This window comes from Streptomyces sp. NPDC006193 (assembly GCF_040613915.1).
GTDB lineage: Bacteria > Actinomycetota > Actinomycetes > Streptomycetales > Streptomycetaceae > Streptomyces.
In genome coordinates this window covers 139,978-252,199 of the sequence record NZ_JBEXTB010000005.1, presented here as the reverse complement: position 1 = coordinate 252,199, position 112,222 = coordinate 139,978, and the positions used below count along the sequence as shown (strand labels likewise).

The following is a 112,222-nucleotide window of genomic DNA, read 5'->3' as shown; positions in this document are numbered from 1 at the left end:
CGCCCGCCTGCTGGCGAAGCCGCGGGCGGAGCAGGCCGCGTGGATCGAGCGGGCGCTCGGGCCCTGCGCGAAGAAGACGCCATGAGGTGGTGGTTGAAGGCCCGCAAGGGCCACACGCTGCTGCCGCTCGCCCTGGTCTCGTTCGTCACGGCGCTCTACGCGGTGCGGGACGTGACGGTGCTGCTGCCCTCCATCACCGGCAGCCCCCAGGTCGCCCTGTCCCTGTTCGTCCCCGTCCCGCTGTTCGCCTTCCTCATGGCGATGCTCGAATCACGGCTGCCGGCGGCGGAGATCTCCGGCGTGCGGCCCCTGACGCGGCTCGACAACACGCTCGTCACCGCGACCCTGGCCACCGCCGTGCTGCTGAGCGCTCTCGTCGCCGGCCTGGAGGCGACGGCCGCGCCGCTGACCGGCGGCCGCAACGCCCTGTTCCTGACCGGTCTGATGCTGATGGGACGGGCCTGGGCCGGTCAGGCCGCGGTGATGTACCCCGTGGCCTGGCTGGTCACCGTCGTCGCGATCGGTTTCCGCGGTAACGTGCCCCGCCCCTGGACCGTCATCGCGCTCCCCGCGGACGACCCGTTTGCGGCAGCCGCCTCCCTGGTGGTGTTCGCCCTCGGCCTCGCCGCCCAGATCCGCTCGTCGAGGAAAACAGCGTGACTCTCGAACTCACCCACTGCACCTACGGTTACCGGCGCTGGAAGCAGCCGGTGCTGCGGGACTTCTCCTACACCCTGCCGGACGGCCTCACCGTCCTGCTCGGCCCCAACGGCGCCGGCAAGTCCACCCTGCTGAAGCTCGCCGCCTCGGTGACCAGGCCGCAGAAGGGGCACGTGACCCTGGACGGCGCGCCGGCGGGCACCGCGGAGTACCGGCGGGCCGTGGCCTGGATGCCCCAGGACATCGTGCCCATGCCCACCCTCACGGCGCGCGAGTACGTCGCCTACATCGGCTGGCTGAAGGGCATGACCCGCGCCGACGCCTGGAAGCACGCCCGCAAGGCCCTGACGCGGGTCGAGCTGGCCGACAAGGCCGACGCCCGCACCAGCCAGCTCTCCGGCGGCCAGCTGCGGCGCGTCGGCGTCGCGGGGGCGCTCGTGCACGGCGCGCGGGTGCTGCTGCTGGACGAGCCGACGGCCGGCATGGACCCGTACCAGCGCCGTGTGTTCCGCGACATCCTGCGCGGGCTCACCGACGACGTGCGGGTCCTGCTGTCCACCCACGACGTCGCCGACCTCGCGGAGGAGGCGGACCACGTCACCGTCATGTACGGGGGCGCGGTCCTGCACCACGGGGACACCGGCACGTTCCTCGCCCACACCCCGCCGGGGACGCTGGAGGGCCGCGCCGCCGAAGGGGCGTACACCGCCCTGCTGCGCGACCGGGGTGTCGCCGCCTGATCCGCCGGAGGCGGAGGGGCCCGGGCCGGCTAGGCGGAGATGCCGTCGATCCGGGCCAGGGCGTCGTCGGCGCCGTACGGCTGCAGATAGGGCAGCCAGCGCGGGTCCCGGTGGCCGGTGCCGATGATGCGCCAGGCCAGGCCGGTCGGCGGCGCCGGTTTGTGCCGCAGCCGCCAGCCCAGTTCGACGAGGTGGCGGTCGGCCTTGACGTGGTTGCAGCGGCGGCACGAGGCCACCACGTTGTCCCAGACGTGCTTGCCCCCGCGGCTGCGCGGGACGACGTGGTCGACGCTGGTTGCGACGCCACCGCAGTACATGCACCGGCCCCCGTCGCGGGCGAACAGCGCCCGCCGGGTCAGAGGAACGGGCCCCCGATAGGGAACCCGGACGAATCGCTTGAGCCGGACCACGCTGGGTGCGGGGACTGTGACGGTCGCGCTGTGCAGGTAGGCGCCGGACTCCTCGAGGCAGACGGCCTTGTTCTCGAGGACGAGGACGAGCGCGCGGCGGAGCGGTACGACGCCGAGCGGCTCGTACGACGCGTTGAGGACCAGGACATGCGGCACGGGTGCCTCCTTGGGCGTCGGCGGCGCGTGGCTCGCGCCGGGACGATCTGCAGTCAGTCTCCCCTCATGCCTGGTGGAAGCGCCACCATGTCCCGGTAACGGGCTGGGAGTGTTTTCGACCACACGGGTGTCACTCCCCGGATCATGGCCCGTTCAAGCCCGCGTGAGCCGTGTCTCTCCTTCACGCCTCCTGTGCAGATCGGCACGAGGCACGCACAATGCCCCGTTAGTGTGGTGGTCCTGTCCGTCCCGGTGACCTGTTCGTGACCTTGACCGCCCACCGGTGCGGACCGCGCAGCACCTGGAGGTACCTGCCGTGTCGTCCCTGCCCGTCGTCCTGTCGGCCGCCGGCGCGTCTCCGTCCCCGGCCCCGTCCCCGTCCGGCTCCACGGCCCCGGCCGTGCCGTCGCTCCAGGACGCCCAGGAGAGCGCGACGAACGCGGCGAGCTGGGTCGAGCGCAACTGGTCGACCTGGCTCGCGATGGGGCTGCAGATCCTGCTGATCCTGGTGATCGCGGTGGCGCTGCGGGCGGTGGTGCGGCGGGCGATCACCAAGCTGATCGACCGGATGAACCGCACCGTGCAGGCCGTGGACGGCACCGCGCTGGGCGGGCTGCTGGTCAACGCCGAGCGGCGGCGGCAGCGGGCGGCGGCGATCGGCTCGGTGCTGCGGTCGGTGGCGAGCTTCATGATCCTCGGCACGGCCGCGCTGATGGTGCTCTCCACCTTCAAGATCAACCTGGCGCCGCTGCTGGCGTCCGCGGGCGTCGCGGGCGTGGCGATCGGTTTCGGCGCGCGGAACCTGGTCACGGACTTCCTCTCCGGCGTGTTCATGATCCTGGAGGACCAGTACGGGGTCGGTGACGTCATCGACGCGGGCGTGGCCACCGGAGAGGTGATCGAGGTCGGGCTGCGCGTGACGAAGCTGCGCGGCGACGGCGGCGAGATCTGGTACGTCCGCAACGGCGAGGTCAAGCGGATCGGCAACCTGTCGCAGGGCTGGGCGACGGCCGGGGTCGACGTGACCGTGAAGGCCGACGAGGACCTGGACCGGGTCAAGGCCACGCTGGACGAGGTCGCCGAGAAGATGAGCAAGGAGGAGCCCTGGAACGAGCTGCTCTGGGGGCCGGTCGAGGTGCTCGGCCTGGACTCCGTGCTGCTCGACTCCATGGTGGTCCGCGTCTCGGCGAAGACCATGCCGGGCAAGTCGGTGACCGTGGAGCGGGAGCTTCGCTGGCGCATCAAGCGGGCGTTCGACGCGGCGAGCATCCGCATCGTGGGCGGGGCGACGGCCGTCGAGGACCAGGAAGGCGCCTCCGACCCGGCGGCGGCGGTCGCACCGCCCTCGGTCTACGCCAACGCCGACTCGCCCCAGGCCGCCGCGACGGCGCCGATCACCCCCCAGCGCCCGGCGCCGTCGGGGAAGTAGCGCCCCGGCGCCCCTGGGCGCACCCCGGCCGCCGGAGACCGAGCGGACGCCCCCGGCCCGACGACGGCGCCCCACCGCCCCCGGTGCCCGCGGACGCGGACGCACCGCAAGCCGCGGCGGACCGGCGCCCGTCCGCGACGGCAGCACCCCCGGCGGCCGTCGAGGCCGAGCGAGGCGTCGGCCCGTCCGGGTCGGGGCCCCCGCGGCGGACCGGGGCCGCGAGAGCAGACCCGGGACCACGGAACCGCAGACCCGAGCCGCGAGCAGACCCGGAACCGCAGACCCGAGCCGCGAGAGCGGGCCCGGGAAGGGGCGGGCCGGAACCGCGGTAAGGGGGGCTCGGAGCTGCGACGGCTCGTACGCGGCCGGTGCCGCCCGGATACAGATGTTCTTCACACGAGCCCCGCGTTCCCTCCTCGTCCGGTGATCGTTTAGGGTCGCCTCCACATCGGGTCCTTGCTCTGGAGCGCGACGCCGCCCGGGGACCCGTTCGAAGGTGGGGAAACATGCGAAAGCTCGCCATAGGCACCGCCGTGTGCGGTGCCCTGGCCCTGGCCGGCCTGGCCGCGCCCGCCGCCTCCGCGGCCGGCACGCCGGACCTGACGTTCTCCGGCGTGACCGTGAACAAGGGCAAGCCGATCGTGGCCGGCACCACCAAGGCGGTCACCGTCCCGGTGTCGTACACCCTGACCCGGCCGAAGGACCTGGTCGTCGACCAGGAGAAGAACGTCCAGGCGGTGATCCTGTACCGGGGGACCCTGAAGTCGGTCGACAACGACCTCGGCCCGGCCGAACCGCCCGTCTGCACGGTCGTCGCCACGACCGGCGCCAAGGTCACCGAGAGCTGCACCGAGCGGATCGTCGTGACTCCGGAGGAGTCGCTGTTCGAGGCAGCCGACGCCACCACCTGGAAGGCCGCGGGCATCTTCGCCCACAGCGACGGCACCGTCTCCGACGACTACCTGCACAGCGAGAACGACGTGACGGCGTGGGGCAGCCTCGCCTCGGTGCAGGTCAAGCGCGCCGCCCGGCTGACCGTCGACGCCACCCCGGAACCCGCCGTCAAGGGCCGGACGCTCACCGTCAAGGGCAAGCTGAGCCGGGCCGACTGGCAGACCGGCTCGTACAGCGGCTACCGCGACCGGGCGGTCGTCCTGCAGTTCAAGGCGGACGGCGGCTCGTACGCGAACGTCAAGACGATCACCTCCGGCACCGGGGGCGCCCTGTCCACCACGGTGAAGGCGACCAAGAGCGGCACCTACCGCTTCGTCTTCAGCGGCACGGCCACCACGGGCGCGAAGACGTCCGCCGGTGACCATGTGACGGTCCGGTAGCCGTCCGCCGCCCCTGCGCGACCGCGCCCCCGAGGCAACGACTCCGTTCGCCTCGGGGGCGCTGTCTTATTGACGCCTCCGTCCCGCCGGGCTTAGGTTCCTCCCACTCCGATAGGAAAGTTTCCTAACAGGGGTCTCCGTAGCCTGCGGCCGGCACTGGACGTCCCGCCCGGGTCACTGAGAAGCTGGGCGGCTGGAGAGGCAGGTGTCGACCCCCATGGCAGGAACCGCCGGTACGCCGGGCACCCCGCGCGTCCTGCGCGCCATGAACGACCGCGCCGCCCTGGACCTGCTGCTGGAGCACGGGCCGCTGTCGCGCACCCGGATCGGCAGGCTCACCGGCCTGTCCAAGCCCACCGCCTCCCAGCTGCTGGCCCGCCTGGAGGCGGCCGGACTGGTACGGGCCACCGGCACCAGCGAGGGCCGGCCGGGCCCCAACGCCCAGCTGTACGCGCTCGAGCCCACCGCCGCCTACGCCGCCGGGCTCGACGTCACCCCCGAGCGCATCCGGGCCGCCGTCGCCGACATCACCGGCCGCACGGCAGGCGAGTACGAGCTGCGCACGCCCGGCCGCCGGTCCTCTCCCCGGGCCTCCTCCACCCGGCGGGCCGGCGCCCCCTCACCGGTCGTCCAGCAGGTCACCGATGCCCTCGACGGCGCCGTCAAGGCCGCCGGGCTCGCCCGGTCCGACGTGCACCGGCTGGTCATCGGCACCCCCGGCGCCTTCGACCCGAACACCGGGCGGCTGCGCTACGCCTCCCACCTGCCCGGCTGGCACTCCCCCACGCTGCTCGACGAACTCGCGGCCGCCCTGCCGATGCCGGTCGAGTACGAGAACGACGTCAACCTCGTCGCCCTCGCCGAACAGCGGCTCGGCGCGGCCCGCGGCCACGAGGACTTCGTGCTGCTGTGGAACGAGGAGGGCCTCGGCGCCGCCCTGGTCCTCGGCGGCCGGCTGCACCGCGGCTGGACCGGCGGCGCCGGCGAGGTCGGCTTCCTGCCGGTGCCGGGCGCGCCCCTGGTGCGCCAGGTGACCAAGGCCAACAGCGGCGGCTACCAGGCGCTGGCCGGCTCCCAGGCGGTGCCGGAACTGGCCCGTGAACTCGGCGTCCCCGACGTGCCGTCGGGGCCGTACGCGGAGGCCGCCGCCACGCTCGTCGCCCGCGCCGCCGAGCACGCGGGCGGTCCCGGCGGCGGCGCGCACCGCGAGCTGCTGCGGACCTATGCGACCCGGCTGGCCACCGGTCTCGCCTCGCTCGTCTCCGTCCTCGACCCCGAACTCGTCGTCCTCAGCGGCTCCGTCCTGACGGCGGGCGGCGAGGTGCTGCGCGGCCTCGTCCAGGCCGAGCTGGAGGAACTGGCCGCGGCCCGGCCCCGGCTGGTCCTCGGCGACGTCCGCACCCACCCGGTCCTGCGCGGCGCGCTGGAGTCCGCGCTCGCCGCCACCCGCGACGAGGTCTTCGACACCTCGCGCTGAGCGCCCCCTCTTCCCGATCCAGTCCCCCGATCCCGTCCCCCTGGGAGACCCCGCCATGCCCACAGCCCCACCCGAAGCCGCCCGAGAAGCGGCTTTCGCCCTGGCGCGTCCGCCGTTCTCCTCACCGCCGCGTGCACCGGCCAGTCCGGCTCCGGCGCCTCGGACGACCCGTCGGAGAACACCACGATCACCTTCCGGCACGCCTGGAGCGCCCCGAACGAGGTGAAGGCCGTCAGGTCGCTGGTCGCCGGCTTCGAGAAGGCGCACCCCGCCATCCACGTGAAGGTCGTCGGCGACATGACCGACGACAAGCCTCCGAGAACCCCGGCGCCTGGACCCTGTCCTACGGCCCGGAGTCCTTCAAGGGCGCCCACCACACCGACCGGAACCTCACCATGGCGGCGACCGTGCCGGTCATGGCCCCCGTGATCCTCGTGTTCCTCTTCGCCCAGAAAGCGTTCGTCGAGGGCGTCACCCTCACCGGAGTAAAGGGTTGAACTGGCTGTGAAACTCACCGTGGTCGGCGGCGGCTCGACCTACACGCCCGAACTCGTCGACGGTTTCGCCCGCCTGCGCGACACCCTGCCCGTCGAAGAACTCGTCCTCGTGGACCCGGCGGCCGACCGCCTGGAGCGGGTCGGCGGCCTGGCCCGCCGCATCCTCGCCAGACAGGGCCACGGCGGCCGCGTCGTCACCACGTCCGACCTGGACGCGGCGGTCGACGGCGCCGACGCGGTGCTGCTGCAACTGCGCGTCGGCGGGCAGGCGGCCCGGGAACAGGACGAGACGTGGCCGCTGGAGTGCGGCTGCGTCGGCCAGGAGACCACCGGCGCCGGCGGTCTCGCCAAGGCCCTGCGCACCGTCCCGGTGGTGCTGGACATCGCCGAACGGGTCCGCCGCGCCAGCCCCCGTGCCTGGATCGTCGACTTCACCAACCCGGTCGGCATCGTCACCCGCGCCCTGCTCCAGGCCGGGCACCGGGCGGTCGGCCTGTGCAACGTGGCGATCGGCCTGCAGCGGAAGTTCGCGGCGCTGCTCGGCGCGGACCCCACGCAGGTGCATCTGGACCATGTGGGCCTGAACCACCTCACCTGGGAGACAGGTGTGCGCATGGGCGGTCCGGAGGGTGCGAACGTCCTGCCGGAGCTCCTGGCCGCACACGGCGAGGCGATCGCCGGCGACCTGCGTCTGCCCCGCCCTCTCCTGGACCGCCTGGGCGCCGTGCCCTCCTACTACCTGCGCTACTACTACGCGCACGACGAGGTCGTCCGGGAACTGCGCGGCAAGCCCTCGCGGGCCGCCGAGGTGGCCGCCCTGGAACGGCGGCTGCTGGCGATGTACGGCGACCCGGCCCTGGACGAGAAGCCGGCCCTGCTCGCCCGGCGGGGCGGCGCCTACTACTCGGAGGCGGCCGTGGACCTGGCGGCGGCCCTGCTGGGCGGGGCGGGCAGCCCCTACCAGGTGGTCAACACCCTCAACAAGGGCGCCCTGCCCTTCCTGCCCGCCGACGCGGTGATCGAGGTGCAGGCGGCGGTCGGCCCCGCGGGCCCGGCCCCGCTGCCGGTCCCGGACCTGGACCCCCTGTTCGCGGGACTGATCGCACAGGTGACGGCGTACGAGGAGCTGGCGCTGGACGCGGCGCTGCGCGGCGGCCGGGACCGTGTCTTCCGCGCGCTGCTGGCACACCCGCTGATCGGCCAGTACGCGTACGCCGAAACCCTCACCGACCTACTCGTCGCACACAACCGGGAGCACCTGGCGTGGGCCTGACCGCACCCCGGACCCCGACGGTCCTCGCCGTCGACGCGGGCAACAGCAAGACCGACGTGGCCGTGGTCACCGCCGCCGGCGACGTGCTGGCCACGGCCCGCGGCGGCGGCTTCCGACCGCCCGCGGTGGGGGTGGCCGCGGCGCTGGACGCGCTGGCGGAGCCGGTCGCCCGGGCGTTCGCGGACGCCGGGGTCGCCTCGGTGACCCAGGTGTCGGCCTGCCTGGCCAACGCCGACCTGCCGGTGGAGGAGGAGCGGCTGGCGGCCGCGCTGCGCGAGCGCGGCTGGGGCGCGTCGGTGGAGGTCCGCAACGACACCTTCGCGATCCTCCGCGCGGGCGTCGCCGAACCCCGCGGCGTGGCCGTGGTGTGCGGCGCGGGCATCAACTGCGTGGGCATGCGCCCCGACGGCCGCACCGCCCGCTTCCCGGCCGTCGGCCGGATCTCCGGTGACTGGGGCGGCGGCTTCGGGCTGGCCGAGGAAGCCCTGTGGCACGCGGCCCGCGCCGAGGACGGCAGGGGCGGGCCGACCGCCCTGGCCCGCACCCTGCCCGCGCACTTCGGCCTGCCGAGCATGTACGCCCTCATCGAGGCCCTGCACCTGGGGCACCTCGGGCAGGACCGCCGCCACGAGCTGACGCCGGTGCTGTTCGCCACGGCGGCGGACGGCGATCCGGTGGCCCGCTCGATCGTCACCCGGCTCGCCGAGGAGATCGCGGTGATGGCCGCGGTCGCCCTGACCCGCCTGGACCTGCTCGCCGAGGAGACGCCGGTGCTGCTGGGCGGCGGCGTCCTCACCGCGGGCCACGTCCAGCTCGACGACGCCGTCCGCGGCCTCCTGGCGGTCCGCGCCCCCAAGGCCGTCCCCCGGGTCGTCACGGCCAGCCCGGTCCTGGGCGCGGCCCTGCTGGGGCTGGACCGGCTGGGGGCGGGGGACGCGGCGCGGCAGCGGGTGCGGCGGCACTGGGAACCGCCCGCGCCGCCCGCCGCCTGACCGTGCCGCAGGGGAACCGATCCCCCGTCACCAGCGTGTTCCTGTCTGGGGGGTGGTGCGCGCGGCCGGCACGCGCCCCCGCACACTGCGATCGGATCAAGATCGGTCGAAGGCCGGTGCGGATGCCGGGCCGTGCGGTGATACTGAGCGGCGTACGGATGGCCATGGGGGAGGTCGAGTGACACAACCGCCGAGGAGCAGCCCGGCGCCGCCGCCGGCCGCGTCCGTCGCGCCCGCCGGTGCGCCGGGCGCACCCGGCGTCCCCGCCCGGCCCGGTGGCCCGGACCTGCCCGCGGCCGTGCCGGCGGCGCCGCCCGCGCGGCGGACCGCGTTCGCCGAGGGCGTCGACCGGGTGCGGGCCGCCGCGACGACCGAACCGGGGCGGCTGCGGATCGTCGGCGCCGTGCTGGCGCTGCTGGTCGTCTCGTTCGGGGCGGTCACCGCCTGGCAGACCGGCGCGCGCTCGGCCGCCGCCGACGACGTGCTGCACCGCAGCCAGCCGCTCAGTTCCGGCGCGGCCGGCATCTACCGGTCGCTGGCCGACGCGAACACCGCGGCGTCCAGCGGTTTCCTGGCGGGCGGGCAGGAGACCGCCGCCCTGCGGGACCGGTACGAGAAGGACATCCGCAGCGCGGCCGCGGGGCTCGTCACCGCCGCCGCCAACGCCGAGCCGGGCTCGGCCTCCGAGGCGGCCATCGCCCGGCTGAACCGGCTGCTGCCCGAGTACAAGGGCCTGGTCGAGCGGGCCCGGACGTACAACCGGCTGGGGTATCCGGTGGGCGGCGCCTACCTGCGCTACGCCGACGAGAAGATGCAGCGGCAGATGCTCCCGGCCGCGGAGGACCTCTACACCACGGAGAACCGGCGGCTCGCCGCCGACTACGGGGAGGCGACGCCGTACCCGTGGGCGGCGATCGCGCTCGGCGTGCTCGCCCTCGCCGTGCTCGGCTGGGCCCAGCACCGGGAGTACCGGCGCACCAACCGCGTCCTCAACCCCGGCCTGGTCGCCGCCTCGGCCGCGGCCGCCGTCGCCCTGCTGTGGCTGGTGGTGGGGCACGCGGTCGCGCGGTCGGGGCTCGACGGCTCGTACGAGCACGGCGTCCGCTCGCTCAACGTGCTGCACGACGCCCGGATCGCGTCCCTGAAGGCGCGGGGCAACGAGAACCTGAGCCTGGTGGCGCGCGGCGCGGAGACCGTCGTGGTCGGCGGCACGGCGTACGACATCTACTACCGCGACTTCGACCGGGACATGGCCCGGCTCGGCAAGAAGCTGGCGGCGGCGGCGCAGCTCGCCGACGACCGGCGGGGCAGCACGCCGGTCGAGGCGGCCGAGGACGACATGGCGGTGTGGCAGCGGCGCCACGCGGCCGCGCGCACCGAGGACGAGAACGGCAACTACCAGCAGGCGCTGGACAAGGTGATCGGCGCGAAGGGCGCGACCGGCGAGTGCTTCGACAGCGTCGACCGCAACCTCGCCCGGGCCATCGACCACGAGCGGGCGCAGTTCCGGCAGGCTGCCGGTGGCGGCCGGGACGCCATGACCGGGCTGCCGGCCGGCGCCGCCGTCCTGGCGGTGCTGGGCGCGGCCGGTGCGGTCGCCGGCATCGGACGCAGGCTTTCGGAGTACCGGTGACAGGAGGCGGGGCGATGTACGGGAGCCGCGCACGGGCCTTGCTGCGGGGCTGGGGCGGGGTCGCCGCGATGGCGGTGCTGTGCGTGCTGGCGCTGGCGTTCGCCCTGCTGCTGCCGTGCACCCAGGCGCCGCAGCCGGGCCGGGCCGGACAGCGGGCCGCCGCCGGCAGCCAGGCGGCCGGCGACGGCTGCCGCGACGCGGACGCGCACCGGCGCACGCTCGCGCCGTCCGGCGCGGACGGTCCGGCGATCGAGGCCATCAAGGCCCGTACGGGCGCCAAGCGCAAGCTGGTCGTGGGCGTCGACCAGAACAGCTACCGCTGGGGCTACCGCAACCCGAACACGAAGGGCGCGGAGCTGGAGGGCTTCGACATCGACCTCGTGCACCGGATCGCGCAGGACATCCTCGGCGACCCGGACGCGGTGCAGTTCAAGGCGATCCCGACCAGCCGGCGCATCCCGGCGATCGAGGACGGGCGGGTGGACATGGTCGTGCGGACCATGACGATCACCTGTGACCGGCTGCGGCACGTCGCGTTCTCCGCGCCCTACTTCCGCACCGGTCAGCAGGTGCTGGCGCCCAAGTCGTCGCCCGTCACCGGCTACGACGGCTCCCTCGCCGGCAAGAGGGTCTGCACGGCGGCCGGTTCGACGGCGTACGCCAAGCTGGCCGCCGACCGGAAGGCGGGCCGGCTGCCCGCCTCCACGGACCTGTCCACCACCGTCCCGAACCAGCTCGACTGCCTGGTCCGGCTGCAACTCGGCGAGGTGGACGCCGTGGTGACCGACGGCGCGCTCGCCGCGAGCCAGGCCGCCCAGGACCCGGCCGTCGAACTGAAGGGCGAGGCGTTCACCACGGAGTACTACGGCGTGGCGATGAAGAAGGGCGCCACCGATCTGGTACGCCGGGTCAACCGGGTCCTGGTGGACTACCGCGCGAACGGCTGGCAGGAGTCGTACGACACCTGGCTGTCGGCGACACTGGGGAAGGACCCGGCCGCCTCGAAGCCGGCCGCACCGCAGTACCTGCACGCCAGTTGAGCCGCACCGACCGGAACCGACAGCAAGCGAGAGGTGATCGATGGGCGTCACGGACCCCGCCGGGCCGGTGATGGACCGGGACGAGGTGGACCGTGCGCTGGCGCGGCTCGGCCAGGAGCACGAGGCGATCGAGACCTCGCTGCTGGCCCTGCAGGACCACGCGGGCCGCAGACTCCTCGAGGGCGCCGAGCTGACCGGGGTCACCAAGGAGCGCTGGCAGGCCACGGAGGCGCGGATCACCCTCCTGTGGTCGTACTTCGACGCCTACACGGCGGCGTTGCGCGGCGCCCGCGAGATCCGCGCCCGGCGCCGCTGGTCCAGCCGTGAGGACCTGGCGGAGCTGACGGAGCTGCTGCGCGGCGAGTCCGTGACCGTGCCGGGGGGCGGGAGCGGCCGGCTCAGCGAGACGTTCTCGCTGTCGGCGCTGGTGGAGCGGATGAACGAGCTGTACGCGACCAGCCTGGACATGATCGTCGCCGCCGACGCGGTCTGGTCGGCGCTGCCCGCGCGGATCGATCTGCTCGCCGCGGAGCTCCAGCGCACCCGGGGCCTCGCGCACTCCGTCGGCGTGCGCCCCGGCGAGCACCCGGCCGGCGACGACCTGGAGCGGATCACGCGCACGCTGACCAGGCTGCGCGAGGACGTCGTCGCCGACCCGCTCGCCTTCTGGGTGCCGGCCGAGGGCAGTTCGGCGCCCGGCGGCGGCCGGCCCGACACGACGGTGTACGACCGCGAGGCACGGGCCCTGGAGGACGTGCGGCGGGAGATCGACGCGGTGCTGACGGTCCGTCAGGACGCGGAGGCGCGGCTGATCCGGCTGCGGGACGTGCTCTCGCGCGCCGACCGCACCCTGGCCGAGGCCCGTACCGCGCGCGGCGAGGTGCTGGCGAAGATCGCCGCGACCGAGGTGCCGGTGGTCAGCGGGCCGCCGACCGCGCTGCAGGAGCAGCTGGCGACCGCGGCCGAGTACCGCAGGCAGGCCCAGTGGCACCGGCTCTCCCCGCTGCTGGAGTCGCTGGAGCGGCAGGCGGAGGAGGAACTGCTGCGCGCCCGCGAGCAGTTGACCGCGGTCACCGCGCCGCTGGCGGTCCGCGCCGAGCTGCGCGGCCGCCTCGACGCGTACAAGGCGAAGGTCGCCCGGCACGGCCTCGCGGAGGACCCGCTGCTGACCGAGCGGTACGACGCGGCCCGCCGCATGCTGTGGAGCGCGCCCTGCGACCTGCGCGTGGCCGAGCAGGCGGTGCTGCGCTACCAGCAGGCGGCGGCCGAACTGCTCGGCGGCGCGGCCGCGCCGGAGGACCGTGAGGGGGACCAGCCATGAGTCAGCCGGGGCACACCTGCCAGCGGCCGGCCTGCGAGGGCACCTACGAGGACGTAGGCGGCGGCCTGTACTGCGACACGTGCGGCCTCGCGCCGGTCGTGTCGGTCGGGCCGGCGCCGCGGTCCGCCGTGCCCGAGCGCGGCGCGGAGCCGGGGGCGGGCCCGGTGGGCTCGCCGCCCACCGGGATCACCGGGGGCGCCGCCGGCGACAGCGGTTCCCGCAGCTCCCGTACGTCCTCGCAGTCGTCGAAGTCGCGCCGCTCGGTGTCCGGGCGGCTCTCCCGGTCCCGGTCGGGCCCGGCCGGCGGCCGCTCGGTGTCGGTGCGCAGCTCCGGCTCGTCGTCGGCGGCGTCGACGCGCGGCCGGCTCGGCGCCGGACTGGTGGCCGTGCCGCAGGTGCCGCGGCCCGACCCGCGCGCGATGGTGCTGGAGAACCCGGAGGTGCCCGAGCGCAAGCGGTTCTGCTCGCGCGCCGACTGCGGGGCGCCGGTGGGCCGGGCCCGGGGCGAGCGTCCGGGCCGCACGGAGGGTTTCTGCACCGAGTGCGGGCACCCGTACTCCTTCGTGCCCAAGCTGAGGGCCGGGGACGTCGTGCACGGCCAGTACGAGGTCGCGGGCTGCCTGGCGCACGGCGGACTCGGCTGGATCTACCTCGCCGTGGACCGCGCCGTCTCCGACCGGTGGGTGGTGCTCAAGGGCCTGCTGGACACCGGCGACCAGGACGCGATGGCCGCGGCGATCTCCGAGCGGCGCTTCCTCGCCGAGATCGAGCACGCCAACATCGTGCGCATCTACAACTTCGTGGAGCACCTGGACCAGCGCACCGGCTCCCTCGACGGCTACATCGTCATGGAGTACGTCGGCGGCAAGTCGCTGAAGGAGATCGCCAACGCCCGCCGCGCCCCCGACGGCCGCCGCGACCCGCTGCCGGTGGAGCAGGCCTGCGCGTACGGCATCGAGGCGCTGGAGGCGCTCGGCCACCTGCACAGCCGCAACCTGCTGTACTGCGACTTCAAGGTCGACAACGCCATCCAGACCGAGGACCAGCTCAAGCTGATCGACATGGGCGCGGTGCGCCGCATGGACGACCTCGAGTCGGCGATCTACGGCACGGTCGGCTACCAGGCCCCGGAGGTCGCCGAGGTCGGCCCGTCGGTGGCCAGCGACCTGTACACGGTGGGCCGTACGCTCGCCGTCCTCACGTTCGACTTCCACGGTTACACGAACGTCTACGCGGACCGTCTGCCGGACCCGGACGGCATCGAGGTGTTCCGCCGGTACGAGTCCTTCTACCGCCTGCTGGTCCGGGCCACCGACCCCGACCCGGCCCGCCGCTTCGCCTCCGCACAGGAGATGGCGGAGCAGCTGACGGGCGTGCTGCGGGAGGTCGTGTCGCTGCAGACCGGGCAGGCACGGCCGGCGCTGTCGACCCTGTTCGGGCCGGAGGTGAAGGTCACGGACACCGAGGTGTTCCCGCGCCTGGACGGGGACGTGTCCCGGCTGGGGGCGCGGGAGGTGCGCGGCCGCAGGCGCGGCGCCACCGCCCCGGCCGCCCCGGCGCCCGCCGCGCCCGGCCGCCTCGTGCCCGCCCCGGCCGCGGCGGCACCTGCGGTGGCGGTGGCGGGTCCTTCCGCGCCCGCCGCGCCGGCGGCCCCCGGGCCGCACCCGTCCGGCCCGGCGGTCCCGGACCCGTCCGCCGCGGTCAGGCCCGTCGACACCCCGGCCGCCGCGCTGGCCCTCCCCGTCCCGCTGGTCGACGCCGGCGACCCCGGCGCCGGATTCCTGGCCGGCCTCATGACCTCCGCGCCGGCCGAGCTGATCGGCGCCCTGGCCGCCGCGCCCGCGCAGACCGTCGAGACCCGGCTGCGGCTGATCCGCGCCCGGCTGGAGAGCGGCGACCACCACACCGCCCTGCGGTCCCTGGCCGAGCTGGACCGGGAGCGGCCCGACGACTGGCGGGTGGTGTGGTACCGGGGCGTGGCCGCCCTGGTCACCGGCGACTTCGAGGGCGCCGCGCTCGCCTTCGACGCGATATACGACGCCTTCCCCGGCGAGGCCGCGCCCAAGCTGGCGCTCGGCCTGTGCGCGGAGGTGCTGGGGCAGCTGGACAACGCCGCCGAGTACTACCGCCTGGTGTGGGCGACCGACCCCGGTCATGTGAGCGCCGCGTTCGGCCTGGCCCGGGTGCGGTTCGCGGCCGGGGACCGGCACGGCGCGGTCCGGACGCTGGAGTCGGTGCCGGAGTCCTCCATCCACTACACGGCCGCCCGGGTCGCCGCCGTCCGGGCCCGGCTGAGACAGCGCGCGGCGAGCGCCGGTGACGTACCGTTCCTGGACGACCTGACGGCCGCCGCCGGGCAGGTCGAGGCACTGAGGGCGTACGGTCTGGATTCCGCCCGGCGCGAGCAGTTGTCGGCGGAGGTGCTCGGCTGCGCGCTGGACTGGATACTCTCCGGGGGTCAGGGCGCCGGGTCCGCCGCCGGGGGCCGGGTGCTGCTGGGCAGCGGTCTGGACGAGCGGGGACTCCGCTTCGGACTGGAACGCGCCTACCGCGCGCTGGCCCGGCTGGCGGCCGGCGGCGAGGAGAGGATCGAACTGGTGGAACGGGCCAACCGTTACCGCCCCCGGACGTGGGTGTAGCCGATGTCGCAGATGCCCCAGCAGGCCGCACTGTCCCAGTGCCCGAGCTGCGCGGAGCCCGTCGAGTCGGGTGACCGGTACTGCGGTGCGTGCGGATACGACCTTTCGGTGGTGTCCGCCCCGCCGCAGGACCATCCGACCCTCACCATGACCGGCTCCGCCCCGCCCGGGGAGGACGTGGCCTGGCCCGCCCCCGAGCCGGCCGGCTCCGGCGCCCCGCCGGAGGCGCACCTGCCGGCCGACCTGCCCGGCACCGACTCGGGCGGCAGACCGCTGACCGGGCACGAGCACGGCGCCGAGCAGCCCGCCGGTTCCGGCGTGCGCTTCGACCGGCCGCAGGAGCCCGACGAGTACCCGCTGCAGGCGCCGGACCCGCGCCTGGCCGCCGGCGCCGCCGCACCGCCCGATCCGGCGCAGGTGTGCGTGGCCTGCCGGGCGGGCCGGGTGGACGGCGACGGCTACTGCGAGAACTGCGGGCACGCCCAGCCCCGCGAACGCGACCACGTGGAGCGGGAGTCGGGACCGGTCGCCGCGGTCAGCGACCGCGGGCTGCGCCACCACCGCAACGAGGACGCCTTCGCCGTCGGCCACACCGCGCTGCCGGACGGCAGCCCGGTGGCGCTGGCGGTCGTCTGCGACGGCGTGTCCTCCGCGACCCGGCCCGACGACGCCTCCCTGGCCGCCTCCCGGGCGGCCGGTGACACGCTGCTGGCCGCCCTGCCGCGCGGCGCCCACCCGCAGCAGGCGATGCACGAGGCGATCGTCGCCGCGGCCCGTGCCGTGGACGCGCTCGCCGAGGAGCCCGCCACGGCCCGCGAGCACTCCCCGCATCAGAACGCGCCGGCCTGCACGATCGTCGGCGCGGTGGTCACCTCCGGGCTGCTGGTCGTCGGCTGGGTCGGCGACAGCCGCGTCTACTGGGTGCCCGACGACCGCGGCGCCCCGCCCGCCCGGCTGACCGAGGACGACTCCTGGGCCGCGCAGATGGTCGCCGCCGGCCTGATGAGCGAGGCCGAGGCGTACGCCGACGAGCGCGCGCACGCGATCACCGGCTGGCTCGGCGCGGACGCCTACGAACTGGAGCCGCACACCGCGTCCTTCGAGCCGGACCGGCCCGGCACCGTGGTGGTGTGCACCGACGGACTGTGGAACTACGCCGAGACGGCCGAGGAGATGGCCGAGCTCGTCACCCCGGACGCGGCGGTCCGCACGCTGCACTGCGCCCGGGTGCTGGTCGGTCACGCGCTGGACGGCGGCGGCCACGACAACGTAACAGTGGCGGTCCTGCCGTTCCCCGCGCCGCCCCAGGGGGCAGGATCGGCCTGAGGCCGTACGCGACGGGGGGCCTCGGCGGGCCGGAGGGGACCGGTCCGTCCGCATGCGCCGCCTCGCGCCGCGGGGCGGCCGAGGGGGATGTGAGCCAGTATGGCCGATTTCGTGAAGCCGAACGTGCCGCGGTTCTCGGTGGACGTCTACCAGAACGAGCACCTGCCCGAGGGCGCCGGCGAGGTCAACGCCATCGTCACGGTGACGGCGACCGGGGGCGGCGCCCTCGGCGGCGCCGTCGCCGCACCGGCGCCCGGGCAGGGGCCGTCCGCCGCCGTGGCGCTCATGGTCGACTGCTCGGGCTCCATGGAGTACCCGCCGGCCAAGATGCGCAACGCCCGCGAGGCCACGGCCGCCGCGGTGGACGCCCTGCGCGACGGCACCCGTTTCGCGGTGATCGGCGGCACCCACGTGGCCCAGGAGGTCTACCCCGGCGGCGGGCGGCTCGCGGTCGCCGACGCCGTCACCCGCGGGCAGGCCAAGCAGGCGCTGCGCCGGCTGAGCGCGGGCGGCGGCACGGCCATCGGCACCTGGCTGCGGCTCGCCGACCGGCTGCTGTCCGCGGCGGACGTCACGATCCGGCACGGCATCCTGCTCACCGACGGCCGCAACGAGCACGAGTCCCCGCAGGACCTCCAGGCCACGCTGGAGGCGTGCGCCGGACGCTTCACCTGCGACGCGCGGGGTGTGGGCACCGACTGGGAAGTGAAAGAAGTCACAGGGATCGCCTCCGCGCTGCTCGGCACCGCCGACATCGTCGCCGACCCGGCCGGCCTGGCCGCCGACTTCACGCGCATGATGGAGACGGCGATGGGCAAGGAGGTCGCCGGCGTCGCCCTCAGGGTGTGGACGCCGGTCGGCGCGGCCGTCCGCTTCCTCAAGCAGGTCGCGCCCACCGTCGAGGACTTGACCGCCCGGCGCACCGAGGCCGGGCCGCGCGTCGGGGACTACCCGACCGGCTCCTGGGGCGACGAGTCCCGCGACTACCACCTGTGCGTCCAGGTCCCGCCGGCCGGGATCGGCCAGGAGATGCTCGCCGCACGGATCTCGCCGGTCGTCCCGCAACCGGACCGGTCGGTGCGGAGCCTCGGCGGGCAGGGCCTGGTACGGGCCGTGTGGACGGACGACTTGGCGACCTCGACCTCGATCGATCCCCGGGTCGCCCACTACACCGGGCAGGCCGAACTGGCACAGGCCATCCAGAAAGGGCTCGACCTTCGCAAAGCGGGCGATATCGATGGAGCAACGGCCAGACTGGGGCGCGCGGTTCAGCTCGCCAACGCCTCGGGGAACGCGGATACTGCGAAACTGCTTGCGAAGGTGGTGGACGTGGTCGACGCCGCGACAGGTACTGTGCGGTTGAAGACGAAGGTCGCAGAGGCGGACGAGATGACTCTGGAGACCCGGTCCACCAAGACTGTTCGAGTGAAGAAGTGACCCCGGAAGCGATCGCCGCGACCCGCGCGATCCGGACGGACCCTCAGGAGAAGGGGAAGCACCGACATGCCGACCTGCCCGAACGGACACCAGTCGGGTTCCGACGACTGGTGCGAGGTCTGCGGTCACCGCATGGCCGGTGCCGTGCCTCCGCCCCCGCCGCCGGCCGGCGGCGGGTACGGCTTCCCGCCGCCCGCCGGCGGTGACGGCCCCGGCGGCCCGGCCGGCGCCGGACGCCGGCACACCGCCCCCCAACCGGCCCCGGAGCCGGATCTGTGCCCGCAGTGCCGTACGCCCCGCGAGGGCGCCGCGCCGTTCTGCGAGGAGTGCCGGTGGAACTTCCTCACCAACACGGCGACCTCGTACACCCCGGCCGCGCCGTCTTCGCCGCAGCCGCGGTTCCAGCCGCCGAGCGCGACGTACGGCGGCGGTGACGGGTACGAGTACCAGGGCTCGCGGCCCTCGCGGGTGAACCGGCCCGCCGAGCCGATCCCGTCCTTCCATAGCGAGCCGTCGGGTCCGACGCCGTTCAACACCGAGCGCGCCCCGTCCGGCCCGCCGACGTCCTCCGGCCCGTCCGGCCCGTCCGGCTTCGGCGGCGACCGGCGCCCGTCCGGCCCGCCCCAGGGCTACCGCGGCGGCCAGGGCCCGGTTCCGGTCCAGAGTCAGGGCCCCGGCACGGGCGGCCCGTCCGGCTTCGGCGGCGGCCCCGGCCAGGGCCAGGGTCAGGGCCCCGGTGGACCCTCCGGCTTCGGCGGCGGTCCCGGCCAGGGCCAGGGTCAGGGCCCCGGTGGACCCTCCGGGTTCGGCGGTGGCCCCGGCCAGCGGCAGGGTCAGGGTCCCTCCGGGTTCGGCGGCGGTCCCGGCCAGGGTTCCGGCGGCCCGTCGGGTCCGTCCGGGTTCGGCGACGGCCCTGGTCAGGGCCAGGGACAGGGCCCCGGTGGACCCTCCGGGTTCGGCGGCGGCCCGCATCAGGACCGGGGGCAGGGCGGCCCGTCCGGGTTCGGCGGCGGTCCCGGCCAGGGGCAGAGTCAGGGTCCCTCCGGGTTCGGCGGCGGTCCGCGTCAGGACCAGGGGCAGGGCCACGGCGGTCCCTCCGGGTTCGGGCGGGAGTCCTCCCGGCCCGGCGGCGCGCCGCAGGCGTTCCAGCAGTCCGGCGCGTCGGCCCCGCCCGCGTTCCCGCGGGAGACCGGCCGGCCCCCGGCCGGCGGGGACGACGACTGGCTGCTGCCCCCGCCGTCCTCCAGCGACCCGGCCGGACCGGATCGGGGCCAGGGCGCCGGCGGCTACGGCTACCCGCAGCCCGGCGCCGGGCAGGCCCCGGCCGGACCGGGCGGCTTCCCGCAGGCGCCGCAGGCGCCCCAGCGGCCCGTCACCTGGACCGCGACCATCGGCCCGGACCGCGAGTACTTCATGGCGATGATGCAGCGCTCCGGCCCCGAGGCCGCGGGCCTGAACCTGCCGGCGTACTCGCCCGAGCAGCAGCGCACGCTCACCGGTGACCAGATCACCATCGGCCGCCGCCGGCACTCCACCGGCGACACCCCCGACATCGACCTGTCGGTGCCGCCGGAGGACCCGGGCGTCTCGCACCAGCACGCCGTCCTGGTGCAGCAGCCGGACGGCGGCTGGGCGGTCGTCGACCAGAACTCGACGAACGGCACCACGGTCAACATGTCGGAGGAACCGATCCAGCCGTTCGTGCCGGTCCCGCTGCAGGACGGCGACCGGGTGCACGTGGGCGCCTGGACGACGATCACCGTCCGCCGGGGCTGACGGCGGCGGTCAGGGCAGGGGCCACGCGTACGGCCCCTGCGGGTCGTCCAGCCACGCCCAGGTGCGCCCGCCGCCGACCGTGACGCCGTACCGCTCGCGGGCGGGCGCGCCCTCGCGCTCCCACAGCGCGTACGCCGCCCGCGGGTCGAGGGCGCCCCGGGTCAGCTCGGGCAGGAAGAGGAACGACTCCCGCTCGTGGGCCCCGAGCGGCAGCCCGGCCAGGCAGACGCCCCCGGGTTCCGGCCGGCCCTCGCCGCGCAGCGGCACGAAGTAGGCGGCCGTGGGCAGGAAGCGGCCCTCGGCGTGCTCGGCGTCCCGGACGGTGAGGGCGAGCAGACCGGTGGCCAGCGGCGCCAGGACGCGGGCGCCGGGGCGGCACTGGGCGAGCCAGGCACGGGGGACGGTCGGCAGCTCGCAGGTGGCGACGATCCGGTCGAAGGGGGCGCGCTCCGGCACTCCGCGCGCCCCGTCGCCGGTGACCACGACCGGGTGGAAACCGGCCTTCGCCAGGTGCTGCCGGGCCGACTCGGCGATCTCCGGCTCCAGGTCGACGGTGGTGACGAGGCCGTCGTCGCCGAGGCGGTGGGCGAGCAGGGCCGCGTTGTACCCTGTGCCGGCGCCCACCTCCAGGACCCGGTGGCCGTCCTCGACGCGCAGGGCGACCAGCATGCGGGCCATCAGCGAGGGCTGGCTGCTGGAGGAGAGCAGTTCACCGTCGCGCAGCCGGGTGGCCAGCGGCACGTCGGCGTAGGCGCCGCGCACCCAGCGTTCGCGTTCCACCGGATCGGGGCTCTCGCCCCAGCGGCGTTCGTAGCCGCCGCGTCCGGCCACGTAGTAGTAGGGCACGAACAGGTGCCGGGGCACCGCGGCGAACGCCTCCCGCCACACCGGGTCCGCCGCCCACACCCCCTCGGCGTCGATCTCCCGCACCAGCGCGGCCCGCGCCGCGTCGGCGAGGTCCTCGATCGAGGTGTCATAGGCGCCCATGGCTCCACAGTAGGGCCGCGGGGCGGGCCGGTCCTACGTCCGCAGTCCTGGGTCACCCGGTCTGAGACGATGGACGGGTGAATGAGATTCGGCGCGGCACGCTTCAGGAGCAGACCTTCTACGAGCAGGTCGGCGGGGAGGAGACCTTCCGCCGGCTCGTCCACCGTTTCTACGAGGGAGTCGCCGGGGACCCCCTCCTGCGGCCGATGTACCCGGAGGAGGACCTGGGCCCCGCAAAGGAGCGGCTGGCCCTGTTCCTGATGCAGTACTGGGGCGGCCCCACGACGTACAGCGAGAACCGCGGCCATCCCCGGCTGCGCATGCGGCACGCCCCGTTCACGGTGGACCGGGCGGCGCACGACGCGTGGCTGAAGCACATGCGGGCGGCCGTGGACGAGCTGGGGCTGTCCGAGGAGCACGAGCGGACCCTGTGGAACTACCTGACGTACGCGGCGGCGTCGATGGTGAACACTCCCGGCTGACGCGCTCCCCGGGGGTGCCGCGTCCCGCAGGGCCGGACGGCCCGCGGCGCCCCTGCGGGCGAGGCGCGGGCGGCTCAGCGCACGCTGATCCCGAAGGACCCGAGCCCCGACCGCCGCACGGCCACGGACCCGTACGGGGTGCGCAGCCGCAGCCACGCCCCCGAGGAGAACAGGCCGGCGTCCCCCGGCCCGGCGCCCGGCCGCAGGAAGCCGAGGGACTGGGCCGCGTGCACCGCGCGCACCGGCAGCCCGGTCCCCCCGACGTGCCGGGACCAGATGTCCCGCCCGATCCGGTCCAGTTCGGCGCGGGTACGCCCCTCGGGCGCCAGTTCCCCGGTGCGTGAGCGGAACTCGGCCACCGCGGCGGCCACCGTGGCCCGCAGCGCGTCCGGCGCGGGCAGCCCGGGCTCGGCCCGCCACCCCGCCCGCGGCGGCAGCACCCCGGCCCACGGCGGTCCGGTGACGGCTGCCGGGACGGCGGCGGTGGCCGCCCGCTCGTCCACGGACTCCAGCAGCTCACCGGCGGAGACGGTGACGTCGAGGGTGACGTCGAGTCCGTCCTCGTACGGCTTCGCCAGCCGCACCGCGCGGACCGCCAGCACCTCGAAGGACGGCGGCCGGCCGAAGACGGCGAGGGCCGTGCCGGCCGCCTGCAGACGCACCGCGGCTCCACGGTCGTAGTGGAGCAGCCGGGAGAGGAAGGCCGCGAGGTCCGCGGCCTCCGTCTCGTCGGCCAGGTGCAGCACCGTCATGCGGCGACGGCCTCCCCCTCGTCGCCGGCGCCCTCGGCCGCGTCCGTGTACTCCTGGAGGAACTCGCGCTCCTCCGGGGTGATCCGGCGCGGCCGCTGGGCCTCGAAGTCGAACGGGACGATGACCGTCGAGGCCCGCACGTACACGAGATCGCCGTCCTTCACCTCGTAGGCGAGGGTGAAGGACGCGGCCTTGATCTCGGTGACCCACAGCTCGACGTCCACCGGCTCGTGCCGGTGGACGAGCTGCCGCTTGTAGTCGATCTCGTGACGCGCCACCACGGACCCCTGCTTGAAGTCCTTGTCCGGGCGGAACAGGAAGTCGATACGGGCCTCCTCCAGGTAGCGGAGGAACACCACGTTGTTGACGTGCCCGTACGCGTCCATGTCCGCCCAGCGCAGCGGGCAGCGGTAGATGTGGCGCAAGACCGATCAGCCCCGGGTCAGCTTCTTGTAGGTGGCGCGGTGCGGACGCGCGGCGTCCGGACCCAGCCGCTCGACCTTGTTCTTCTCGTACGACTCGAAGTTGCCCTCGAACCAGAACCACTTCGACTCGCCCTCGTAGGCGAGGATGTGCGTGGCGACGCGGTCCAGGAACCACCGGTCGTGGGAGACGACGACGGCGCAGCCGGGGAAGTCCAGCAGGGCGTTCTCCAGGCTGGACAGGGTCTCGACGTCGAGGTCGTTGGTGGGCTCGTCGAGCAGCAGCAGGTTGCCGCCCTGCTTCAGGGTGAGCGCCAGGTTCAGGCGGTTGCGCTCACCGCCGGAGAGCACACCGGCCGGCTTCTGCTGGTCCGGGCCCTTGAAACCGAAGGCGGACACGTACGCCCGGCTCGGCATCTCGACCTGCCCGACGTTGATGTAGTCGAGGCCGTCGGAGACGACCTCCCACAGCGTCTTCTTCGGGTCGATGTTCTCGCGGCTCTGGTCGACGTAGGAGATCTTGACGGTGTCGCCGACCTTGATGTCACCGGAGTCCGGGGTCTCCAGCCCCTGGATCATCTTGAACAGCGTGGTCTTGCCGGCGCCGTTCGGGCCGATGACGCCGACGATGCCGTTGCGCGGCAGCGTGAACGACAGCCCGTCGACCAGCACCTTGTCCCCGAAGGCCTTGTGCAGGTCGTTGACCTCGACCACGACGTTGCCCAGGCGCGGGCCCGGCGGGATCTGGATCTCCTCGAAGTCCAGCTTCCGCATCTTCTCGGCCTCGGCGGCCATCTCCTCGTACCGAGCGAGACGCGCCTTGGACTTGGCCTGCCGCCCCTTGGCGTTCGACCGCACCCACTCCAGCTCTTCCTTGAGCCGCTTCTGCCGCTTGGCGTCCTTCTGGCCCTCGACCTTCAGACGGGCGGCCTTGGTCTCCAGGTAGGTGGAGTAGTTGCCCTGGTAGGGGTAGGCGCGGCCGCGGTCGAGCTCGAGGATCCACTCGGCGACGTTGTCCAGGAAGTACCGGTCGTGGGTGATGGCCACGACGGTCCCCGGGTACTTGGCGAGGTGCTGCTCCAGCCAGTTCACCGACTCGGCGTCGAGGTGGTTGGTGGGCTCGTCGAGCAGCAGCAGGTCGGGCTGCTCCAGCAGCAGCTTGCACAGCGCGACGCGGCGCTTCTCACCACCGGAGAGGTTGGTGACGGGCCAGTCGCCGGGCGGGCAGCCCAGGGCGTCCATGGCCTGCTCCAGCTGGGCGTCGAGGTCCCAGGCGTTGGCGTGGTCCAGCTCCTCCTGCAGCTTGCCCATCTCGTCGAGCAGCGCGTCGGAGTAGTCGGTCGCCATCAGCTCGGCGATCTCGTTGAACCGGTCGAGCTTGCCCTTGATCTCGGCGACACCCTCCTGGACGTTCTCCAGGACGGTCTTGTCCTCGTTCAGCGGGGGCTCCTGCAGCAGGATGCCGACGCTGTAGCCGGGCGACAGGAACGCGTCGCCGTTCGACGGCTGCTCGATCCCCGCCATGATCTTCAGCACGGTCGACTTACCGGCACCGTTCGGGCCGACGACGCCGATCTTCGCCCCCGGCAGGAAGTTCAGGGTGACGTCATCGAGGATCACCTTGTCGCCGTGCGCCTTGCGCGCCTTGCGCATGGTGTAAATGAACTCAGCCAAGAGAAACCGTCCGGCAGCTTGAAATCAGGCAGTGGGCAGATACACCCCATCTTGCCGTACGGCCACACCTGGGTGGTAACCCGTCCGGCGAAGGCGCCCCGACCTGGCCCTCCCGCGGCCGTCAGCGGCGGGCCAACGGTCACTGCGGATCACCGTCGGCCGCTGGCCCGGGGCATCGGCGGGCGGCCGGGGCCCGTCGGGGAGCCGGCGGGCGGCACCGGGCCGGCCGACCCGGCGTGCGGCGGCCCGGCCGGCGCCGCCGGGGGATGCGCGCGAGCGGAGCCGACCGGGGCGGCCCGGAGCGGCCGCGCGGGCCGGGCTCGGCGGCGCCGGGCTTCGCGGGCCCCGGCGGCGTCCTGCCGCACAGCGGACCCCCGAGACCGTGGCTCCGGGGCGGGCTCGCGCTCCTGCTCCTGCTCCTTCTCCTGCTCCTGGGCCCAGCGTCGCTCAGTCGTGCGTCGTCTCGCGGCGGCGGAGCACCACCAGCACCGCGCCGCCGATCACGACCAGGCCGATGGCCACGCCCGCGATCAGCGGGGTCATCGCCGAGCCGCCGGTCGCGGCCAGGTCCGTGGTGTCCGCGGCGACGCCGCCCACCGTGGCGGGGCTGGGATCGTTGCGCAGCTGGGTGGTCTCCGTCGTGATCGCGCCCCGGGTCCGGCAGTCCAGGACGCCGGTGACACGGTGGCTGAGGCCGTCGGGGCCGGTGACCGTGAAGTCGTAGGCCTGGTCCTCCTGGAGCGGCACGGTCACCGTGCGGGAGGCGCCCGCCGGGACGGTGTGCTCGGCGCCCATCAGCGTGAAGGTGAACGGCTCGTCGCCCTGGTTGGAGGCGATGACGTCCACACCGCCCGCGGCGCAGTTCTCACGGGCCGACACCGCCGGCACGGCGCCCTCGGCCGCCCAGGTGGCCGTCGCGCTCGCCGAGACCGTGGACTCGCTGGACCCGGCCAGTATCTGGGTCTGGCTGTGGCTCTCGGAGACGAAGGCGCGGCCCACCGGCACGGTCGTGGAGGCCTGCACGGTCAGCCGGGCCGTGCCCGCCGTGCCGCCGGAACCGCGGAGGGCGTCCGCGGTCGTGTCGTCGGGCACGTCGAAGTACAGCGTGCTGCCGTCCCGCGCCGACGTGACCGCCCGGCCGGCCCTGTCGGTGACGCGCACCCCGCTGGTGGCCGCGTCCGCCGGCGGGGACACCGTGACCGCGCCGGCGTCGGTGTGCACGGTCACCGGGCCCAGCAGCCCGCCCGGCCGGCCGGACACCACGGGCGGGTCCAGGGTGAGCGAGGCCCGCGGCTCGGCGACGTTCCTGGCGTTCTTCTCCAGGTAGTCGGCGAGCTTCTCGGCCTGGGGGTCGACGGCGTCGACCTCCGCCCCGTCGGAGTAGCGCCAGATGGCCACCTGGGTGCCGGCGGCCGCGTCCTGCTCGGTCAGCCCGTCCGCGCCCGCCTTGCGCGCCAGTGCCGCGAGGTCGTTGACCTGGGGGTAGGAGTTCCGCAGGATCCAGTGGATTCTGCCGGCGTCCTTGTTGGCGCCCAGCGAGCTGCCGCTCCAGGGTGTCTCCTGGTACCGGGCGTCCGGCCGCGTCGGGTTGTGGAGGTCGACGCAGTACGTCTGCAGGGTGCCGCCGCCGTCCACGGACATCTCGAACAGGCCCGCGGCGACCTTCTGGTCCCCGCCGTCCTCGTGGATCACGGCCTCGCCGTAGGTCTTCAGGCCGTTGATCGTCGCCGTCGCGCCGCCCTGGGTCTGCGGTGCCTCCTCGGCCACGGCCGTACCCGCGCCGGACAGCACACCGGCCGCCACGAGACCGCACGCCGCCGCGGCGGCGGCCAGGCGGGCCGTTCCGGTGGACCGGCAGAACCCAGAGAGCGCAGCAAGCACAGAATTCCCCTTCGAGCAGGACCCGTTGGACGTGGGGGACGGTCCCACCAGCAGAATCGGCAGCCCCTAGGGGCACGTCCGGCATCCTATGAATCTGCCGGAGCCTCACCTGCTGGTCGGATCATCCGATGGCCGATCCGATCCGTAATCGTTATCGCCGGAGGTCTTGGCCTCCTGGCCATATCGACAAATCCACCGGTACGTGCGCGATGTCGCGCGGTGCGCACACGGTTCCGGGACGGATCACCGGCAGGCCGTCGCTGTCCTAGCCGCCGCGGCCGTGGCCGCTGTGGCCGTGGCCGTGGTGCGGTGAGGTGCCAACCGGCTGACGGCTGACGTCATGTCACCGCCACCGCCTGCCGCTTCCGTTGCCCCGGATCGCCCTCCCGCGCGCCGTCCTGTGCGTCGTCGGGCCGCGGGGTCTCCCAGTCCGGCTCCGGCCGGTTGGCCGTCGGCGGCGCCTCCGGTTTGCCCGCACGGTGGAACAGCGCCGTGCCACGGGACAGGTCGTGGCCGATCGCCACCGCGTCGATGTCGGCGGACGCCCGCTGCTGCTGGCCCTCGCGGAGGTCCGTGCGCACCTTCAGCCGGCCCTGCACGATCAGCGGCTGGCCCACCTCCACGCAGGCGGCCACGTTCGCCGCGAGCTGCCGGTTGGCCCACACCGTGAAGAAGTTGGTGTGCCCGTCCGTCCAGGTGCTCTTCTCCCGGTCCCAGTAGCGCGCGGTCACCGCCAGCCGGAACCGCGCCGACGGGCCCGCCGCCAGCTCGCGGTACGCCGGCCGGGTCGCCACGTTGCCCACCACGCACACGATGGTCTCGTTCATGCCCTCGCTCCCCTCCCCGCCCGTCCCTCACGGCCGGGCGGACGTGCGTACGGGCCCCTCCCGTACGGCTGCGTCTGCCGTGCCGGCGCGTACGACTGCCGCACCCGCCCGCACGTCACGCCGACCGCCCGCAACCGGCCCGCCGCTTCCGCGGCCGGACCCGCCGTGCGATCGCCGTGACGTCAGACTGCCTCCGCCGGGCCGGGCCCGCTGAGCGCTGTGGACGACCACCCCCCTGTGGAGAACTCCGTCACCCGGACGAGTGGCCGCAGGTCACCGGCGCCCTCGTCCGCCCCCGCCGGCCCGCTCTCACCCCACCCCGGAGCCGGTCCGCACGACCCTCGCGTACTGCTCCCGGACCTCCCGGTACCGCAGCAGCTCGGCCGCCACCGGATCGAGCACCCGGGCCCGGCCGCAGCTCGCCGCCGCCTCCCGCAGCCGCCGTTCCGCCTCCTGGCCGTAGCGTCTCGCGGGCCCCCGGGCCGCCATGCGGCAGCCCCACTCCACCAGCGGCCCGCCGACGATCCCGCAGACCATCAGCACCACCGGGACACCCAGGTTGGGAGCCATGACGCCGACGATCTGACCCGACAGCCACAGTCCGCCCAGGATCTGCACCAGCGTCATCGCCGCCTGCACCAGCACGGCCACCGGCCACCAGCCCGGCCGCGGCGGCCGCCCCGGCGGGAGCCCGGTCCGCGCCACCAGGTCGTCCAGCGCCTCCGACAACCCCTGCGAACCGCGCACGGCCGCCTCGCGCACCGCCTGCGCCCAGGGCGCGGGCAGCCCCGCCGACGCCCGCTCCGAGACCGTGCGGACCGCGTGCTCCACACGCTGGCGGGCCGTGGCCTCCTCGTCCGCCTGGGTGCGCACCGCGATACGGCCCGTCGTGGACTCGCCACGGCCCTGGTACCAGCGCCACAGCCGCAGCCAGGGCGTGCCGCAGGCCCGGTTGGCGTTGCGCAGCCAGGCCCGCTCGGCCGCCTCGCCCGCCGCCGTCGCGCCCACCGCGTCCGCGAGCCGCGCGGCGAACTCCTCGCGCGCCTCCTCGGTGAGCCCGACCCGGCGGCCGGTGGCGTAGACGGGCCGCAGCTCGGCCGCCGCGGCGTCCACGTCGGCCGCCACGCGGCGGGCCGCCGCCCCGCGCTCCGCCACGAACTGGCCGAGCGCCTCGCGCAGATCGTCGACGCCCTCGCCGGTCAGCGCGGACAGCGCGAGCACGGTGGCGCCCGGCTCCTCGTACTCGCCGAGCGCGATGCCGTCCTCGTCCAGCAGCCGCCGCAGGTCGTCCAGGACCTGGTCGGCGGCGTCCCCGGGCAGCCGGTCCACCTGGTTGAGGACGATGAACATGATCTCCGCGTGACCTGCCATCGGCCGCAGATAGCGCTCGTGCAGGACGGCGTCCGCGTACTTCTCGGGATCGACCACCCAGATGACCGCGTCCACCAGCTTCAGGATCCGGTCGACCTGTTCGCGGTGCTGCACGGCCGCGGAGTCGTGGTCGGGCAGGTCGATGAGGACCAGTCCGCGCAGCTGCGCCTCGCTCTCCGGATTGTGCAGCGGACGGCGGCGCAGCCGGCCCGGGATGCCCAGCCGATCGATGAGCCCCGCAGCGCCGTCGCTCCAGCTGCACGCGATGGGCGCGGCCGTGGTCGGGCGCCTGACGCCGGTCTCCGAGATGGCCACCCCGGCCAGGGCGTTGAACAGCTGCGACTTGCCGCTGCCGGTGGCCCCGGCGAGGGCGACGACCGTGTGCCGGCCGGACAGCTTGCGGCGGGCGGCGGCCTCGTCCAGCACCCGGCCCGCCTCGGCGAGGGTGTGGCTGTCGAGGCGGGTGCGGGAGAGGCCCACCAGTTCGCGCAGGGCGTCCAGGCGGGAGCGCAGCGAGCCGTCGTACGCCAGCGGAGCCGGGGGCGGGCTGCCCGGGCCGCGGTGCGGGGTCTCCAGAGCGGACGCGCGTTCGGCGGCGAGAACCGCGGCCGTGGCCTCGGTGACACGCCGGGCGATGAGCCCGTCGTCCCAGGTCTCCTTCGCCTCCGCGTCGGCTGCCGTGCCGGCCTCGGGGGCGGGCTTGGGCGCGGGAGCCGGGCCGGCCGCGGTCCCGGCTGCCGGGCGGGGCTTCGCCGGGTGGGAGTGGGGTCGGGGGACGGTGACGGCCTCCCCGGAGCCGGGCCCGCGCGCGGGCCGCTCGCGGGCGGATTCCCTGCCGTTCACGCGCGCGGGGTCTTCGCCGTTGCCGCGCGCGGGATCTCTGCCGTTGCCACGCGCGGGGTCTTCGCTGTCGGCTCGCGCGGAGTACGTGCCGTTCACGCGGGCGGGGCCTTCCCGTTCCTCACCGTTCCTGTGTTCCTCGTCGTCCTTCTTCTCTTTTTCGTCTTTCACCCGTACGGGCCAATCCCGGCGGGCCGTTCCGTCATCGGCTAGCGGAGGCCGGTCGCGGTCCGCGCTCCCGTCCTCGACGCGCGGGGGCCGGGCGCGGTCCTTCCCCTCCTCCTCCACGCGCGCGTGCCGTGCTCCGACCGCGCCGTCTCCCTCGTCCCCGCGCTGGGCCTCGGCCTCGGTCGTGGCGCCGCCCTCGGGCGGGCTGCTGCCCTCGGCCCGGCTGCTGCCGGCGTCGTTCTTCGGCCGGGCGTCGTCGCCGTCGCCGTCGTCGCGTGCCGGTTCCCCGCTCGGCGCCGGGTCCGCGGGGGCCTCGGTGGCGGCTGAGGCACCGGTGACGGCGGAGGTTCCGGCGGCGGCGGGGGCTTCCGTGACGGCAGGCGCCCGGGTGGCGGCGGGGGCGTCGCCCTCGCGGCCCTCCTCCGGCCGGCTCGGGCGGGTCTGTGCGGGGGCGCCCGCGCGCGCGGTGCCGTCGGCGGCGCTCGCGGCGGCGTGCCGGCCGTACTGCCTGGCATCCGTCCCTCCGCTGTGCTGCCCGGACGCGGTGTCGCCGCCGTGCTGCGCGGACCGGTTGTCGCCGCGGTCGCCGCCGTGCTCGGTGCGCCTCATGTGGTCGGTGTCTTCGGTGTGGTCATGGTCAGTGACGGCGGTCACCGGTCACCTCTCCTTCTGCAGTACGGACAGCGCGGCGATGAGTTCGGCCTGGTGCTCGGGGTGGACGTCCAGGGCGTCGATCGGGGCGAGGCGCCGTTCGCGTTCGCCGTGGACGACCCGGTCCACGTACTCGGCGAGCCGCCGTCCGGCCCGGTCCCGCAGCCGCAGCGCGCCGTGGGCGCCGAGCCGCTCGGCGAGCCCCTCCCCCGCCGTGCGCGCCCGGCGTCCGCCCAGCACCGCGGTGGCGACCAGGGCGGCGACGACCTCCGGATCGGCTGCGCCGGCCCGCTCCAGTGCCCGTACCTCGTCGTCGGCGTACTCCTCCACCTCGCGCCGCCAGCGCCGCACCGCCAGGCCGATGCGGTGCTCGGCACTGGCCAGGGAGGAGTCGCGGTCGCGGTCGGCGAGCCCCGGGGCGCGCGCGGCGGGCTCGCGCCGCCAGGCGTCGTCGGCGCGCTCGTCGGCGGCGGTGACGGCGCACAGCAGCAGGGCGGCCAGGCTCTCCACCAGCGCGTCCAGGAGCTCCCCGGCCGTGCAGTCCAGCGGGAAGGCGCGCCAGCGCTTGAGGGCGTCCCCGGCGAGCACCGCGCCCGACTGGAGGCGGCCGCGCAGACGCTCGTACTCGCGGTCGTAGGCGCTGTCCACGGCGCCGGTGAGCCGCAGGGCGGCCGCGTACTGGGCGGCGGTGGCGCTGGCCAGCTCGGGGATGCGCGACCTGAGCGAGTCGAGGAGGCCGTGGGCCGTACGGGCCATGGCGTGCTGCCGGGCGGCGGGGTCCTGCGCGTGATGGGTGAGCCAGCTCTTCAGAGGGGCGACGGCGGTCGCGGGCAGCAGACCGGCGCCCCAGGCGGACTCGGGCAGCTCGGGCACGGTGAACCGGGGCACGTCGCCGAGCCCGGCCTTGGTGAGCAGGGCGCCGTACTGCCGGGAGACCTCGGAGACGACCTGGTGGGGGACCCGGTCCAGGACGGTGACCAGGGTGGCGTCGTACTCCTTGGCCGTGCGCAGCAGGTGCCAGGGGACGGCGTCGGCGTAGCGGGCCGCCGTGGTGACCATGATCCAGATGTCGGCGGCGCAGATCAGTTCGGCGGCGAGGACACGGTTGTCGGCCATCAGGGAGTCGACGTCGGGGGCGTCGAGGAGGGCCACCCCGCGCGGGACGGTGTCGGCGGTCTCGACGCGCAGGACGCGTCCGGGATCCTCGCCGCCGGGGTGCAGGAAGTCGTCGCCGGGGTCCTGGTGCGGCACCCACACGCGGGTGAGGTCGGGGAGCACGCGCATGCCACTGAACCAGTGATGGTCCTCCGGATGGCAGACGAGCACCGGCGTCCGGGTGGTCGGCCGCAGCACGCCGGCCTCGCTCACCCGCCGCCCGACGATCGAGTTCACGAGCGTCGACTTGCCCGCGCCCGTGGAGCCGCCGACGACGGCCAGCAGCGGCGCCTCGGGCTCCCGTAGCCGGGGCACCAGGTAGTCGTCGAGCTGTGCGAGGAGTTCGTCGCGGTTGGCACGCGCGCGTGGGGCCCCGGCCAGGGGCAGCGGAAAGCGTGCGGCGGCGACACGGTCGCGCAGAGCGGAGAGTGTGTCGAGCAGCTGAGGCCGTACGTCCAAGGTCACCACATGCGAAGAATGCCCAATTTTAGGGGAATTCTGAAGCATATGGACGTGTCTGCGCGCCGACAGAGCACAACGGACGGATGGGACGACCGGGACATGGGCACCTGCCAGGCATAACGAGTGCACAACACCCGGGGCGCCAGCGGCCAAAAACGATGCACGATTCGTACCCGCCTGCGATTATCAGGACCGCTTCACCGAACCTCCACATCGAGCCACGGAGGCGAGGCGACAGGGTCTTGGAACCGGGAGCCCTATCCTTGACCCCGGCAACGTCACGGATCAGCCCACACCAGGGCACCAGGCACGAGGCCACCCACCCGGCCCCCGTAGCTCAGTGGATAGAGCAGGCGCCTTCTAAGCGCTTGGCCGCAGGTTCGAGTCCTGCCGGGGGCGCCAGTCTTCACTCTTCCACTCGGGAGAGCTTTTCGCTGGTCAGAGCCGGTGCCGACCGACACGACGAAGCCCCGGACGCCCTCCTGCCGATCAAGGGCGGACTCCGGGGCCGTCCGGCTGTCACCGGGTTCTCGCGGGTGGCCGTGTCGAATACGTGTCGAAGTTCCCGGCCGGAGGATCAGCCGACGCCGGGTGCCTCCGGCAGGTCGCCCGCGGCTTCGAGCCGCCGCTTCAGGTCCGGCAGCTGCCCGTCGACACACCGGGCGTACGTGGCGAGGAGCACGGCCACGCTGTTCCCGGCCCACTCCGCCACCTGGGCAGGCGGGATGCCGTCGTTGAGCCACTTCGTCAGGCGCGTGTGCCGGTTGTCGTACACCCGCCGCCCGGTGGGCGACTCGAACACGTGCGGGGGCAGCACGGCCTTCCGGGCACCGCGCCACGCCCGGCGGATGACCGACCCGGCGAGGATGCCGCCGGACTCACCCTGGAAGAGCAGATCACCCGGCTTGAGCTGTTCGTCGGCGATGTGCCGGCGCAGGATGCGCGTGAGGGCCGGATGCCCCGGCACGGTGCGCGTCTCGCCCTCCGCACGGCCCTTCAGGTCGCGCCGTTCGTGGATCTCACCCGTGTCGGTCCACTGCTTCCCGACCTCCGGAGTCGCCGTGTGGATCAGCAGCTCGCACCACTGATCCGCGGCGTCGGGCTCGGGCAGCGTGACGTCCTCCACCCGCATGGCCACGGCTTCCTCGGGCCGCGGGCCGCAGTAGTACAGCGTGGCGAAGAAGGCGTGGAGCCGCCGACCACCGCGCGGCCGGCGCCGTATCCAGTCGAGGATCGCCGCCGCCTGCTCGGGGTTCAGCAAGGACCGCTTGTCCACGGCGTTCGAGGTCTTCGTGGCGGCCGTCGACTCCTTGCCCTTGGGAAGGGGGTTGACCCGCAGGATGCGCCGCCGGACCGCGTACTTCATGACGACGTTGAGGATCCGGCGGTTGCGCTTCCGGGACCAGGCCGCCGCCTGCCTGCCGTCGAGGCGGGTGTTAATGGCCCGCAGGACCTGGTCGACCTTCTCCGGGTCCTCCCAGACCGACACGGGCAGGGAGTTCCGCTCGACCCATCTGAGGATGGCCACCACGTCCCGGGGCGCGTCCGGGCGCCGGTTGGTGTTGAACGCCCATTCCCGCAGCGCGGTGCGCACGGCCGCGGGCGCGAACTGGGTCGGCTTGGTCCGCAACAGCGCGACGGTCGTCGCGGTCAGGGTCTTGGCGATGTTCTTCCGGCTGTTGCCGCCGAACTGGGACCAACGGGCGTCCACGTACTCGACGGCGAACCGGTACCAGCTCATGGCAGCCGACTTGGAGCGATGAGACACCGGGAGACCGGTGGCGACGACGAAAGCCTCGCCCTTGCCCGTGGCCCGAATGAGTTCCGAGCGGAATCCCTCGGCGAGCGCGACCGTGTTGAAGGGCTCACGCCAGCGCTTGCCCGCGACTACCCAGCGCACGGTGTACGTGGTCTTCCGAGCGCCCTTGTAGCTGAGGATCTTGTAGATCTTCACGTCGTACGTCGTCTCCATCAGGCGGCGTCCTCACGGTCGTCCAGCCAGTGATCGAGATCGCTCCGCCGGATCCGGAGGTCACCGTTCGGGAGCTTGATGCAGCGCGGCGCACGGCGCTTGGCCCGCCAGTCGTAGAAGGTCGAGCGTGAGATAGCCAGTTCTTCGCAGACCTCCGCGAGGGTGAGCATGGTTCGTCGTGACCGGATGGCCGTGGTCATTCCGTGCTCCCTTCGCTCAGGAGGGCGGCGCGGGCGGTATCGCGGTTGGTCTGGAGGTCGCGGGCGATGGTCGCGGCGATGGCGGCTTCACCCGGGGTGTGGCCGTGGCCGGCGTACTGCCAGTCCGCCAGGACGAGGACGGTGTCCGGCTCGCGGTCGTCGAGGCCGAGGACGGATGCCTCCTGGGCGGCGCGGTAGTCGGCGCGCTCCTGGCGCAGGGCGCCGAGGGTGGTGGAGTAGGTGCGCGACTTGGACGAGAAGTGCCCGCGGAAGCCGAGCATGTGGGCCCAGGCCCAGAGACGCCGGTCCGGGTAGAGGCTGTCCAGGTCGCGGCAGGCGGTGATGAGGCGCCAGGTGTGGTCGGGGACCTGGTGACGGTCGAGTTCGGCGAGTTCGCCGATACGGCGGTCCAGGGTGCCGGTGTTCTCGGCGGCCTTGGTGGCGTACTTGGCCACGTACGAGGCGACGGCCTGTTCGGTGATGTCGGAACCGTCGCCGAACGCCTGGACCGGACGGACGTCGCGCTGTCGACCCCAGCGGAAGGTACGGGCCGGCTCGTCACCGGCAGCCGGGACCGAGACGGACGTGTACGAGTGCGCTGCGGCGGCACGTACGGCGTCCGTGAGGAGGGCGACCGTGGCCCAGGCGGGCGGGGGTGTCCCGGGCCCCTCCGGGCCGTCGAGACGTACGACGGCGTGGAAGTGCAGGGCGCCGCGCTTCTGGAACTCGGCGACCTTGCCGTACGAGACGCGAAGGTGTTCGGCGAGTTCACGGCGGGGCAGGCCGGCGCGGGCGGCGATTTCACGGCGGAGTCGCGTGGTGAAGCGCTGCCAGAGCTGACCGGCGTGGTTGTTGAACAGCACGGCGCCCGCGTAGTCGTAGCTGTCCGGGTCGAGGGCGGTGCCCAGCTCCGGAGCATCGGAGGTGTGCGGGGTGCCGCAGCGGCAGGTGCCGTGATCGGGGCGGTTGTGGACCGGGCCGAACGAGGGTGCCGTGAGGGTGGCGAAGACACGCGGGTGATCGCGGACGGTGGCGGGGACGTCGCGGCGGGCGTCTCCGGCCAGGCCGGCGCGGATCAGGTGGTAGGTGTCGCCCGCGTAGGTCCAGGCGCAGGACGGGCAGCGGGAGGCGCGGCGGTTGCCGCAGGCGAGGCGGAGGCGTCCGCCCGGCTCCTGCTCGGTGGAGTAGTGGTGCAGGGTCTCGCCGGTGGTCTTGTCCTTGTGGAGGACCCAGCCGGTGAGGTGGATCGGATCGGAGCAGCCGCCGGTACGGCGGATCTGGTCCTCCAAGCGGGCGTAGTCCGAGGCCGCGGCCACCCGGAGCACGTCCCCGAGGGTGATCGGGTCAAGCAATGTGTCGGGAATCGACGCACTCGGTGTCGCGGATGAGGCGCGATGGGCCATGCTTGGGGTTCCTTCCGGTTGCGAGATCGGACAGGGACGGCGCCCGGGCGGCGGATGCTTGGCGGTATCGAGGCCGCCCGGGTGCCGGTCAGCGACGCTTGGCGTCGGAAGTGAGCAGGGAGCGCAGGACGACCGCGCAGACGGCGACCGAAGCGCCGGTGATGGCGACCGCCAGGAGCAGGGAGACCAGGACGGCTCCGAGCACCAGGACGACGGCCGTGCCGCCGCCCACGAGGGCGAGGACGGTGCCAGGGGCCAGCTGGACCGTAGGCCGGACCGGCGTCGGAGCCGTCGGGGCGACCGGCGGGGTCCCCGCGTTCGGGGTGATGGTGGTCGGCTCTACGACGGCGGGCGGTGTGCCGAGCCCGGTCGGCGCGGGCATGGTGGGGATCTTCGGACGGAACATCGGTGTTCTCCTCTCGCGAGCGGGCTACTTGACGAGCGCGTTGATGGCCGAAGCAAGGACGCTGTCGGCGAGGAGGAAGCCGCCGAGCAGGAGAACGCCGATGAGCCAGGCCGGCGGGCGGATGAGCTTGACGCCGAGGTAGCCGACGGCAAGCAGCGCGAACCAGAGCGGGACCTGCATGGCGGATGTCTCCTAGCGGACGCGGCAGCGGTGGGTGCGGGCGGCGAGCTGGGCCGCGGTCTGACTGGAGTAGTCGGCGGACCAGCCGCAGCCGTCGGAGCTGCACACGGCGGCGTGCTTGGTCTGGCCGTTGCGGTCGCGGTGCGTGCCGATCTGCACCGGGCCGATGCGCATCACGGAGTGGAAGTGCTCGCGGGCAGGCATGTCAGTCGGCCTCCTCTCGGGTCGTGGTTGGCGAGCAGGTGGGCGAGGAAGGGCCGCCACTGGTCTTCGTCTCTCGCCGATCAGGCGAGGTGGGCGGCGATGGCGTCGGCGAGGTGGGGCGGGACGCCGAGGCGGGAGCGCAGGGTGTCGGGGTCGATCGGGGCTCCGGTGCGAGCGCGGTACTCGTCGGCGACCTTGCGGGCGTGGTCGACCAGGACGGCGGGGACCTGAGGAGCGGGGGCCGGGGCGGGAGCTTGATCCGAAGGGGCGGGGGCCGCGACAGGCTCGGGCACGGATTCTGTGGCCGAAGCGACTTCGAGGTCAGGTGCCTGCTGCTGGGCTGGGGGCTCCGCTCGCTCCGCCTCCACGACGGGTGCCGACGGGAGCGGCTCCGACTCCGTCGCCGACGAGTGAGCGAGGAGCGTGCCGCCGAGGAAAGCAAGCGCGGGCCATCCGGCGATGCCGAGGCGGAGCAAGGCGGGCGGGTCGGCCAGGTCGAGGAACCCGGCGGTGGCGACGTTGGCGCCGAGTGAGGCGCATAGCGCGACCAGGAACCAGCACCAGGCGAGCCGGGACGGGCCCTCACTGCGCAGGCGCCGCCAGGCGGCCACCAGGAGCAGGTCGACGCTGACCGGGTAGGCCCATGCCTTCCACCCGTTCTGTCCGGCGGCGGAGGCCAGGTCATGCAGATGCGCGAAGGACAGAGCGCCGGCGATGACGGCCTGGACGAGGACCGCGTCGACACGGAGGCCGTGACGAGCACCCATCAGGAGTCACCCGGGTAGGCGGGTCCGCCGTCGGGGTCGTAGCCGTCCGGGAACACGCCGGGCGGCGGCTCGGGCAGGGAGACGGCGAGGGACGGACTGACGGCTTCGACGAAGTCCAGGTCGGCGCCGGTCATGTCGGCGTACAGGGCGAGTTGGCCGAGCAGGAGTATGGTCCGGGCGAAGTCCTCGCAGTTCGGGCACATAGCGGGATCTCTCTTCTTCGGGCATGGCGGGGTGGGGACTTGGCGCGAAGGCGGTCACGCCGACCGGTGGGGATACGAGAAGTCAGGCGGTGGCCGGGGACGGCTTGGCCGTCGGTGAGGGAGCGTCGGCCGAGCCGGAGAGAGTGGGCCGGAACGGAGCCAGCTCGGGCAGGTCCGGCGTCCGGTCGGCATGCCGGTTGCAAGTGTTCACGGCCTGCCGGAGCGACGTGTATGGGGCACGGATGCGGTGCCACCCTCCGGACGAGTCGCCCGTGATGGCGAGCCCTCGCATCTCCGCCGGGATCCGAATGGCGGCGAGTACGGCGTCCGGGGCGATGCGGTCAGGCTCCTGGACGCCTTGGACGGCAACGGGCCTCACGTACGCAGCCACGACGGCAAGCGCCTGATCCCAGCGGGATAAAACTTTCTCTCCTTCATCAAGCCCCGGCTGCGCTCCGCTCCGCCGGGCGCGCTCCCGGCTCCGCTGCGGGCGCCGCTCCTGCCTCCGGCCCGCTCCGCCCGCGCTGCGCCGACGCGCGCCCACTGGTGGATAAGGCCGGTGGCCATGATTCGATCACCGCATAGCGCGGCCATGGTCAGAACAGTGCCTCCGGCGGGGGATCGGCCGGCACCGGGATGGAGGGGGCCCCGTCGCCGACCGCGGGTCCGTTGTGGCGTGCGCGGGGAGCTCCCATCCCGTCCACCGTCGACCCAGGCGAAGCCGAGCAGACGCGGCCCATGGCGTCCAGGTCGTTCGTACAGTGGCGCGCTCCACCTGGACGCCATGGACCACGCCCGCTCCACGGTGTGTGGGTCGACGGCGGACGGGATGGGAGAGGGGATAGTGGTGGGCAGCCTGCTGGGGTCTGCGCAAGCTAGTTGACCTAGGCCTTTGACGCTGAGGGCTTGTTGTCCCTACGGGCATCAATGACGACCACCGAGGGGTCGTTGGCAATGTCAAGTTCCCGCAAAACCCTTTTGGTTTTCTCTTGCTCTTCTGCTGTATAGCAAAGGATCACTTTGACTGATTTCTTGGTCCCGTTGGCCGCCTCGTAGATTGCAACCTGCCGCTCCAGGTTCCGGGCAAGGGAAGGGTTCGAGGCCAACTTGAACTCAATGAGGGACTTGTCTCCTGCGCCGTAAGAAACCTTGAAATCCACGGGCCCTCGACCGTTATTGGGCTCCCGATTCACATCGAATTCCGTGTAGCACCAAATCAAGCCGAAGTAGAGCTGGACTTCGGCCTCCCTGGAGAATCCTTTCCCCGCTCGATTTATCAGCCGATACCCGTCTTTATTTTCTATGTAGTCCTTGAAGCACAGAACCCTTTCTAGGGCCTCTTCGTAACTAGTCCATGGCCTATCGTAGAAATCGGTTTTCGCCTGAAGGTCTGGCACGGCGCGCTTGACTTGTGCAACGAGGACGTTGTGCGTGTCGTCCGTTTTCGCCTTGCTGGTGGCTCGAGCCTCATCTCCTTCCCGTTCCTTTAGGCCGATATACAGATCGACCAGTTCAGGGAACTCCTTGATCACTCGATCGATCGCGGCATTTCGATCCTTGACGGTCTGCTTCTTGTAGAAGACTCGAGCGAAGTAGTTGTTGACCTGCGCTCTTGTCTGATCGTCTTCGATGGCCGCTGGCAGGCCTTTAAACCGCCTAAGCAGGTCTTCCCTGCTGATCCAGGTGTCGTCACGAGTAAGCATGTCTGTCGGCGTCAGAATGACAAAATCATTGCGCAGCTCGGGTAGAAAGTAAGTGCGCGTCTCCCAAGACTCGGTTACATAGTTGAACGCGGCTCGTGGCACTGCGAAATGGCTGCAATCCTCTTCGCTCATGTGCTCCCGCGCGAATTTCTCGGTAAAACGCAGAAGGTAATGTTTGATCAGGTTGGTCGTAAAATCGCTAACGCAGTCCCGCCCGACACGCGGGCCGATCAGGGCAAGTTTTTCTAGATGTGTCCCGATCCCTTGTTCGTTTCCTACGTTCTTGAGGATGTCGCCAAGTGATTGATTCAAGGATTCGGCAAACTTCTTACCCAGTGCGTGTCCGTCGTTACCGAAGAGGGTGAAGCCGAGCCAATTCTGCTTCACCTCCTTGAAGTGGTACCAGTTCTTGATGTCTCCAGAGGTAAGTCCGGCTCCCGATTTCCGCTGGAGGAATTGGAGGTAGATGACGATCTGGTCGTGCAGTGCCTGATACTCGGGTTTCTTGCTGGTGAACAGCAAGAATGGGTCAATAAACATGGGGAGGTCGGAGACGATGCAAATATCGAATGCCCCGTAATCGGCCAGAGTCTGGGATGAAATGCCGAAGTATTCGGAGAAGTAGATCCTCGGTTCGGTCATCGATCTTTCGCCTTCCGCTATCCACCGCCAACTTCCCCAAGTCTATTGGCTAGTTGGGGGTGAGTCTTGGTCTTCTGTGGTCTTACCGGCCCATACAGCAACGGAGTGCTTCCGGTGGAGACGTTAGCCACAGGCACTGACATCGTGGCCTGTCAGTCCTGTCTGGCCGGGCGGTGAGGCAGGTGGCAACCCAGACACTCAGGTGGTGGCACCCGCCCCTAGACCGCCGGATCAGAGCCTCACGAGCAGGGACTCAATGTCAGTGCTGACCGTTACGGTCGTGCAGATCGTCAAGCTGGTTCTGATGCGGGGGTTCACGTGGGTGGTCAGTTGCGTGTAGGTCAGGTCTTTCGCTAGGCGACAGGCAAGGATCCGAAGCCGCCGACGATCGAGGGGTTCCCCAACTTCCATCACGTGACTCACTCGCCAGGACGCGTGCGAGCCCTGCTGGAGGCAGGGATCAACGGCATGGCCAAGATTCGGACACCGGACGGCGAGCGCCGGCCCGTGATCCTCATCCGGTCGAGTCCCTGGAAGGCCGGTTCCGAGCAGACGCCTTGGCACGACGTGTTTGACATGGACAACGGGCACGTTCGTTACTTCGGCGATCACAAGGCGACCACCACCGTGGAGCCTGGCAAGACCACGGGCAACGCAGCCCTACTCGACGCGTTCACCGGGCACCAGGGGCGCACTCCCGAGGAGCGAGCCACCGCCGTCCCGCTGCTCTTGTTCCGCGCGGTATCGCGGAGCGGAAAGGTCAAGGGGCACGTCGAGTTCTGCGGGCTGGGAGTGATCGAGCGGGCTGAGCGTCTCGTGCAGTGGGGCGGCAGCGACCACACGACGTTCACGGACTACGTCTATGACATCGCCCTTATCGATCTCACTGCTGAGGACGACGGAGTTGCTTGGGCGTGGATCGACTCCCGCCGGGACAAGAACGTGGCCGACGCACAGACGCTCGAGCTCGCCCCTCGGGCGTGGCGCGAGTGGGTCAGGCACGGGCACTCGGCCCTGCCCAGGCTCCGCCGGCGGGTGGCACGGGCCAAGGTCACCAAGGTGCCCGAGCAGCGACCCAAGCCGGGCGCCCCTGAGGCCAAGGACCTGGAGCTGATCTACAAGTATTTCGACGGGTGGAAGCACGACTTCGAGGCGGTGGCCTCGGCGGTCGCAGCACGCGTGCTGCGCGGAGCCGGGAACAATTACGTCGAAGGCTGGCTGACTCGCAGGTCGGGCGATGGGGGAGCGGACTTCGTAGGTCGGCTTGACATCGGTAGTGGGCTGGCGGGCACTAGCCTTGTCGTTCTTGGGCAGGCCAAGTGCGTTAAGCTCGACAACCTGGTCACTGCGGAGCAGATCGCTCGCGTGGTGGCCCGCCTTCGCCGCGGCTGGATCGGCGTGTACGTCACGACCGGGGCCTACTCCGTACCTGCGCAGACTGAGATGGTCGAAGATCAGTACCCCATTGTCTTGATCAATGGGCTGGACCTGGCTCGGGAGCTCAGAGGCATGGCCCGGGATGATCACGGGGGAGAGACCTGGAAGCCTGTATCGAGCACATCCTCGCCCAGCGGGAGACCGCGGTCACGAACCGGCGGCCCGAGGAGATTTTGCTCGAGTAGCGCTTCATAGGGATGCCTGCCGGTCAGACCATGGGGCGGCTGCAAGCTCTGGGTTGTCTCTGGGCTGTCCGAGGACGCTCGGCAGTGACCAACGGCGACCCCCAGTGACAGAGGCGCGAGACGACCCCAGGTCACCCAAGTCGATCTGCGACACTGGTACCGCCATGCCTAAGCCCGGAGAACTGAGCTTTTGCACTCCGAAAGGCCATTCAGTGGACCATCTAGCGTTCCACCTGAGCCCGTGCCAGACCCGTGCCAGGTTGGGAGGGGGACCACGAGGAACGGCGGACAACAGGTCGTCGGCAGCGAGGCCCATTAGGCCACTTCCTCGCAGGTCAGACGCCCAACTCCCGCTAGAGCAACTGAGCTTCCCAAGCTGAAGTAAAAAGTGCGCCACCGCAGACGAAGGTCGTAGGGTGTCGCCCATGGTGACTGCGACTGTCCGCGAGTGGGACGACGAGCAAGGGTGAGGCGTGCTCGACTCCCCCATGACTCCCGGCGGCTGCTTCGGCCACTACTCCGATATCCAGTTGGCTGGGTTCCGCACGCTGTCACCAGGACAGCGGGTTGGCCGGACCGGGTAGTTGGTGTTGCGCTGGCCGGCTCTTCTCCCCACCATTCCAGCCGACGAACGCGCCACGGTTGAGGAGATGGGGTACGAATTCTGCGGTCTCACCCTTGAACACGCGCTGCAGGTAGCTACCGGGCCCTTGCTGAACCTTCGCCAGCGGGACCGAAACGGAGAGTGGAGAGCGAGAGACCTTGCGAAGAGCCGCTCTGGCGGCGCAGGACACGCCACACGCCTTCCGAGCCTGTGCAAGATCGCTTTACGACGTGGCAAGAGCTCGCGACCATTGAGATCCCTGACGAGGAGTTCATCTGGGAGACACGCTGGCAGATCGAATAGTTCTGCCGGCGGGGATCATCAGCGCCGCACCGTGACGTGCAACCGTCATCCGGAGGGCTCCGCCGATCGTCGCGCCTCTCGCGTCCTGTTCCGTTGTCGCCAGCTCGCCCATGAGCCGGGGCGCGCTTTTCGAGCAGGTTGCCCCGGCTCGGAGCTCCTACTTCGTGCGTAGGCTCGGGCAGGACTACGCTGCCCGAGCTTCGCCAGCTAGTCGGTGAGACCTACTTCTTTCGCGAGGTCGTCGAATGCCGGCATAACAGCCAGCACGGCACTGGCCGACGCACGCCGGGCCTCATCAATGAAGTCGTCGTCCGGCAGCGCTTGACCAGCTTTCTTGAGCTTGTCGAGCTTCTGCTGGAGAAGAAGGAGAGAGACGCCGACGCCCACGGCGTACTGCTCCCGAGCTCGCTTGTCGTTGGTCAGCTCCTTGTTCCGCGCGGCGAGGTACTTCTTGAAGGGCGGGTACTCCTGGTTGAGCAGGATAGTTGGGATGAGCTGGTCGCCGAGGGCTCGCAGCTCTGCGTAGTCAGCCTGTTGGTCGGCCAGGATGGACGCCGGCACCTCTTCGACAGATCCGACGGTGACACGGTCCCAGTTGTCTTCCGCATCGTGGGTTGTCCATCGAAGTGCAACGTTGGTACCCGGTCCCGGGCCGCCCTGGCCCTGGGCGCCTTTGGTGGGCTTACCGGTACCCGTGCCGCTGCCGGGGATGTCCTCCACCAACTCCAGCTTAGTCACGTACTCAAGCCTCTGGCCCAAGCCACCCGCCGCGCGGATCCAGTCCTCCAGGACAACGCGCAGCTCGTACGTTCCGAGTTCCGCGGTCTCGGGCACAGCGACCATGACACGCGCCCGGCCATTGCGGCCCTTACCCGGGGTGATTTCTCGGTCTTCAACGATGTCGGGGTGATTGCAGATGACCCTCAGGCGTCCTCGTCGGTCATAAAATGTGTCCTCGACATCGATGGTGTAAGTGATCGAGCGAGTGGTTCCGACGACGGCTCGAACAGTGGACGGTCCCTTGATGATCGTGGGGTCCGGGTGCAGCTCGACGGGCTTGAGGGACCCTCCGCCGCCGCCAGCCCGTCCGAAGCTCTGTCCACTCCCCTGGCCACCGCTGCCATTGCCGGTGCCGAAAGAGAAGCCTTTGACGGTGAGCGCACGGCTGATCCTGCGGGCGATGTCCGCCGTCGGCTGGTCGCTCTTGTCCTGGAAGGATGCGCGGATCAGCGCGTTGTTAGCCTCTCGGAGGACGGTGGAATCCCCGATGAGGGCTCGGACGGCCTCCTCCAGCCGAAGGGCGACGTCGCCCCTGACGAGCTCGCTGCGGTCCGCGGTGAAAAGGCTGGTGCGCAAATCGATGGGCAACGCGTCTGTCTCGACGACGACAAGCAGGCGGTCATACAGGCGATTGAGACGCGCCTGGTCCCGCACGTCCCGCGGGCTCCAGTGATGGTGTACCTGGCCGTTGGACGTGAACAGAACGGCGTGATCACTGGCGAGGAACTTGTCGCGACCGCCAGGGTCCTTCGGAGCTCCGGCAAAGATCCAGTAGCGCACAGGTAGCTGGTACGTCCTGCCGTGGTGGTGGAAGGGAAGGGTCTCCTCGCCATGGTCAAAGTCGTACTCCGACTTCTCCAACCGGCGTGCAAGGCCTTCGAGGAGGGTGCCGCGGCCTCGGGTCGTGTTGTTGACGAATCGGGTCGGGAACACGGGGTGCACGAGCCGAGTATTCGTCACTACGTCGAAGGACTTCGCATCGCCCTCGCGTCGGCGCTGAACTCCATCAACCCGGTAGGAAATGAGGGCGAGGTGTGTGCCGGGCTCGAAGTCGTCGAAGTCCTCATGAGGGCACGACCAGGGTTCGGCCTCATCCGCCGCGGTATTCCACTCGCGATCCACAAGGTAGTAGGCCGTCTGTCCCTTGGTGTTGTGCTGCCATTGGACCACGGCAACCGTGATTCGATCTTCCTCACCATCCTGAAGGAGTGCCGGATCACGTCTGCTGACGACCACGACCGCCTTGGCGTTTCGGTAGGTCATGGCGCCGCCGAGACCGAAGGCGCCTTGGAGGTAGAGGGCGTCCTCCTTGTTGCTTCCCCCCAGCGCAAAGATCGTGTTCGGGACGCTGACGGGCGTCATGCCACAGCCCTTGTCTCTGAAGACTGCCGTCAGGCGCTTGGTTTTGCCAGCGGGCGGGTCAGAGTCCTCGAACGTCGTGACAGCCAACTGCGACTGCTCGCCGGAGTCGAGGTAGCGGAGCAATGTGCTGGTGGCCTCGAAGGGCGTCTTGAACGGCACCTTGTCCCGCGAGCCGAACTGCTGAAGGGCGAACCGCTCGATGACGCTGTCCTGCATGTTGGTCACGAGTTCGATGAGCTTGAGGTCGTAGCTGCCCGACGACCCCATGAGCCCGAAGTTGTTCCACTTGTCGCCTACCGGGCGGCGATGCTCGGCGGCGAAAGACTGCGCTATCAGGCCCTGGACTGCCTCGGCGTCGGCGAGGGTGACTGCGTTCAGAGCTGCACGGACGATCTGCTGGTTGAGTGCCGACACGAGGATCTCCTGGTGTGCCTGAGCTGATAACTGCATGGGAAGTTCCGAAGCGATGTTGAAGCCGGCTGGCAGATCAGGTCTTCTTCGCCCCGGAGCGGATGTGCTCCACGATCACGTCGGCTGCCCCTTCCCAAGCGCCACGACCTGCCACGGCCTTGAACGTCACCGGATCCACCAACGTGCCGACGAAGGGACTGTCTTTGCCGCGCGAGAAGTCGAAACGGTGAAGCTCCTTCATTGCGGCGGCAACGGTGAGCTGCTTGTCCTCCAGCGCCACCTGGTGCACAGCAGCGGAGACGGCGTACAGCAGGCTGGCGCTCAGGAGCCACGTGTCGTTCCGGAGCAGGGCCACACCCTTCTCCCGCCCCAGCGCATCCTTGAGCGTCGGAAGGTCGCCCAGCCCCCGCCAGAAATCCACGATCTTCGAGATGGAACCCTTCTCGTCCGAGGCGATCTTGAGTTCCACAGCGTCCTCCCAGCCACGCGTGTCGCGCAGACCAGTACCGACCAAGAGAGTTCCGCTGGCGTACCGGAGCGTCTTGTACGACATCGTCTTGGCACTCAGCTTGCCCGGGGTGTCGGTGAGGAACTCGACCCGACGCCCCTCGGTCAAGACCGGGATGTCGTCCCGCTTGATGATCTTCTCGATCAGAATGCGGTTCAGCGCACTCCGACGGTCCATGGACTGCCCGATGCTGGCGCTCAGAGGCTTGGCGTTCTTCTGAAGATCAGTGAAGTCTTGGGCGCGACGTACCTGGTCGTCGTCGAGTACCACGATGATCGGCTGACCGCTCGTGGCCAAGCGCTCGTACACGTCGTCGTTGAAATCACGGTGGGCCTCGACCACGTCAGTGTAGGCGCCGGTGCGGTGGCCGCCGTCGCCGACTTTGAACTTGGCCCCCGGCCGGACATATAGCACCCCGGTCTTCACAGCCTGATTCTCGGGCGTTCCCTCGTCGGGAACGAATCGGGCGTCGCCCTCGCCGATGTACACCAGGATCGAGTTGAGAACGTAGTCCTCGGTCTCCTCGATGTACTTCGCGATGCGCTGCCGATGGGCCTTGTCCTCCTTGCGATTGGTCCCGCCGCCAGACAGGGGGTCCCACACCTCCCGCGGCCCCACCACACCGGTGTAGTCGACCGGCGTCATTGCCGTCGCGACCATCTGCCGGCCGCCCATGCGGTACCCGATCGCCGGATAGGGGACGAAACCAAACACCTGCTGCTGTTTCGCGTCTGCCATCGCTAGCCCTCCTGGATGCCTCATAGCTCACGTAGAGACTGCCACTACGTGAGATACGAGCGCAAGAGAATTAGGTTTTTCACGTAGCACGACACGCTACGCGAGAACTCCTTGATCGTAGTCAATCAACTCCGACAAGTAGTCGTAAGTAAGTTGGATAAGTGAGGCACAGTTCCAAGGCGACAAGGCGACGCAAGCAGCGACCGGGGCGACGGCAAACGAGACGCCCTGCGGCAGCCGAGCCGTCTCCGGGCCGTCCAGCAATGCCAGAAGCCCACGGCATGGCGTTCAAAACCGTAGGCTTCGTTGAGCATCTTGTTGGGCGGGACCGGCAGTCAGGGGACCGGCACCTCAGGTCACAGGCATCAGGCCGCAGCAGAGGGAGCTGCCTCAGTCTCTGAGACGACGCAGCCCCCTTCAGGGTCGATGAGGGTCGCTCACCTCCAGGAGGTGACCGCGGCTGACTGCAACGCGGAGCACGTCCCGCAACGCCCTGGTCAGTTCCCTCGCCAGCCGTTGCAAGTCTTCCGAGCTGGCGTCCTGGTCGTCGAGGGTGTCGGGGGCATGCTCCAGCAACTCGGCCGCCGTGCCCAGTTGCTCCGCTTCGATGTTGTCCGCCAGGCGGGACATGTAGCGGGCCTTGTCGTCGGTATCCAAGTAGCAGGGCTTCCCGCCGGGCCCCGACCACGGGAGGAGGCGCAGTTCGTTCGGTTGCGTCATCGTTGGGTTGCCCTCTCATCGGTGACGTCGTGGGTGGTGAAGACCGCGTCGACGCGGTCTCCCGGGAACACGAGTAGCGCGGCCTCGACGACTCGACCGGTGGAGTCGGTGGCGACCCGGGTGATCGCGAGGGCTGACGCCGTTGGGCCGATCCGGAGGGTGGATGCCTCGTCCGGTGTCGGTGGACGAGCGCATACCGTCTCCCGGACAGTTGCCGGTGCCGAGCCGAGGACGGCGAATCTCGTGGCCGTGTTCCGCCATGGAGAGTCGTCGCCCAGCACCCCGGCCGGCGCCAGGTCGCGCGGGATGTAGATGCGGGCCAGACCGTGCGGCGAGTCCCCCTCGTGGCTGATGCAGAAGAACTCAGCGACAGGGCTGCCCGTCGGCACCCTCAGCAAGGTCGTCAGGTGGCCGTCTGCCTGAACGGTGGTGGTGCGGACAGTGACGCGCATTGCCGCTTCAGCGGCGGTCCAGGGATCCAGCGTTCCCCATCCCCCGACATACACGATCTTGCGGAGGGAGCGGCGGACGAAGTTGCCTTTTCCATGGATCTTCTCGACAAGACCTTCGCCTTGGAGGACTGTGAGCGCACTCCGCAATGTGGTCGTACTGACCTTGTACCGGTCCGCGAGGTCTGCCTCGGAGGGCAGGCGTTCACCCGGTTTGACTGCGCCGGTTGTGATCTGGCGCCGGAGATCGTCGGCGATGCCGTGATGGCGTGAAGGCACGGACCGGGTCACCGCCTTCTCCGCACGCGAACGGCGACGAGCCGGGTTCGCGTGTGTATGGTCAGCAACTCGCCCGACTCGAAGAGGAGTCGCTTGGCGCCTTGAGGGAGTTGGACGAGGTCCATAACCCGGCACGCTCTGCCGCCCAGTTGAATGACGTCGCCACACTGCACGGTGGCTGCCGTGACCTCGACCATGGAAACCAGCGCGCCGCCCGGTGCCCAGCGGCTCACCGCTGCGTCTCCCTCGGCGCGGAGTGGTCCGAGATCGAGTGACACGGGCAGGCACACGTCTCATAGACAACCGGCAGGTCGATCGGCGCGGAGACGGGAGAGGACTCCGTGCAGAACGGGTGTGTGCCCATACGGCAGGCGGTCGACCGGTAGGGGACGGCCGAAGCGTCGGTGACACGAAGCTGTTGGCGTGGAGACATCAGCCGGCCCCCGCGAAGGTCGACCAGGCTTCAGGCGGCAGATGGGAAGCGACGACCACCGCCCGTGGCCGTACTCGTTCCTCCCAGGCCAGCACGTAGGGGCGGACGAGTGCGGTGTCCTCCCCTGCGAGGGAGTCGGTGGTCGGCGCTGTCGGAGAACCGGCCCAGTGGCGACCTCGACGCATCGGCGGACGCCGGGAAGGTGTGGGCGACCGTCGGCAGGGAGGGCGTTAAGGGGCGGCGGTGCCTGCCCTTGGGGGCGTACCGCGCTCTGGCGAGCGAGACGGCACGGCGGATACGGTTGAGCACGCTGCTCAGCTCCTATCGCTGATGGCTCGGTCCCCCGACATCGCCCGTCGCGGGGACCGCTTTGTGTACGACCGCCCAGAGGGTGCGGCCGTCCAGGCTGGTGGCGAGGAGACCGAACCGATCGGCCTCGGCCACGGCTTCCAGGGCATTCCGCCATGAGTCGGCGGAGAGCGCTTCCGGTACCTCCGCCTCGATCGACGTGTACCGGTCGTGCTCCTCCACGCGCGTGGCGAGCCCGACGGCGGACAGCCGGGCGGCGATGGCCGCCGCGCGAGATCCCGAAGCGGGCACAGGGCAGCCTCCGTCAACCGGCGATCACTTTCAGTGAAGGTAGTTAACTAGATTAGAGCTAGTGGACTAGATTTTCCATATGCCTGAGCAGCCGCCCTATCTCCGCATCGCCGACGAACTCCGGCGCCGGATCGCGGAGCACGTATGGGAGCCCGGGGATCGCCTGCCGTCCCGCGCCCAGATCGGCCAGGAGTACGGGGTCGGCGAGAACGTGGTCCGCCGGGCGCAGGAGTTGCTGATCTCCCAGGGTGTGCTGGAGGGCCGCGCCGGTTCGGGCACGTACGTCGCCGAGCCCCGGCAGCGCATGCGCATGGTCCGGTCGTCGGCGCGTGAGCGGCCCGACGGGTCTCCGTTCCGGGCGGACATGAAGGCCGCGGGCAGGCAAGGGGACTGGGAGAGCCGGACCGAGGCCAAGGTGCCGGCTCCCGCGGACATCGCGGCGCGGCTCGGCATCGCCGAGGGTGATCTGTGCGTGCGGACGACGTACGAATTCCTGGGCGACGGCAGGCCCGTGCAGCTGTCCACGAGCTGGGAGCCGTACGACCTCACCGCCGGCACCATCATCGTCCTCCCCGAGGGAGGCCCGCATGCCGGGGCGGGTGTCGTGAACCGCATGGCCGCGATCGGAATCACCGTCAGCCACGCCGTGGAGCAACCCGAGCCGAGGCAGGCGACCGCCGAGGAGGCGTCGCTCCTGGGCATTCAGAAGGCCGCACTCGTCACCCACATCCGGCGGACCTACTACAGCGATCAGGGGCGGCCCGTGGAGACGGCGGACATCGTGGTGCCCGCCGCCCACTGCGAGATCGTCTACGAGATCCCGATCAACCGGTGACGGTTCTGGGCCGTTGCGCTCCCAGTGACTCTCCATCACACCTCCCGTACCCCTGTGGCTCCACAGTGCGCGCCACGAGGGGGGAAGTCAGCCTCATAAAAGAGGCTTTTTGTGATCTTGATGCCTCGATCCGGTCTCCGGATACTTGGCCGCCACCAGTCGAATGCGTATCGAAGGCTGGTCCACGAGACGCCGAGCACGGGAAGGGGGGCAGGTCAGGAAGGGTGCGATTCGCGACCCGCCAAGCGCCTTATAAGCGCTTGGCCGCAGGTTCGAGTCCTGCCGGGGGCGCCACCTTCTACCTGTGAAAACGCCGCGAAGGGGATCTTCCCTCCAGGGCGTTTCGCACCTCAGACGGCAACGCTGACGGCAACGAGCCCGTCACTCTTCGGCCAGCAGGCTCCCCAGCCGGTCCAGTGCCGCCCGCTTCTCGGTCGTATCGGCGTGCGCGTAGATGTTCATGCTCACGTCCAGCGCGCTGTGCCCGACGATGGCCCGGACGATGTGAGGCGGGATACCGAGGCCGAGGAGCAGGGTCACGCAGGTGTGCCGGGGACCGTGGAAGCGGACTTCCAGGCCCCGCCGCTCGCGGATCGGGCACGCCACCACTCCCCGCTTCCACGCGCTCCGCAGCCTGCCCCCCTCGATGCCGGCGCAGCGCGTCGACGTACTCGTTGCCGGGTGTCCTGTTCACGGGAGTTCCGGGCAGTCTCACCTCCGGTACGCCCTGGCGACCTGAGTTAGCCGATGAGTGCAACGAGCCCGTTCACCCAGATCGCGAGGAAGGCAAGGACCGCCACCAGGCATCCGGCTCCTGCGAGGAAGTCGGCGAGGGCCCTTTTCGTGCTGTCGGCCTTCTCGCCAGACGGCAACGTGTCAGAGTCGACGGGGTGTCCCAAGGCATCGGAGCACGCTGTCCGTACTGCTGTCAGTTGCTCTCTGGCGAAGGTGGTTCGAGCAAGCGACTCCGGGCCCTGCCAGGCAAGTGCCCGCATGCGCTGCGGGGCCGTGTGGTATCTCGCTTCGAAGGCGGAGGTCTCAGCCGCGTCCCGGTCCTGTTCGAGGTACATCCACCGGCCCGCTTCTGATCGCCATCCAGGTGCGCCGCGGTGCCGGGGTGCTGGGCTACGACCCCGATCACCTCACCGACCAACAGCGCAACGTGATGGAACAGCCCCTGCAGGACCGCGCACAGAACATCTTCATCGCCTCTGAATACCTGGCCCAGTTGAAGGCTGAGAGCAAGTTCGCCGATGTGCCCGCCGAGGAGATGACAGCGGTGCATTATCGGGAACTCGCCTCTTGCTACAACGGCGGCCCGTACTGGCAGAGGACGCCCAAGCCTACGGACAAGGGTTTATGGAACAACCTAAACGCGTGGACGACGACCGCGGCTGCCTCCGCCTCGTTTTCGCCGTGCCACTCTTCCTGCTCACCGTCATCGCTGCGTACTTCTGCTGGACGGCACTCACCATCCGCCCGTCGGGGCCCTGGGACGACGACGCATACGCAGGCATCGTCCTGTCGTGCATCCTCACCATCGGGGCGGCCGGTGCCGCGGCGGTGTTGTGGGTGCTGCCGCCTGTGCGAAGGGTTGTCCGCTGGTGGTGCGTAGGGCTGGCCCTGATGCTCGCAGTTGTCGCCTCGGTGCGGTGGGGGATAAGCGGCTGATCACCCTGCGACACGGATCGCACCCGATTGCGCAGTTCAGTAATAGCCCTGCGGGCGTTCAGCGCCGCAGCTTTCCAAGCTGAGTCCACCAGAGCGAGCAATAGGGGAGGCCGGTCGACGGCCGGCCCGACCACGGCGTTTGCCGCTGCGGCACCCACCATGCCCAGGACGCCCTAGAAGCAAGCACCGCGCTCCTCCCGGAGACGTACGACTACGCGGGCGCAGGCGTCCGTCGGGCTCGGTTTTGGTGGTGTAGCGGCGCAGGCGTCGCTCATACGCAGAGCACGAGCACCATCACGGCGTGGTCGCCTATAGGCGGACCGCCCCAAGCGGGGTAGCGATCACTTGAAGATGAAGTCCGCACACGCAACGATTGCCGAGATCACTCCGACAGCCACCCCCAGCGATGCAGACATCTGCTGCCGGTCTTGCAGCAGCGCTGTCCGCGGTCCCTGGTCTCCGTCCCCCGATCCGCGCAGCGCCTTCAGCCCCTGCCACTTGTGCTCCCGGATCCAGCAGCCGCGCAGTAGCCCCTGCGCGTTGTTGCGGCACCTGCCTTGCCGCCCCAATGCGATGCAGCGCAGTGGTGCTTGGAGCAGGAAGTAGAGAACGGCCACAGCCGTTACCAGGAGGAACACCCCGGGTCCGATGACGTCAGCGGCCCAAGCCAGCATGCCCGCCACCAGGAGCGCTACGCCCCATCGCTTCTTCAGGAACTCGGCAAGTCCACCCATACCGCCGGACGGTAGGGCATCTGTCTCTACGGCGGTAGAGCACCAAGTTGCCTGCGGCAACAGTGTCGTGGTCAGCACAAGCGGACCTGAACTCGAGCGACGGCTTCGCCGAGATAGGGACGCGCAATACTGCTCGCTCTGTGCAGCATTTGGGTCGTCGTCGAGGCGCGGGGAAGCGCGGCCTTGCGGGCGATGCTTCTCGTCTGACGGGAACGGTCCGGTCTTGTTGGCCGTGGCCCCTGCGGTGTCCGGAGGCGCTGTGCGGATCAGGGGGGTCGGTTATCGGTCGACAGCGGCTCGTGACGGTGCCAGACCAGGTACCGGTCCTCCCGGCGCAGTTCCGCGGAACCCCACTCGATGCGCATGACGCCCTTCTCCATGGAGCAGGCGTAGGCGACGAGGACGAGTTGCACGTCCTCGGGGAGAAGCTCCAGATCCGGGTGTACCTCGGAGTCGTCGAGTTCACCCCAGTCCAGGTCGAACGCCTGTTGTCTGGGAGGCGGGCCGTGGCGGCGGATCAGGTCTGCTCTGAAGCCCGTGGCCCGGCGCAGACGTGCCTCCGTGACGGGCACGTCCTTCTTCGCGTAGCGGAGGGGGTAGAGCAAGCGGCCGCGAACAATCATCATCGTGCGTCCTTGCAGCCGTACGGCTTCCCCGAGCCCGGCCATGCCAGCGGCCAGTTCTTCGTACTGCACGGCATAGAGGCCATGTCCGTAGGCCTCGAGGGTCTGGGTGTGGACGCCCTCGTGCCCGGTGCGGGCCCGCTCATGAGCGCGGACGAGGCAGGCCGGGATGATGTCCGCGAGTTCACCGGCGATGTCCCCGAACGTCTCCCGTGCCCATGGACCGGCTGAACCCACGACGTACCGTCCTTCCCCTGGGCCTGGAGCACAGCGCCGAACAGCATCCATCCCACCGTGCTGCACCCAGGCGTGTCCCACAAGGTGGCAGTCAGCGCGCGAAGGGAGCACACAGCACCCCGCACCTGCCGCCGGCCGGCCCTGATCCGCTGCACCAACGAGTGAGCGGGTCTGCGGGCGGGCGTGGAGCGCAGCGCGAAGGGCGGCGCCCCTGGTGGGGTGCCGCCCTCGGTGTGCGGAGCGTGCGCGGATCAGGCGTTGCTGAAGGCGTCGCGCAGGCGCAGCTCGTTGAAGCCGTTGCCGTCGTAGTCGTCCGAGTACGTCAGCGCGAGCCGGCCGGTCGGGGCCAGGGTCACGGCGGGGCCGCCCTGGCCGCCGCCGGTCACCACGTTCATCCGGTAGGCGGGGAGCCGGCCGGTCGTCGTGCCGTCCGCGTTGAAGCCGCGGGCCCAGACGTCGTCCTCGCCCGCGTACACGGTGCCGCCGATGTTCACGTCGAAGGCCTCCTTCCACGCGACCACGAAGCTGCCGTCGTCGGCGACCGCGACGTCGGCGGTGTCCTGGTCGGAGATCGGCCGCTGGCTGTCGACGTACGGGCCGCTGTCGGTGCCGTCCTCGGTGGCCCGCTGCTCGGCCGCCGCCGCGCTGCCGGCCGCCGAGAAGACCCGGTGGTAGATCCGCTGCGGCCGCACCGGCGTGCCGGTGCCGGTGGTGTACTCGTCGGTCCACGCCACGACGAACCGGCCGTCGCCCGTGGACGCCACCGCGGGAACCGTCTGCTGCCCGTCGGTGAGGGAGTTGGCCGTCTTGCGGGCCACGGCGAAGCCGCCCGAGGTGTTGAGCTTGGCGAGGCCGATGTTGAGGCCGCCGTTGCCGTCCGCGTCCTCCTCCCAGACGATCACGGTGTTGCCGGCGTCGTCGATCGCCGCGTCGGGGCGCCGGTTCGATCCGGCCGCGCCCGCGTTGATCGTGCTGACCTGGACGTCCTGGTAGCGCAGCGTCCCGGTGCCGGACCAGCTGCTGGCGTAGATCTGGTTGAGCGTGGAGCCGTCGGCCGTGCTCTCCCAGGCCACCGTGTAGGAGCCGTCGCCGGCCACCGCGACCGTCGGACGCAGCTGGTCCCCGTTGCCGGAGGCGTGCGGGCGGGGCAGCGGGGTCACCGTGCCGTCCGGGGCCACCTTGACCACGGCGAGGTCGGCGAACTTGTTGCCGTCGTCGTCCTTGGCCCACACGACGATCGCGTTGCCCTGGTCGTCCACGCCGACGTCGGGCTTCTGGTGCGACCAGGTGGTGGTGCCGGCGGGCCCGCTGTTGCTGAGCAGCTTCTCGTTCCAGAGCGCGACGCCGTCCTTGTACATGCGGATGTACACGTCGGTGCCCAGCTCGGTGTCCGAGGAGTCGTGCCGGTCGCCCTGCTCGTACACCACCGCGGTGTAGACGGACGAGGTGCCGCCGGAGGCGACGGCGCTGTAGTGCTGGTCACCGTCGGCCTGCACGTTGACCCGCGAGTAGTGCTGGGACGTCGAGCCGTACTTCGAGGCGTTGATGTCGACCGCGCCCGCGCGCACCTTGTCGAAGTTGGCGACGTAGGCCTGGTAGACCGCCGGGTCGTCGATGCGCAGCAGCGTCTCGTCGTTCGTCTTCAGCGAGCCCGCGGTCCAGTTGTGGGAACCGGTGTACACGTGCCGGACCTTGGTGCCGTCGGCCTTGGTCCACTCCGTGAGCAGGTACTTGGAGTGGGTGGTGCCGTGGTTGCAGGAGGCGGTCGCCGAGGACTTGTAGCGGCATCCGCCGGGGCGGTTGCCGTAGGCCGCGATGTCCAGGGCGGTCAGGTCGTTGACGCCCTTGTTGCCGCCGCCGTTGCTGAAGTCGCGGACGTTGGCGTCGACGCTGCAGCCCTGGGACCGCTTCTCCTGCAGGGCGTCGTAGACAGCCGGGCGGGTGGTGCGCTGGTCGAGCTCCGCCGCCGAGATCCTGATCTTCCCGTCGATCGAGCAGTCGACCTTCTCGATGAACGAGGCGAGGATGTCGGCGTTGCCGTAGTGCGTGGCGTCCGAGGCGGTGTCGCGGGGGAAGAAGAACGCCTCGACGGGGGAGCTCGGGTCCCCGGTGGTGTAGTCGTACGTCGTGTGCAGGCTGTCGGAGGCGTGCTTGACCTGGTCGTTGAAGTGCGCCCGGTAGCGGGAGGCGAGGGTCGCGTTGTTGGACACGACGACCGCGTTGTTGATCTCGCCGTCCTGGCCGCCCGCGAGGTTCTGCGAGCTCTGCCAGACGACGTTCTTGCGTCCGTCGGTGAGCGCGTCGAACACGATGTACTTGTCGTGGTCGATCGCGTTGGTGTCGTTCGAGCCGTTGCCCAGGCAGCCGCGGGAGCACCAGGTGAGGGTGGAGTTGCCCGTCAGCGTCAGATCGTCCAGGTTGCTGCTGGCCTGGTTCGCCGACTCCGAGATGATGCGCAGCGTGACGCCGCGGCTCTGGGCGGCGGTGAGCTTCGCCAGCAGACCCGGGTGGTTGAACCAGTACATGTCCATGTACAGCGTCGAGTTGGGCGCCGCGAGGTCGATCAGGTCGCCGACCGAGGTGTTGATCGAGGAGTCGTACGTCGTGGGCGTGGGGTAGTTGAACACCGCGGTGTAGTTTCCGGAGACGACGGTCTCCGCCTGAGCGGTGGCCGGAGCGAGCAGTGCCGCTCCGAGCGCGACGGGGGCGGCGAGAGCCGCCATGCGTCGTATCTGTCTGCCCATCTGTTTCCTTTGGTGCTTGGTTACGGGTGAGTTGAGGAACCGTCATCCTATGGCGAGCCCGGTCGGAGCCCTGGTCCGTCCGCTACGGCAGCCGGGCCAGGGCGCGGACCCCGGTCGGCAGCAGGGGCCGGCCGGTGCCGGTGTCCGCGGCGGCGCCCGGGAGGGCGACACCGAGGGTGGTGCCCTGCCTGGCGTACGGCGTCGCGCTCCCCGTCCGTCGGCTCGCCCGGCCAGGCGCCGCGCTCCCCGTCCGTCGGCTCGCCGCGCGGGGGACGACCGCACCGCCCGGCCAGGGTTGCGCTGCCGCTGCCGGGGCACACGGGCGGTGAGAGTGCGCGGAGGTGCACGGATGAGTGCCGGAGAGAAAGTCAAGGCGAAGGCCGAGCAGGTCCTCGGGAGGACCGTGCGGAAGGCGGCCCACGCGGTGCACAAGGAGACCCTCGCGGCGAAGGGCGCCGCCCTGGAAGCGCGGGGCAGGATGAGGGGCGCGAAGGAGACGACCAAGGACTCCTTCAAGTCACCTTGATCGCAGGAAACCGAACCGGATGACCGGGCGCGCCGGGGTTCCGGCGCGCCCGGTCACGCGTCAGCGGCGTCCTTGCCGCCCGCGTCCTCGTCCCCGCTGCCCGGTCCGCCCTCGCTGCCGGGTCCGGCCTCCGGGGCGTCCCGTCCGGCCTCCGGGGCGTCGGGTCCGGCCTCCGGGGTGTCGGGGAAGATGAGGCGCGGCGCCGTGCTGATCATCGTCAGCGATGCCACGCCGATGGCCGTGCGCCCCAGCGTTTCGATGCCGTGCCAGTGGCGCGGGGGTCCGAACACCGACCAGGCGCCCGACACGATGCCGGCGATCAGGACCGCCGGTCCGCTGATCCTGCGTAAGGCGTGACGCACGGGGACCATTCTCGTTCCGCACCCAAGGCAGGGCAACTGTCGGCAGGGTGCGCGGAGTTCCCTCAAGGCCGCGGTGCGCCGACTGCTGGCGGAGGCGGGGGCTTCGGGTGGTGGACCTGGACGCCGTCGCCCGTGCGAGCGGCCTCGCCGTGGCCGACGTGGAGGCCGTCTTCCGGCACCGCGACGATCTGCCGGCCAGCAGCCGTGCGGTGGCTGCCCCGGCGGGCCCTGAACCCACGGCGACGGAAACGCTCACACTCGCCCACCAGGGCGAAACGCTGTCACTCCTGTGAGACGAGAGAGACGGCTGTGACCGGCGGGGCCCGCCGGTCCGGCCCGGTGCGGTTGCCGGTGCTGCCGGCCACTGCTGTTAAAAGGGTGATCCCGGGCTGATCGCCGTGACCAGCCCTGCGCGGCGCCGTTGAACGGGAAGTGCGGCGGCTGGTCCGCCGTCGCGCCATCCGAGCTACAGAAGGAGAACGTGATGTCTCGCATCGCGAAGGCAGCCGCGGTCGCCCTCGGCACCGGTGCCGTGGTGATCAGCGGAGCCGGTCTGGCCCTGGCCGACGCCACCGCCGAGGGCGCGGCCGTCGGTTCCCCCGGCGTCCTGTCCGGCAACGTGATCCAGGTCCCGGTCCACATCCCGGTCAACCTGTGCGGCAACACCATCAACGTCGTGGGCGTGCTGAACCCGGCGTTCGGCAACGCCTGCGTCAACGACGGCGGCAAGGACAAGGACAAGAGCAAGGAAGAGGACAACAAGGGCTCGAACGACAAGGCCCAGGACGGTTACGGCGGCTGAGCCGGTCTCATCCCGAGCGAAGAGCCCCGGCACTCCGAGCGCCGGGGCTCTTCCCGCGTCCGCCGGCCAGGGGCTCACGCGTACCGGTAGATCCGGCTCACGTCCTCCAGCTGGTCGGGGGTCTCGTCCCACGGCGGCAGTTTCTGGTGCCGGGCGACCACCCGCCCGTGCTGTGCGTCACCGGGGCCGGGCGGCTTCGCCGGCAGGTAGCGGTGGCTGCGGTGGGCGCGCTGCCAGCGGTACCACTGCAGGTCCACGAAGGCGTGGTGCAGCCAGAACACCGGGTCGTTGACGGACGCGCCGCCGACCATCGCGCCGCCGACCCAGCGGTGCACCCGGTTGTGGTTGCGCCAGGAGGCGCTGCCCGTGCCACTGCCCCAGCCTTCGAGCTTGTTGCGGAACCCCTTGCGCACGGTCGAGTCCCAGGGCCACGCGTCGTAGACGGGGTCGTCGAGCGCCGCCTTCAGCTCGCTGCGGCTGGGCAGCTGGATCGGGGCGGCGGCGCGGCCCAGGTCCCGGGTGAGGAACCGGCCGTCCGTGATGCCCTCCCGGATGGTCCAGTGGCCCGCCGAGTAGGCGAACGGGCCGGTCATCACCTGCCGGTCGGAGCGCCGCCCGTTGCCGCCGAGCAGGTCCTTGGTCCAGGGCACGGAGGTCGTCGTACGGTCCCGGGTCCAGTCCCAGTACGGCAGCGTCACCGAGGGGTCGACACGGCGCAGCGCACGCTCCATCTCCAGCAGGAACCTGCGGTGCCAGGGCAGGAAGGACGGGGCCATGTGGGCGGTGCGCAGGCCGTGCTCGCCGTCGGCGGTGTAGAAGTCGATGTGCATGCGCACGAACTCGTCGTACTCCCCGCGCCGTTTCAGTTCGAGCAGCGCGTCGACGAACCGCCGGCGCTCGGTGCGGGTGAGGGTGCTGACGTTCTTACGCACGTACGCCATGCCGTCCCCCCGTGTGGTCCGCGTGCCCGGCACGCCCTGCGGGCCCGGGCGCCGGATCGCGCAGCCGCTGGCCGGGACCGATCTGGTCGACGGCCGCCCGGGTCGCCTCCAGCGGCGTCCGGTACGACGTGTAGTGGTCGGCCATGCTCAGCCAGGTGCCGTCGGCCCGGCGCATCAGGTGCAGCGGGCGCCCGTCGACGGTGATCCGCCAGTGGCCGCCGGCCGTGCCGCGGCCCGCGACCGGCACCAGGACGCCCTGGATGCGGCGGCCCCGGTAGCGCTCGTCGAAGGAGTGGCCGTCGGGGTCCCGGGCCGGGGGCGCGGGCCGGGAGGCGGCGACGACGGGGGCCAGCGCCGCGGCGGCCGCGGCGGCCAGCAGCACCCGCGTCACCTCCCTCCGCGACGGCCCGCCCACGCCCGTTCTGTCACCCTGCTGCTCCGCACCGACCGGCACCGCGCCGACACCGACGACCATGGTTCGCTCCTCGTCCGGGTTCAGATGTCCGTACCGGCTAACCGCCGCGGGGGGCGCGGGGTCACCGCCGTAGAGCCGTACGGCGGGTACCGGCGCGTCGCCGAGGTCCGGCGCCCCGCCGGGTGCCGGGGGCGCCGCAGCCGTCGCCGAGGAGGGTGCCGCAGCGGGGACCCGACGGCGGTCCGCCGCTTCGTCAGCCCGTCCAGAAGTCCCACCACCGGGTCAGCACCAGCATGCCGACCACACCGATGTGCAGCAGCGGAAGCACCCAGGTGAACTCGGCGAGGAACGTCCGCAGTCCGCCGGGCGCGGGCAGGAAGCCGTGGCGCACGCAGACCGAGGTCACGTACCAGAACAGGGGGATCGTCGCGACCCAGGCGAGGCAGCACCACAGGCACAGCGCGTCGATCCGGTACAGCGACTCGAACTGCAGCCAGGACACGAACCCCACGCCGAACAGGCAGCCGGCCTCGAACAGCAGCCAGTACCAGCCGGGGAAGCGGGCGCCGGCCAGCAGGCTGACGCCGACGCAGAGCACGATGCCGTAGGCCGCGAGGCCGAGCATCGGGTTGGGGAAGCCGAGCACCGAGGCCTGCTCGCTCTTCATCACACTGCCGCAGGACACCACCGGGTTGAGGCTGCACCCGGGGACGAAGCGCGGGTCCCGCAGCAGCTGGAACTCGTCCAGGGTGATGACCCAGGAGGCGAGCAGCCCGGCCGCCCCCGCGCCCGTGATCAGCAGGGCGGGACCGCGGCCGCCGCCCGCGCGGCCGCGCATCAGGTACGCAGGCTGCGGGCGGGCAGGTAGACGTGCGCGGCGGCGCCCGTGGTCTCCGGGGCGCTCGCGAACGCGGCCAGTTCCGCGCCCTCGACCGGCCGGCGGGGCCCGGTGGTGGGGCAGATGCGCGTGGTGAACATGAAGTAGGCCCAACCGCGTTCCTGGACCGCCCGCAGCCACTCCGCCGGCGGGGTGACCTGGCTGCTGACGTTCGGCATCTGCAGGACGATCTGCCCGGCGACGACCAGCATGCTGACCTTCAGGCTCGGCCGGGTGGTGCCGTCGACGGGCGCGCCGCCGGCGGGCAGCCCCATGTCCTTGAGGAGCCGCTCGGCCGCGGCGGACGCGGCCTGGGGGCCCTCGGGACCGTCGCCCAAAGAGCAGGCGAGGAGGCAGGGGGTGCTGCCGCCGCCCACCTCGTTCGGGGCCAGCCAGGCGAGCAGGGCGAGCGTGCCGAGGTCGGAGGCGCGGAAGGGGCGGGCTTCGCTGGATACTGAGGTCACCGCGCGACCATACCGACGGGCCGTGGCCCGGCCCGGCGGCCTCTCACCCGTTCGGAGCAGTGCCCAGGGACGCTCCACACGATCGGGGGACGCGGCCCCGACAGGCCGAGGGCCGGCACCGCGGGTGCGGTACCGGCCCGGGGCGGGGAGGGGGTCAGTGCTGCAGGGGCAGGCCGCCGAGCAGCCGCCGCTTGTTGAGGTCGGTGGTGGCGCCCTTGACGGTGCCCAGCACCGAGTTCTTGTTCTCGGTGTCGAGCGCGTTGGACTGCTGCTTCACCGGCAGCAGGTCGTCCACGGTGGGCGGGTGCTCGGCCACGTGGGAGAGCGCGCCGTTGACACTCATGGGCGGCAGGTGGTGGGCGTCGTAGGCGAACGCGGGCGCGGCGACGCCGGCAAGGGCCACGGAACCGGCGACAACGGCGGCAGCCTTCAGGGACTTCATCGTGTTCCTTTCCTCGGCAACTCACGTCGCCCCAGGAGAATTGTGACGCCCTGTCCAACGAGTGCCGGCCGGGACGGAAACCCCGTGCGGAGAAGACATATGAGATTCCCGTGGCCCTGCCGCGGCCTGCCGCGTCAGCCGGTCGTGGGCAGGGCGGGAGCCGAGGGCAGGACGGGCAGCGAGGGCAGGGCGGGCAGCGAGGGCAGGGCGGGCAGCGAGGGCAGCAGGACCACGCCGGAGGCGGGCAGGTCGGTGCCGAGGGGGGTCGTCCCGAGCAGGTCGGCCAGGCCGGACACCACGTCGGTGGCGGACTCCAGCAGCTCGTCGAGGCCGTCGGTGACCGCGTTCACCAGATCGTCGATCGCCCTCTCCAGGGCGGCGAGGGCGTCGTCCAGGACGTCACGGGACGAGGGCGCCTTGCCGTGGTGCAGGTGTCTCGGGGCCGCCGGGGCGGCGGGGGCCGGCAGGACGGACGGCCGGGCGGGCGCGGACGGGACCGCGGGCGACGCGGACGCGGCGGGCGACGCGGGCCGCGCCGGGGACACGGCGGCCGAGGGCGACGCGGGCCTTGCGGGCGACGGCTTGGCGGCGGGGGCGGGGGACGCGGACGCGGCGGGGGACGCGGGGGCGGCGGGCGACGCGGGGGCGGCGGGCGACGCGGGCTTCGCCTGCGCCGTGGGCGTGGCCGGTGCGACCGGGGCCGGGTCCGCCGCGGCCCGGGCGACGGCCTGCTTGGCCGCGTCGCCCAGCCTTCTGGCCTCGCCGGCGGTGAGCCGGCCCTCGCGCAGCGACCGGTCGAGCAGGACGACGACCGGATCGAGGACGGAGCCGGTGACGCCGAGGGCTCTCACCCGGGCGAGCAGCTTCTCCCGCTCCGCCGCCGGAACGGGCGCCCGGGACGCTGCGCGGCCGTGGTCTTGGGCCGGGTCGGCGGCGACGGCGGCCGGGCCGGTGACGGCGACCAGGACGGCCGCGCAGCAGACGGTGGACGCCAGACGCCGGGCGGGCAGATCACGCATGGGTGTTCCTTTCGGTGCACGGGTGGGGACCTGAGCCCACCGTCAGTTCACCGATCGCTCGCCGCAACCGCTCGTCCGCCTGCTGTGATCCGTCCGGGCGAGCACGGAACCGGCCGTCCGCTGCCTCTGCGCACGCGGACGGCCGGCCGGAAGATCGCGCCTCTCGACGTCAGTCGTTGACGCAGGTGTTCCCGAACGCCGGGTTCAGCAGGGCGATGACGTCGACGGTGTTGCCGCAGACGTTGACCGGCACGTGGATCGGGACCTGGATGACATTGCCCGACGCAACGCCCGGCGAGTGGGCGGCAACGGCGTTCGCGTCCGAGTCGGCGGAGGCCGCACCGGCACCGCCGGCGACGGCCGCGACGGCGGCGGAGGTCAGGACCAGGCCCTTCGCAATACGCGACATGGAGAGGTGCTCCTTGGGATCGACACAACATCCGGGCGGATACCCGGCGCTGTGTCAACGCGCGGCACTGCCGATGGTTGTGCCGCCAGAGGGGTGATTCGCGGCCGGACGTGCCGTCACGGGCCGACACCCATGCCCTGTTTCTCCGAATTATCACGAATTGCCACTAGTGTTGCGAACCTCTCCAGCACGTGCGAAAGGCACCGCCAGCCATGCGCAAGTTCCCGGGTCCGCTGCTGCGTACGACGGCGGGCGCCCTCGCCCCCCTGTCCGCTCCGGCCGTCGTCGCGCGCCCCCGGCGCACACCCGTCGCGCCGAGCGGGCCCGCGCATCCCCCGGACGACGTACGGCGCTCCACGATCATCGGACCGGGCGCCGTACCGGCCTGGCGGGGCCCGGCCTACGCCGACGCGCTCGGCCAGGACCGCGAAGTATTCGATCTCCGTACGCCTCTGCGTCGCGGCGGTGACCAGCCGGGCTTCCGGCTCGTTGCCCACCCGGACGCGGCGAGGACCGGGGCGCTCCTCGCCGCCGTCGACGCCCGGAACTGAGGCGCGTTCACGACCGCAGTCCCCAGCGCCCCTTGAGCGAGGTAACGGCGAATGCACCAGTCAGCACCCGACCTTCGGCCCCGGGTCCTGCACCTCGCGCAACCCGTCGACGGCGGAGTCGCCCGGGTCGTGCTCGACCTGGCGCGGGCCCAGCTCGCGGCAGGTCTGCGGGTCACGGCGGCCTGTCCCGGCGGCGCACTGGCCGCGGGCCTGCGCGACCTGGGCGCCGACGTACGGGACTGGCGGGCGGGCCGGTCCCCGGGGCCCGCTCTGCCGGGCGAGGTACGACGGCTCGGACGCCTGATCGACGAGGTGCGGCCCGCACTGGTGCACGCCCACAGCGCCAAGGCCGGCCTGGCCGCACGGCTCGCCGTCCGCGGGCGCCTCCCCACCGTCTACCAGCCGCACGCCTGGTCCTTCGAGGCGGTCGGCGGACTCACCGCGGCACTCGCCCTGCGCTGGGAGCGCTGGGGGGCGCGCTGGGCGGACCGGGTGGTGTGCGTCAGCGAGGCGGAGCGCACGACAGGGATGCGCGCCGGGGTACGCGCCGCGTACACGGTCATCCCGAACGGCATCGACACCACCCGCTTCGCACCGGCGCCGCCCGACGGCACGACCCCGCCCGACGGCACGACCCCGCCCGCCCCGGCGGGCGCCGCGCACCCCCCGCACGCCGGCCACGGCGGGAAGGCGCCGCCCGCGCCGCCCCCCGCGCGCGACGCCGACGGCGGCCGGGCCGACGGCGGAGCCGGGGCGGCCCCCTTGGTCGTCTGCGTCGGCCGGCTGTGCCGGCAGAAGGGCCAGGACGTCCTGCTGCGCGCCTGGGAGGACGTCCTCGGCGTGCTGCCGCGGGCGCGGCTGGCGCTCGTCGGCGACGGCCCGGACGGCGCGTTGCTGCGCCGTCAGGCGCCTGCCTCCGTGCTGTTCACCGGCGCGGTCGCCGACGTGGTGCCCTGGTACCGGGCCGCCGACCTGGTGGTGCTGCCCTCCCGGTGGGAGGGCATGGCGCTCGCCCCGCTGGAGGCGCTGGGCTGCGGGCGGCCCGTCGTGCTCACCGACGTCGACGGCGCCCGCGAGAGCCTGCCGCCCGCCCTCGCCGCGCGCTGCCTGGTGCCGCCCGAGGACCCCGCGGCGCTGGCCGGCGCGATCGTCGGGCTGCTGACCGATCCGCCGCTGCGCGCGGTGCTCGGCGACCAGGGGCGCCGGCACGTCCTGTCCACGCACGACGTGCGGCACACCGCCGAACAGGTCGCGGCCCTGTACCGCGAACTCCTCGGCGTCCGGCCGTCCGTGCCCTCCGAGTGCAGGGAGTCCATCCACTCGTGACTGCGGAAAGCACCGTCCCCTCCCCCGGCGCGCAGCCATGGGACCACGGATTCTCGCCCCTTTCGGTCCTGCCGGCCCGCGCCGCCGGCGGCTTCCGGTTCCCGCTGCGGCGCCCGCCCGCGCGGCCCGTCTCGCCGCTTCCGCTGCTCGCCGCCGACCTGTTCGCCGCGCTGGCGGGAGCGGTCGCGCTCCACGAGGCCGCCCACCGGCCCGCGCCGGCCGCCGCGCTGGTGGCCGGCGCGCTGCTGCTGCGCCCGCGCCCCGTGCGCCCGGTGCTCGGCGTGCTCGACGAACTGCCCGCGCTGTGCGGGCGGATCGCAATGGTCTGGCTCGGCCTCGCCGGGCTCCTCGCCGCCCACGACCCGGACCGCGCCCTGACCGCGCCCACCCTGCTGTCCGGCTGGGCGCTGCACGCGGCGGCGGCCTGCGCGGGCCGGGGCGCGGTGCACTGGCGGCGCCGGGTGATGCTGGTGCGCCGGCCGCGTACCGCCCTGGTGATCGGCCCGGCCGCGACCGCGCAGCGGGTGGCCGCCGCGCTGCTGCGGCATCCGCGCTGCGGGGTGCGGCCGGTGGGCGTGGTGGCGGAGCACCCGGAGGGCAGCGGCGGGCTGCCGGTGCTCACCACCGGCGACGAGGTCGAACGCGCGCTGATCCAGAACGGGGTGCGCGTCGTCCTCACCGTCCATCCGGCCGTGCGCACCGAGCGGGCGCCGCTGCTGCGGGCGCTCGCCGAGTCCGGCTGCACGGTGTGGGAGGTGGACGCGGCCTGCCCGGGGTACGGGATGCGCGAGCAGCTCGCCGGGTTCGCCGCGCGCCCGCTCGACCTGGGCCCGCGGCGGCGCGGCAGCGCCGGCAAGCGGCTGCTGGACGTGCTGGTGTCGGGAACGCTGCTGGTGCTTCTCAGCCCGGTGCTGCTGGTGTGCGCGGTGGTGCTGCGGCTCACCGACGGGCCCGGGGTGGTCTTCCGGCAGGAGCGCATCGGCAAGGACGGCCGCCCGTTCACGCTGCTGAAGTTCCGCACCCACCGTCCGGTCGACGAGCACGAGGCGGCCACCCGGTGGAGCGTGGCCGGCGAGCGCAGGATGAGCCCCTTCTGCCGGTTCCTGCGGCAGACCTCGCTGGACGAGCTGCTCCAGCTCTGGAACGTGCTGTGCGGGGACATGAGCCTGGTCGGACCGCGCCCCGAACGGCCGTACTTCGTCACCCAGTTCAGCCAGACCTACCCCGGTTACGCGGCCCGCCACCGCATGCAGACCGGCATCACCGGGCTCGCCCAGGTCAACGGGCTGCGCGGCGACACCTCCATCGAGGACCGGGCCCGCTTCGACAACGCCTACATCGACAACTGGTCGCTGTGGCAGGACGTCTGCATCCTGCTGCGCACCGCGGCCGCCCTCGTGCGGCCCACGGGGAGCTGACCGATGGCCCTCGCCCTGCCGCTGCGCCGCCCCGAGCGGCTCTCCCCGGTGCTGCCGGTGGTGGCCGTGGTCGCGCTGCTCGCGCTGCCCGTCGCACCCGGCGACGACGGCGGCGCCGGACCCGCCGACGCGCTGTCCGCGCTGGTGGTCGCCGGCTGCGCGGTACGCCTGCTGCGCACGCGCCGCCGCCCGCTCACCCGGACCGCCGCGCTGGTCCTCGGCCTGCCGGTGGCCGGTGTCGCGGTCGCCACGCTGCACGCCGTCTCCCCCGGCGACGGGATCACCGGCCTGGGCCGGTACCTGCAGGTCTTCGTCCTGGTCCCGGCCGCCGTCCTGCTCCTCGTCCGCGGCCGGGCCGACTTCCGGCTGCTGGCCTGGTCGTTCGTCGCCCTGGCGGGCTGGCAGGGGGCGGTCGGCGTGCACCAGTACCTCACCGGGACCGGCGCCTCCTACCAGGGCGAGAACGTCCGCGCGGTCGGCACCTTCGGCGTGTCGGACGTGATGGGCATGGCGACGGTGGTCGCCTGCGGACTGGTGTGCGCGACGGGTCTGGCGCTCGGCCGGACCGGCGTCCGGGAGCGTACGGTCGCCGTCTGCTGTGCGCTCGCCCTGGCCGTGCCGCTCGCCCTGTCCTTCAGCCGGGGCGCCTGGATCGCCACCGCCGTCACGCTCACCGTCCAGCTGGTGCTGTCCGGGCCGCTCCGCGCGCTGAAGGCCGGGGCGGTCCTCGCCGCCGCGAGCGTGGTGCTGGTGGGCGGGCTCGGCGTGGGCACGACGATGCTGAAGGAGCGGATCGACAGCATCACCCGGGTCACCGACGCGCCCGACCAGTCGGTCACCGACCGGTACACCATGTGGGCGGCGGCCGTCGGCATGTGGCGCGAACGCCCGCTGACCGGCGTCGGTCTGAAGGGCTTCCCCGAGTACCGCGACGGGCACGCCTCGCTCGCGCTGTCCTCGGGCAGCGACACCGAGGGCGCGGGCGCCGCCTTCCGCCGTCAGCCGCTGCTCTCCCCGCACAACATGTACCTGCTGGTGCTGGCCGAGCAGGGGCTGCTCGGGCTGCTCTGCCTGGCGGGCGCCTGGCTCGCCCTGCTGGTGTGCGCGCTGCGCGGCCTGGGGCGGGTCCGCGCGGCCGGCGGCCGGGGGCTGGACTGCGCGCTGGTCGCCTGCGGGCTGCTGGTGTGGCAGCTGGTGGACTTCGCGTACGCCGACATCGGCGGCCCGTCGACGGTGCTCACGGCGGTGTGCTTCGGCCTGGCCGCCTGGTGGGCGCTGGTCGGCGGCGAGCGCACCGCCGTCCCGGCCGGGCGGGGAACGCTCGCGGGGGAGGCGGCCCTGCGATGACGAGTCCCCTGACCGGCATGACCGGCGAGGCGCCGGGACCGGAGGCCGGTGCGGTGCACGAGCCGAGGGCGGTACCGGGACCCGCGGCCGGCCCGGCGACCGGTGCGGCGCGGAGACCGGCGGCGGGCCAGGGCCCGGAGACCGGCTCCGGTGCGGCCACCCTGCCGGTGGCGCGATCGGCCGCACCCGCCGCCCCGGCGCCGGACGGCCCCCCTGCCGGCCCGGCCCTCCCCCGCACCCCGGCGGCCCCCGCCCGCGCGACCGCCCACACCCCGGCACCCTGCCCCACCCGCACGACCGCCCGGACCCCGGTGGGGCCCGACCCCGTCCACGCGGCACCCATCCCCGCCCCGGCGCATTCCGGCCCCACCGACACACCCCCGACTTCGACCACTCCCGACCCCGTCCTCACCGCAGCCGGACCCACACCGCCCACCCGAACCCCAGGCCCCGCCCGCGCGACCGCCCGGACCCCTGCACCCGGCACCGGCCGCACGACCGCCCACACTCCGGCACCCGGCCCCACCCGCGCGACCGCCCGGACCCCGGTGGGGCCCGACCCCGTCCACGCGGCACCCATCCCCGCCCCGATGGGCCCCGACCTCGTCCACCCGACGCCCATCCCCGCCCCCACGCATTCCGGCCCCACCGACACACCCCCGACTTCGACCACCCCCGACCCCGTCCTCACCGCAGCCGGACCCACACCGCCCACCCGAACCCCAGCACCCACCCGCGCGACCGCCCACACCCCGGCACCGGACCCCGCCCGCCTGGCCGCCCACACCCCGATGGGGCCCGAGCCCGTCCACACGGCACCCATCCCCACCCCGGTGGGGCCCGGCACCGGCCGAGCGGCCGCCCATACCCCGATGGGACCCGACCCCGTTCACGCGGCGCCCGCCCCTGCACCGGCGGCCCGCCCGACCCGCGAGGCCGCCCGCACCCCGGTGAATCCCGACCTCACGCACGCGACGCCCGACGCCCACGCGACCCCGGCCCGGACCACTCCGGCGGCCGCTCCTGCCGGCCCGCCCCCCGGCCCCCTCCCGGCGGCGGGTCCGCCTCGGCCGGCCCCCACATCCCCCACTGCGGCGGCTGCCGCCCCGCCGCCCTGCGCGCCCGAGCACGCGCCGCCCACCGGCCGGGGGCTCGCCCGGGCCGCCCTCATCACCGCCGGCCTGTCGGTCGCGGCGGCGCTGCTCGGGCTGGTGCGGGACCAGTCGCTGGCCCGGCTGTTCGGGGCGGGGCAGGACACGGACGCCTTCCTGGTCGCCTGGACCGTGCCGGAGTTCGCGGCCACGCTGCTCATCGAGGACGGGCTGGCGTTCGCGCTGATCCCCACGTTCAGCCGAGCGCTGGCCCGCCGCGCCCAGGGCGCCCCCGGGGATCCGGTGCGGTCCCTCGTGGTGGGCACCCTGCCCCGGCTCGCGCTGGGGTTCGCGGCGGTCGGGGCGCTGCTCGCGCTGGCCGCGCCGCAGTTCGTCGCGGCCCTGGCGCCGGGCCTGCCCGACCCGGCCCTCGCCGCGGACTGCACCCGGGTCACCGCGTCGTGCGTGCTGAGCTTCGGCCTCGCCGGGTACTGCAGCGCGGCCCTGCGGGCCCACCGCCGGTTCCTGGCGCCTGCCGCGATCTACATCGCCTACAACATCGGCATCGTCACGGCGATGTACACCCTCGGCGGCCGCTGGGGGGTGCGGTCGGCCGCGTTCGGGGTCGCGGCGGGCGGCTGCCTGATGGTGCTGGTGCAGGTCCCGTCACTGGTGAGGGAGTTGCGCCGGCGCCGGCCCGGGATCGCGGACGCGAAGGCCGTCGCCGAGGCGCACTCGATGGACCTGACGCTGCTGGCCACCGTGCTGCTGTTCGCGCTGTGCCGGCAGTCGCAGGTGCTCATCGAGCGGTTCCTCGCCTCCGGCCTGCCCTCCGGCGCCATCTCGCACCTGAACTACGCGCAGAAGGTCGCCCAGATCCCGATGACCCTGTCGACGATGCTGTGCACCGTCACCTTCCCGGTGGTGGCGCGGGCGCTGGCCGACGGCGACACCGAGCGGGCCCGCGGCCGGGTGGAGCGGGACCTGGCGCTGGCGGCCTGCCTGGTGCTGCTGGGCACGGCCGCGGTCGTCGCCTGCGCGCCGCAGCTGATCGCGCTGCTGTTCCAGCGGGGCGCGTTCACGGCCGAGGACACCGCGGCGACCGCCGACGTGATGCGGGTCTACGCGGCCGGGCTGCTCGGCCAGACCCTGACCGGCGTCCTGGTCCGCTCCTACTTCTCCGCGGGCCGCGCCGCCTGGTACCCGGTGGCCGCGATGATCGCCGGGGTCGCGGCGACGTCCTGGCTCGGCGCGTGGGCGGCCGGTTCCTGGGGGGTGACCGGGATCGCCGCCGCCAACGCCACCGGCATCACCCTCACGGCCGTCCTGCTGCTCGCCGGGATGCGGCGGCGCAGCGTGCCCATCCGGACCGGCGCCGTGCTGCACGAGCTGACCCGGCCGCTGCGCGCGGCCGCGGTGGCCGCCGTGGCCGGGGCCTTCGTGGCGAGCCTGCCGGTAGCGCCGCTCGCCGGGCTCGCCGCCGGCGGCGCCACCGTCACCGCCGTGTTCGTCCTGCTCTGCTGGGCGCTGGGCGCCCAGGGCTTCGCCCCCGCACTCCGTACCGCACGCACCCTGACCCGGAGGCTCGCCCATGCCGTCTTCCGTTGAGTCCGCGGCGCCCGCCCGGACGCTGCCCTGCGGCCCGGCGCCGTGGATCGCCATGTACCACTCGGTCGGCGACTGCTCCGACGACCCGTACCGCATCACCGTGACCCCCGCCCGGCTGGACGGGCAGCTGCGCTGGCTGCGGGGGCGGGGGCTGCGCGGGGTGTCCGTCGCCGAACTGCTCGCCGCGCGGGCCCGGGGCGAGGGGCGGGACCTGGTGGGTCTCACCTTCGACGACGGGTACGCCGACTTCCTGGACCACGCCCTGCCAGTGCTCACCCGCCTGGACTGCACGGCCACGCTGTTCGTGCTGCCCGGCCGGCTCGGCGGCGACAACGCCTGGGACCCGCTGGGCCCGCGCAAGCCGCTGCTGACCGCCGACGGCATCCGGCGGGCCGCCGCCGCGGGCGTGGAGATCGGCTCGCACGGCCTCAGCCATGTGGATCTGACGCGGGCCGACGACGCCCTGCTGAAGGCCGAGACCGCCGGGAGCCTGGCCGCGCTGGAGGAGCTGACCGGCGCACCGGTCAGGGGTTTCTGCTATCCGTACGGCGCGGTCGACCGGCGCGCCGTACGGGCCGTGCGGGAGGCCGGTTACGGGTACGCCTGCGCCATCGACCCCGGCGGGCTGTCCGGCCCGCACGTCCTGCCGCGCGTGCACGTCGGGCAGAACGACACCGCCGTACGCCTGTTCCTGAAGCACCGGCTGCACCGGCTGCGGCGGCGGCCGGTCGAGGGGCTGCGGTGAGGGTGCTGCACGTCATCACCGGGCTCGGGGTCGGCGGGGCCGAGCAGCAACTGCGGCTGCTGCTGAGGCACCTGCCCGCCGACTGCGAGGTGGTGACGCTGACCGACCCGGGGCCGGTGGCCGAGGGGCTGGCCGCGGACGGGGTGCGGGTGACGCACCTCGGCATGCGGGGCAACCGGGACCTCGGCGCGCTGCCCCGGCTGGCCCGGATCGTCCGGCGCGGCCGGTACGACCTCGTGCACACCCACCTGTACCGGGCCTGTCTGTACGGGCGGCTCGCGGCCCGGCTGGCGGGCGTCCGTGCGGTCGTCGCCACCGAGCACTCCCTCGGCGACTCGCAGATGGAGGGCCGCCCGCTCACCGCGGGGGTCCGCGCGCTGTACCTGCTGGGCGAGCGGCTGGGCCGGTCCACCGTCGCCGTCTCCCCCACGGTCGCCGCGCGGCTCGCCCGCTGGGGTGTGCCCGAGCCGCGCATCGCGGTCGTCCCCAACGGCATCGACCTGACGCGGTTCGCCTTCGACCCGGCGGTCCGCCGGCGCACCCGGTCCCTGCTCGGGCTGCCCGACGACGCGTTCGTCATCGGGGGCGTCGGCCGGCTGGCCCCGGGCAAACGCTTCGACGTCCTGATCGACGCCCTGTCCCTCCTGCCCGGCGACTGCCGGCTGCTGCTGGTCGGCGGCGGCCCGGAGGAGGGCGCGCTGCGGCGGGCCGCGCGGCGGGCGGGCGTCACCGGCCGGGTGGTGTTCGCGGGCGAGCGGCCGTACCTGGCCGGCGACGCGTCCGGGCCCGACCTGCCGGCGCTGACCTCGGCGATGGACGTGCTGGCCGCCCCCTCCCCCGAGGAGGCGTTCGGCCTGGCGGTCGTGGAGGGGCTCGCGGCGGGGCTGCCGGTGCGCTACGCCTCCTGCCCGGCCCTGGAGGACCTGCCGCCCGGCGCCGCCCCGGACGCGCTGCGCGTCCCCTGCGACGCCGGCGCCTACGCCCGCGCGCTCGCCGGGGTGCGCGCCGCCGGGCCGGGCCCGCGCACCGTCCCCGAGGCGGCCCGCCACTACTGCATCACCCGCAGCGCGACCCTGCTCATGGACGTCTACACGGCGGCGCTCGCCCGCACGGTCCCCCCGTCCCGATCCCCTCAGGGAGTCATCCCCTCATGACCGACAACCCCACCCGGCGCCACCGCTTCTTCCGCCTGTTCACCCTGCTCCCGCGCTGGTCGCTGCCGGCGGCCGGCGTCCTCGCGGGCGGGCTGCTCGGCGGCGGGTACGGTGTGCTGCAGACCCCTCAGTACACGGCGACCAGCTATGTCGTCGCCGTCCCCACCGAGGGATCCGACACCGCCACCGCCCTGGGTTTCGCGCAGGCCTACGGCCGGGCCGCGACCCAGCTCGCGGTGCTCGGCGACGCGCAGGTGTGGGCCCGCGTGCCGGTGCGCACCCTGCGCTCCGGTGTGCGCGCCACGACCTCTCCGGACGCGCCGATGGTCGCCGTGTCGGCCACCTCCGCCCGCCCGGCCGTGGCCGCCGACATGGCCAACGCGGTCACCCGCGCGCTCACCCGGCACGCCAACGCCACCAAGGCCGACACGCACGTCCAGCTGCTGCAGTTCTCCCGCGCGGTGAGGCCGGCCGAGCCGTCCTCGCCGTCCGCGGTGGTGACCGGGCTGGTCGGGGCGAGCGCGGGCGGGCTGCTGGGCGCGCTCGCGCTGCTGGTGGGTCCGGGACGCCGGCCGGAGGAGACGGCCGCGGGCCCGGCCTCGGTTCCCGGCCCGGCCGTGGCCGCCGACGCGCGCGGCCAGCTGTGAGCGCCGTCGGCACGGCGTGCGCCGCGCACCCCGTCCTCACCGCTGAACTCGTCACCGACGAGGACGCCTTCGCCGGGCTGGCCCCGGCCTGGGGGCGGCTGTACGGGCGGTGCGCCGCCGCGACCCCGTTCCAGAGCCACGCCTGGCTGCACTCGTGGTGGCTGTCGTACGGCAGGCGCGGCCGGCTCCGGCTGCTGGTGGTGCGCGCGGGCGGTGAACTGGTGGCCGCCGCGCCCCTGATGCTGGTGCGCCGGCCGCTGCCGGCGCTGGTGCCGCTCGGCGGGGCGATCTCCGACTACGCGGACGTGCTGCTGGAGGACGGCGACGACGGCCGGGTGGCCGCCGCGCTCGCCGAGGCGCTGGCGGAGCTGGCCCGCACGGCGCTGGTCGACTTCCGCGAGGTGCGTCCGGGCGGCGCGGTGGAACGGGTCTACGACCGCTGGCGGGGGCCGCGCCGCACGGTGGGCGATTCGCCGTGCCTGGAGCTGCCGGCCGTGTCCATGGAGGGGCTGGTGGCCCGGCTGCCGTCGAACAAGGCGCAGCAGCGGGTGCGGGCCAAGCTCCGCAAGCTGGCCGCGCTGGGCGTGCAGCGGCGGGCGGCCGGGCCCGAGGAGGTGGCGGCGGCGCTCGACCGGCTGCTGGAGCTGCACCGGCTGCAGTGGCAGGGGCGGAAGGTGACCTCCGAGCATCTGCGGCCCCGGTTCCGCGAGCATCTGGTGCGCGCGGTGGGCCCGATGGTCCGGTCCGGGGACGCGGTGGTCACCGAGTTCCGCATCGACGGCGAGGTGGTGGCCGTGGATCTGACGCTGCTCTCGCGCAGCATGGCCGGCGGCTACCTGTACGGCGCCCATCCGGGTCTGCGGGAGCGGAAGGCGGACGTGGCGGTGATGCTGCTGGACGCCTGCGCCGCGTACACCGGCGGCGGCGAGCGCGGCACGCTGAGCCTGCTGCGCGGCGACGAGCCGTACAAGCATCACTGGCGGCCCGAACGGGTCGTGAACAGACGGCTGCTCATGGCTCGGCGTCCCACCGCGCCGCTGCTGACGGCCGCGCTGTGCGACGCGGCCGTCCGGCGGCGGGGCAGGGAGGTGCTGCGCCGGTGGCGGGAACGCGGCCAGGACTAGCGGCGGCTGCGCGACCACCAGTCGAAGCGGACGCAGAGCTTTCCGCCGAGCCAGTACTCGACCCAGTCGCCCAGCTCCATGGGAGAGCAGCCGGCCGGGGGTTTCTCGGTGGGTGTGGGCTTCGGGGTCGGGGTGGGCGTCGGTGTGGGCGCGGGGGCCGGCTGTTCGGTGCGTCCGTACAGGGCCGTCCGGTAGACGCGCGCGGACCGGGGATTGTCCGCGCACTGCCATACGCCGTGCGGGCAGTAGTCGGTCAGGGTGTGGTACAGCGGTTTGTGTTCGTCGAACCATGCGAGCATACGGCGCATGTACTCGGCATTGTCGCCGTTTCGGAAAAGTCCCCATTCCGGGTAGGAAATGGGTTTTCCATGGGCGCGCGCGAAGTCGATGTGCTGTTGGAGGCCGTACGGCTCTTTCACCTGTTCGTCGAAGGACATGCCGCCCGGCTGGTCGTAGGAGTCCATGCCGATGACGTCGACCGTGTCGTCCCCGGGATAGCACTCGGTCCAGGGCACGGCGTCCCGGCCGCGGCTCGGCGTGAAGTCGAACCGGAACTTCTGGCCCGGCACCGAGCGCATGGTGGTGACGATCCTCCTCCAGTACGTCTTCCAGGACTGGGGGTCCGGGCCGCAGCGGTGGGTGTAGGTGGTGCCGTTCATCTCCCAGCCGAGCACGACGACCGTGTCCGGCGCCCCCAGCCGCACCAGCCGTTCGGCCAGGGTCCTGAAGTGACGGTCGAACGCGCCGGCCGCGCCCTGCCGCAGCAGCGCCCGCACCTGCGGGTCGGGGACGTTCTCCTCGTTGCGCTCCTGCATGGGCACGTTGAGGACGAGCATGCGGTCGGCCTTCTCGCGCCGCCAGCGCGCCCACGCGTCCAGGAAGCCGGGCGGTCCCTCGACGTCCCGCCAGCGGCCGCCGGGCAGGTAGGTGTGGGCCACCTTGAGTTCGGTCCCGCCGAGCCAGCGGCTCAGCTCGGCCATGCGCGCGACCCCGAGGGGCCCGGAGTCGAGGAAGGCGCCGAAGGCGGGTGCGGCCCGCGGGGCCGCGGGGGCCTGGGGGGTCTGCGACCCGGTCGCGGGCAGCGGTCCCGTCGGGGTGTCCGGCGCCGCGACCGTGGGCGCGGGCGTGACCGCAGCGGCCGGGGCGGCGGGCGCCGGAGCCGTCCCGGGGGATGCGGGGGCCGTCCCGGCGGATGCGGGGGCCGTGGGGGCGGGTGTCGGGGCCGTGGGGGCGGGTGCGGGAGGACCGGCGGCCCGCACCGCCCCCGCCGCGAACCCGGGACCGGCCGCCAGGGCGACCGACGCGGCGACCGCCGCCGTGACCACGGCCGACCGCCGGCACCGGTCCCGTCGCTGCTGTGGAGCCATGTCCGCTCCTCTCCGCTCGACTGCGTTGTCGCCTCGATATCCCCGTGAGGCGAAGCGTTATTACAGACAGTCATATCGATAGGACCTTCGCCACCGCGGTTACGGCTTTCAGGTGGGCCGCACCCCCGCGCGGGCGAACACGAGGAGAAAGCAGGAAAAGCCCGTGTCGTTGCTGGACATCCGGGTCCCCGCGGTAGTGCTGCGAATCGACCGGAATCCCTTTCACCACGGCACGCTGGGCGCCGTGCGGTCGCTCGGCAGGGCCGGCGTCGAGGTCCACGTCGTCGCCGATTCCGCGGCCAGCCCGGTCCGCGCCTCGCGTTTCGTGCGCGAGCTGCACCCCCCGCCCCCGCCCGGCGCGTGCCTGCGGGACATCGCGGCCGCGCTGGACCGGGTCGCCGCACGGCTCGCCCGGCCGGCCGTGCTCGTCCCGATGGACGACGCGAGCGCCATCGCGGCCGGCCGGCTGGGCGGGGAGCTGGCGCCCGCCTACCTGCTGCCGCGGCAGGCGGGCGGCCTGCCCGAACGGGTCGCCGACAAGGCCCGGCTGGCCGGGGTGTGCGCCGCCGCCGGTGTCCCGCACCCGGTGACCCTGGTCCCGGACAGCGCCGACGACGCGGCCGCCGCCGCCCGGCGGCTCGGACTGCCGGTGGTGGCCAAGTGGAGCCGGCCCTGGCTGCTGCCGGCCGGCAGCGGGCTGCGCTCGACGGCGCTGGTGCACTCGGCACGGCAGGCGCGGGACCTGTTCCGGCGCAGCGGCGAGGCGGGCAGCCCGCTGCTGCTCCAGGCGTTCCTGCCGCCCGGCCCCGACCGCGACTGGTTCTTCCACGGGTACGCCGACCGCACCGGCGCGCTGCGCGCCGGCGGGCCCGGCCGCAAGCAGCTGGCCTGGCCGCGCGGGGCGGGCCTGACCGCGGTCGGCCGGTGGACGCCCAACCCCCACGTGCAGGCGCTGGCCGAACGGCTCACCGGCGAACTGGGCTACCGGGGCATCTTCGACCTGGACTTCCGCCGCTGCGCCGGCACCGGCCGCTACCACTTGCTGGACTTCAACCCGCGCCCCGGCGCCCAGTTCCGGCTGTTCACCGACAGCGCCGGCCTGGACGTCGTACGGGCCCTGCACCTGGATCTGACGCACCGTCCGCTGCCGGAGGGGACGCCGCTGCCCGGGCGGGAGTTCGTGGTGGAGAACTACGCGCCGCTGACCGCGCTGCGCCCCACCCGCCAGGACCGCGAACTGGCCTGGTACGCCGCGGACGACCGGGGGCCGGGCCAGGCGATGTGGGCGCTGTGGGGCCGGCACGTGGCGGGCCGGCTCGCCGGACGCCTGTGCTCCCGTACGGCTCCGGCGCCGCTGCCCGCGCCCCGCTCCAGCCCGGACCACCGGGCGGGCGCCCCGGTCCTCCCCGACGAGAAAGCGAGCAGCTGCTGATGTACGACCTGCTGGTGGTGGGCGCCGGCCCGTACGGCCTGTCGATCGCGTCGCACGCCGCGGCGGCCGGCCTCGACGTCCGCGTCCTCGGGCGCCCCATGGCGTCCTGGCGCGACCACATGCCCCGGGGCATGTTCCTGAAGTCGGAGCCGTGGGCGTCCAACCTGTCCGATCCGGAGGGCCGCTGGCGGCTCGACGTCTTCTGCGCCTTCCGCGGCATGACGGCCCGGCACGCCGAGCCGATCCCGCTGGACGTGTTCGCCGAGTACGGCCTGTGGTTCGCCCGCAACGCCGTGCCCGGCGTCGACGAACGGACCGTGACCCGGGTGGCGGCGCGCGCCGGCGGCTTCGAGGCCGTCACCGAGGACGGTCAGACCCTGACCGCGAGGACCCTCGCGCTGGCCGTGGGCGTGCTGCCGTTCACCGAGATCCCGGCCGCCCTGCGCGGGCTGCCGCCGGAACTGGTCTCGCACAGCAGCCACCACGCCGACCTCGACCGGTTCCGCGGCGGGGACGTCACGGTGGTCGGCGGCGGTCAGGCCGCCCTGGAGACGGCCGCGCTCCTCGCCGAACAGGGCACCCGGGTGCGGGTGCTGGCCCGCGCGGACCGGCTGTGCTGGAACGATGTGCCCCCGCCCTGGCAGCGCCCCTGGTGGTCGACGGCCCGTTCCCCGCACAGCGGCCTGGGGCCCGGCTGGCGCAACTGGTTCTACGCCGAGCGGCCCGGTCTGTACCGGCGGCTTCCCGAGCGCACCCGGACCAGGATCGCGGGCGACGCGCTCGGCCCGGCCGGGGCCTGGTGGGTGCGCGACCGGGTGGAGCGGCGGGTGGAGGTGCTGCTCGGCCGGGAGGTGGTGGCGGCCCGTGCGGTGCCGGGCGGGCTGCGCCTGGAGACCGCGGCCCGGCGGGGCGGTCCGGCGGTGCTGGAGACCGGGCACGTCATCGCCGCCACCGGGTTCCGGGCCACCCGCGACCGGCTGCGGCTGCTCGCCCCCGACCTGCGCGCGCTGCTCGCGACGGGCGCCGACGGGGCGCCGCAGGTGGGGCTGGAGTTCGAGTCCTCGTACCCCGGTCTGTTCCTGGCCGGCCTGATCACGGCCGCGGGCTTCGGCCCGGCGATGCGGTTCGTGCACGGCGCGACCTTCACCGCGGGCACGCTGGTGCGCGGGGTGCGGCGGCGGCTGCGCGCGCGGCCGGCCGACCGGCGGATCCCGGCCGGCCGGCTCGGCGAGGTGCCGGAGACGGTGTCGCGCTGAGCACCGCCCCGCGGCGGGCGCCAGCTCCGGCACCCGGTGCGGCTAGCGGCGGGAGGCGGCCCGGCCTCGCCGGAACAGCATCGTCCCGGCCGCGATGAGCACGGCGCCGGCGGCCGAGGCCGCGATCATCTCCGGGGCCTCGCCGCCCGTGTGCGGGAGCTCGGGAGCGCCGGGGCGGTCCTCGCCCGGGCCGGGAGGCGTGCCGTGGTCGCCGGCGGGCGGGGGCGTCTCCTCGCCCCCGTACGGCGGCGGGGTGGGCTCGTCGCCGGGGCCGGGCCGGTCCCCGTAGCCGCCGGACTCCTCGGACTCTCCGTAGCCGGAGTCGTCGGAACTCCCGTAACCGGAGTCTTCCGGCCCGGCGGAGGCGGAGTCGTCGGAACTCCCGTAACCGGAGTCTTCCGGCCCGGCGGAGGCAGAGTCGTCGGAACTCCCGTAACCGGAGTCTTCCGGCCCGGCGGAGGCGGAGTCCTTCACGGAGTCGTCGTGCGCGTCGCGCTTCCCGGTGTCGTCGCGCTTCCCGGTGTCGTCGTGCTTACCGGTGTCGTGCGCGGCGCAGGAGTCGCCGGCCGCCGGGTTCAGCGCGGCGACGGCGTCGGCGCTGTTGCCGCAGACGCCGACCGGGGCGTGCACCGGCGCCTGCGCGTCGTTCCCGGACAGCGCACCGGGAGAGCCCTGGGCGGTGCCGTGCGCGTCGGAGCCGGCGAACGCGGAGCCGCCGTACAGGGACAGCATCCCGGTCGCGGCGGCGGCCAGGACGATGCCCTTGCTGAGAGTCTGTCGCAAGATCTCGTGGTCTTCCTGCTCGGAGAAGGGGGAAGGCCGGCCCCGGGGCGAAGAGGCGCTCTTCGTCGGTCCGGGGCCGGCCAGGGCGGAGCCGGGCTGGGGCTGATGCGTCCTCAGCCGTTGACGCAGACGTTGCCGATCGCCGGGTTCAGCGCGGCGATGACGTTGATCGAGTTGCCGCACACGTTGATCGGCACGTGGATCGGGACCTGGATGACGTTGCCCGACAGGACACCCGGGGAACCGACGGCGACACCCTTGGCGTCGGCGTCGGCGAAGGCCGGTCCGGCCAGGCCCAGGGCCAGAACGGCACCCGTGACGACAGCAACGCTCTTCTTCATGGAAGTTCCCTTCTCCGGGGGTCATGCCTCAAAGACGGCCAGAACCGTGTGAGCACGACCTGGACGGTCGCGGCACGGAACGAGGGATAGACGCTGGGGGAGATCACGGAACGCGAAAAGCGTGATTATCACTCGATCGCACCGCACTCTGGGCGCATCTCCCCATGGCGACGCAGGCCCTACGGCTTCATCAACCCGGCCCCTAAAGAATGGTTGCGCTGATTCACCCGGTTGGCGCCGCGCCGGCGCGCAGAAGGCCGCCCCCGGTGCCCCGGGGCCTAGGAGACGACGTCCTTGCGGGCGAAACCCCGGAAGGCCAGGGCGAACAGCACCAGCGCGTACGTCACGGACAGCGCGGCGCCCTGGATCATGCCGGACCACTCGGGATGCGGCTGGACGGCGTCCGCCCAGGCGAACTGCCAGTGCGCGGGCAGGAAGTCGCGCCAGTGGCCGAGGGCGGTGACGGCGTCCAGGACGTTGCCGACGATGGTCAGGCCCACCGCGCCGCCGACCGCGCCGAGCGGGGCGTCGGTCCGGGTCGAGAGCCAGAACGCCAGTCCGGCCGTGACCAGTTGGGACACGAAGACGTACAGCACGGCCACCACGAGCCGCTGGGCCGCCGTACCGGTGTCCAGCGCGCCGCCCGTCGGGATCTGCAGCGGGCCCCACCCGTAGGCGGCCGTGCCGGCCGCGAGGGCGACCAGCGGCAGCAGCAGCATCGCGGCGAGGCTCAGCCCGAGCGCCACGACCAGCTTGGACCACAGCAGCCGGGCCCGGGGCACCGGCGCGGCGAGCAGATAGCGCAGCGAGGACCAGCTCGCCTCCGAGGCGACCGTGTCCCCGCAGAACAGGGCGACCGGGATCACCAGCAGGAAGCCCGCGGAGACGAACAGGTTCACCGCGGCGAAGTTGGCGCCGGACGCGGTGGCCGTGTCCATCAGCGTCACCTGGCCGTTGCGCCCGCCCGGATCGCCGCCGATCGCGAAGGCGGTCAGCAGCACGAACGGCAGGACGGCCAGGACGGCGCCCATGACCAGGGTGCGGCGCCGCTTGAGCTGGCGGACCAGCTCCACGCGCAGCGGCAGGGTGCGGCCCGGCCGGTATCCGGAGGCGACTTCGGTGAGCGCGCTCATGCGGAACCTCCGATCAGGGTGAGGAAGGCGTCTTCCAGGCGGCGGTGCGGCCCGACCGAGGCGACCGGCACCTCCAGCCGCACCAGGTCCACGACCAGGCGTTCGGCCGTGCCGCCGGGTTCGAGCCGGACCAGCAGTCCGTCGCCGGTGCGCACGGCGGAGGCGACGCCGGGCAGCGCGCCCACCTTCTCCACCACCGGCTCCGCCACGGGCGCGGCGGTGCCGACCAGCAGCGTGTCGCCGGAGCCGGTGATCTCCCGGACCGGACCCGCCTGCACGAGCCGGCCGCGGTCCATCACCACCAGGTGGGTGCAGGACTGCTCGACCTCGGCGAGCAGGTGACTGGAGACGATCACCGTCCGGCCGCCGGCCGCGTAGCGGATCATCACCTCGCGCATCTCCCGGATCTGGGGCGGGTCGAGACCGTTGGTCGGCTCGTCCAGGATGAGCAGGTCGGGCAGGCCGAGCATGGCCTGGGCGATGGCGAGGCGCTGGCGCATGCCCTGCGAGTAGGTGCGCACCGCGCGGGCGAGGGCGTCGCCGAGTCCGGCGATCTCCAGGGCCTCGTCCAGGTGGGCGTCCGCGGGCGGGCGGCCGGTCGCCCGCCAGTACAGCTCCAGGTTCTCCCGGCCGGACAGGTGCGGCAGGAACCCGGCGCCCTCCACGAACGCGCCGACCCGGGAGAGCACCGCGGCGCCGGGCCGGATCGTGTGGCCGAAGACGCGGATCTCGCCGTCGTCCGGGCGGATCAGTCCCATCAGCATGCGCAGGGTGGTCGTCTTGCCCGCGCCGTTGGGTCCGAGCAGGCCGAGCACCTGCCCCTTCTCCACGCGGAAGGACAGCCCGCGCACCGCGTACCGGTCGGCGGACCCCGCGTACCGCTTGCTCAGGTCGCTGATCACCAGCGGGACGTCGGCCAGCTCCGGATCGGGCGCGGGCGCGGCCGTGCGGCGGCGGGCGGTGAGCAGCAGGGCGAGGGCGGCCGCCGCGCCGGCCGCGGGCAGCCACCACACCCAGGCGGGCAGCGGCGCGGCGGCGGTGGTGACCGCGGGGGCCGTCGGCACGCTCAGGTCCGACTTCAGGGAGACGGTGTAGGACGCCGGGGCGGCCGGTGAGGCGTAGCCGAGGTCGGTGGAGGCGAGGACCAGGCGGAGCCGGTGGCCCCTCTGCACCTCGTGGTCGATGGCCGGGAGGGTGACGGTGACGTCCTTGCCGGCTCTGGCGCCGGTCACCCGGAAGGGGGCGACGAGCTGGCCGGGCAGCACCTGCCGGGCGCCGTCCGGGCCGACGTCGTAGACCTTGCCGAACAGGACGGCGTCGTCGCGGGTGGAGGTGACGCGGACCGTGGCGGTCGGGGCGCCGGTGATCTGCAGGTCGCGGGTGAGGGGCGCGGAGTCGAACCGCGCGTACTGGCCGGGGAAGTCGAGGGAGACGCCGAGGCCGAGCGCGGACAGCCGGCCGAGGCCGCCGGAGCCGCCGAGGCCGGGCAGGGCGGAGACGCCGGGCGGGCTTGCCCCGGCCGGGTTGGTGACGCGCTGGGCGCCGCCGGTGAGGGGGACGGCGCGCCGGTGGCCGCGCAGACCGGGGTAGGCGGCGGCGCTCGCGCCGCGCAGCTGGGCGGTGCCGTCCGCGGAGTCGATGCCGCCGGTGCGGGTGACCCGGAAGGCCGGGCCGGTGTCGGCGCTCCGGTCGTCCTTCAGGTACCGGTCGAACCAGGCGCGTACGCGGGCCTCGACCCGGGCGGTCTCCGGGTCCCCGCCGTCGTGGCCGCCGGCGATCCAGTCGACGGCGACGGGGGTGCCGCCGGCGCGGATCGCCTTCTCGGCCGCGTCGGCCTGGTCCAGGGTGAACAGGGAGTCCGTCTGCCCCTGGACCAGCAGGGTGGGCGCCTCGATGCGGGCGCCGACGGCGGACGGCGAGCGTTCCTCCAGCAGGGCGCGGGCCGCCGGGTCGGGGACGCCGGACGCGGCGACCCGGTCGTACATCCGGCACAGCGCGGGCTCGAACCGCGCGCAGCCGCCGCCGGTGTTGACGAAGACGCCGGCCCACAGCTTCTTGAACACCCCGTTCGGGAACAGGGCGTCCGCGAGGTTCCAGTAGGTGACCGCCGGGGCGATGGCGTCCACCCGGTGGTCGTGTCCGGCGGCGAGCAGCGCCACGGCGCCGCCGTAACTGCCGCCGGCCACGCCCACGCGCGGGTCGCCTGGCCCGTCGAGCCGGACCCGCGGCTGCGCGGCCAGCCAGTCGACGAGCCGGGAGACGTCGGCGACCTCCCCGTCGGGGTCGTTGAGCCCGATCTTCCCGGTGGACCGGCCGAAGCCGCGCGCGGACCAGGTCAGGACCGCGTACCCGCTCCGGGCGAGGTCCTCGGCCTGCCGGCGCATGTCGTGCTTGCTGCCGCCGAAGCCGTGCGCGAGCAGGACGGCGGGGTGGCGGCCGGGCCCGGCCGGGGTGAAGAAGGAGGTGTCCAGGCGCACCCCGTCGACCGCCATGACCTGGTCGCTGCGGCGCACGGCCGGCGTGTCGCCGGAGGCGACGGCCGCCGTCCACGTCCCGGCACCGGCGAGCACCGCCACGGCGGCGGCGCCGGCCACGAGCCGGCGCGGCCTGTGCAGCAGCGCCCGCAGTGCGGGGAGTCGAAGATCCATGCGTCAACGGTACGGGCCGCGGGCGGCGGCCGCCGCCGCCCCCGGGTGGAGCTCCGGGCCCTTCCCGGGGGGTACGGGTCCGCTCCGGCGTACTCCGGGCGTGGTACGGCGCGCCGGGCTCCGCCGTGGTCCGCCGGGCCGCCCGCCGCCGTGCACGGACGGGGGTGGCGGGCGTCGCCGGGCGGGGCCCGCCGCGGCCCCGCGCGACGCGTCAGTGGTTGCGCGGGAAGCCGAGGTCCACGCCCGCCGGGGCGTCGGCCGGGTCGGGCCAGCGGGTGGTGACGACCTTGCCGCGGGTGTAGAAGTGGGTGCCGTCGTTGCCGTAGATGTGGTGGTCGCCGAAGAGCGAGTCCTTCCAGCCGCCGAAGGAGTGGTAGCCGACGGGGACCGGGATCGGCACGTTCACGCCGACCATGCCCGCCTCGACCTCCAGCTGGAAGCGCCGGGCCGCACCGCCGTCGCGGGTGAAGATCGCGGCGCCGTTGCCGAACGGGGAGGCGTTGATGAGGTCCAGGGCCTCCTCGTAGGTGCTGGCGCGCAGCACGCACAGCACCGGGCCGAAGATCTCGTCCCGGTACGCCTTCGCGCCGGCCGGCACCTTGTCGAGGAGCGAGATGCCGATCCAGTGGCCGTCCTCGAAGCCCTCGACGGTGTAGCCCGTGCCGTCGAGCACGACCTCCGCGCCCTCGGCGGCGGCGCCCTTCACGTACGACGCCACCTTGTCCCGGTGCGCCCTGGTGATCAGCGGACCCATCTCGGACGAGGGGTCGCTGCCCGGACCGATCCTGATCTTCTCGGCGCGCTCGCGGATCTTCTCCACCAGCGTGTCGCCGATGGCGCCCACCGCCACGACGGCCGAGATGGCCATGCAGCGCTCGCCCGCCGAGCCGTAGGCCGCGCTCACCGCCGCGTCGGCCGCCGCGTCCAGGTCGGCGTCCGGCAGCACCAGCATGTGGTTCTTGGCGCCGCCGAGGGCCTGCACCCGCTTGCCGTTGGCGGCGGCGGTGGTGTGGACGTGGCGGGCGATCGGGGTCGAGCCGACGAAGGAGACGGCCTTGACGTCCGGGTGCTCCAGCAGCCGGTCGACGGCCGTCCTGTCGCCGTGGACGACGTTGAAGACGCCGTCGGGCAGACCGGCCTCGGCGAGCAGCTCGGCGAGGCGGACCGACGCCGAGGGGTCCTTCTCGCTCGGCTTGAGCACGAAGGTGTTGCCGCAGGCGATGGCGATCGGGAACATCCACATCGGGACCATCGCCGGGAAGTTGAACGGCGTGATGCCCGCGACGACGCCGAGCGGCTGGCGGATGGAGGCCACGTCGACCCGGCTGGCGACCTGCGTGGACAGCTCGCCCTTCAGCTGGACGCTGATCCCGCAGGCCAGGTCGACGATCTCCAGGCCGCGCGCGACCTCGCCGAGCGCGTCGGAGTGCACCTTGCCGTGCTCGGCGGTGATCAGCTCGGCGATCTCGCCGCGGTGGGCGTCGAGCAGCGCCCGGAACCGGAACAGGATCTCGGTGCGCTGGGCGAGCGAGGACCGGCCCCAGGTCGCGAAGGCGTCCTTCGCGGCCGCGACGGCCGCGTCCACCTCCTCGGCCGACGCGAACGCGACCTTCGCGGTCACCGCGCCGGTCGCCGGGTCGGTGACCGGCCCGTACGTGCCCGACGCGCCGTCGACGGCCTTCCCGCCGATCCAGTGGTTGACGATCTTCGTCATGACCAGAGACTCCTTCTACAGATGGCGGCGCCGGGTGGAGACGTGCCGTTCGTACAGCTCGCGGGCCTTGACCGCCGACGGGCGGGTCGCGGTCTCGGCCACGGGAACATCCCACCAGGCCTGCGCCTCGGGCGCGCCCGACACAGTGTCGGACGTTTCGGTCTCGACGTAGACACATGTGGGGGTGTCGGCGGCGCGCGCCTCGGCGAGCGCCGCCCGCAGCTCCCGTACGGTGCCCGCGCGCAGCACCCGCATGCCGAGGCTGGCGGCATTGGCGGCGAGGTCGACGGGCAGCGGGGCGCCGGTGAGGGCGCCGTCGTCCGAGGGGAAGCGGAAGGCCGTGCCGAACCGCTCGCCGCCCACCGCCTGAGACAGTCCGCCGATCGAGGCGTACCCGTGGTTCTGCACCAGCACCACCTTGATCGCGACGCCCTCCTGCACGGCGGTCACGAGCTCCGTCGGCATCATCAGGTACGTGCCGTCGCCGACCAGCGCCCACACGTTCCGCTCCGGCGCGGCGAGCTTCACGCCGAGCGCGGCCGGGATCTCGTAGCCCATGCAGGAGTAGCCGTACTCCAAGTGGTACTGGTCGTGCGACCGCGCCCGCCACAGCCTGTGCAGGTCGCCGGGGAGCGAGCCGGCCGCGTTGACGATGATGTCGGACTCGTCCACGAGGGCGTCCAGGGCGCCGATGACCTGCGGCTGCGTCGGCCGCACGTCGATCTGCCCGGCCGCGAGGCAGGCGTCGACGCGCCGCTCCCAGTGCTCCTTGCCCTCGGTGTACTCGGCGACGTAGGAGCCGGCGACCCGGTGGCCGTGCATCTGAAGGCGCTCGGTCAGCTCCACCAGGCCGTTGCGGGCGTCCGCGATCAGCGGAAGCCCGGCCATCTTGTGCCCGTCGAAGGGCGCGACGTTGAGGTTGAGGAAGCGGACGTCCGGGTTCTCGAAGAGGGTGTGAGAGGCGGTGGTGAAGTCGGTGTACCGGGTGCCGACGCCGATCACCAGGTCCGCGGTGCGGGCCAGGCCGTCGGCGGTCGCGGTGCCGGTGTGGCCGATGCCGCCGACGTCCTGGGGGTGGTCGTACCGCAGGGAGCCCTTGCCGGCCTGGGTGGAGGCGACCGGGATGCGGGTGGCCGCCGCGAACTCGGCGAGGGCCGCCTCGGCGCGACTGTGGTGGACCCCTCCGCCGGCGACGACCAGCGGCCTGCGCGCCTCGCGGATCGCCTGGACCGCCCCGGCCAGCTCGGCGGGGTCCGCGCCCGGCCGGCGCACGGTCCACACGCGTTCGGCGAAGAACTCCTCCGGCCAGTCGAAGGCCTCGGCCTGGACGTCCTGCGGCAGGGCGAGGGTGACCGCGCCGGTCTCCACCGGGTCGGTGAGGACCCGCACGGCCTGCAGCACGCTCGGGATCAGCTGTTCGGGGCGGGTGATGCGGTCGAAGTACCTGGACACCGGGCGCAGGGTGTCGTTGACCGAGACGTCGCCCGCGTACGGCGCCTCGAGCTGCTGCAGGACCGGGTCGGCGGGGCGGGTCGCGAAGACGTCGCCGGGCAGGAGCAGGACCGGGAGGTGGTTGATGGTGGCGAGGGCGGCGCCGGTGACGAGGTTCGTCGCGCCGGGGCCGATCGAGGTCGTCACCGCGTGCGTGGACAGGCGGTTGGACTGGCGGGCGTAGCCGACCGCCGCGTGCACCATGGACTGCTCGTTGCGGCCCTGGTGGTACGGCATCACGCCGGCGTACTCGACGAGCGCCTGGCCGATGCCGGCGACGTTGCCGTGCCCGAAGACGCCCCAGGTCGCGCCGATCAGCCGCCGCCGCTCGCCGTCCCGCTCGGTGTGCTGGGCGGCGAGGAAGCGCACCAGTGCCTGGGCGACGGTCAGCCGGATCGTCATCGGTACCCCCCTGTGGTCTCGGTGTGGTCGGGGTGGAAGCGGATCCGCCACTCCCGCGTCCGGCCGGGTCCGGCCATGACGTTCAGGTAGTACATGGCGTGCCCGGGCTGGGCGATCGACGGGCCGTGCCAGCCGTCGGGGACGAGGACGGCGTCACCGGAGCGGACCTCGGCGAGGACGTCCGAGCCCCCGTCGCGCGAGGGGAACACCCGCTGGTAGCCGAGCCCGTTCGGGCCGTCGATCTCGAAGTAGTAGATCTCCTCCAGCTCGGACTCCTCGCCCGGCCGGTGCTCGTCGTGCTTGTGCGGCGGATAGGAGGACCAGTTGCCGCCGGGGGTGATCACCTCCACGGCGATCAGCCGGTCGCAGGGGAAGGAGTCCGCGGCGGCGAAGTTGCGCACCCGGCGGGCGCAGGCGCCGCTGCCGCGCTCCTCGACGGGGACCTCCGGCGCGGGGCCGTAGCGGGCGGGGAGTCGTCGCTCGCACTTCGCTCCTGCCAGGGCGAAGCGGCCTCCCGCGCCGGAGGCGATCTGGACCCGGGTGTCCCGGGGGGCGTATGCGAAGTCGGAGACGTCCGCGAACACGCTCTCCCGGCCCAGGAGTTGGAACTGGTCGTGCTCAATTTGTACGGTACATCCGCCTTCCAGCGGAAGCAGGATCCATTCGCTGTCCCCGGTGGTGAACGTATGCGTACCGCCCGGCGCCAGCTCCACGACACGCAGGCCGCTGTACGTCCACCCGGCCCGTGCCGGGTCGATGTCGACGGCGTACCGGGCGTTCGCGGTCGCCCCCCTCGGCAGGTGCAGCTCGGTCATGCGGCCCTCACAGCAGTCCTACGGCGGTGTCCACGGCGGCGGCCACGTCGCCGTCCGCCGGATACAGCAGCGAGCGGCCGACCACCAGCCCGCGCACGGTGGGGAGCCGGAGCGCGCCGCGCCACTTCTCGTAGGCGGCGTCCTGGTCCCCGGGCGAGTCGCCGATGTCCCCGCCGAGCAGCACGGCGGGCAGCGTGGAGGTCTCCATGACCCGGGCCATGTCGTCGGGGTTCTCGGTGACCGGCACCTTCAGCCAGGTGTAGGCGGAGGAGCCGCCGAGTCCGGAGGCGATGGCGATGGACCGGGTGACCGCCTCGGCGGTCAGGTCGTTGCGCAGCCTGCCCTCGGGGGTGCGGCGGCTGATGAACGGCTCCACGAACACCGGCAGCCGGCGCGCGGCCATGGCGTCGACGGCGCGGGCGGCGGACTCCAGGGTGGTCAGGGAGCCCGGGTCGTCGTAGTCGACGCGCAGCAGCAGCTTGCCCGCGTCGAAGCCGAGGCGCTCGATGTCCTCGGGGCGGTGGCCGGTGAAGCGGTCGTCCAGCTCGAAGCTGGCCCCCTGCAGCCCGCCGCGGTTCATGGAGCCCATGACGACCTTGTGGTCGAGGGCCCCGAGCAGGAGCAGGTCGTCCAGGATGTCGGCGGTGGCGAGGACGCCGTCGACGCCGGGCCGGGACAACGCAAGGCAGAGGCGTTCGAGCAGGTCGGCGCGGTTGGCCATGGCGAGCCTGCGCTCGCCGACGCCGAGGGCCCCGCGGGCCGGGTGGTCGGCGGCGACGATCATCAGTCGGCCGGTCTCGCCGAGCAGGGGCCTGCGGGCCCGGCGCGCGGCGGCCTCGGCGATCGCCTCGGGGTGGCGGGTGCGGATGCGGACGAGTTCCCCCACGTCGACACGGCGGGGCCGGGCCGCGTCCCCGGCCGCGGTGCGCGCGCCCACCACCCGTCCGGCCCTCACCGCACCGCTCCGGCCTCGAGGGCGGCGGCCACCTCGTCGGGGGTGGGCATCGCGGAGGAGCACTCCAGGCGGGAGGCGACGATCGCGCCGGCCGCGTTGGCGTGCCGCATGACCGTCTCCAGGTCCCAGCCGGCCAGCAGGCCGTGGCACAGGGAGCCGCCGAAGGCGTCCCCGGCGCCGAGACCGTTGAGGACGGTGACGGGCAGGGGCGGCACCTCGGCGCAGTCGCCGTCGCGGCCGACGGCGAGGACGCCTTTCGGTCCCTGCTTCACGACGGCCAGCTCGGCCCCCGCGTCCAGCAGGGCGCGGGCCGCCGTGCGGGGTTCGCGCACCCCGGTGGCGACCTCCACCTCGTCCAGGTTGCCGACGGCGACGGTGGTGTGGCGCAGGGCCTCGGCGTAGAAGGGGCGGGCGGCGTCCGGGTCGCGCCAGAACGCGGGGCGCCAGTCGAGGTCGAAGACGGTGATGCCGGCCCGGGCGCGGTGGGCGAGGGCCGCGAGGGTCGCCGTGCGGCTGGGCTCCTCGCTCAGGCCGGTGCCGGTGACCCAGAGGATCCGGGTGGCGCGCAGAGCCTCCAGGTCGAGCTCGTGGGCGTGGATCTCCAGGTCGGGGGCCTTGGGCTGCCGGTAGAAGTAGAGCGGGAAGTCGTCCGGCGGGAAGACCTCGCAGAAGGTGACCGGGGTCGGCAGGCCGGGGACGGGGGTGGCCCAGCGGTCGTCGACGCCGAAGCCGCGCAGCTCCTGGCGGAGGTAGGCGCCGAACGGGTCGTCGCCGGTGCGGGTGATCACGGCGGTGCTCCGGCCGAGCCGGGCCGCGGCCACCGCGACGTTCGCCGCCGACCCGCCGAGGAACTTGCCGAACGACGACACCTGGGCGAGCGGGACACCTGTCTGCAGCGGGTAGAGGTCCACTCCGATCCGCCCCAGGGTGATCAGGTCGTAGGCCATCGGCTTCCCTTCGTCATGGCTCTCCCCGGCTTTCTAACCCCGCGCACCCAGCCTGTCAATGTTTTGTCCGGACATTCGGACGATGCCGCGCGCCCGCATCCGGCCGCACCCGACGGGTGCGATCCGCACCCGTCCGGCCGGCTTCCGCAACGCGCCCCGCCGACGTGCCGGCGTGCGCCTTTGCGGCGGATGTGTCACAAACACCCCCTTCTCGTCACACATGTCGCGCGTACGCGGGCCCTCGGTCACACCCGGTCCACAAGCGCCTCCCGACGGTCACTCCGCGTCGTTCACCGGGCACAGGTGTGGTGATCGTCAGCGCAGCGCCCGGTCCCCACGGCGGCCGTTCCGGCCGCCGCCGCGGTGCGCGCGGGAGGGTGCGGCTCATGACCGACCGAAGGCTCTGGTCCTACAAGGAGATCGCGGCGCACATCCGGGTGCAGCCGGACACCGTGCGGTCGTACCGCAAGCACGGGCTGCTGCCCCCGCCCGACCACGTGGAGGGCGGCAAGCCGTACTGGTACGCCGACACCGTCCGCTCGTGGGCCGCCTCCCGCCCCGGCAACCGCGCCCGCAGAGGCGGCTGACCGCGCCCCCTCCTCGCCCGTCCCGCTCGCGCCCCGCGGGCGCCCGGCGCCGCCCGGGCCGTCAGCTCCAGGGCGCGACGGCCATCACCCCGGCGCCGGGCGCCGTTCCGGACGCGGCGAGGGCCGCCGGGGCCGGCGCGGCCGGCCGGACGTGCCGGACGCGGCGGCGCCGGCCGTCCACCGAGGCCGCGCAGGCGGCGGGCGAGCCGGGGGCGTCGAGCGGGAGGTGGGCGCCGCCGGTCGCCTCCCGCACGCCGACGAACGGCACGGTGATCCGGCCGCCGGGCCGCCACCGGGTCGCCGACGCACCCACCGACTCGACGGCACCGGCGCGTTCTGCGCGCTCCTTTCTTCACGACGGGAACGCCACCGTGCCGACTTTCGGATCGATCGGATCGATCGGATCGGTCGTCTCGTAGGACTTCGGGACTGATCGCTTCGGCGCCGCCACCTCGCGCGGACAACTTTCCTCCGCTTCACCCGTGTTGGTGCAAGTGCCGTACCGGATCTGACACCGGCCACCCGGCGCCACGACAGGCCGCGGACGCAACTTCCCTCGTCACCCCGTGACTTGGCGGGCCCTTCCCCTCCCCGCCGCGCACCGCTCCTCCCGAGGGGCGGCCGTCCGGCGTGGAACACCCCTCCAGCTACTGCTAGTGTCTGCGCAGTCACGCTGGGCAATCAGTCTCTTCCGACACTCAAAGAACGAGGGTTCCATGCGCAAGCTTCAGCATGTCGTGCTCGCTGCGGTCGCGGCCGGCGGCCTGTCGGCCGTCGGAGCCGGCGCCGCCGTCGCCGACACCCCTGACGGCGGGGTCCAGGTGTCCGACCTCTACCGCCCGTACCAGGAATGCAGCCCGCAGACGGTGTCCGAGAACGACGTGCCGATCGGCGTGCTCGGCCTCGCCCAGACGATGGACACCACCTGCGGCCAGTTCAACCACGCCTTCACCCGCTGACCCCGACGGCGCCGGAGCCGTCGTGCGCGGCCGGCGCCCGGGGCGCCCCTACGAAGGAGCAACGGACATGTTCAGCAGAAAGAAGATCGCCGCCGTCTCGGGGCTCCTCGGCGGCCTCGCCCTGACGGGCGCCGGCCTCGCCCAGGCGCACGCCGCGGCGGGCCCGGGGACCTGCACCCGCGACCTCCTGGGCGGCATCACCTGCGTGCAGCGGATCTCGGGCGAGATCCCCGAGGACGGCACCTTCCCCCACCAGGAGAGCTGCCGGACGGTACAGCCCGTGACCCTGCCCGCCGCCATGGGTTCCGGCAGGACCCGGCTCGGACCCGAGGTGACCTGCTCCCCCGGAACCGTGGGAGTGCCCGTGGAGACCGACGGGGAGCAGGAGTCGCCCGGCCTCAGGCGCTGACCGGACCCGGAGGCCGGCGCCGTCCGGCCATAAGGGGGGCCGACACGACATGTGGAGCGTAGATCCTGAATCGCTACTCAGTGTGTGTATAAGCTCACAACGAGTAGCCAGAACCAGGCGTCATGCCTAGGTAAGAAAGGGTCAACCATGCGTAAGTTTCAGCGCGCTGCAGTCGTAGCGGCCACGATCGTGGGCCTGTCCGCCCTCGGCGCCGGTGTCGGTTTCGCCAACGGCAACGACGACGCGGCTCCGGGCATCACCGCGGTGGCCAACTCGTCGGCCAACGCCGTCGCCGTCGGCGGCGGTTACTACGTGCAGCCGCAGGCCCAGCCCGAGGGCCAGCACGAGGGTCAGCCCGAGGGCCAGCCGGAGGAGCAGAAGCACGGCGAGCCCGAGCACGAGGGCTACGGCGACCACGAGGGCGAGCACGAGGGCGAGTAAGACGCACCGGGGGCTCATCCCCTCGGCGCCACCACGGGCACGTCGGCCTTCCACGGAAGCATGACCGACGCCCCGTGCCAACGACAGCCCGGACGCGCGGCCATCCATCAGGGTGCGCGTCCGGGCTGCGGCCGTCCCGCCGTCGCGCGCCGCAGCGCGTTCCGGAGCGGGATGACCTGTTTCGACCTTCTCGGGCCCGGGCGCACGCCGGTGGACGGCACAGGCGCCCGGGCCTCCGTCGTAAAGGAAGCAGCACATGTTCACTCCGCAGAAGTCGGCCGTCGTCTCCGGCCTCGTCGGCGGCCTCGCCGCGCTCTGCCTCGGCGCCGGACACGCGCAGGCGGTCGGCGACTCGGGCGCGTGCAGGACCACCGCACAGGGCGGCACCGTCTGCGTCCACAAGAGCGAGACGCGCCTCGACAAGGACGGCTCGCACGTCATCAAGCAGGAGCAGGACTGCTCGACGATCGACCGGCCCAACGTGGTGTCCTCGGACGACCGGCTGACCGGCGACGGGTCCACCAAGGTCGGGCCGGTCGTGGAGTGCTCCAACACGGCGGAACTGCCCAAGGGCTTCAGGAAGCCGCACATCGAGCTCTGAGCACCGCACGCGAATGCCGGGCCGGGATCGCTCCCGGCCCGGCATTCCGGCTTCTCCGTCGCCCGCCGGCACAACGCCCGCCGGCAGAAACGACGTTCCCGGCGCCCCTGCCGGTCGCAGGGACGCCGGGAAACGGTTCCGTTCTCAGCCGCCGAAGCTGTTGTTGCAGCCCATCGTCGAGCCGATGTCGGTGGCCTGCGCACCCGGGTTGCCCTCGCCGTTCAGCAGGTTGCCGCCGAGGCCGTTGAGGATGCCGACCTCGCCGAGGATGTCGACGTTCAGGTCGTGCGACCGGCAGTTGCTGCTCTGGTGGACCTCGAACTCGTCACCGCCCTTGCCCCAGCCGTGGTCGGCGTGGGCGGTGCCGGCGCTGAGGAGCCCGACGCTCCCGAGCGCGGCGACGAGGACGGCGGCCTTGCGGAGCTTGTTCATGTCATCTCCGGTGAAGTGAGGTGGTTGAGAGGGGTGGCGCATGCGGACGGTCCCGGCACCCTGGCCAGGGGCCAAGTGCCGGGACCGTGTGTCGCCCGGCGTGTTCGCGTCGGACGGCGGCTCAGAGGGCGCTGTTGTTGCAGCCCATGGTCGAGCCGATGTCGGTGGCCTGGGCGCCGGGGTTGCCCTCGCCGTTGAGCGCGTTGCCCAGGAGGCCGTTGAGCAGGCCGACCTCGCCGAGGACGTCCAGGTTCAGGTCGTGCGAGCGGCAGTGCGAGCTCTGCGAGATCTTGAACTTGTCGCCGTGGTCGCCGCCCTTGCCCTCGCCCTGGTCGGCGTGGGCCGTGCCGCCCACGAGCCCGATGGTGCCCAGCGCGGCGACCAGAACGGCAACGTTGCGAAGCTTGCGCATGTCATCTCCGGTGGAGTGAGTGGTCTCGATCCGTGACGGATCGACTTGTTACAGTTACGGGAGACTAATACGAACCACCTCAAAGCGGACAACGACGCGCCGGTTGCGGACCCTCTCGGGCAGAAACACCCGAAAGCCGTACCGCTCGTGGCCGGACCCGTCGGTGTGGCGCCCGAAGGACCGTGCCGGACACCGGAGTTCGGTCGTCCGGCGGGTGCTACCCCAGGCCGGTCGCGCTCGCGAGGGAGTTCGCCTGGCTGTTGGCCTGGGTGCAGTCGACGCCCCGGGTCTGGGAGGCGGCGAGCAGGGCGACCGGGATGTTCGCGTCGAGCAGGGTCTGCGGGCTGCACTCCTGGTAGGGGCGGAACAGGTTGTTCTGCCGCACCGGGGCGCCCTGCTGCGTGTGGGCCTGCGGGGCCGGCGGCGAGATCTGGGGGCTGATCTGCGGGTTCAGCTGAGGGTTGACCTGCGGGGCGACCTCGGTGGCCCGCCGCGGGGGAGCTGCCTGCTGCGGAGCCGGCGAACCGTAGGTCTGCGCGGTCGCCTGTGACGAGGTGGCCGCGGCGGCCTGGGCGTCCTGCTGTGAAACGGGAGGCGGTGCGGCCCCGTTGTGGCCGGCGGGGGCGGCGTAGCTCGGGCCGGCGCCGACGGCGGACAGACCGCCGGCTGCCGCGACGACGAGCGCGACGTGCTGAAGCTTGCGCATGAAATCCTCGGCCCTTCATTGACTGTGTACGGAACTCGTGAAATGCCGATGCGGCAGCGCAGGTGTCACTGATGAGCTGCCCCGTGCGACTGCGATGGGCCATCGCCCTCGGCTCCGTGGGGAACGAGACGGGCGCGGACGCGGACACGGCCGGCCGAGCGGGCTCACCCGTTTGCCGCACCTCCGGGCGGGGCCCGGGGGCCGGCCGGGCGGACGGCAAACGGGTGACGGGGCCGCAGGGCCGTGACCACGGCGCCGCGCCCCTCGTTCCAACGGGGAGAGGGCAGCGGCCGTCGGCCCGGCACGGGTTGCGGAATCCGCTGCCGGCTTCGACGCGACGTCCGCGTGCTGCTCGCAACCACCGCTGCCGACCGTGCGGTTCGAGTACCGCACCGGCTGCACGCGTGACCGCATTGAACGCACTGTTTTCAGGTATCGAAGGGCCGAGGGTTTCATGCGCAAGCTTCACAAGGCCGCGCTCGTCGTAGCAGCGGCCAGCGGTCTGTCCGCCATCGGCGCCGGCGTCAGCCATTCCGACCCCATGGTCGGACCAGGCGGTCCCGTTCCGGCGCCGGCTCCCGAGTACCCGGCTCCGCAGGCCGCGCCGCAGACATTCGCTCCGCAGCCGGCCGCGCCCCAGGCGTTCGCTCCCCAGCCGGCCGCGCCCCAGGCGTTCGCTCCCCAGCCGGCCGCGCCGCAGACGTTCGCTCCGCAGCCGGCCGCGCCCCAGGCGTTCGCTCCGCAGCCGGCCGCGCCGCAGCAGCAGACCGGTTATGCCTCCGCCACGGCCACGTCGCTGGGTACGGCACAGGCCTCCACCTCGCCGTACCCGCAGCAGCAGCCGGTGCAGATGGCCCCCCAGCAGCAGCCGGTGCAGATGGTGCCGCAGCAGCAGCCGGTGCAGATGGTGCCGCAGCAGCAGCCGGTGCAGGCGGTCCCGCAGCAGCCGGTCCAGATGGTGCCTCAGCAGCAGCCGGTGCAGATGGTCCCGCAGCAGCAGCCCGTCCAGGCGGTCCCGCAGCAGCTTGTCCAGGCGGCTCCCCAGCAGCAGCCGGCGCAGGTGGTGCCGCAGGTCATGCCCCAGGTCATGCCGCAGGTCGCCCCTCAGGTGGCCATGCCGCAGGCCGTCACCCCCGAGCCCCCGGCGCACGTCGCCCCTCAGGTGAACCCGCAGGTCAACCCTCAGGTGAACCCGCTGTTCAACCCGCAGGTCACCCCGGGGAGCGTCCCGGAGCTGGCTCCGGTCGGCCTCGGGCAGATCGCGGCGCCTCCCGTCGGCCAGCTGGGACTTCCCCGGCTCGGCTGACGGCGTTCCCGCATCGTCGTCCCTCCCATCCCGTCCGCTCGACCAAACGGAGAAACCATGCGCATGTTCCACAAGGCCGTCCTCGTCGGCGCCATGATCGGCAGTGTCGGCTCGATCGGCGGCAACGCCGCCTTCGCCCACGGCGAGCCGGGCCACGACATCGACGTCACCCAGGGCATCGAGTGCCGTTCGCACGACATGAACATCGAGGTGATCGGCAGCGTCGGCGCCGTCACCGGCCTGGCGGGCAACCTGCTCAACGGCGAAGGCAACCCGGGCGCGCAGCAGAGCCACCTCGGTTCCGACATGGGCTGCAACAGCCGGGCGTTCTGACGCCCTCGCCGGCTTCCCCCTCCGGGCACGCACAGATCTGTGCGTGCCCTTCGGCTTTGTGCGGCCCGGGACGTGCCACGGGCCCCAGAAGTGTCTTTCGAGACTCCTGGGGCCCGGATCGAAGGGAACGCACCCCCTCAACGACGCCGTGCGCCGGAAGGTCACGCGCCCGCCGGTGGAGCACCGCGGCCGCCCACCGCACCGGCGCCCGGGTGGTCGGTGGGGCTGTGGCAGTGCCGTGGGGGAACGATCCACTGCCACAGCCGTCCCGTCCCCCTGCGTACCCGCCGGCCTCTTCCCCCAGTCCCGGAACCACCCGAAGTGGTGCACGCGGGTCCCGGGCGTGACGGCGGGCCCGCGGCACTCGTTCGGACCGGGGCACGCCCGGTGGGGCCGCAGGGGGCCGGGTCAGCGGGTGCGGGCCGGGGCGAACCGGCGGTACAGGATCGCACCCGTGAGGATGAGCGCGGCGCTGCCGGCCACTGCGGGGGCCGTGAGATCCGCTCCGGTGTGGGCCAGCGACGCCGCCGCCGGACGCGGCGTGTGCGGGTCCGGCTGGGTCCGGGCGTGGGCCTGCGGCTTGGGCGCCCGGGGCTTCGGCACGGCGGGGTGCACAGGCCGGCGGGAGTGGTCGCCGGAGCCGTTGACCGACTCGTTGCCGATCGCCGGGTTGCCCACACCGACCACGTTGACGCTGTTGCCGGAGACGTTCACCGGCACGTCGACCGGGAGCTGGACCGCGTTGCCGGAGAGCACCCCCGGCGAGTCCGTGGCGGCGCCGTGGGCCGACGCCCCGCCGGAGCCGGCCGATCCGCCGTCGTGCGCGGACGCCTCGCCGGACGCGGCCGGCCCGTCGTCCTCCTTCGCATCGCCGGCGTGCGCCCCTCCCCGGTTGACGCAGGTGTTGCCCGCGGCCGGGTTGAGCAGCCCCACGATGTTCGCGGTGTTGCCGCAGACGTTCACCGGCACGTGCACCGGGACCTGGAGGGTGTTGCCGGAGAGAACCCCTGGCGAGCCGGCCGCCGTACCGTCGGCGGAGGCCCCGTCGGCCGCGAAGGCGGCGGACACCGGCAGTGCCACCGCCATCGCACCGGACGCGGCGGCGACGGCGATCACACCGTTTCGGGTAGTCCGTCTCATGGGTTTCCTGCCTTCCTTACATCGTCGCGGGCACTCGCCCGCACCCCTTAAAACGCGGGTGGGCGGCCGGGGTTATGGCGTCCCGCCCTCCAGTTGCTCCACCTGATACCCCCTAGGGGTATAGTGTGAGGAGTGTGGGGCTCCCCATCGGCCCCACCGGTCCCCTACGCCTCGACGAGGAGCAACGCCATGACCTCCCAGACCGACACCCCGGGCCCCGTCACCGCCGTCTACCGGGTGACCGGCATGAGCTGCGGCCACTGCGAGGGCTCCGTCTCCGGTGAGATCTCCCAGATCCCCGGCGTGACCTCGGTGAAGGCCGTCGCGTCGACGGGCGAGGTGACCGTCGTCTCCGACGCCCCGCTGGACGAGGAGGCCGTGCGCGCCGCCGTGGACGAGGCCGGCTTCGAGCTGGCCGGCAAGGCCTGAGAGAGCCCCCCTGCCCCGACCGGGCCGTGCCGACCAGCTGATACTGGATCCGTACGGTCCGGTCCGATGTCTGGAGTCCGGACATGACCAGCACCACCGCGAAGACAGCCGCGACCACGGGCCCGACCTATGAGGTCGAGCTGCTCATCGGCGGGATGACCTGCGCCTCCTGCGCCGCCCGGGTGGAGCGCAAGCTCAACCGGATGGAGGGCGTGAGCGCCACCGTCAACTTCGCCACCGGGAAGGCCAGGGTCTCCTGCGCCGACGGCGTCCGCGTCGCCGACCTGATCGCCACCGTCGAGCGGACCGGCTACACCGCCGAGGAGCCCCCGCCGCCGGAGCCCGCGCCCGGAGCCGGCGAGGGAAGCCCCGAGCCGGATGCGGAACTCGGCGCGCTGCGGCACCGCCTGATCGTCTCCGCGCTGCTCGCCGCCCCCGTCGTCCTGCTCGCCATGGTCCCCGCGCTCCAGTTCGACGACTGGCAGTGGCTCTCGCTCACCCTGGCCGCGCCCGTCGTCGTCTGGGGCGGCTGGTCCTTCCACCGGGCCGCCTGGACCAACCTCCGGCACGGCGCGGCCACCATGGACACCCTCGTCTCGGTCGGCACGCTGGCCGCGTTCGGCTGGTCGCTGTGGGCGCTGTTCCTCGGCGACGCCGGCCGGCCGGGTATGCACGACGAGTTCCGCCTCACCGTCTCCCGCACCGACGGCGCCTCGGCCGTCTACCTGGAGGTCGCCGCCGGGGTCGTCGCGCTGATCCTGCTCGGCCGCTATCTGGAGGCCCGCTCCAGGCGGCGCGCCGGCGCGGCCCTGCGGGCCCTGATGGAGCTGGGCGCCAAGGAGGTGGCGGTCCTGCGGGACGGCCGCGAGGTGCGGATCCCGGTGTCCTCCCTGGCCGTCGGCGACCGGTTCGCCGTACGGCCCGGTGAGAAGATCGCCACCGACGGCACGGTGGTCGAGGGCGTCTCCGCGGTGGACGCGTCGATGCTGACGGGCGAGTCGGCGCCGGTGGACGTCGGCCCCGGCGACCGGGTCACCGGGGCCACGGTCAACGCCGGCGGCCGGCTGGTCGTCGAGGCCACCCGGGTCGGCGCGGACACCCAGCTCGCCCGGATGGCGAAGCTGGTGGAGGACGCGCAGAACGGCAAGGCCGAGGTGCAGCGGCTCGCCGACCGGATCTCCGCGGTGTTCGTGCCCGCCGTCATCCTCATCGCGCTCGGCACGTTCGGCGTCTGGCTGGGCGTCACCGGGGACACCGTCGCCGCGTTCACCGCCGCCGTCGCGGTGCTGATCATCGCCTGCCCCTGCGCGCTGGGCCTGGCCACACCGACCGCGCTGATGGTCGGCACCGGGCGCGGCGCCCAGCTCGGCATCCTGATCAAGGGTCCCGAGGTCCTGGAGTCCACGCGCCGCGTCGACACGGTAGTCCTGGACAAGACCGGCACGGTCACCACCGGCCGGATGAGCCTGCAGGCGGTGCACGTGGCCGAGGGCGAGGACGAGAAGGAGCTGCTGCGGCTCGCGGGCGCCCTGGAGCACGCCTCGGAGCACCCCGTGGCCCGCGCCGTCGCCGCGGCCGCCGAGGAACGCGCCGGAGCGCTACCGGCGGTCGAGCGGTTCGAGAACGTCCCCGGCCGGGGGGTGCGCGGGCTGGTGGAGGGCCGCACGGTGTCCGTGGGTCGCCTGTACGACACGCTGCCCGAGGAACTGGCGCGCGCGGCCCGCGAGGCCGAGGAGCAGGGCCGCACGGCCGTCGTGGCGGGCTGGGACGGGCGGGCCCGCGGGGTGCTCGCCGTCGCCGACGCGGTCAAGGAGACCAGCGCCGAGGCGGTCCGCGACCTGCGCGCGCTGGGGCTGCGGCCGGTGCTGCTCACCGGGGACAACCGGACGGTCGCCGAGGCGGTCGCCCGGGAGGTCGGCATCGACTCCGCGGACGTCGTCGCCGAGGTGCTGCCCGAGGAGAAGGTGGACGTCGTAAGGCGGCTGCAGCGCGAGGGGCGGTCGGTGGCGATGGTCGGCGACGGGGTGAACGACGCGGCCGCGCTCGCCGCCGCCGACCTGGGCCTCGCCCTGGGCACCGGCACGGACGCGGCGATCGAGGCCGGCGATCTCACACTGGTGCGCGGGGACCTGCGCGTGGCCGCGGACGCGATCCGGCTGTCGCGCAGGACGCTGGCGACCATCAAGGGCAACCTGGTGTGGGCCTTCGGCTACAACGTGGCCGCGCTGCCGCTGGCCGCCGCCGGACTGCTCAATCCCATGATCGCGGGTGCGGCGATGGCCTTCTCCTCGGTGTTCGTGGTGACGAACAGCCTGCGGCTGCGGACCTTCCGGTGACCGGGCGGAAAAGGACGGGACGGAAGTAGGAGTCCCCCTGGAGTCCGGCGCGTGCCTCACATAAGCTCTTCACAAGGCTCGCGCATCTTCCTTACGCTTGAGCTCCGATCGACGTATCGGGGCTCTTGCGCACCTAAGGGACATATGCAAGAGACGCACATCACAGTGATGCGAATGTAACCATCGAAGGGGTTCGAAGGTCTAAGTTGGCGGTGTCAGACCGGCGTCTTGGGGGGCGCCGACTGGCATCTGGGGATGTCTTGGGGGACTTCCCCGGATTGGGGGTACCTCCCCGGCTCCGGCCGAGTCGGAGCTTGGGAGAGCGTTGCCGGGGCACGTACACCGGGAAGCTTTGAGCGGCCCTCCCAGCGTGCGCTGTCCCGGCAGATCGCAACCGCATCACTGGAGTACGGCGAGTTTTGCTCGTTGTGCTCAGACAGCGATTCAGGCGCTGTCCTCTCCGAGCGCCCGGCCGGATCCCGTGGGGGGAATCCGCACCGGGACATGGGAAGGCGCCCTGGTCGTCGGCCCGTGGGGGGACCGGCGTCTCAGGGCGCCTTCCGCTTGACTCACCGCCGCCGCAGGGTCCGCCCGGCCGGGCGGACCCTGGGCTCATCGGCTCAGCGCTCCTCGACCGGCACGAAGTCGCGCTCGACGACGCCCGTGTAGATCTGGCGCGGGCGGCCGATGCGGGAACCCGGCTCCTTGATCATCTCGGTCCACTGGGCGATCCAGCCCGGCAGGCGGCCGAGGGCGAACAGGACCGTGAACATCTCGGTCGGGAAGCCCATGGCCCGGTAGATCAGACCCGTGTAGAAGTCGACGTTCGGGTACAGCTTGCGCTCGACGAAGTAGTCGTCGGACAGCGCGTGCTCCTCCAGCTTCAGGGCGATGTCGAGGAGCTCGTCCTCCTTGCCCAGCGCGGAGAGCACGTCGTGCGCGGCAGCCTTGATGATCTTGGCGCGCGGGTCGAAGTTCTTGTAGACCCGGTGGCCGAAGCCCATCAGGCGGACGCCGTCCTCCTTGTTCTTCACCTTGCGGATGAAGGTGTCGACGTCGGAACCGGAGTCGCGGATGCCCTCCAGCATCTCCAGCACGGACTGGTTGGCGCCGCCGTGCAGCGGGCCCCACAGCGCGTTGATGCCGGCCGAGATCGACGCGAACATGTTGGCCTGCGAGGAGCCGACCAGGCGGACCGTGGAGGTCGAGCAGTTCTGCTCGTGGTCGGCGTGCAGGATGAGCAGCTTGTCCAGCGCGGAGACGACGACCGGGTCCAGCTCGTACTCGTCGGCCGGGACCGAGAAGGTCATGCGCAGGAAGTTCTCGACGTAGCCGAGGTCGTTGCGCGGGTAGACGAACGGGTGGCCGATCGACTTCTTGTACGCGTACGCCGCGATCGTCGGGAGCTTGGCGAGCAGCCGGATCGTGGAGAGGTCGCGCTGCTTCTCGTCGAACGGGTTGTGGCTGTCCTGGTAGAAGGTGGACAGCGCCGAGACGACCGAGGACAGCATGGCCATCGGGTGCGCGTCGCGCGGGAAGCCCCGGTAGAAGTTCTTGACGTCCTCGTGCAGCAGGGTGTGCCGCGTGATGTCGTTCTTGAACGTGGCGAGCTCGTCGACGGTCGGCAGCTCACCGTTGATCAGCAGGTAGGCCACCTCCAGGAAGGTGGAGCGCTCGGCCAGCTGCTCGATGGGGTAGCCGCGGTAGCGGAGGATGCCCGCCTCGCCGTCGAGGTAGGTGATGGCGGATTTATAGGCGGCCGTGTTGCCGTAACCGCTGTCCAGAGTCACCAGACCGGTCTGGGCGCGGAGCTTCCCGATGTCGAAGCCCTTGTCACCGACGGTGCTGTCGACCACCGGGTAGGTGTATTCGCCGTCGCCGTACCGCAGTACTACAGAGTTGTCGCTCACGTCTTCCCTCACCGACGTAGTGCCTCATCTTCGAGGTGCCCTGACTGTCTCTACCATCCCCCATTTGGCTCAGGAGAGTGCACTCGGGGTCGCCATTGGGCTCATCGGCGGCACTCAGTGCCGTCAACCTGCTCATCCTGCCCCCTCCCGGATGCTTCCGGAAGTGGTCTGTGACCTTCATGACTCATTTGATCGATCATTTGTGCCGACGAGCCTGTGGTGGAGAGCGGTGCAGCGGCGTCCCGCGGACACCGTGCGCACCGCCTGGCCGATGGCCTTGCGCGAACCGACGAGGACCACCAGCCGCCGGGCCCGGGTGACCGCCGTGTAGAGGAGGTTGCGCTGGAGCATCATCCACGCTCCGGTGGTGACGGGGATCACCACGGCCGGGTACTCGCTGCCCTGCGAGCGGTGGATGGTCACCGCGTACGCGTGCGCCAGTTCGTCCAGTTCGTCGAACTCGTACGGAACCTCCTCGTCCTCGTCCGTCAGCACCGTCAGACGCTGCTCGACCGGGTCGAGCGAGGTGACGACGCCGACGGTGCCGTTGAAGACACCGTTCTCGCCCTTCTCGTAATTGTTGCGAATCTGGGTGACCTTGTCGCCGACGCGGAAGACCCGGCCGCCGAAGCGCTTCTCCGGCAGATCGGGCCGCCCCGGCGTGATGGCCTGCTGCAGCAGGCCGTTGAGCGCACCGGCCCCGGCCGGTCCCCGGTGCATCGGCGCGAGCACCTGCACGTCCCGGCGCGGGTCCAGACCGAACCTGGCCGGGATCCGGCGGGCGGCGACGTCCACGGTGAGCCGGCCGGCGGCCTCGGTGTCGTCCTCGACGAAGAGGAAGAAGTCCTTCAGCCCGTCGGTGAGCGGGTGCTGCCCCGCGTTGATCCGGTGCGCGTTGGTGACCACGCCCGACTGCTGGGCCTGCCGGAAGACACGGGTGAGCCGGACCGCGGGAAGGGGGCTGCCCTCGGCGAGCAGGTCCCGCAGCACCTCCCCCGCCCCGACGCTGGGCAGCTGGTCCACGTCCCCCACGAACAGCAGGTGCGCGCCCGGCGGCACGGCCTTCACCAGCTTGTTGGCGAGCAGCAGGTCCAGCATGGACGCCTCGTCCACGACCACGAGGTCGGCGTCCAGAGGGCGGTCCCGGTCGTAGGCCGCGTCACCGCCGGGCCGCAGCTCCAGCAGCCGGTGCACGGTGGACGCCTCGGCGCCGGTCAGCTCGGCCAGCCGCTTGGCGGCGCGGCCGGTCGGGGCGGCCAGCAGCACCTTGGCGCGCTTGGCCCGCGCCAGCTCCACGATCGAGCGGACGGTGAACGACTTGCCGCAGCCGGGCCCGCCGGTCAGCACGGCCACCTTCTCGGTCAGCGCCAGCCGGACGGCGGCCTCCTGCTCGGGCGCCAGTTCGGCGCCGGTGCGGGCCTTCAGCCACCCGAGCGCCTTGTCCCAGTCGACGTCCCGGAAGCCGGGCATCCGGTCCTCCCCGGTGCGCAGCAGCCGCAGCAACTGGCCGGCGAGGGACAGCTCGGCGCGGTGGAAGGGGACGAGGTAGACGGCCGTGACGGGCTCCCCGTCCCCGCCGTCCGGGCCGGGCACCCGCTCGCGCACCACCCCGGGATCGGTCCCGTCCTCCGGGGTCCGGGCCAGCTCGGCGAGGCACTCGATGACGAGCCCGGTGTCCACCTGGAGGAGCTTGACGGTGTCGGCGATCAGCCGCTCCTCCGGCAGGAAGCAGTGCCCCTGGTCGGCGGACTGCGACAGGGCGTACTGCAGGCCGGCCTTCACGCGCTCGGGGCTGTCGTGCGGGATGCCGACGGACCGTGCGATCTTGTCGGCGGTGAGGAACCCGATGCCCCAGACGTCGGCGGCGAGCCGGTACGGCTGCTCCTTGACGACGGAGATCGACGCGTCCCCGTACTTCTTGTAGATCCGCACGGCGATGGAGGTGGACACCTCGACGGTCTGGAGGAACAGCATGACCTCCTTGATCGCCTTCTGCTCCTCCCACGCCTCGGCGATCTTCTTGGTCCGCTTGGGCCCGAGGCCCGGAACCTCGATCAGCCGCTTGGGCTCCTCCTCGATGATCCGCAGGGTGTCCAGCCCGAAGTGCTGCGTGATCCGGTCGGCGAACACGGGCCCGATCCCCTTGACCAGCCCGGACCCCAGATAGCGCCGGATGCCCTGGACGGTGGCCGGCAGGACGGTCGTGTAGTTCTCCACGTGGAACTGCCTGCCGTACTGCGGGTGCGAGCCCCAGCGCCCCTCCATGCGCAGGGACTCCCCCACCTGGGCGCCGAGCAGCGCGCCGACGACCGTGAGCAGCTCGGCGCCGCCCCTGCCGGTGTCGACCCGGGCGACGGTGTAGCCGTTCTCCTCGTTGGCGTAGGTGATCCGCTCCAGCACGCCTTCGAGCACGGCGAGGCGCCGCTCGCCGTCCGTGGGGTTCCCCGCCTGGTTGGACATGATCCGAAGGTACCGGCGGGGTCTGACAACCGGCACCGTCACGGTCCGTATCCGCAAAGGTCCGCCGGGTGCCGGTCAGCGGTCCGGAAGAAGCCGCTCAGCGGGCGGCCGGTGTGGCCGGCGCCCGCACCGTGGCCCGCCTCGGCTCGGGCCGTCGAGGAGGCGGTGGCGGCGACGGTCCTCCCACCGCCGCCCGCGCGGCAGGCGTCACAGGGGAGCGAGGCGGGCCTTGAGCAGGCAGAACTCATTGCCTTCGGGGTCGGCGAGCACGTGCCACTCCTCCTCCCCCGTCTGGCCGATGTCGGCCGGGCGCGCACCGAGCTTCAGCAGGCGTTCGAGTTCCGCGTCCTGATCGCGGTCGGTGGCGTTGACGTCGATGTGCAGCCGGGACTTCCCCTTCTCCGGCTCGTCCCTGCGGCTGAGCACGATCGTCGGCTGCGGACCGCCGAAGCCTTCCCGCGGCCCGATCTCCACCCACTCGCCGTCCTCGCGCCCGAGCACGACGAAGTCCAGGACCTCGCACCAGAACCGCGCCAGCGCCTCAGGGTCGTGGCAACCGAGCACCAGCTCACTGATCCGACACGCCATGACAACCTGCTCTCAGCCGGGGATCGCCGGGGAGGCCACGCGAACCCTCATGGGCTCCCGGCGGACGACAACCCGGCGACCGTACCGGACGGGACGAGCGCGGGCGACATGATTTCCGGGCCGGCCGGACCCTTCTTCAGGGCTTCCAGGAAAGGGGTGAAGGCCGGGGCGGCGAAGGTGAGCGTGGCCCGCGTGCGGGCCTTGGAGTCGCGGACGGCGGCGTGGGTGGCGGAACGTGCGATCTCCACGCAGTTGTTGCCGTCGCCGCCGCCTGAATAGGACGACTTACGCCAGCTGTCGGGGGTTATCACGAGGGTGCTCACAGCTCCTTCGCCAGTCTTCGGATGAAGTCACGCGATCGGTCGGGGCCGAGGGCCGCGGCTTCAACTTTACGGAAGAGTGTTCGCATGACGTTGAGTTGAGCTTCACTGTCGATGAAGCCGGTCCCGTCGGGCGCGTCACGAGCGGCTGTGTCCAGCTTCGGAACCGCGCCGCCTGCCAGCATCATGGGGCTCCACGCCCCGCCGAATCCGTCCATGTCGAACGGGATGACGCGCACGGTGATGTGATCGGCTTCGGAGAGTTCCAGGACACGCGCGAGCTGGGCACGCGAGACGGCACGGTCCCCCACTCTGATGCGCAGTGCCGCCTCGTGAATGACCGCCTCGTACGGAAGGGGAGCGGGCCGGTCGAAGATGACCTTGCGCTGCATCCGGTGGCTGACGCGCAAGTCCAGCTCGTCCGCCGGCAGTGCCGGGATCCTGGAGGAGAACGCGGCACGTGCGTAGCTGTCGGTCTGCAGCAGTCCGGGAATGAAGAGGAACTCCACGTCGCATCGGTACCTGGAGTGGTATTCCAGTTCGGCGAGGTCGAGAAAGGGCGTGGGCAGCGATTCCCGGTACTCCTCCCACCAGCCTCGCGTGCGGTCGGTCGCCATGTCCACCAAGGCGGCGACCAGTTCCGCATCCGTGCATGAGTAGTTCGCGGCCATGCGGCGCAGCCGGTTCTCGCTGACCCCCGCCAAGCCGGTCTCGATCTGGCTGATTTGAGGAGGGCTCACTCCGAGCAGTCCCGCGGCCTCCCGGGCAGTGAGCCCTGCCGCCTCCCTGAGTCTGCGCAACTCGGTCGCCAAGCGACGCTGGCGTGCCGTCGGTTCGGACCTCAATGCCATCGCCGGATCTCCTCAACACGCCGGTGGACCGCACCGTTCGGGCGTCAGAGTACGCGACTCGCTTGCGGAACTTAAAGGTTTATCCCTACTGTCAGCGACGTACCGCACACGCTGCGGAAGCGCACCGCGTCGTCCTGCCATGACGGCCGCGGCACTGCCACCGCGCCCGAGAACCCTTTCCCCCTCATGCCGAACGGAGTTGCTGGCGCATGCCCGAAACCGAACCCTTCGACTACACCCTCTACATCCCCAACGATCTGAGAGCCGTGACGGTCTGCCGCCGCACCCTGCGTCTGATCCTGACGGTGCACGGGCTGATCGGCCTGGTGGACACCGCGGAACTGCTCGCGGCGGAGCTGGTCTCCAACGCCGTACGGCACACCAAGGGGCCGGCCGCGCTGCGGGTGCGCCGGTCGGCGCAGGGGGTGGTGTGGATCGGCGCGTGGGACACCGACCCCGCGCCGCCCCCGCCGCCGACGCCCCTGGACCAGGCGAGCGAGCTGGAGGAGGGCCGGGGGCTGGGGCTGGTGACGGCCTGCGCCCGGCACTGGGGCTGGCAGCCCTCGGCCCGGTTCGGGGACCGGGGCAAATACGTGTGGTGCGAACTGGCGGCGGCCTAGCTCGTTGACCGGGCTCGAGGCGAGCGCACGCCCCCGGCCCCGGGCGTGCGCTCGCCCCTAGGCCCGCCGACGCGCCCCGCCCCGCAGGCGGCGTCACCACAGGCCGTCCGTCACGATTGGGTTTCGGCCACTCCGGCCCCTTGCCTCACCCTCGTGTAATCGATTCCAATCCTCCTCACGGAAGTCGTGTAAACGATTTCAGGCCGATCCACGAGGAGGTGGGCGAGCGATGGCCGGCATCAAGGACGTGGCCACCGCGGCGGGAGTCTCCGTCGCCACGGTGTCGCGCGTCCTGAACGGGCACCCTTCGGTCAGCGCCGGTGCGCGCGGGCGGGTGCTGGCGGCGGTCGAGGCGCTGGGCTACCGCCCGAACGCCGTCGCCCGTTCCCTGCGCACCGACCAGACCCACACCCTCGGCCTGGTCATCAGCGACGTGCTGAATCCCTACTTCACCGAGCTGGCACGGTCGGTCGAGGAAGAGGCCCGCGCGCTCGGCTACAGCGTGATCATCGGCAACGCCGACGAGCGGCCCGACCTCCAGGACCATCACGTGCGGAACCTGCTGGACCGGCGCATCGACGGGCTTCTCGTCTCCCCCACCGACGGCGGGTCCCCGCTGATGCTGGAGGCCGCGCGTGCCGGGACGCCGATGGTGTTCGTCGACCGGTGGATCCCCGGGGTGGACGTGCCCGTCGTCCGGGCGGACGGGCGGGCGGCCGTACGGGATCTCGTGGCGCACCTGTACGGCCTCGGGCACCGGCGGCTCGCGATCATCGCCGGCCCCGCGGCCACCACCACCGGCAGCGAGCGCGTCGAGGCGTTCAGGGCCGCGCTGGCCGAGCACGGGCTCGCGCTCCCGGACGCGTACACGGGCCAGGGCGACTTCCAGGCCGAGAGCGGACGGCGGGTCACCGAGGGGTTCTTGGACCTGCCGGAGCCGCCGGAGGCGATCTTCGCTGCCGACAACCTGATGGCGCTCGGGGCGCTGGACGCCGTGCGCGCGCGGGGGCTGCGCGTGCCGGACGACGTCGCGCTGGCCGCGTTCGACGACATCCGGTGGTTCGTGCACACCGATCCGCCGGTCACCGCGATCGCCCAGCCGACCGGCGAGCTGGGGCGGGCCGCCGTACGCGCGCTGGTCGACCTGATCGAGGGGCGCGACCCGCGCTCCGTCACCCTGCCCGCCCGGCTGGTCGTACGCCGCTCGTGCGGTGAGCCGCCCGGCCTGCCGCTCTCACCCCACCCCCCGCAGTCCCTCCCCCCAGTGCAGAGGAGCACGTCGTGAGCAACCCGGACGAGTTGCTGCGCATCGAGGGCATACGCAAGACCTTCCCCGGCGTGGTCGCGCTCGACGGCGTCGACTTCGACCTGCGCCGGGGCGAGGTCCATGTGCTGCTCGGTGAGAACGGCGCCGGCAAGAGCACGCTGATCAAGATGCTCTCCGGGGCCTACACCCCCGACGCCGGCCGGATTCTCGTAGGCGGTGAGGAGGTGCGCATCCACGGAGCGCAGGACTCCGAGCGGCTCGGGATCGCCACCATCTACCAGGAGTTCAACCTGGTGCCCGATCTGACCGTCGCCGAGAACATCTTCCTGGGGCGGCAACCGCGCCGCTTCGGGATGATCGACCGGAAGCGGATGGAGGCCGAGGCCGAAACGCTGCTGGAGCGGGTCGGGGTCCCTGTCTCGCCACGCGCGCGCGTGCGGGAACTGGGGATCGCGCGGCTGCAGATGGTCGAGATCGCCAAGGCGCTCAGCCTCGACGCGCGCGTGCTCGTCATGGACGAGCCGACCGCGGTGCTCACCTCGGAGGAGGTGGAGAAGCTCTTCGCCCTCGTGCGGTCGCTGCGGGCGGACGGCGTCGGCATCGTGTTCATCACCCACCACCTGGAGGAGATCGCCGCGCTCGGGGACCGGGTCACCGTCATCCGGGACGGCAGGAGCGTCGGGCAGGTGCCCGCCTCCACGCCCGAGGAGGAGCTCGTACGGCTGATGGTGGGGCGGTCCATCGAGCAGCAGTACCCGCGCCGGCGGCCCGAGCGGGGCGCTGCGCTGCTGTCCGTCGAGGGCCTCACCCGTGACGGGGTCTTCCACGACGTGAGCTTCGAGGTGCGCGCCGGCGAGGTCGTCGGCGTCGCGGGGCTCGTGGGGGCCGGGCGGACGGAGGTCGTGCGGGCCGTGTTCGGCGCGGATCCGTACGACCACGGGGTCGTGCGGGTCTCCGGGACCAAGCTCAGGCGGCACGACGTGAACGCCGCCCTGGCGGCCGGGATCGGGCTCGTGCCGGAGGACCGCAAGGGCCAGGGGCTGGTGCTGGACGCCTCCGTGGAGGAGAACCTCGGGCTGGTGACCCTGCGGTCCGCGACCCGGGCGGGGCTGGTGGACCGCAGGGCGCAGCGTGCCGCGGCCGAGCGGATGGCCGGCCGGCTGGGCGTGCGCATGGCGGGGCTCGGGCAGCGGGTGCGGACCCTGTCGGGCGGCAACCAGCAGAAGGTCGTCATCGGCAAGTGGCTGCTGGCCGACACGAAGGTGCTGATCCTGGACGAGCCCACGCGCGGTGTCGACGTCGGCGCGAAGGTCGAGATCTACCAGCTGATCAATGAGCTGACGGCTGCCGGGGCCGCCGTCCTGATGATCTCCAGCGATCTGCCCGAGGTGCTCGGCATGAGCGACCGGGTGCTGGTGATGGCCCAGGGCCGGATCGCCGGTGAACTCGCGGCCGACGAGGCCACCCAGGACGCCGTCATGGCGCTCGCCGTCTCCACCCCGACCACCGAGAAGGAGGCCACCCGTGGCCACTGACACGCTCACGAGCACGACGGGCGCGAGCGGCGCCCCGGGCGGCCTGCGCCGGCTCCTGCTCGACAACGGCGCGCTCACCGCGCTGATCGTCCTCGTCGTCGCCCTGTCGGCGCTGTCCGGCGACTTCCTGACGACGGACAACCTGCTGAACATCGGCGTCCAGGCGGCCGTGACGGCGATCCTCGCGTTCGGCGTGACGTTCGTGATCGTCTCCGCGGGCATCGACCTGTCCGTCGGCTCGGTGGCCGCGCTGTCGGCGACCGTCCTCGCCTGGAGCGCGACGCAGCACGGGACGCCGGTCGTCCTGGCGGTCGTCCTCGCCGTCGCCACCGGCGTCGCCGCCGGCCTGGTGAACGGTTTCCTCATCGCCTACGGCAAGCTGCCGCCGTTCATCGCGACGCTGGCCATGCTGTCGGTGGGCCGCGGTCTGGCCCTGGTGATCTCGCAGGGCTCCCCCATCGCCCTCCCCGGTTCCGTCTCGCGCCTCGGCGACACCCTCGGCGGCTGGCTGCCGGTTCCGGTGCTGGTCATGGCGGCGATGGGGCTGATCGCCGCGCTGGTGCTGGGGCGGACGTACATCGGGCGGTCCATGTACGCGATCGGCGGCAACGAGGAGGCCGCACGGCTGTCGGGCCTCAGGGTGAAGCGGCAGAAGCTCGTGATCTACGCCCTGTCCGGGGTGTTCGCCGCGACGGCGGGCGTCGTGCTGGCCGCGCGGCTGTCCTCCGCGCAGCCGCAGGCCGCCGACGGCTACGAGCTGGACGCGATCGCCGCGGTCGTCATCGGCGGCGCCTCGCTGGCGGGCGGCACCGGCAAGGCGTCCGGCACGCTGATCGGCGCGCTGATCCTGGCGGTGCTGCGCAACGGCCTCAACCTGCTGTCGGTGTCGGCGTTCTGGCAGCAGGTCGTGATCGGCGTCGTGATCGCGCTGGCGGTGCTGCTGGACACCGTGCGGCGCAGGGTCGGGGCGACTCCGGCCGCCGCCGGGACGGGCGGGCCGAAGGGGAGGCAGGCGGTGACGTACGCGCTCGCGGCCGTGGTCACCGCGGCGGTCGTCGGCGCGACCTCCTTCCTGCACGGCGGTTCCCCCTCCTCGGCGAAGCCGGCGATGGGCCTGTCCCTGTCGACCCTCAACAACCCCTTCTTCGTGCAGATCCGGGCCGGCGCCCAGGCCGAGGCCAAGAGGCTGGGCGTGGACCTGACCGTCACGGACGCCCAGAACGACGCCTCCCAGCAGGCCAACCAGCTGCAGAACTTCACCAGTTCGCGGCGGGGGGCGATCATCGTCAACCCGGTGGACTCGGACGCGGCGGGCAACTCCGTCAAGGCCGCCGACCGGGCGGGGATCCCGGTCGTCGCCGTCGACCGGGGTGTCGGCAAGGCGTCCGTGGACACGCTGGTGGCCTCCGACAACGTCGCGGGCGGTGAGCTGGCCGCGAAGACCCTCGCGGAGAAGCTGGGCGGCAAGGGGAAGATCGTCGTCCTGCAGGGGCAGGCGGGCACCTCGGCCGCCCGGGAGCGGGCGGCCGGCTTCGCCCGGGGCCTCAAGGCCTACCCCGGCATCCGGGTGCTGGCCGAGCAGCCCGCCGACTTCGACCGCGCCAAGGGTCTCGACGTGATGTCGAACCTGCTGCAGGCCCACCCCGGCGTGCAGGGCGTCATCGCCGCCAACGACGAGATGGCCCTCGGCGCGATCAAGGCCCTCGGCGCCAAGGCCGGCACGTCCGTGCAGGTGGTCGGCTTCGACGGCACCCCGGACGGACTGGCCGCGGTGAAGAACGGCACGCTGTACGCGTCGGTGGCCCAGCAGCCGACCCAGCTGGGCCGGATCGCCGTGGACAACGCGCTGAAGGCGGTCCGGGGCGAGAAGGTGGAGCCGACGGTGAAGGTGCCGGTGAAGGTGGTCACGAAGGACAACGTGGCCGGCTTCAGCGGCTGACACAAGGACGGCGGCGGACGGCCGTACCCGGGCGAGGCGCCGGGGCGGCCGTCCGCCCGTGGTCATCTCTCAGGGAGCCAACAGATGTACGACTACGACCTCCTGGTCGTGGGTTCGGCCAACGCCGACCTGGTGATCGACGTCGAGCGGCGGCCGGCCGCCGGCGAGACGGTGCTCGGCGGCGACCTGGCCGTCCACCCCGGCGGCAAGGGCGCCAACCAGGCGGTCGCCGCGGCCCGGCTCGGGGCCGGCACGGCCCTGCTGGCGCGGGTCGGCGACGACGGCCACGGCCGGCTGCTGCTCGACTCCCTGCGCGCGGCCGGGGTGGACACGGCGGGCGTGCTGGTGGGCGGCGCGCCGACGGGCGTCGCGCTCATCACCGTGGACCCCTCCGGCGACAACAGCATCGTGGTGTCACCGGGCGCCAACTCCCGGCTGCTGCCCGCGGACGTCCGGGCGGCCACCGGCCTCCTCCACAGGTCACGGGTGGTGTCGGCGCAGCTGGAGATCCCGCTGGAGACGGTCGTGGAGGTCGTCCGGAACCTGGCGCCCGGCAGCCGCTTCGTCCTGAACCCCTCTCCGCCGCGCCCGCTGCCGCCGGAGGTGCTGGCCGCCTGCGATCCGCTGATCGTCAACGAGCACGAGGCGCGGGTGCTGCTCGGGGGCGCCCGGGCGAGCGGGGATCCCGCCGACTGGGCGCGGCTGCTGCTGGCCGAGGGCCCGCGCTCGGTGGTGGTGACGCTGGGCGCGGAGGGCGCACTGGTGTGCGACGGCTCCGGGGTGACGCGGGTGCCGTCGGTGGCGGTGGAGGCGGTGGACACGACCGGTGCGGGCGACGCCTTCGCCGCCGCCCTGGCCTGGCGGCTGGGCGCGGGCGCCGCCCTGGCCGAGGCGGCGGCCTACGCGGCCCGGGTCGGCGCGGCGGCCGTGACCCGGCGGGGCGCGCAGGAGTCGTACCCCACGGCGGCGGAGGTCGAGGCGCTGTGAAGAAGGCGGGCATCCTCAACCGCCGTCTGTCCGGGGCCCTGGCCGAGCTGGGGCACGGCGACGGGGTGCTGGTGTGCGACGCGGGCATGCCCGTCCCGGACGGGCCGCGGCTGGTGGACCTCGCCTTCCGCGCCGGCGTCCCGTCCTTCGCGGAGGTCCTGGACGGCCTGCTGGCCGAGCTGGTGGTGGAGGGCGCCACGGCGGCCCGCGAGGTACGGGCGGCCAATCCGGCGGCGACGGTGCTGCTGGAGTCCCGCTTCCCCGGCGGGCTCACCCTCGTCCCGCACGAGCGGCTGAAGGAGCTGTCGGCGCGGGCGCGGCTGGTGGTCCGCACCGGGGAGGCACGGCCGTACGCGAACGTGCTGCTGCGGTGCGGGGTGTTCTTCTGAGGGCCTGACGTTCTCGAGGGGCTTGCCCGGTCCGTGGACCGGGCAAGCCCCTCGGCTTTTCCCTCCCCGTCAGGACTCCCGTGACCCCCCCGGGTCCCCCGTCGGTCGTCCTGATGCCATGTACGACACGCTTCGGGGCCGGACGGTTGCACGGCGTCCAGATTTTTTTCCGTGCGCTCCGACGGACCTCGGGTGACGTGTGCGCACAGGGGAAGCCGGCCTCCGCGTGGGGTGGGGGCGACGCCGTCTCCCCGCCTCGTTGTTCGAGGGGGCGAACAACCGGTGCGCGTGGCCTTAGGGTCTGCTCGGAACCAGGACCCCCGCCCGGGGGTCTACGAGGGCGTACGACGAGACGCGCGACCGGAGGACGACGAGATGACGGTGACCCTGGCGGACGTGGCGGCCCGCGCGCAGGTCTCCCCCGCGACGGTGTCGCGCGTGCTGAACGGGAACTACCCGGTCGCCGCCTCCACGCGCGAGCGGGTGCTGCGGGCCGTGGACGAGCTGGACTACGTCCTCAACGGCCCCGCCAGCGCGCTCGCCGCGGCCAGCTCCGACCTGGTCGGCATCCTCGTCAACGACATCGCCGACCCCTTCTTCGGCATCATGGCCGGCGCGATCCAGGCGGAGATAGGCGGACCGGGCGGGCGCGCCGGCGGCGAGCGCCTGGCGGTCGTGTGCAACACCGGCGGCTCCCCGGAGCGGGAACTGACCTATCTGACCCTGCTGCAGCGGCAGCGGGCCGCGGCGGTCGTGCTGACCGGCGGGGCCGTGGAGGACGCGCCGCACGCGGCGGCGGTCGCGGCGAAGCTGCGGAAGTTCGCGGACGCCGGGACCCGGGTGGTGCTGTGCGGGCGGCCGCCGGTGCCGGACACCGACGCCATCGCGCTGACCTTCGACAACCGGGGCGGCGCCCGCGCCCTGACCGGCCACCTCGTCGGCCTGGGCCACCGCCGGCTCGGCTACATCGCCGGCCCCGAGGAGCGCACGACCACCCGGCACCGCCTGGAGGGACACCGCGCGGCGCTCTCGGCGGCGGGCGTCGAGGAGGACCCCGCCTGGACGGTGCACGGCCGCTACGACCGCCGGTCCGGCTACGAGGCGACCCTGGAGCTGCTGCGCCGCGACCCCTCCCTGACGGCGATCGTCGCCGCGAACGACTCCGTCGCCCTCGGCGCCTGCGCCGCCCTGCGCGAGTCCGGCCTGCGCATCCCCGAGGACGTCTCCGTGGCGGGCTTCGACGACCTGCCGTTCAGCGCGGACGCGGTGCCTGCCCTGACGACGGTCCGGCTGCCGCTGTCGGAGGCGGGCGCGCGGGCGGGCCGCATCGCCATGGGCCGTGAAGAGCCGCCGCCCGGCGGGATCGCCTCCGTGCGGGGCGAGCTGATGGTGCGGGGCTCGACCGGAACGCCGCGCGGCTGACCGGCGGACGCGGGTCGCGGATCGCGACCGGCGCGTGGTGCCCGCGGGGCGCGGTGGTGGTGCCGGTGATGGAGTGCTGGTCGCCCAGATGGCCGGGGGGCGGCGGGGGCCGGGGACCAGGACGGGTGGCACGGGCGGCCGGGGCG

At 72.8% G+C, this 112,222-nt stretch carries 105 protein-coding genes, 1 tRNA gene and 6 pseudogenes (1 of these 112 cut by a window edge); 54 read left to right on the top strand and 58 right to left on the bottom strand.

What is annotated here, in order from left to right; genetic code table 11:
- The 3 genes in view from ABZ261_RS08280 to ABZ261_RS08270 are tightly spaced (each overlapping or abutting the next) and all read left to right on the top strand, a layout consistent with a single transcriptional unit that may run on beyond the window.
- Positions 1-85, top strand: the 3' portion of a protein-coding gene (locus tag ABZ261_RS08280; protein ID WP_356856584.1) for a hypothetical protein. Its footprint begins 1,049 nt before the window's first position; the window shows 85 of its 1,134 coding nt (coding positions 1,050-1,134); its start codon lies off the left edge, out of view; the stop codon is at positions 83-85.
- Complete coding sequence (locus ABZ261_RS08275; protein WP_356856582.1) at positions 82-660, top strand: hypothetical protein; 579 nt, start codon at positions 82-84, stop codon at positions 658-660. Before ABZ261_RS08280 ends, ABZ261_RS08275 begins: the two co-directional genes overlap by 4 nt.
- On the top strand, positions 657-1,400 hold the full coding sequence (locus tag ABZ261_RS08270) for an ATP-binding cassette domain-containing protein (RefSeq protein ID WP_356856580.1): 744 nt from the start codon (positions 657-659) through the stop codon (positions 1,398-1,400). The genes ABZ261_RS08275 and ABZ261_RS08270 overlap by 4 nt, the downstream gene beginning before the upstream one ends.
- Before the next feature lie 29 nt (positions 1,401-1,429).
- On the opposite strand, the gene ABZ261_RS08265 is transcribed toward ABZ261_RS08270, so the two are convergent.
- A complete protein-coding gene (locus ABZ261_RS08265) occupies positions 1,430-1,966 on the bottom strand; it encodes an HNH endonuclease (RefSeq protein WP_356856578.1) in 537 nt (178 codons plus the stop codon).
- Positions 1,967-2,282: 316 nt separating this feature from the next.
- On the opposite strand from ABZ261_RS08265, the gene ABZ261_RS08260 reads away from it, so the two are divergent.
- The 14 genes and pseudogenes from ABZ261_RS08260 (at position 2,283) to ABZ261_RS08195 (ending at position 20,140) form a co-directional block, all read left to right on the top strand.
- Positions 2,283-3,395, top strand: coding sequence for a mechanosensitive ion channel family protein (locus ABZ261_RS08260; RefSeq protein WP_356856576.1), 1,113 nt, complete (start codon positions 2,283-2,285; stop codon positions 3,393-3,395).
- Between the two features lie 506 nt (positions 3,396-3,901).
- Positions 3,902-4,729 (top strand): hypothetical protein, encoded by an 828-nt coding sequence (locus ABZ261_RS08255; protein WP_356856574.1) that lies wholly within the window; start codon positions 3,902-3,904, stop codon positions 4,727-4,729.
- A gap of 217 nt (positions 4,730-4,946) precedes the next feature.
- A complete protein-coding gene (locus tag ABZ261_RS08250) occupies positions 4,947-6,206 on the top strand; it encodes an ROK family transcriptional regulator (RefSeq protein ID WP_356856572.1) in 1,260 nt (419 codons plus the stop codon).
- Positions 6,207-6,311: 105 nt separating this feature from the next.
- Positions 6,312-6,518, top strand: a pseudogene (locus ABZ261_RS08245) (ABC transporter substrate-binding protein); the annotation flags it as partial.
- Positions 6,518-6,703, top strand: a pseudogene (locus tag ABZ261_RS08240) (carbohydrate ABC transporter permease); the annotation flags it as partial. The pseudogenes ABZ261_RS08245 and ABZ261_RS08240, both read left to right, overlap by 1 nt.
- Positions 6,704-6,710: 7 nt before the next feature.
- Positions 6,711-7,976, top strand: coding sequence for a 6-phospho-beta-glucosidase (locus ABZ261_RS08235; RefSeq protein WP_356856570.1), 1,266 nt, complete (start codon positions 6,711-6,713; stop codon positions 7,974-7,976).
- The gene (locus ABZ261_RS08230; protein WP_356856568.1) at positions 7,967-8,968 is read left to right on the top strand and encodes a BadF/BadG/BcrA/BcrD ATPase family protein; all 1,002 of its coding nucleotides are present in this window, start codon (positions 7,967-7,969) and stop codon (positions 8,966-8,968) included. The genes ABZ261_RS08235 and ABZ261_RS08230 overlap by 10 nt, the downstream gene beginning before the upstream one ends.
- A gap of 286 nt (positions 8,969-9,254) precedes the next feature.
- The gene (locus ABZ261_RS08225; RefSeq protein ID WP_356856703.1) at positions 9,255-10,601 is read left to right on the top strand and encodes a hypothetical protein; all 1,347 of its coding nucleotides are present in this window, start codon (positions 9,255-9,257) and stop codon (positions 10,599-10,601) included.
- A 14-nt stretch (positions 10,602-10,615) separates the two neighbouring features.
- Complete coding sequence (locus ABZ261_RS08220) at positions 10,616-11,641, top strand: glutamate ABC transporter substrate-binding protein (protein WP_356856566.1); 1,026 nt, start codon at positions 10,616-10,618, stop codon at positions 11,639-11,641.
- 40 nt (positions 11,642-11,681) lie between these two features.
- Positions 11,682-12,962 carry a hypothetical protein gene (locus tag ABZ261_RS08215; protein ID WP_356856564.1) on the top strand — a complete coding sequence of 427 codons (1,281 nt, stop codon included), beginning with the start codon at positions 11,682-11,684 and terminating at the stop codon, positions 12,960-12,962.
- Positions 12,959-15,601, top strand: coding sequence for a tetratricopeptide repeat protein (locus tag ABZ261_RS08210; protein WP_356856562.1), 2,643 nt, complete (start codon positions 12,959-12,961; stop codon positions 15,599-15,601). The genes ABZ261_RS08215 and ABZ261_RS08210 overlap by 4 nt, the downstream gene beginning before the upstream one ends.
- Positions 15,602-15,604: 3 nt before the next feature.
- Positions 15,605-16,927 (top strand): PP2C family serine/threonine-protein phosphatase, encoded by a 1,323-nt coding sequence (locus ABZ261_RS08205; RefSeq protein WP_356856560.1) that lies wholly within the window; start codon positions 15,605-15,607, stop codon positions 16,925-16,927.
- A 99-nt stretch (positions 16,928-17,026) separates the two neighbouring features.
- Entirely contained in the window at positions 17,027-18,364 is a 1,338-nt protein-coding gene (locus ABZ261_RS08200; protein WP_356856558.1) for a VWA domain-containing protein, read from the top strand.
- A gap of 66 nt (positions 18,365-18,430) precedes the next feature.
- Entirely contained in the window at positions 18,431-20,140 is a 1,710-nt protein-coding gene (locus ABZ261_RS08195) for an FHA domain-containing protein (protein WP_356856556.1), read from the top strand.
- Positions 20,141-20,149: 9 nt separating this feature from the next.
- Here ABZ261_RS08195 and ABZ261_RS08190 read toward each other — a convergent pair whose 3' ends face one another.
- A complete protein-coding gene (locus ABZ261_RS08190) occupies positions 20,150-21,127 on the bottom strand; it encodes a methyltransferase domain-containing protein (RefSeq protein ID WP_356856554.1) in 978 nt (325 codons plus the stop codon).
- A gap of 77 nt (positions 21,128-21,204) precedes the next feature.
- On the opposite strand from ABZ261_RS08190, the gene ABZ261_RS08185 reads away from it, so the two are divergent.
- On the top strand, positions 21,205-21,609 hold the full coding sequence (locus ABZ261_RS08185; protein ID WP_356856552.1) for a globin: 405 nt from the start codon (positions 21,205-21,207) through the stop codon (positions 21,607-21,609).
- A 74-nt stretch (positions 21,610-21,683) separates the two neighbouring features.
- Here ABZ261_RS08185 and ABZ261_RS08180 read toward each other — a convergent pair whose 3' ends face one another.
- From ABZ261_RS08180 to ABZ261_RS08150, 7 genes are all read right to left on the bottom strand, one after another.
- Positions 21,684-22,361: a hypothetical protein gene (locus ABZ261_RS08180; protein WP_356856550.1), complete on the bottom strand. Its 678-nt coding sequence runs from the start codon at positions 22,359-22,361 to the stop codon at positions 21,684-21,686.
- The gene (locus ABZ261_RS08175) at positions 22,358-22,786 is read right to left on the bottom strand and encodes a thioesterase family protein (RefSeq protein WP_356856548.1); all 429 of its coding nucleotides are present in this window, start codon (positions 22,784-22,786) and stop codon (positions 22,358-22,360) included. Before ABZ261_RS08175 ends, ABZ261_RS08180 begins: the two co-directional genes overlap by 4 nt.
- A 6-nt stretch (positions 22,787-22,792) precedes the next feature.
- Entirely contained in the window at positions 22,793-24,457 is a 1,665-nt protein-coding gene (gene ettA / locus ABZ261_RS08170) for an energy-dependent translational throttle protein EttA (protein WP_356856546.1), read from the bottom strand.
- A 447-nt stretch (positions 24,458-24,904) separates the two neighbouring features.
- A complete protein-coding gene (locus ABZ261_RS08165; RefSeq protein WP_356856701.1) occupies positions 24,905-26,290 on the bottom strand; it encodes a Cys-Gln thioester bond-forming surface protein in 1,386 nt (461 codons plus the stop codon).
- Between the two features lie 386 nt (positions 26,291-26,676).
- Positions 26,677-27,165, bottom strand: coding sequence for a single-stranded DNA-binding protein (locus ABZ261_RS08160; RefSeq protein ID WP_356856544.1), 489 nt, complete (start codon positions 27,163-27,165; stop codon positions 26,677-26,679).
- A 309-nt stretch (positions 27,166-27,474) separates the two neighbouring features.
- The gene (locus tag ABZ261_RS08155; protein WP_356856699.1) at positions 27,475-29,379 is read right to left on the bottom strand and encodes a YfjP family GTPase; all 1,905 of its coding nucleotides are present in this window, start codon (positions 29,377-29,379) and stop codon (positions 27,475-27,477) included.
- An 822-nt stretch (positions 29,380-30,201) separates the two neighbouring features.
- A complete protein-coding gene (locus tag ABZ261_RS08150) occupies positions 30,202-31,818 on the bottom strand; it encodes a dynamin family protein (protein ID WP_356856542.1) in 1,617 nt (538 codons plus the stop codon).
- Positions 31,819-32,138: 320 nt separating this feature from the next.
- On the opposite strand from ABZ261_RS08150, the gene ABZ261_RS08145 reads away from it, so the two are divergent.
- A tRNA-Arg gene (locus ABZ261_RS08145) sits at positions 32,139-32,214 on the top strand.
- Positions 32,215-32,389: 175 nt separating this feature from the next.
- Here ABZ261_RS08145 and ABZ261_RS08140 read toward each other — a convergent pair.
- The 9 genes and pseudogenes from ABZ261_RS08140 to ABZ261_RS08100 form a co-directional block, all read right to left on the bottom strand.
- On the bottom strand, positions 32,390-33,784 hold the full coding sequence (locus ABZ261_RS08140; RefSeq protein ID WP_356856540.1) for a site-specific integrase: 1,395 nt from the start codon (positions 33,782-33,784) through the stop codon (positions 32,390-32,392).
- Positions 33,784-33,984, bottom strand: a complete 201-nt coding sequence (locus tag ABZ261_RS08135; RefSeq protein ID WP_171156200.1) for a helix-turn-helix domain-containing protein — start codon at positions 33,982-33,984, stop codon at positions 33,784-33,786. Before ABZ261_RS08135 ends, ABZ261_RS08140 begins: the two co-directional genes overlap by 1 nt.
- The gene (repSA, locus tag ABZ261_RS08130) at positions 33,981-35,348 is read right to left on the bottom strand and encodes a replication initiator protein RepSA (protein ID WP_356856697.1); all 1,368 of its coding nucleotides are present in this window, start codon (positions 35,346-35,348) and stop codon (positions 33,981-33,983) included. The genes ABZ261_RS08135 and repSA overlap by 4 nt, the downstream gene beginning before the upstream one ends.
- Positions 35,349-35,475: 127 nt before the next feature.
- On the bottom strand, positions 35,476-35,793 hold the full coding sequence (locus ABZ261_RS08125; RefSeq protein WP_356856538.1) for a SpdD-like protein: 318 nt from the start codon (positions 35,791-35,793) through the stop codon (positions 35,476-35,478).
- A gap of 24 nt (positions 35,794-35,817) precedes the next feature.
- Positions 35,818-35,973 carry a hypothetical protein gene (locus ABZ261_RS08120; RefSeq protein WP_356856536.1) on the bottom strand — a complete coding sequence of 52 codons (156 nt, stop codon included), beginning with the start codon at positions 35,971-35,973 and terminating at the stop codon, positions 35,818-35,820.
- Positions 35,974-35,985: 12 nt separating this feature from the next.
- Entirely contained in the window at positions 35,986-36,177 is a 192-nt protein-coding gene (locus tag ABZ261_RS08115; RefSeq protein ID WP_208878652.1) for a mobile element transfer protein, read from the bottom strand.
- An 80-nt stretch (positions 36,178-36,257) separates the two neighbouring features.
- Positions 36,258-36,944 (bottom strand): DUF2637 domain-containing protein, encoded by a 687-nt coding sequence (locus ABZ261_RS08110; protein ID WP_356856534.1) that lies wholly within the window; start codon positions 36,942-36,944, stop codon positions 36,258-36,260.
- On the bottom strand, positions 36,944-37,147 hold the full coding sequence (locus ABZ261_RS08105; RefSeq protein ID WP_356856532.1) for a hypothetical protein: 204 nt from the start codon (positions 37,145-37,147) through the stop codon (positions 36,944-36,946). Before ABZ261_RS08105 ends, ABZ261_RS08110 begins: the two co-directional genes overlap by 1 nt.
- A gap of 82 nt (positions 37,148-37,229) precedes the next feature.
- Positions 37,230-37,484: pseudogene (locus ABZ261_RS08100) on the bottom strand (plasmid transfer protein); the annotation flags it as partial.
- Between ABZ261_RS08100 and ABZ261_RS08095 the strand changes: the two are divergent.
- A pseudogene (locus tag ABZ261_RS08095) lies at positions 37,485-37,568 on the top strand (NUDIX hydrolase); the annotation flags it as partial. It abuts the pseudogene before it with no gap.
- 463 nt (positions 37,569-38,031) lie between these two features.
- Here the strand turns inward: ABZ261_RS08095 and ABZ261_RS08090 are convergent.
- Positions 38,032-39,492, bottom strand: a complete 1,461-nt coding sequence (locus ABZ261_RS08090) for a hypothetical protein (RefSeq protein WP_356856530.1) — start codon at positions 39,490-39,492, stop codon at positions 38,032-38,034.
- A gap of 468 nt (positions 39,493-39,960) precedes the next feature.
- Here ABZ261_RS08090 and ABZ261_RS08085 point away from each other — a divergent pair, with 468 nt between their 5' ends.
- A complete protein-coding gene (locus ABZ261_RS08085; protein WP_356856528.1) occupies positions 39,961-41,124 on the top strand; it encodes a restriction endonuclease in 1,164 nt (387 codons plus the stop codon).
- Positions 41,125-41,539: 415 nt separating this feature from the next.
- Positions 41,540-41,683: pseudogene (locus ABZ261_RS08080) on the top strand (cold shock domain-containing protein); the annotation flags it as partial.
- 545 nt (positions 41,684-42,228) lie between these two features.
- Here the strand turns inward: ABZ261_RS08080 and ABZ261_RS08075 are convergent.
- The 6 genes from ABZ261_RS08075 to ABZ261_RS08050 form a co-directional block, all read right to left on the bottom strand.
- Positions 42,229-44,577, bottom strand: a complete 2,349-nt coding sequence (locus tag ABZ261_RS08075; RefSeq protein WP_356856526.1) for a hypothetical protein — start codon at positions 44,575-44,577, stop codon at positions 42,229-42,231.
- A 73-nt stretch (positions 44,578-44,650) separates the two neighbouring features.
- A complete protein-coding gene (locus ABZ261_RS08070; protein ID WP_356856524.1) occupies positions 44,651-45,820 on the bottom strand; it encodes a DNA sulfur modification protein DndB in 1,170 nt (389 codons plus the stop codon).
- Between the two features lie 417 nt (positions 45,821-46,237).
- Positions 46,238-46,540 (bottom strand): hypothetical protein, encoded by a 303-nt coding sequence (locus tag ABZ261_RS08065; RefSeq protein WP_356856522.1) that lies wholly within the window; start codon positions 46,538-46,540, stop codon positions 46,238-46,240.
- Entirely contained in the window at positions 46,537-47,280 is a 744-nt protein-coding gene (locus ABZ261_RS08060; RefSeq protein ID WP_356856520.1) for a GntR family transcriptional regulator, read from the bottom strand. Before ABZ261_RS08060 ends, ABZ261_RS08065 begins: the two co-directional genes overlap by 4 nt.
- Positions 47,277-47,501: a hypothetical protein gene (locus tag ABZ261_RS08055; RefSeq protein ID WP_356856518.1), complete on the bottom strand. Its 225-nt coding sequence runs from the start codon at positions 47,499-47,501 to the stop codon at positions 47,277-47,279. The genes ABZ261_RS08060 and ABZ261_RS08055 overlap by 4 nt, the downstream gene beginning before the upstream one ends.
- A gap of 521 nt (positions 47,502-48,022) precedes the next feature.
- Complete coding sequence (locus tag ABZ261_RS08050) at positions 48,023-48,301, bottom strand: hypothetical protein (RefSeq protein ID WP_356856516.1); 279 nt, start codon at positions 48,299-48,301, stop codon at positions 48,023-48,025.
- A gap of 79 nt (positions 48,302-48,380) precedes the next feature.
- On the opposite strand from ABZ261_RS08050, the gene ABZ261_RS08045 reads away from it, so the two are divergent.
- Positions 48,381-49,136 (top strand): GntR family transcriptional regulator, encoded by a 756-nt coding sequence (locus ABZ261_RS08045; RefSeq protein ID WP_356856514.1) that lies wholly within the window; start codon positions 48,381-48,383, stop codon positions 49,134-49,136.
- A 381-nt stretch (positions 49,137-49,517) separates the two neighbouring features.
- Here the strand turns inward: ABZ261_RS08045 and ABZ261_RS08040 are convergent, their stop codons facing one another.
- Positions 49,518-49,742, bottom strand: a complete 225-nt coding sequence (locus tag ABZ261_RS08040) for a tyrosine-type recombinase/integrase (protein WP_356856512.1) — start codon at positions 49,740-49,742, stop codon at positions 49,518-49,520.
- 134 nt (positions 49,743-49,876) lie between these two features.
- Positions 49,877-50,206: a DUF6584 family protein gene (locus tag ABZ261_RS08035; RefSeq protein ID WP_356856510.1), complete on the bottom strand. Its 330-nt coding sequence runs from the start codon at positions 50,204-50,206 to the stop codon at positions 49,877-49,879.
- Positions 50,207-50,513: 307 nt separating this feature from the next.
- On the opposite strand from ABZ261_RS08035, the gene ABZ261_RS08030 reads away from it, so the two are divergent.
- Entirely contained in the window at positions 50,514-50,807 is a 294-nt protein-coding gene (locus ABZ261_RS08030) for a hypothetical protein (RefSeq protein WP_356856508.1), read from the top strand.
- Positions 50,808-51,148: 341 nt separating this feature from the next.
- Here ABZ261_RS08030 and ABZ261_RS08025 read toward each other — a convergent pair whose 3' ends face one another.
- The 3 genes from ABZ261_RS08025 to ABZ261_RS08015 form a co-directional block, all read right to left on the bottom strand.
- Positions 51,149-51,541: a hypothetical protein gene (locus ABZ261_RS08025; protein ID WP_356856506.1), complete on the bottom strand. Its 393-nt coding sequence runs from the start codon at positions 51,539-51,541 to the stop codon at positions 51,149-51,151.
- Positions 51,542-51,807: 266 nt separating this feature from the next.
- Positions 51,808-52,401 carry a hypothetical protein gene (locus ABZ261_RS08020; RefSeq protein ID WP_356856504.1) on the bottom strand — a complete coding sequence of 198 codons (594 nt, stop codon included), beginning with the start codon at positions 52,399-52,401 and terminating at the stop codon, positions 51,808-51,810.
- Between the two features lie 251 nt (positions 52,402-52,652).
- Positions 52,653-55,145: a phospholipase D-like domain-containing protein gene (locus ABZ261_RS08015; protein ID WP_356856502.1), complete on the bottom strand. Its 2,493-nt coding sequence runs from the start codon at positions 55,143-55,145 to the stop codon at positions 52,653-52,655.
- 349 nt (positions 55,146-55,494) lie between these two features.
- On the opposite strand from ABZ261_RS08015, the gene ABZ261_RS08010 reads away from it, so the two are divergent.
- Complete coding sequence (locus ABZ261_RS08010; RefSeq protein ID WP_356856500.1) at positions 55,495-55,671, top strand: hypothetical protein; 177 nt, start codon at positions 55,495-55,497, stop codon at positions 55,669-55,671.
- Positions 55,672-55,724: 53 nt separating this feature from the next.
- On the opposite strand, the gene ABZ261_RS08005 is transcribed toward ABZ261_RS08010, so the two are convergent.
- Entirely contained in the window at positions 55,725-56,033 is a 309-nt protein-coding gene (locus tag ABZ261_RS08005) for a hypothetical protein (RefSeq protein ID WP_356856498.1), read from the bottom strand.
- Between the two features lie 107 nt (positions 56,034-56,140).
- Here ABZ261_RS08005 and ABZ261_RS08000 point away from each other — a divergent pair, with 107 nt between their 5' ends.
- Together ABZ261_RS08000 and ABZ261_RS07995 are read left to right on the top strand one after the other, a co-directional pair.
- A complete protein-coding gene (locus ABZ261_RS08000; protein ID WP_356856496.1) occupies positions 56,141-56,326 on the top strand; it encodes a hypothetical protein in 186 nt (61 codons plus the stop codon).
- A 191-nt stretch (positions 56,327-56,517) separates the two neighbouring features.
- On the top strand, positions 56,518-56,835 hold the full coding sequence (locus tag ABZ261_RS07995) for a chaplin (protein ID WP_356856494.1): 318 nt from the start codon (positions 56,518-56,520) through the stop codon (positions 56,833-56,835).
- 74 nt (positions 56,836-56,909) lie between these two features.
- Here ABZ261_RS07995 and ABZ261_RS07990 read toward each other — a convergent pair whose 3' ends face one another.
- From ABZ261_RS07990 to ABZ261_RS07960, 7 genes are all read right to left on the bottom strand, one after another.
- Positions 56,910-57,776: a tyrosinase family protein gene (locus tag ABZ261_RS07990; protein WP_356856492.1), complete on the bottom strand. Its 867-nt coding sequence runs from the start codon at positions 57,774-57,776 to the stop codon at positions 56,910-56,912.
- On the bottom strand, positions 57,760-58,251 hold the full coding sequence (locus tag ABZ261_RS07985) for a tyrosinase family oxidase copper chaperone (RefSeq protein WP_356856490.1): 492 nt from the start codon (positions 58,249-58,251) through the stop codon (positions 57,760-57,762). The genes ABZ261_RS07990 and ABZ261_RS07985 overlap by 17 nt, the downstream gene beginning before the upstream one ends.
- Before the next feature lie 193 nt (positions 58,252-58,444).
- Complete coding sequence (locus ABZ261_RS07980) at positions 58,445-59,029, bottom strand: vitamin K epoxide reductase family protein (protein WP_356856488.1); 585 nt, start codon at positions 59,027-59,029, stop codon at positions 58,445-58,447.
- Positions 59,029-59,532: a DUF5949 family protein gene (locus ABZ261_RS07975; protein WP_356856486.1), complete on the bottom strand. Its 504-nt coding sequence runs from the start codon at positions 59,530-59,532 to the stop codon at positions 59,029-59,031. The genes ABZ261_RS07980 and ABZ261_RS07975 overlap by 1 nt, the downstream gene beginning before the upstream one ends.
- A gap of 154 nt (positions 59,533-59,686) precedes the next feature.
- Positions 59,687-59,974 carry a hypothetical protein gene (locus ABZ261_RS07970; protein ID WP_356856484.1) on the bottom strand — a complete coding sequence of 96 codons (288 nt, stop codon included), beginning with the start codon at positions 59,972-59,974 and terminating at the stop codon, positions 59,687-59,689.
- A gap of 134 nt (positions 59,975-60,108) precedes the next feature.
- The gene (locus tag ABZ261_RS07965) at positions 60,109-60,993 is read right to left on the bottom strand and encodes a hypothetical protein (protein ID WP_356856483.1); all 885 of its coding nucleotides are present in this window, start codon (positions 60,991-60,993) and stop codon (positions 60,109-60,111) included.
- 169 nt (positions 60,994-61,162) lie between these two features.
- Positions 61,163-61,402, bottom strand: a complete 240-nt coding sequence (locus ABZ261_RS07960) for a chaplin (RefSeq protein ID WP_356856481.1) — start codon at positions 61,400-61,402, stop codon at positions 61,163-61,165.
- 212 nt (positions 61,403-61,614) lie between these two features.
- Here ABZ261_RS07960 and ABZ261_RS07955 point away from each other — a divergent pair, with 212 nt between their 5' ends.
- From ABZ261_RS07955 to ABZ261_RS07915, 9 genes are all read left to right on the top strand, one after another.
- Positions 61,615-61,953, top strand: a complete 339-nt coding sequence (locus ABZ261_RS07955; protein WP_356856479.1) for a hypothetical protein — start codon at positions 61,615-61,617, stop codon at positions 61,951-61,953.
- Between the two features lie 51 nt (positions 61,954-62,004).
- Entirely contained in the window at positions 62,005-63,279 is a 1,275-nt protein-coding gene (locus ABZ261_RS07950) for a glycosyltransferase (RefSeq protein WP_356856477.1), read from the top strand.
- Positions 63,276-64,697, top strand: a complete 1,422-nt coding sequence (locus tag ABZ261_RS07945) for an exopolysaccharide biosynthesis polyprenyl glycosylphosphotransferase (RefSeq protein WP_356856475.1) — start codon at positions 63,276-63,278, stop codon at positions 64,695-64,697. Before ABZ261_RS07950 ends, ABZ261_RS07945 begins: the two co-directional genes overlap by 4 nt.
- 3 nt (positions 64,698-64,700) lie before the next feature.
- The gene (locus ABZ261_RS07940) at positions 64,701-66,044 is read left to right on the top strand and encodes an O-antigen ligase family protein (RefSeq protein WP_356856473.1); all 1,344 of its coding nucleotides are present in this window, start codon (positions 64,701-64,703) and stop codon (positions 66,042-66,044) included.
- Positions 66,045-66,994: 950 nt separating this feature from the next.
- On the top strand, positions 66,995-68,743 hold the full coding sequence (locus ABZ261_RS07935) for a lipid II flippase MurJ (protein ID WP_356856695.1): 1,749 nt from the start codon (positions 66,995-66,997) through the stop codon (positions 68,741-68,743).
- The gene (locus tag ABZ261_RS07930; protein WP_356856471.1) at positions 68,727-69,488 is read left to right on the top strand and encodes a polysaccharide deacetylase family protein; all 762 of its coding nucleotides are present in this window, start codon (positions 68,727-68,729) and stop codon (positions 69,486-69,488) included. The genes ABZ261_RS07935 and ABZ261_RS07930 overlap by 17 nt, the downstream gene beginning before the upstream one ends.
- On the top strand, positions 69,485-70,642 hold the full coding sequence (locus tag ABZ261_RS07925) for a glycosyltransferase (protein ID WP_356856469.1): 1,158 nt from the start codon (positions 69,485-69,487) through the stop codon (positions 70,640-70,642). The genes ABZ261_RS07930 and ABZ261_RS07925 overlap by 4 nt, the downstream gene beginning before the upstream one ends.
- The gene (locus tag ABZ261_RS07920; protein WP_356856467.1) at positions 70,639-71,289 is read left to right on the top strand and encodes a lipopolysaccharide biosynthesis protein; all 651 of its coding nucleotides are present in this window, start codon (positions 70,639-70,641) and stop codon (positions 71,287-71,289) included. Before ABZ261_RS07925 ends, ABZ261_RS07920 begins: the two co-directional genes overlap by 4 nt.
- Positions 71,286-72,413 carry a GNAT family N-acetyltransferase gene (locus ABZ261_RS07915; RefSeq protein WP_356856465.1) on the top strand — a complete coding sequence of 376 codons (1,128 nt, stop codon included), beginning with the start codon at positions 71,286-71,288 and terminating at the stop codon, positions 72,411-72,413. The genes ABZ261_RS07920 and ABZ261_RS07915 overlap by 4 nt, the downstream gene beginning before the upstream one ends.
- On the opposite strand, the gene ABZ261_RS07910 is transcribed toward ABZ261_RS07915, so the two are convergent.
- Positions 72,410-73,780: a glycosyl hydrolase gene (locus ABZ261_RS07910; protein WP_356856463.1), complete on the bottom strand. Its 1,371-nt coding sequence runs from the start codon at positions 73,778-73,780 to the stop codon at positions 72,410-72,412. The genes ABZ261_RS07915 and ABZ261_RS07910 overlap by 4 nt on opposite strands.
- A 163-nt stretch (positions 73,781-73,943) precedes the next feature.
- Between ABZ261_RS07910 and ABZ261_RS07905 the strand changes: the two genes are divergently transcribed.
- Both ABZ261_RS07905 and ABZ261_RS07900 read left to right on the top strand, forming a co-directional pair.
- The gene (locus ABZ261_RS07905) at positions 73,944-75,212 is read left to right on the top strand and encodes an ATP-grasp domain-containing protein (protein ID WP_356856461.1); all 1,269 of its coding nucleotides are present in this window, start codon (positions 73,944-73,946) and stop codon (positions 75,210-75,212) included.
- The gene (locus tag ABZ261_RS07900) at positions 75,212-76,468 is read left to right on the top strand and encodes an FAD-dependent oxidoreductase (RefSeq protein WP_356856459.1); all 1,257 of its coding nucleotides are present in this window, start codon (positions 75,212-75,214) and stop codon (positions 76,466-76,468) included. The genes ABZ261_RS07905 and ABZ261_RS07900 overlap by 1 nt, the downstream gene beginning before the upstream one ends.
- 42 nt (positions 76,469-76,510) lie before the next feature.
- On the opposite strand, the gene ABZ261_RS07895 is transcribed toward ABZ261_RS07900, so the two are convergent.
- The 9 genes from ABZ261_RS07895 to iolC all read right to left on the bottom strand — a co-directional run bounded on the left by ABZ261_RS07895 (position 76,511) and on the right by iolC (position 87,697).
- A complete protein-coding gene (locus ABZ261_RS07895) occupies positions 76,511-77,251 on the bottom strand; it encodes a chaplin family protein (RefSeq protein ID WP_356856457.1) in 741 nt (246 codons plus the stop codon).
- Between the two features lie 113 nt (positions 77,252-77,364).
- Positions 77,365-77,592: a chaplin gene (locus ABZ261_RS07890; protein WP_356856455.1), complete on the bottom strand. Its 228-nt coding sequence runs from the start codon at positions 77,590-77,592 to the stop codon at positions 77,365-77,367.
- Positions 77,593-77,870: 278 nt separating this feature from the next.
- Positions 77,871-78,725: an ABC transporter permease gene (locus tag ABZ261_RS07885; protein WP_356856453.1), complete on the bottom strand. Its 855-nt coding sequence runs from the start codon at positions 78,723-78,725 to the stop codon at positions 77,871-77,873.
- On the bottom strand, positions 78,722-81,373 hold the full coding sequence (locus ABZ261_RS07880; protein ID WP_356856451.1) for a CocE/NonD family hydrolase: 2,652 nt from the start codon (positions 81,371-81,373) through the stop codon (positions 78,722-78,724). Before ABZ261_RS07880 ends, ABZ261_RS07885 begins: the two co-directional genes overlap by 4 nt.
- A gap of 211 nt (positions 81,374-81,584) precedes the next feature.
- A complete protein-coding gene (mmsA, locus tag ABZ261_RS07875) occupies positions 81,585-83,087 on the bottom strand; it encodes a CoA-acylating methylmalonate-semialdehyde dehydrogenase (protein WP_356856449.1) in 1,503 nt (500 codons plus the stop codon).
- 15 nt (positions 83,088-83,102) lie between these two features.
- Positions 83,103-84,980: a 3D-(3,5/4)-trihydroxycyclohexane-1,2-dione acylhydrolase (decyclizing) gene (gene iolD, locus ABZ261_RS07870; RefSeq protein WP_356856447.1), complete on the bottom strand. Its 1,878-nt coding sequence runs from the start codon at positions 84,978-84,980 to the stop codon at positions 83,103-83,105.
- Positions 84,977-85,795, bottom strand: coding sequence for a 5-deoxy-glucuronate isomerase (gene iolB, locus ABZ261_RS07865; RefSeq protein ID WP_356856445.1), 819 nt, complete (start codon positions 85,793-85,795; stop codon positions 84,977-84,979). Before iolB ends, iolD begins: the two co-directional genes overlap by 4 nt.
- A 7-nt stretch (positions 85,796-85,802) precedes the next feature.
- Entirely contained in the window at positions 85,803-86,735 is a 933-nt protein-coding gene (locus ABZ261_RS07860; protein ID WP_356856693.1) for a deoxyribose-phosphate aldolase, read from the bottom strand.
- Positions 86,736-86,746: 11 nt separating this feature from the next.
- On the bottom strand, positions 86,747-87,697 hold the full coding sequence (gene iolC, locus ABZ261_RS07855; RefSeq protein WP_356856443.1) for a 5-dehydro-2-deoxygluconokinase: 951 nt from the start codon (positions 87,695-87,697) through the stop codon (positions 86,747-86,749).
- 386 nt (positions 87,698-88,083) lie between these two features.
- Here iolC and ABZ261_RS07850 point away from each other — a divergent pair, with 386 nt between their 5' ends.
- Positions 88,084-88,284 carry a MerR family transcriptional regulator gene (locus ABZ261_RS07850; RefSeq protein WP_356856441.1) on the top strand — a complete coding sequence of 67 codons (201 nt, stop codon included), beginning with the start codon at positions 88,084-88,086 and terminating at the stop codon, positions 88,282-88,284.
- A gap of 61 nt (positions 88,285-88,345) precedes the next feature.
- Here the strand turns inward: ABZ261_RS07850 and ABZ261_RS07845 are convergent.
- A pseudogene (locus ABZ261_RS07845) lies at positions 88,346-88,537 on the bottom strand (hypothetical protein); the annotation flags it as partial.
- A gap of 463 nt (positions 88,538-89,000) precedes the next feature.
- Here ABZ261_RS07845 and ABZ261_RS07840 point away from each other — a divergent pair.
- From ABZ261_RS07840 to ABZ261_RS07825, 4 genes are all read left to right on the top strand, one after another.
- Positions 89,001-89,243: a hypothetical protein gene (locus ABZ261_RS07840; protein WP_356856439.1), complete on the top strand. Its 243-nt coding sequence runs from the start codon at positions 89,001-89,003 to the stop codon at positions 89,241-89,243.
- A gap of 67 nt (positions 89,244-89,310) precedes the next feature.
- Entirely contained in the window at positions 89,311-89,652 is a 342-nt protein-coding gene (locus ABZ261_RS07835; protein ID WP_356856437.1) for a hypothetical protein, read from the top strand.
- A gap of 147 nt (positions 89,653-89,799) precedes the next feature.
- A complete protein-coding gene (locus tag ABZ261_RS07830) occupies positions 89,800-90,093 on the top strand; it encodes a hypothetical protein (protein WP_356856435.1) in 294 nt (97 codons plus the stop codon).
- Positions 90,094-90,349: 256 nt separating this feature from the next.
- Complete coding sequence (locus tag ABZ261_RS07825) at positions 90,350-90,694, top strand: hypothetical protein (RefSeq protein ID WP_356856433.1); 345 nt, start codon at positions 90,350-90,352, stop codon at positions 90,692-90,694.
- Between the two features lie 144 nt (positions 90,695-90,838).
- On the opposite strand, the gene ABZ261_RS07820 is transcribed toward ABZ261_RS07825, so the two are convergent.
- The 3 genes from ABZ261_RS07820 to ABZ261_RS07810 all read right to left on the bottom strand — a co-directional run bounded on the left by ABZ261_RS07820 (position 90,839) and on the right by ABZ261_RS07810 (position 92,244).
- Positions 90,839-91,126, bottom strand: coding sequence for a hypothetical protein (locus tag ABZ261_RS07820; RefSeq protein WP_356856431.1), 288 nt, complete (start codon positions 91,124-91,126; stop codon positions 90,839-90,841).
- 121 nt (positions 91,127-91,247) lie between these two features.
- Positions 91,248-91,538, bottom strand: coding sequence for a hypothetical protein (locus ABZ261_RS07815; RefSeq protein ID WP_356856429.1), 291 nt, complete (start codon positions 91,536-91,538; stop codon positions 91,248-91,250).
- Positions 91,539-91,755: 217 nt separating this feature from the next.
- Positions 91,756-92,244, bottom strand: a complete 489-nt coding sequence (locus tag ABZ261_RS07810) for a hypothetical protein (protein ID WP_356856427.1) — start codon at positions 92,242-92,244, stop codon at positions 91,756-91,758.
- A 454-nt stretch (positions 92,245-92,698) separates the two neighbouring features.
- Between ABZ261_RS07810 and ABZ261_RS07805 the strand changes: the two genes are divergently transcribed.
- The gene (locus tag ABZ261_RS07805) at positions 92,699-93,550 is read left to right on the top strand and encodes a hypothetical protein (protein WP_356856425.1); all 852 of its coding nucleotides are present in this window, start codon (positions 92,699-92,701) and stop codon (positions 93,548-93,550) included.
- Between the two features lie 57 nt (positions 93,551-93,607).
- Positions 93,608-93,883, top strand: coding sequence for a hypothetical protein (locus ABZ261_RS07800; protein ID WP_356856423.1), 276 nt, complete (start codon positions 93,608-93,610; stop codon positions 93,881-93,883).
- A 408-nt stretch (positions 93,884-94,291) separates the two neighbouring features.
- Here ABZ261_RS07800 and ABZ261_RS07795 read toward each other — a convergent pair whose 3' ends face one another.
- Entirely contained in the window at positions 94,292-95,023 is a 732-nt protein-coding gene (locus tag ABZ261_RS07795) for a chaplin (RefSeq protein WP_356856421.1), read from the bottom strand.
- A 189-nt stretch (positions 95,024-95,212) separates the two neighbouring features.
- On the opposite strand from ABZ261_RS07795, the gene ABZ261_RS07790 reads away from it, so the two are divergent.
- Together ABZ261_RS07790 and ABZ261_RS07785 are read left to right on the top strand one after the other, a co-directional pair.
- On the top strand, positions 95,213-95,452 hold the full coding sequence (locus ABZ261_RS07790) for a heavy metal-associated domain-containing protein (protein WP_356856419.1): 240 nt from the start codon (positions 95,213-95,215) through the stop codon (positions 95,450-95,452).
- Positions 95,453-95,535: 83 nt separating this feature from the next.
- A complete protein-coding gene (locus ABZ261_RS07785; RefSeq protein ID WP_356856417.1) occupies positions 95,536-97,788 on the top strand; it encodes a heavy metal translocating P-type ATPase in 2,253 nt (750 codons plus the stop codon).
- Positions 97,789-98,408: 620 nt separating this feature from the next.
- Here the strand turns inward: ABZ261_RS07785 and ABZ261_RS07780 are convergent.
- The 5 genes from ABZ261_RS07780 to ABZ261_RS07760 all read right to left on the bottom strand — a co-directional run bounded on the left by ABZ261_RS07780 (position 98,409) and on the right by ABZ261_RS07760 (position 103,917).
- The gene (locus tag ABZ261_RS07780; protein ID WP_356856415.1) at positions 98,409-99,698 is read right to left on the bottom strand and encodes a citrate synthase; all 1,290 of its coding nucleotides are present in this window, start codon (positions 99,696-99,698) and stop codon (positions 98,409-98,411) included.
- A 177-nt stretch (positions 99,699-99,875) separates the two neighbouring features.
- Positions 99,876-102,158, bottom strand: a complete 2,283-nt coding sequence (locus ABZ261_RS07775; protein ID WP_356856413.1) for an ATP-dependent RecD-like DNA helicase — start codon at positions 102,156-102,158, stop codon at positions 99,876-99,878.
- Between the two features lie 207 nt (positions 102,159-102,365).
- The gene (locus ABZ261_RS07770) at positions 102,366-102,746 is read right to left on the bottom strand and encodes a VOC family protein (RefSeq protein WP_356856411.1); all 381 of its coding nucleotides are present in this window, start codon (positions 102,744-102,746) and stop codon (positions 102,366-102,368) included.
- Positions 102,747-102,793: 47 nt separating this feature from the next.
- Entirely contained in the window at positions 102,794-103,057 is a 264-nt protein-coding gene (locus tag ABZ261_RS07765; protein WP_356856691.1) for a DUF397 domain-containing protein, read from the bottom strand.
- 8 nt (positions 103,058-103,065) lie between these two features.
- Positions 103,066-103,917, bottom strand: coding sequence for a helix-turn-helix transcriptional regulator (locus ABZ261_RS07760; protein ID WP_356856409.1), 852 nt, complete (start codon positions 103,915-103,917; stop codon positions 103,066-103,068).
- A 209-nt stretch (positions 103,918-104,126) separates the two neighbouring features.
- Here ABZ261_RS07760 and ABZ261_RS07755 point away from each other — a divergent pair, with 209 nt between their 5' ends.
- The 7 genes from ABZ261_RS07755 to ABZ261_RS07725 all read left to right on the top strand — a co-directional run bounded on the left by ABZ261_RS07755 (position 104,127) and on the right by ABZ261_RS07725 (position 112,076).
- Positions 104,127-104,537 (top strand): ATP-binding protein, encoded by a 411-nt coding sequence (locus ABZ261_RS07755; RefSeq protein WP_356856407.1) that lies wholly within the window; start codon positions 104,127-104,129, stop codon positions 104,535-104,537.
- Positions 104,538-104,766: 229 nt separating this feature from the next.
- Positions 104,767-105,822 carry a LacI family DNA-binding transcriptional regulator gene (locus tag ABZ261_RS07750; protein ID WP_356856405.1) on the top strand — a complete coding sequence of 352 codons (1,056 nt, stop codon included), beginning with the start codon at positions 104,767-104,769 and terminating at the stop codon, positions 105,820-105,822.
- Entirely contained in the window at positions 105,819-107,339 is a 1,521-nt protein-coding gene (locus tag ABZ261_RS07745; RefSeq protein WP_356856403.1) for a sugar ABC transporter ATP-binding protein, read from the top strand. Before ABZ261_RS07750 ends, ABZ261_RS07745 begins: the two co-directional genes overlap by 4 nt.
- The gene (locus ABZ261_RS07740; RefSeq protein WP_356856401.1) at positions 107,329-109,278 is read left to right on the top strand and encodes a substrate-binding domain-containing protein; all 1,950 of its coding nucleotides are present in this window, start codon (positions 107,329-107,331) and stop codon (positions 109,276-109,278) included. The genes ABZ261_RS07745 and ABZ261_RS07740 overlap by 11 nt, the downstream gene beginning before the upstream one ends.
- An 84-nt stretch (positions 109,279-109,362) precedes the next feature.
- Positions 109,363-110,265: a ribokinase gene (locus ABZ261_RS07735; protein ID WP_356856399.1), complete on the top strand. Its 903-nt coding sequence runs from the start codon at positions 109,363-109,365 to the stop codon at positions 110,263-110,265.
- Positions 110,262-110,654 carry a D-ribose pyranase gene (gene rbsD / locus ABZ261_RS07730; protein ID WP_356856397.1) on the top strand — a complete coding sequence of 131 codons (393 nt, stop codon included), beginning with the start codon at positions 110,262-110,264 and terminating at the stop codon, positions 110,652-110,654. The genes ABZ261_RS07735 and rbsD overlap by 4 nt, the downstream gene beginning before the upstream one ends.
- Before the next feature lie 375 nt (positions 110,655-111,029).
- Positions 111,030-112,076 (top strand): LacI family DNA-binding transcriptional regulator, encoded by a 1,047-nt coding sequence (locus ABZ261_RS07725; RefSeq protein WP_356856395.1) that lies wholly within the window; start codon positions 111,030-111,032, stop codon positions 112,074-112,076.
- The last annotated feature ends 146 nt before the right edge of the window (positions 112,077-112,222 follow it).

Excerpts from the sequence above, each read along its gene's own strand:
- ABZ261_RS08275 (WP_356856582.1), top strand. The coding sequence starts at position 82 with ATGAGGTGGTGGTTGAAGGCCCGCAAGGGCCACACGCTGCTGCCGCTC.
- ABZ261_RS08255 (WP_356856574.1), top strand. The coding sequence starts at position 3,902 with ATGCGAAAGCTCGCCATAGGCACCGCCGTGTGCGGTGCCCTGGCCCTG.
- ABZ261_RS08250 (WP_356856572.1), top strand. The coding sequence starts at position 4,947 with ATGGCAGGAACCGCCGGTACGCCGGGCACCCCGCGCGTCCTGCGCGCC.
- ABZ261_RS08220 (WP_356856566.1), top strand. The coding sequence starts at position 10,616 with ATGTACGGGAGCCGCGCACGGGCCTTGCTGCGGGGCTGGGGCGGGGTC.
- ABZ261_RS08215 (WP_356856564.1), top strand. The coding sequence starts at position 11,682 with ATGGGCGTCACGGACCCCGCCGGGCCGGTGATGGACCGGGACGAGGTG.
- ABZ261_RS08210 (WP_356856562.1), top strand. The coding sequence starts at position 12,959 with ATGAGTCAGCCGGGGCACACCTGCCAGCGGCCGGCCTGCGAGGGCACC.
- ABZ261_RS08205 (WP_356856560.1), top strand. The coding sequence starts at position 15,605 with ATGTCGCAGATGCCCCAGCAGGCCGCACTGTCCCAGTGCCCGAGCTGC.
- ABZ261_RS08200 (WP_356856558.1), top strand. The coding sequence starts at position 17,027 with ATGGCCGATTTCGTGAAGCCGAACGTGCCGCGGTTCTCGGTGGACGTC.
- ABZ261_RS08195 (WP_356856556.1), top strand. The coding sequence starts at position 18,431 with ATGCCGACCTGCCCGAACGGACACCAGTCGGGTTCCGACGACTGGTGC.
- ABZ261_RS08190 (WP_356856554.1), bottom strand. The coding sequence starts at position 21,127 with ATGGGCGCCTATGACACCTCGATCGAGGACCTCGCCGACGCGGCGCGG.
- ABZ261_RS08180 (WP_356856550.1), bottom strand. The coding sequence starts at position 22,361 with ATGACGGTGCTGCACCTGGCCGACGAGACGGAGGCCGCGGACCTCGCG.
- ABZ261_RS08160 (WP_356856544.1), bottom strand. The coding sequence starts at position 27,165 with ATGAACGAGACCATCGTGTGCGTGGTGGGCAACGTGGCGACCCGGCCG.
- ABZ261_RS08140 (WP_356856540.1), bottom strand. The coding sequence starts at position 33,784 with ATGGAGACGACGTACGACGTGAAGATCTACAAGATCCTCAGCTACAAG.
- ABZ261_RS08135 (WP_171156200.1), bottom strand. The coding sequence starts at position 33,984 with ATGACCACGGCCATCCGGTCACGACGAACCATGCTCACCCTCGCGGAG.
- ABZ261_RS08125 (WP_356856538.1), bottom strand. The coding sequence starts at position 35,793 with ATGTTCCGTCCGAAGATCCCCACCATGCCCGCGCCGACCGGGCTCGGC.
- ABZ261_RS08120 (WP_356856536.1), bottom strand. The coding sequence starts at position 35,973 with ATGCAGGTCCCGCTCTGGTTCGCGCTGCTTGCCGTCGGCTACCTCGGC.
- ABZ261_RS08115 (WP_208878652.1), bottom strand. The coding sequence starts at position 36,177 with ATGCCTGCCCGCGAGCACTTCCACTCCGTGATGCGCATCGGCCCGGTG.
- ABZ261_RS08110 (WP_356856534.1), bottom strand. The coding sequence starts at position 36,944 with ATGGGTGCTCGTCACGGCCTCCGTGTCGACGCGGTCCTCGTCCAGGCC.
- ABZ261_RS08105 (WP_356856532.1), bottom strand. The coding sequence starts at position 37,147 with ATGTGCCCGAACTGCGAGGACTTCGCCCGGACCATACTCCTGCTCGGC.
- ABZ261_RS08090 (WP_356856530.1), bottom strand. The coding sequence starts at position 39,492 with ATGACCGAACCGAGGATCTACTTCTCCGAATACTTCGGCATTTCATCC.
- ABZ261_RS08085 (WP_356856528.1), top strand. The coding sequence starts at position 39,961 with ATGGCCAAGATTCGGACACCGGACGGCGAGCGCCGGCCCGTGATCCTC.
- ABZ261_RS08070 (WP_356856524.1), bottom strand. The coding sequence starts at position 45,820 with ATGGCAGACGCGAAACAGCAGCAGGTGTTTGGTTTCGTCCCCTATCCG.
- ABZ261_RS08065 (WP_356856522.1), bottom strand. The coding sequence starts at position 46,540 with ATGACGCAACCGAACGAACTGCGCCTCCTCCCGTGGTCGGGGCCCGGC.
- ABZ261_RS08045 (WP_356856514.1), top strand. The coding sequence starts at position 48,381 with ATGCCTGAGCAGCCGCCCTATCTCCGCATCGCCGACGAACTCCGGCGC.
- ABZ261_RS08035 (WP_356856510.1), bottom strand. The coding sequence starts at position 50,206 with ATGTACCTCGAACAGGACCGGGACGCGGCTGAGACCTCCGCCTTCGAA.
- ABZ261_RS08025 (WP_356856506.1), bottom strand. The coding sequence starts at position 51,541 with ATGGGTGGACTTGCCGAGTTCCTGAAGAAGCGATGGGGCGTAGCGCTC.
- ABZ261_RS08015 (WP_356856502.1), bottom strand. The coding sequence starts at position 55,145 with ATGGGCAGACAGATACGACGCATGGCGGCTCTCGCCGCCCCCGTCGCG.
- ABZ261_RS08010 (WP_356856500.1), top strand. The coding sequence starts at position 55,495 with ATGAGTGCCGGAGAGAAAGTCAAGGCGAAGGCCGAGCAGGTCCTCGGG.
- ABZ261_RS07995 (WP_356856494.1), top strand. The coding sequence starts at position 56,518 with ATGTCTCGCATCGCGAAGGCAGCCGCGGTCGCCCTCGGCACCGGTGCC.
- ABZ261_RS07990 (WP_356856492.1), bottom strand. The coding sequence starts at position 57,776 with ATGGCGTACGTGCGTAAGAACGTCAGCACCCTCACCCGCACCGAGCGC.
- ABZ261_RS07985 (WP_356856490.1), bottom strand. The coding sequence starts at position 58,251 with ATGGTCGTCGGTGTCGGCGCGGTGCCGGTCGGTGCGGAGCAGCAGGGT.
- ABZ261_RS07980 (WP_356856488.1), bottom strand. The coding sequence starts at position 59,029 with ATGCGCGGCCGCGCGGGCGGCGGCCGCGGTCCCGCCCTGCTGATCACG.
- ABZ261_RS07970 (WP_356856484.1), bottom strand. The coding sequence starts at position 59,974 with ATGAAGTCCCTGAAGGCTGCCGCCGTTGTCGCCGGTTCCGTGGCCCTT.
- ABZ261_RS07965 (WP_356856483.1), bottom strand. The coding sequence starts at position 60,993 with ATGCGTGATCTGCCCGCCCGGCGTCTGGCGTCCACCGTCTGCTGCGCG.
- ABZ261_RS07960 (WP_356856481.1), bottom strand. The coding sequence starts at position 61,402 with ATGTCGCGTATTGCGAAGGGCCTGGTCCTGACCTCCGCCGCCGTCGCG.
- ABZ261_RS07955 (WP_356856479.1), top strand. The coding sequence starts at position 61,615 with ATGCGCAAGTTCCCGGGTCCGCTGCTGCGTACGACGGCGGGCGCCCTC.
- ABZ261_RS07950 (WP_356856477.1), top strand. The coding sequence starts at position 62,005 with ATGCACCAGTCAGCACCCGACCTTCGGCCCCGGGTCCTGCACCTCGCG.
- ABZ261_RS07940 (WP_356856473.1), top strand. The coding sequence starts at position 64,701 with ATGGCCCTCGCCCTGCCGCTGCGCCGCCCCGAGCGGCTCTCCCCGGTG.
- ABZ261_RS07930 (WP_356856471.1), top strand. The coding sequence starts at position 68,727 with ATGCCGTCTTCCGTTGAGTCCGCGGCGCCCGCCCGGACGCTGCCCTGC.
- ABZ261_RS07920 (WP_356856467.1), top strand. The coding sequence starts at position 70,639 with ATGACCGACAACCCCACCCGGCGCCACCGCTTCTTCCGCCTGTTCACC.
- ABZ261_RS07910 (WP_356856463.1), bottom strand. The coding sequence starts at position 73,780 with ATGGCTCCACAGCAGCGACGGGACCGGTGCCGGCGGTCGGCCGTGGTC.
- ABZ261_RS07900 (WP_356856459.1), top strand. The coding sequence starts at position 75,212 with ATGTACGACCTGCTGGTGGTGGGCGCCGGCCCGTACGGCCTGTCGATC.
- ABZ261_RS07890 (WP_356856455.1), bottom strand. The coding sequence starts at position 77,592 with ATGAAGAAGAGCGTTGCTGTCGTCACGGGTGCCGTTCTGGCCCTGGGC.
- ABZ261_RS07885 (WP_356856453.1), bottom strand. The coding sequence starts at position 78,725 with ATGAGCGCGCTCACCGAAGTCGCCTCCGGATACCGGCCGGGCCGCACC.
- ABZ261_RS07880 (WP_356856451.1), bottom strand. The coding sequence starts at position 81,373 with ATGGATCTTCGACTCCCCGCACTGCGGGCGCTGCTGCACAGGCCGCGC.
- mmsA (WP_356856449.1), bottom strand. The coding sequence starts at position 83,087 with ATGACGAAGATCGTCAACCACTGGATCGGCGGGAAGGCCGTCGACGGC.
- iolD (WP_356856447.1), bottom strand. The coding sequence starts at position 84,980 with ATGACGATCCGGCTGACCGTCGCCCAGGCACTGGTGCGCTTCCTCGCC.
- iolB (WP_356856445.1), bottom strand. The coding sequence starts at position 85,795 with ATGACCGAGCTGCACCTGCCGAGGGGGGCGACCGCGAACGCCCGGTAC.
- iolC (WP_356856443.1), bottom strand. The coding sequence starts at position 87,697 with ATGGCCTACGACCTGATCACCCTGGGGCGGATCGGAGTGGACCTCTAC.
- ABZ261_RS07850 (WP_356856441.1), top strand. The coding sequence starts at position 88,084 with ATGACCGACCGAAGGCTCTGGTCCTACAAGGAGATCGCGGCGCACATC.
- ABZ261_RS07840 (WP_356856439.1), top strand. The coding sequence starts at position 89,001 with ATGCGCAAGCTTCAGCATGTCGTGCTCGCTGCGGTCGCGGCCGGCGGC.
- ABZ261_RS07835 (WP_356856437.1), top strand. The coding sequence starts at position 89,311 with ATGTTCAGCAGAAAGAAGATCGCCGCCGTCTCGGGGCTCCTCGGCGGC.
- ABZ261_RS07830 (WP_356856435.1), top strand. The coding sequence starts at position 89,800 with ATGCGTAAGTTTCAGCGCGCTGCAGTCGTAGCGGCCACGATCGTGGGC.
- ABZ261_RS07825 (WP_356856433.1), top strand. The coding sequence starts at position 90,350 with ATGTTCACTCCGCAGAAGTCGGCCGTCGTCTCCGGCCTCGTCGGCGGC.
- ABZ261_RS07820 (WP_356856431.1), bottom strand. The coding sequence starts at position 91,126 with ATGAACAAGCTCCGCAAGGCCGCCGTCCTCGTCGCCGCGCTCGGGAGC.
- ABZ261_RS07815 (WP_356856429.1), bottom strand. The coding sequence starts at position 91,538 with ATGCGCAAGCTTCGCAACGTTGCCGTTCTGGTCGCCGCGCTGGGCACC.
- ABZ261_RS07810 (WP_356856427.1), bottom strand. The coding sequence starts at position 92,244 with ATGCGCAAGCTTCAGCACGTCGCGCTCGTCGTCGCGGCAGCCGGCGGT.
- ABZ261_RS07805 (WP_356856425.1), top strand. The coding sequence starts at position 92,699 with ATGCGCAAGCTTCACAAGGCCGCGCTCGTCGTAGCAGCGGCCAGCGGT.
- ABZ261_RS07800 (WP_356856423.1), top strand. The coding sequence starts at position 93,608 with ATGCGCATGTTCCACAAGGCCGTCCTCGTCGGCGCCATGATCGGCAGT.
- ABZ261_RS07795 (WP_356856421.1), bottom strand. The coding sequence starts at position 95,023 with ATGAGACGGACTACCCGAAACGGTGTGATCGCCGTCGCCGCCGCGTCC.
- ABZ261_RS07790 (WP_356856419.1), top strand. The coding sequence starts at position 95,213 with ATGACCTCCCAGACCGACACCCCGGGCCCCGTCACCGCCGTCTACCGG.
- ABZ261_RS07785 (WP_356856417.1), top strand. The coding sequence starts at position 95,536 with ATGACCAGCACCACCGCGAAGACAGCCGCGACCACGGGCCCGACCTAT.
- ABZ261_RS07775 (WP_356856413.1), bottom strand. The coding sequence starts at position 102,158 with ATGTCCAACCAGGCGGGGAACCCCACGGACGGCGAGCGGCGCCTCGCC.
- ABZ261_RS07770 (WP_356856411.1), bottom strand. The coding sequence starts at position 102,746 with ATGGCGTGTCGGATCAGTGAGCTGGTGCTCGGTTGCCACGACCCTGAG.
- ABZ261_RS07760 (WP_356856409.1), bottom strand. The coding sequence starts at position 103,917 with ATGGCATTGAGGTCCGAACCGACGGCACGCCAGCGTCGCTTGGCGACC.
- ABZ261_RS07755 (WP_356856407.1), top strand. The coding sequence starts at position 104,127 with ATGCCCGAAACCGAACCCTTCGACTACACCCTCTACATCCCCAACGAT.
- ABZ261_RS07750 (WP_356856405.1), top strand. The coding sequence starts at position 104,767 with ATGGCCGGCATCAAGGACGTGGCCACCGCGGCGGGAGTCTCCGTCGCC.
- ABZ261_RS07735 (WP_356856399.1), top strand. The coding sequence starts at position 109,363 with ATGTACGACTACGACCTCCTGGTCGTGGGTTCGGCCAACGCCGACCTG.
- ABZ261_RS07725 (WP_356856395.1), top strand. The coding sequence starts at position 111,030 with ATGACGGTGACCCTGGCGGACGTGGCGGCCCGCGCGCAGGTCTCCCCC.